Origin of the sequence: Xylanibacter muris, from assembly GCF_013166605.1 — a bacterium.
Lineage (GTDB): Bacteria > Bacteroidota > Bacteroidia > Bacteroidales > Bacteroidaceae > Prevotella > Prevotella muris.
Map to the genome: position 1 here is coordinate 346,030 of NZ_JABKKF010000001.1, position 115,343 is coordinate 461,372.

General features: G+C 46.1%; 72 protein-coding genes, 1 tRNA gene and 1 pseudogene (2 of these 74 only partly in view). 51 read left to right on the forward strand and 23 right to left on the reverse strand.

Annotated elements, in window-relative coordinates; all coding sequences use genetic code 11:
- A protein-coding gene (locus HPS56_RS01235; RefSeq protein ID WP_253952353.1) for an LTA synthase family protein crosses the window boundary here: on the reverse strand, positions 1 to 1,890 show its 5' portion. It extends 69 nt beyond the left edge of the window; only the first 1,890 of its 1,959 coding nucleotides appear in the window; its start codon is at positions 1,888 to 1,890; its stop codon lies beyond the left edge, outside the window.
- A 168-nt stretch (positions 1,891 to 2,058) separates the two neighbouring features.
- Here HPS56_RS01235 and rfbH point away from each other — a divergent pair, with 168 nt between their 5' ends.
- Genes rfbH through HPS56_RS01270 form a run of 7 tightly spaced genes read left to right on the forward strand, consistent with a single transcriptional unit; the run spans position 2,059 to position 10,842 of the window.
- A complete protein-coding gene (gene rfbH, locus HPS56_RS01240; RefSeq protein ID WP_172272625.1) occupies positions 2,059 to 3,432 on the forward strand; it encodes a lipopolysaccharide biosynthesis protein RfbH in 1,374 nt (457 codons plus the stop codon).
- 13 nt (positions 3,433 to 3,445) lie between these two features.
- A complete protein-coding gene (gene rfbF / locus HPS56_RS01245; protein WP_172272628.1) occupies positions 3,446 to 4,246 on the forward strand; it encodes a glucose-1-phosphate cytidylyltransferase in 801 nt (266 codons plus the stop codon).
- Positions 4,247 to 4,249: 3 nt separating this feature from the next.
- Complete coding sequence (gene rfbG / locus HPS56_RS01250; RefSeq protein ID WP_172272631.1) at positions 4,250 to 5,329, forward strand: CDP-glucose 4,6-dehydratase; 1,080 nt, start codon at positions 4,250 to 4,252, stop codon at positions 5,327 to 5,329.
- Positions 5,326 to 6,246: an NAD-dependent epimerase/dehydratase family protein gene (locus HPS56_RS01255; RefSeq protein ID WP_172272634.1), complete on the forward strand. Its 921-nt coding sequence runs from the start codon at positions 5,326 to 5,328 to the stop codon at positions 6,244 to 6,246. Before rfbG ends, HPS56_RS01255 begins: the two co-directional genes overlap by 4 nt.
- A complete protein-coding gene (locus HPS56_RS01260; RefSeq protein WP_172272637.1) occupies positions 6,243 to 8,051 on the forward strand; it encodes a thiamine pyrophosphate-binding protein in 1,809 nt (602 codons plus the stop codon). Before HPS56_RS01255 ends, HPS56_RS01260 begins: the two co-directional genes overlap by 4 nt.
- Positions 8,052 to 8,079: 28 nt before the next feature.
- Positions 8,080 to 9,015: a glycosyltransferase family 2 protein gene (locus HPS56_RS01265; RefSeq protein ID WP_172272640.1), complete on the forward strand. Its 936-nt coding sequence runs from the start codon at positions 8,080 to 8,082 to the stop codon at positions 9,013 to 9,015.
- Positions 9,016 to 9,036: 21 nt separating this feature from the next.
- Positions 9,037 to 10,842, forward strand: coding sequence for a phosphoethanolamine transferase (locus HPS56_RS01270; protein WP_172272642.1), 1,806 nt, complete (start codon positions 9,037 to 9,039; stop codon positions 10,840 to 10,842).
- 23 nt (positions 10,843 to 10,865) lie between these two features.
- Here HPS56_RS01270 and HPS56_RS01275 read toward each other — a convergent pair whose 3' ends face one another.
- From HPS56_RS01275 to HPS56_RS01295, 5 genes are all read right to left on the reverse strand, one after another.
- On the reverse strand, positions 10,866 to 11,624 hold the full coding sequence (locus tag HPS56_RS01275; protein WP_172272645.1) for a phosphotransferase: 759 nt from the start codon (positions 11,622 to 11,624) through the stop codon (positions 10,866 to 10,868).
- A gap of 31 nt (positions 11,625 to 11,655) precedes the next feature.
- A complete protein-coding gene (locus HPS56_RS01280; protein ID WP_172272648.1) occupies positions 11,656 to 12,588 on the reverse strand; it encodes a glycosyltransferase family 2 protein in 933 nt (310 codons plus the stop codon).
- 112 nt (positions 12,589 to 12,700) lie between these two features.
- On the reverse strand, positions 12,701 to 14,401 hold the full coding sequence (locus HPS56_RS01285) for an RluA family pseudouridine synthase (RefSeq protein ID WP_172272651.1): 1,701 nt from the start codon (positions 14,399 to 14,401) through the stop codon (positions 12,701 to 12,703).
- A 158-nt stretch (positions 14,402 to 14,559) separates the two neighbouring features.
- Positions 14,560 to 16,269: a hypothetical protein gene (locus HPS56_RS01290; protein WP_253952354.1), complete on the reverse strand. Its 1,710-nt coding sequence runs from the start codon at positions 16,267 to 16,269 to the stop codon at positions 14,560 to 14,562.
- A 793-nt stretch (positions 16,270 to 17,062) separates the two neighbouring features.
- Complete coding sequence (locus HPS56_RS01295; RefSeq protein ID WP_172272654.1) at positions 17,063 to 17,308, reverse strand: hypothetical protein; 246 nt, start codon at positions 17,306 to 17,308, stop codon at positions 17,063 to 17,065.
- 188 nt (positions 17,309 to 17,496) lie between these two features.
- Between HPS56_RS01295 and HPS56_RS01300 the strand changes: the two genes are divergently transcribed.
- From HPS56_RS01300 to HPS56_RS01310, 3 genes are read left to right on the forward strand one after another with little or no spacing between them, the layout of a single operon-like run.
- Positions 17,497 to 19,035 (forward strand): GH3 auxin-responsive promoter family protein, encoded by a 1,539-nt coding sequence (locus HPS56_RS01300; RefSeq protein WP_172272657.1) that lies wholly within the window; start codon positions 17,497 to 17,499, stop codon positions 19,033 to 19,035.
- A complete protein-coding gene (locus HPS56_RS01305; protein WP_253952355.1) occupies positions 19,032 to 20,984 on the forward strand; it encodes an Ig-like domain-containing protein in 1,953 nt (650 codons plus the stop codon). The genes HPS56_RS01300 and HPS56_RS01305 overlap by 4 nt, the downstream gene beginning before the upstream one ends.
- Positions 20,981 to 21,793 (forward strand): DUF3108 domain-containing protein, encoded by an 813-nt coding sequence (locus HPS56_RS01310; RefSeq protein ID WP_216655743.1) that lies wholly within the window; start codon positions 20,981 to 20,983, stop codon positions 21,791 to 21,793. Before HPS56_RS01305 ends, HPS56_RS01310 begins: the two co-directional genes overlap by 4 nt.
- Positions 21,794 to 21,857: 64 nt before the next feature.
- Here the strand turns inward: HPS56_RS01310 and HPS56_RS01315 are convergent, their stop codons facing one another.
- Entirely contained in the window at positions 21,858 to 25,325 is a 3,468-nt protein-coding gene (locus tag HPS56_RS01315; RefSeq protein WP_172272660.1) for a glycoside hydrolase family 88 protein, read from the reverse strand.
- Positions 25,322 to 29,641 carry a LamG domain-containing protein gene (locus HPS56_RS01320; RefSeq protein WP_172272663.1) on the reverse strand — a complete coding sequence of 1,440 codons (4,320 nt, stop codon included), beginning with the start codon at positions 29,639 to 29,641 and terminating at the stop codon, positions 25,322 to 25,324. The genes HPS56_RS01315 and HPS56_RS01320 overlap by 4 nt, the downstream gene beginning before the upstream one ends.
- Positions 29,642 to 29,893: 252 nt before the next feature.
- On the opposite strand from HPS56_RS01320, the gene HPS56_RS01325 reads away from it, so the two are divergent.
- The 13 genes from HPS56_RS01325 (at position 29,894) to HPS56_RS01385 (ending at position 48,772) form a co-directional block, all read left to right on the forward strand.
- A complete protein-coding gene (locus tag HPS56_RS01325) occupies positions 29,894 to 32,095 on the forward strand; it encodes a helix-turn-helix domain-containing protein (RefSeq protein WP_172272666.1) in 2,202 nt (733 codons plus the stop codon).
- A gap of 33 nt (positions 32,096 to 32,128) precedes the next feature.
- On the forward strand, positions 32,129 to 33,133 hold the full coding sequence (locus tag HPS56_RS01330) for a 4-phosphoerythronate dehydrogenase (protein ID WP_172272669.1): 1,005 nt from the start codon (positions 32,129 to 32,131) through the stop codon (positions 33,131 to 33,133).
- Positions 33,134 to 33,331: 198 nt separating this feature from the next.
- Positions 33,332 to 33,568 (forward strand): acyl carrier protein, encoded by a 237-nt coding sequence (locus HPS56_RS01335; RefSeq protein WP_172272672.1) that lies wholly within the window; start codon positions 33,332 to 33,334, stop codon positions 33,566 to 33,568.
- Positions 33,569 to 33,671: 103 nt separating this feature from the next.
- Entirely contained in the window at positions 33,672 to 34,934 is a 1,263-nt protein-coding gene (gene fabF, locus HPS56_RS01340) for a beta-ketoacyl-ACP synthase II (protein WP_172272675.1), read from the forward strand.
- Complete coding sequence (gene rnc / locus HPS56_RS01345; protein ID WP_172272678.1) at positions 34,924 to 35,958, forward strand: ribonuclease III; 1,035 nt, start codon at positions 34,924 to 34,926, stop codon at positions 35,956 to 35,958. The genes fabF and rnc overlap by 11 nt, the downstream gene beginning before the upstream one ends.
- 255 nt (positions 35,959 to 36,213) lie before the next feature.
- Positions 36,214 to 37,116: a phosphate acyltransferase gene (locus HPS56_RS01350; protein WP_172272681.1), complete on the forward strand. Its 903-nt coding sequence runs from the start codon at positions 36,214 to 36,216 to the stop codon at positions 37,114 to 37,116.
- 27 nt (positions 37,117 to 37,143) lie between these two features.
- Positions 37,144 to 38,199: a butyrate kinase gene (gene buk / locus HPS56_RS01355; protein WP_172272684.1), complete on the forward strand. Its 1,056-nt coding sequence runs from the start codon at positions 37,144 to 37,146 to the stop codon at positions 38,197 to 38,199.
- 68 nt (positions 38,200 to 38,267) lie between these two features.
- A complete protein-coding gene (locus HPS56_RS01360; RefSeq protein ID WP_172272687.1) occupies positions 38,268 to 40,511 on the forward strand; it encodes a S8 family serine peptidase in 2,244 nt (747 codons plus the stop codon).
- A 313-nt stretch (positions 40,512 to 40,824) separates the two neighbouring features.
- Complete coding sequence (gene xyl3A / locus HPS56_RS01365) at positions 40,825 to 43,398, forward strand: xylan 1,4-beta-xylosidase (RefSeq protein ID WP_172273110.1); 2,574 nt, start codon at positions 40,825 to 40,827, stop codon at positions 43,396 to 43,398.
- An 18-nt stretch (positions 43,399 to 43,416) separates the two neighbouring features.
- Positions 43,417 to 45,357, forward strand: coding sequence for a family 43 glycosylhydrolase (locus HPS56_RS01370; protein ID WP_253952356.1), 1,941 nt, complete (start codon positions 43,417 to 43,419; stop codon positions 45,355 to 45,357).
- A 100-nt stretch (positions 45,358 to 45,457) separates the two neighbouring features.
- Entirely contained in the window at positions 45,458 to 46,906 is a 1,449-nt protein-coding gene (locus HPS56_RS01375) for a family 43 glycosylhydrolase (RefSeq protein WP_172272690.1), read from the forward strand.
- 299 nt (positions 46,907 to 47,205) lie between these two features.
- Entirely contained in the window at positions 47,206 to 47,541 is a 336-nt protein-coding gene (gene rbfA, locus HPS56_RS01380; RefSeq protein WP_172272692.1) for a 30S ribosome-binding factor RbfA, read from the forward strand.
- A 4-nt stretch (positions 47,542 to 47,545) separates the two neighbouring features.
- Positions 47,546 to 48,772 (forward strand): FtsX-like permease family protein, encoded by a 1,227-nt coding sequence (locus tag HPS56_RS01385; RefSeq protein WP_172272694.1) that lies wholly within the window; start codon positions 47,546 to 47,548, stop codon positions 48,770 to 48,772.
- A gap of 29 nt (positions 48,773 to 48,801) precedes the next feature.
- On the opposite strand, the gene murI is transcribed toward HPS56_RS01385, so the two are convergent.
- From murI to HPS56_RS01425, 8 genes are all read right to left on the reverse strand, one after another.
- Positions 48,802 to 49,653 (reverse strand): glutamate racemase, encoded by an 852-nt coding sequence (gene murI, locus HPS56_RS01390; RefSeq protein ID WP_172272696.1) that lies wholly within the window; start codon positions 49,651 to 49,653, stop codon positions 48,802 to 48,804.
- A gap of 31 nt (positions 49,654 to 49,684) precedes the next feature.
- Positions 49,685 to 50,260 carry an OmpH family outer membrane protein gene (locus HPS56_RS01395; RefSeq protein WP_172272698.1) on the reverse strand — a complete coding sequence of 192 codons (576 nt, stop codon included), beginning with the start codon at positions 50,258 to 50,260 and terminating at the stop codon, positions 49,685 to 49,687.
- Positions 50,261 to 50,414: 154 nt separating this feature from the next.
- The gene (locus tag HPS56_RS01400) at positions 50,415 to 50,912 is read right to left on the reverse strand and encodes an OmpH/Skp family outer membrane protein (protein ID WP_172272700.1); all 498 of its coding nucleotides are present in this window, start codon (positions 50,910 to 50,912) and stop codon (positions 50,415 to 50,417) included.
- 107 nt (positions 50,913 to 51,019) lie between these two features.
- A complete protein-coding gene (locus tag HPS56_RS01405) occupies positions 51,020 to 51,532 on the reverse strand; it encodes an OmpH/Skp family outer membrane protein (RefSeq protein WP_172272702.1) in 513 nt (170 codons plus the stop codon).
- 42 nt (positions 51,533 to 51,574) lie between these two features.
- Positions 51,575 to 54,217, reverse strand: coding sequence for a BamA/OMP85 family outer membrane protein (locus tag HPS56_RS01410; RefSeq protein WP_172272704.1), 2,643 nt, complete (start codon positions 54,215 to 54,217; stop codon positions 51,575 to 51,577).
- A gap of 35 nt (positions 54,218 to 54,252) precedes the next feature.
- Entirely contained in the window at positions 54,253 to 54,990 is a 738-nt protein-coding gene (locus tag HPS56_RS01415) for an isoprenyl transferase (protein WP_172272706.1), read from the reverse strand.
- A gap of 39 nt (positions 54,991 to 55,029) precedes the next feature.
- Positions 55,030 to 55,716, reverse strand: a complete 687-nt coding sequence (porG, locus tag HPS56_RS01420; protein WP_172272708.1) for a type IX secretion system protein PorG — start codon at positions 55,714 to 55,716, stop codon at positions 55,030 to 55,032.
- 8 nt (positions 55,717 to 55,724) lie between these two features.
- A complete protein-coding gene (locus tag HPS56_RS01425) occupies positions 55,725 to 57,140 on the reverse strand; it encodes a DUF6242 domain-containing protein (protein WP_172272710.1) in 1,416 nt (471 codons plus the stop codon).
- 1,172 nt (positions 57,141 to 58,312) lie between these two features.
- Here HPS56_RS01425 and HPS56_RS01430 point away from each other — a divergent pair.
- A complete protein-coding gene (locus HPS56_RS01430) occupies positions 58,313 to 60,847 on the forward strand; it encodes a glycosyl hydrolase 115 family protein (protein WP_253952357.1) in 2,535 nt (844 codons plus the stop codon).
- Between the two features lie 18 nt (positions 60,848 to 60,865).
- Positions 60,866 to 63,694 (forward strand): glycoside hydrolase family 2 protein, encoded by a 2,829-nt coding sequence (locus HPS56_RS01435; protein ID WP_172272713.1) that lies wholly within the window; start codon positions 60,866 to 60,868, stop codon positions 63,692 to 63,694.
- 207 nt (positions 63,695 to 63,901) lie between these two features.
- Here the strand turns inward: HPS56_RS01435 and HPS56_RS01440 are convergent, their stop codons facing one another.
- The 4 genes from HPS56_RS01440 to HPS56_RS01455 form a co-directional block, all read right to left on the reverse strand.
- Positions 63,902 to 64,090, reverse strand: coding sequence for a hypothetical protein (locus HPS56_RS01440; RefSeq protein WP_172272715.1), 189 nt, complete (start codon positions 64,088 to 64,090; stop codon positions 63,902 to 63,904).
- A gap of 56 nt (positions 64,091 to 64,146) precedes the next feature.
- A complete protein-coding gene (locus HPS56_RS01445; protein ID WP_172272718.1) occupies positions 64,147 to 64,494 on the reverse strand; it encodes a hypothetical protein in 348 nt (115 codons plus the stop codon).
- Positions 64,495 to 64,528: 34 nt separating this feature from the next.
- The gene (locus HPS56_RS01450) at positions 64,529 to 65,482 is read right to left on the reverse strand and encodes a manganese catalase family protein (RefSeq protein ID WP_172272721.1); all 954 of its coding nucleotides are present in this window, start codon (positions 65,480 to 65,482) and stop codon (positions 64,529 to 64,531) included.
- Positions 65,483 to 65,559: 77 nt separating this feature from the next.
- On the reverse strand, positions 65,560 to 66,099 hold the full coding sequence (locus HPS56_RS01455) for a YciE/YciF ferroxidase family protein (RefSeq protein ID WP_172272724.1): 540 nt from the start codon (positions 66,097 to 66,099) through the stop codon (positions 65,560 to 65,562).
- 547 nt (positions 66,100 to 66,646) lie between these two features.
- Here HPS56_RS01455 and HPS56_RS01460 point away from each other — a divergent pair.
- The 7 genes and pseudogenes from HPS56_RS01460 to HPS56_RS01490 form a co-directional block, all read left to right on the forward strand.
- A pseudogene (locus tag HPS56_RS01460) lies at positions 66,647 to 67,624 on the forward strand (glycoside hydrolase family 43 protein); the annotation flags it as partial.
- Positions 67,625 to 67,635: 11 nt separating this feature from the next.
- A complete protein-coding gene (locus HPS56_RS01465) occupies positions 67,636 to 68,094 on the forward strand; it encodes a C-GCAxxG-C-C family protein (protein ID WP_172273116.1) in 459 nt (152 codons plus the stop codon).
- A gap of 25 nt (positions 68,095 to 68,119) precedes the next feature.
- On the forward strand, positions 68,120 to 70,108 hold the full coding sequence (locus HPS56_RS01470) for an OPT family oligopeptide transporter (protein ID WP_172272727.1): 1,989 nt from the start codon (positions 68,120 to 68,122) through the stop codon (positions 70,106 to 70,108).
- A gap of 816 nt (positions 70,109 to 70,924) precedes the next feature.
- Complete coding sequence (locus tag HPS56_RS01475; protein WP_172272730.1) at positions 70,925 to 71,311, forward strand: O-antigen ligase family protein; 387 nt, start codon at positions 70,925 to 70,927, stop codon at positions 71,309 to 71,311.
- Positions 71,292 to 71,885 (forward strand): hypothetical protein, encoded by a 594-nt coding sequence (locus tag HPS56_RS01480; protein ID WP_172272733.1) that lies wholly within the window; start codon positions 71,292 to 71,294, stop codon positions 71,883 to 71,885. Before HPS56_RS01475 ends, HPS56_RS01480 begins: the two co-directional genes overlap by 20 nt.
- A 29-nt stretch (positions 71,886 to 71,914) precedes the next feature.
- Positions 71,915 to 72,649, forward strand: coding sequence for a hypothetical protein (locus HPS56_RS01485; RefSeq protein ID WP_172272736.1), 735 nt, complete (start codon positions 71,915 to 71,917; stop codon positions 72,647 to 72,649).
- Between the two features lie 185 nt (positions 72,650 to 72,834).
- The gene (locus tag HPS56_RS01490; RefSeq protein ID WP_172272738.1) at positions 72,835 to 73,248 is read left to right on the forward strand and encodes a hypothetical protein; all 414 of its coding nucleotides are present in this window, start codon (positions 72,835 to 72,837) and stop codon (positions 73,246 to 73,248) included.
- Positions 73,249 to 73,481: 233 nt separating this feature from the next.
- Here HPS56_RS01490 and HPS56_RS01495 read toward each other — a convergent pair whose 3' ends face one another.
- Entirely contained in the window at positions 73,482 to 74,114 is a 633-nt protein-coding gene (locus HPS56_RS01495) for an O-methyltransferase (protein WP_172272740.1), read from the reverse strand.
- Positions 74,111 to 74,545, reverse strand: coding sequence for a type II 3-dehydroquinate dehydratase (aroQ, locus tag HPS56_RS01500; protein ID WP_172272742.1), 435 nt, complete (start codon positions 74,543 to 74,545; stop codon positions 74,111 to 74,113). Before aroQ ends, HPS56_RS01495 begins: the two co-directional genes overlap by 4 nt.
- 301 nt (positions 74,546 to 74,846) lie before the next feature.
- Here aroQ and HPS56_RS01505 point away from each other — a divergent pair, with 301 nt between their 5' ends.
- From HPS56_RS01505 to HPS56_RS01550, 10 genes are all read left to right on the forward strand, one after another.
- A complete protein-coding gene (locus HPS56_RS01505; protein ID WP_172272744.1) occupies positions 74,847 to 75,773 on the forward strand; it encodes a site-specific tyrosine recombinase in 927 nt (308 codons plus the stop codon).
- Positions 75,774 to 76,217: 444 nt separating this feature from the next.
- The gene (locus HPS56_RS01510; protein WP_172272746.1) at positions 76,218 to 79,037 is read left to right on the forward strand and encodes a M16 family metallopeptidase; all 2,820 of its coding nucleotides are present in this window, start codon (positions 76,218 to 76,220) and stop codon (positions 79,035 to 79,037) included.
- A gap of 267 nt (positions 79,038 to 79,304) precedes the next feature.
- Positions 79,305 to 81,146, forward strand: coding sequence for a PKD domain-containing protein (locus HPS56_RS01515; RefSeq protein ID WP_172272748.1), 1,842 nt, complete (start codon positions 79,305 to 79,307; stop codon positions 81,144 to 81,146).
- 242 nt (positions 81,147 to 81,388) lie between these two features.
- Positions 81,389 to 82,645: a methionine adenosyltransferase gene (gene metK / locus HPS56_RS01520; protein ID WP_172272750.1), complete on the forward strand. Its 1,257-nt coding sequence runs from the start codon at positions 81,389 to 81,391 to the stop codon at positions 82,643 to 82,645.
- Positions 82,645 to 83,670, forward strand: a complete 1,026-nt coding sequence (locus tag HPS56_RS01525; RefSeq protein ID WP_253952358.1) for a DUF4271 domain-containing protein — start codon at positions 82,645 to 82,647, stop codon at positions 83,668 to 83,670. The genes metK and HPS56_RS01525 overlap by 1 nt, the downstream gene beginning before the upstream one ends.
- Positions 83,671 to 83,677: 7 nt before the next feature.
- The gene (locus HPS56_RS01530; protein WP_172272752.1) at positions 83,678 to 84,421 is read left to right on the forward strand and encodes a uroporphyrinogen-III synthase; all 744 of its coding nucleotides are present in this window, start codon (positions 83,678 to 83,680) and stop codon (positions 84,419 to 84,421) included.
- A 21-nt stretch (positions 84,422 to 84,442) separates the two neighbouring features.
- Complete coding sequence (gene rnpA / locus HPS56_RS01535; protein WP_172272754.1) at positions 84,443 to 84,883, forward strand: ribonuclease P protein component; 441 nt, start codon at positions 84,443 to 84,445, stop codon at positions 84,881 to 84,883.
- A gap of 4 nt (positions 84,884 to 84,887) precedes the next feature.
- Positions 84,888 to 85,130 (forward strand): membrane protein insertion efficiency factor YidD, encoded by a 243-nt coding sequence (gene yidD / locus HPS56_RS01540; protein WP_172272756.1) that lies wholly within the window; start codon positions 84,888 to 84,890, stop codon positions 85,128 to 85,130.
- 124 nt (positions 85,131 to 85,254) lie between these two features.
- Complete coding sequence (tyrS, locus tag HPS56_RS01545) at positions 85,255 to 86,556, forward strand: tyrosine--tRNA ligase (protein WP_172272758.1); 1,302 nt, start codon at positions 85,255 to 85,257, stop codon at positions 86,554 to 86,556.
- A gap of 154 nt (positions 86,557 to 86,710) precedes the next feature.
- Positions 86,711 to 86,781 (forward strand) — tRNA-Gln (locus HPS56_RS01550).
- Positions 86,782 to 86,860: 79 nt separating this feature from the next.
- Here the strand turns inward: HPS56_RS01550 and HPS56_RS01555 are convergent.
- The gene (locus HPS56_RS01555) at positions 86,861 to 90,922 is read right to left on the reverse strand and encodes a hybrid sensor histidine kinase/response regulator transcription factor (RefSeq protein ID WP_172272760.1); all 4,062 of its coding nucleotides are present in this window, start codon (positions 90,920 to 90,922) and stop codon (positions 86,861 to 86,863) included.
- Positions 90,923 to 91,274: 352 nt separating this feature from the next.
- On the opposite strand from HPS56_RS01555, the gene HPS56_RS01560 reads away from it, so the two are divergent.
- The 9 genes from HPS56_RS01560 to HPS56_RS01600 all read left to right on the forward strand — a co-directional run.
- Entirely contained in the window at positions 91,275 to 92,384 is a 1,110-nt protein-coding gene (locus HPS56_RS01560) for a glycoside hydrolase family 43 protein (RefSeq protein ID WP_253952364.1), read from the forward strand.
- Between the two features lie 468 nt (positions 92,385 to 92,852).
- Positions 92,853 to 96,452, forward strand: coding sequence for a T9SS type A sorting domain-containing protein (locus tag HPS56_RS01565; protein ID WP_172272764.1), 3,600 nt, complete (start codon positions 92,853 to 92,855; stop codon positions 96,450 to 96,452).
- Positions 96,453 to 96,550: 98 nt separating this feature from the next.
- Positions 96,551 to 100,801 (forward strand): alpha-L-arabinofuranosidase family protein, encoded by a 4,251-nt coding sequence (locus HPS56_RS01570; protein ID WP_172272766.1) that lies wholly within the window; start codon positions 96,551 to 96,553, stop codon positions 100,799 to 100,801.
- A gap of 15 nt (positions 100,802 to 100,816) precedes the next feature.
- Positions 100,817 to 103,528, forward strand: coding sequence for a fasciclin domain-containing protein (locus tag HPS56_RS01575; RefSeq protein WP_172272768.1), 2,712 nt, complete (start codon positions 100,817 to 100,819; stop codon positions 103,526 to 103,528).
- Between the two features lie 76 nt (positions 103,529 to 103,604).
- Complete coding sequence (locus tag HPS56_RS01580) at positions 103,605 to 106,898, forward strand: SusC/RagA family TonB-linked outer membrane protein (protein ID WP_172273124.1); 3,294 nt, start codon at positions 103,605 to 103,607, stop codon at positions 106,896 to 106,898.
- Positions 106,899 to 106,913: 15 nt separating this feature from the next.
- Positions 106,914 to 108,638 (forward strand): RagB/SusD family nutrient uptake outer membrane protein, encoded by a 1,725-nt coding sequence (locus HPS56_RS01585; RefSeq protein ID WP_172272770.1) that lies wholly within the window; start codon positions 106,914 to 106,916, stop codon positions 108,636 to 108,638.
- A 36-nt stretch (positions 108,639 to 108,674) separates the two neighbouring features.
- A complete protein-coding gene (locus HPS56_RS01590; RefSeq protein ID WP_172272772.1) occupies positions 108,675 to 110,747 on the forward strand; it encodes a fasciclin domain-containing protein in 2,073 nt (690 codons plus the stop codon).
- A gap of 24 nt (positions 110,748 to 110,771) precedes the next feature.
- Positions 110,772 to 112,466: a fasciclin domain-containing protein gene (locus HPS56_RS01595; RefSeq protein WP_172272774.1), complete on the forward strand. Its 1,695-nt coding sequence runs from the start codon at positions 110,772 to 110,774 to the stop codon at positions 112,464 to 112,466.
- A gap of 33 nt (positions 112,467 to 112,499) precedes the next feature.
- Positions 112,500 to 115,343, forward strand: the 5' portion of a protein-coding gene (locus tag HPS56_RS01600; protein ID WP_172272776.1) for a SusC/RagA family TonB-linked outer membrane protein. The gene runs 441 nt beyond the window's last position; 2,844 of the gene's 3,285 nt are visible here — the first part of the coding sequence; the start codon lies at positions 112,500 to 112,502; the stop codon falls past the right edge of the window.

Consider the following 115,343-nt stretch of genomic DNA (forward strand, 5'->3'; position numbering starts at 1 on the left):
AAAACGGTTGTCCATCCCGGATTCATGCGGCCGTTTGCCATTTTCAGTTGTGTCATAGCAGATGTTGCGTCCCGAGCCTGGATAATATATATAAAATCCCGAGGAGTCGCGTGCCACAATCTGGTCGTCCGCGCTATAGAACACCATTTCACGAGGTTCGGAAAGCAGATTGTGCCCGAAACCGTCGTAGTCGTAGCTCACACCGAGAACGGAAAGGAGGGTCGGCATAAGGTCTGCCTGCATTCCAAGTCCGTTGTATATGCCGTTCTTTATACCGGGGCCGAATATCATGAGCGGCACATGATTATATGACTGAGGCAGTTCCGCATCAACGTCTCCTACAATCTTTCCATGGTCGGCCAGAAGAACGAACACCGTATTATCGTACCATTTCCTTTGTCTTGCTTCTTTGAGGAACTCTCCTATAGACCAGTCTGCATATTCCACAATCTGCGTCTCCGGCACGGTGCTCACCGGATGAAACCAGTCGGGAATGACATACGGCGGATGGTTGCTTATGGTCAGGAGTGTTGCCATAAACGGTTTGCCCTTGCCGCATGCCTTGTCAATGGCTCCAATGGCATAACGGAACAGATACCTGTCGCTCACTCCGAACGAATTAACAACCTCTTCAGACGGATAGTTCTCCTGTGAGAACACCTCGTCATAGCCGTTGGTGCGCAGAAAGGCGTTCATGTTGTCATACTGAGCCTCATGTGTCATGAAAAACATGTTGTGCCATCCGTTTGCCTTAAGCACGGTCGGTATTCCGGTCTTCCGTGGTGTCACTGTCCCTTTCATGAGATTGCGTTTCATCAATGCCGGAAATGAATAAAGTGATGCCATAATGCCATGGTTGGTATGGATGCCTGCGGAATAGAAGTTTGCAAATGCGAGAGAATTGTCATATATGCTGTCAAGCACAGGTGTAAGACCTTTGTACAGGCCGCTGTGGCTCATGAATGCCGCAGACATGGACTCCATCAGAATGATTACCACATTGGGTTTCCGGTTGACGGACTCATCTGCAACAATATGTCTCCTCAATATATTCACCGTGTCTGTAACAATGGTGTCGCAACCAAGAAACTTTCTTGAATTGGCGATAGCTTCGGAATATGGCATGAGTCTGAGCTCGCGGTTTTCCTTACGCATGTCGTCGAGTGAGCTTGTAAGCAAATTGAATGAGGGAGAAATGCCAAGCTGATTGAGAAAAGGGTCGTTGCAATAATATGCCTCGCTGATTTTTATCGGATTATAGCCGAGTCGGCCGCGTATACCGAGCATACACAGTCCTGCTGCCACTATTGTTGTGCCCAGCTTTAATGCCGTATATAAAAATCCTCGCCTGTCAGCAGGTGCGGAGGCGATACGTTCCGAGAAACGTTTCTCCACAATATACAGCCAATAAGCAAAGAGTCCAGATATGACGATGAAAGCCGTGATGTACAGTATATATGATGTCTCGCCAAGCACCATGCCTGCCGTTGTCCCTGCATATCCGAACCATTCAAATATGCCGGAGTTGATGTTCTTGAAGAAATACCGGAAATAAGGAATATTAGCTGCGGAAACAGCAAACACTGCCGTATAAAGCACTCCGAACCATATTGCCGCGCCTTTTCTCAATATCCTGTGATAGCATCCGAATACTGCTGCCGTGAACAATACCGCCAATGGCAATGCAAGGATATAGCATCCCACCACATTGTCGAACCACAATCCTCTTATGAAAGCAGGAAACACACAGGCATCGGTATCTGTAATCATATTGCCGATAATCAGATATTGCAACAGCCTGAATACGGACTGGACAAACAGTCCTGACACGTGCGTCAGAACGACAAAAGTCGTCAAAAGCGAAAAACGCCGGATATCTTTCATTGCCATATTTATTCTACCAGAAAACGTGTTGAAAATAATGTCGCAAAATTACGATAAATCTTTCATACAACTGATAAGCAAGGGCTTAATTTTGGCATTTTGTATCCTTTTACTTGTATTTCTTGATATTTATAATTACCTTTGCAATATTAATACATATTATATAATTATATTATGAATAAGGTTTCCCAAGAGAATAGTTTCCGGAGAAAGGACGAGATAAAACAACAGATTTTAGAACTCACAAGAGAATACTATAAGGAAACACATGCTCTTAAACAAAATTTTGAACCGGGCAAAACAAAGGTAAACTATGGAGGAAGGTATTTTGACGACAATGAGATGGTAAATCTTATAGATGCCTCCTTGGACTTTTGGCTTACTGCCGGTCCTTGGGCACACAAATTTGAGACACGTCTCGCCAAGTGGCTTGATATAAGATACTGTTCACTTTGTAATTCCGGTTCATCGGCAAACTTGCTTGCTTTCAGTGCTCTTACCGCACACGAACTCGGTGACCGCGCCATCAGGCGTGGTGATGAGGTTATAACCGTTGCGGCAGGATTTCCGACAACGGTATCGGCTATACTACAATATGGAGCTGTTCCGGTATTTGTCGATATGAACCTTAAGGAATCAAATATAGATACAGCACAGCTTGAAACTGCTTTGTCAGCAAAGACAAAAGCTGTGATGATTGCCCACAGTCTTGGCAATCCTTTTAACTTGCAGGCTGTCGTTGATTTTTGCAAAAAATATGGTTTATGGCTCGTGGAAGATAATTGCGATGCTCTTGGATCTGAATATTTCATAGACGGAGAATGGAAAAAAACAGGCACGATAGGAGATATAGGGACATCATCATTCTATCCTCCACATCACATGACAATGGGTGAAGGCGGAGCTGTATACACCAATAATCCTGAATTGCATAAATACGTAAACAGTTTTCGTGATTGGGGGCGTGACTGTTGGTGTACGGGTGGAGTGGACAACACATGCGGATGCCGTTTTACAAAACAGTTCGGACAGTTGCCTGAAGGATATGACCACAAGTACGTATACAGCCACATGGGCTATAATCTTAAGGCTACAGATCTCCAGGCGGCAATAGGCTGCGCACAGCTTGACAAGCTTGATTATATTGTGGATCAGCGTAGGAAGAATTTCGACTATCTGTATGAGGGTTTAAAGAATACGGAGGGACTTATCTTGCCGGAAGCACAAAAGAACAGTCGGCCAAGCTGGTTCGGATTTTTCATTACTGTAAGTAAGGATGCCGGCTATACCCGTAATGAACTTACAGGTTTCCTTGAAGAGCATAATGTGCAGACCCGTAATTTATTTGCCGGAAACCTTCTCAGACATCCTGCGTTTGAGCAATATGAGTTGAATAGAGATTACCGTGTCATCGGAAATCTGCCTGTAACGGACACGATTATGAACGATTCATTCTGGATAGGCGTTTATCCTGGTATGACAGAAGAGAAACTTCAGTATATGGTTGATACAGTCAAACTGTTTGTTAATTCTAAAAAAATAAAGTAATCCCATAAGGCCAATGAAAGTAGTACTTTTAGCCGGAGGCTTCGGAACCCGTATAAGTGAGGAAAGCAAATTCAAGCCGAAACCAATGATTGAAATCGGAGGTATGCCGATAATATGGCACATAATGAAGGAATTTTCATTTTATGGCCATAAGGAGTTTATTATATGTGCCGGTTACAGACAGGAATATATCAAGCAATGGTTTGCCAATTATTTTCTTAATAACAGTGATGTGACATTTGATTACCGTGATGGGAGAAATGAAATGACTGTACATGAGAACAGATGTGAATCATGGAAGGTAACCATTGTTGATACAGGATACAATACCATGACCGGAGGACGCATAAAACGTATACAGGGATATGTGGGCGATGAAAGATTCTTTATGACCTACGGTGATGGTGTATGTGATGTCGATATAAATAAGCTGCTTGAATTTCATAAATCACACGGTAAGTCTGCTACGCTTACATCGGTGAAGATTTCACAGGAAAAAGGAGTATTAAACATTGGAGGTAATAATGCCGTAAAATCGTTCCGTGAAAAGAATATGCTTGACATGGCATCCATAAATGCCGGATATATGATTCTCGAACCGGAGGTTTTTAAATATATAGATGGAGATGACACTATATTTGAAAAAGAACCTTTAGAGAAACTCGTGGCAGAAGGTGAACTTATGTCATACACACATAAGGGCTTCTGGCAATGTATGGACAATATCCGTGAAAAGGAAATGCTCGATGAACTTCTTGCGGCAGGAAAGGCCCCTTGGAAAAAATGGGAAAGAGAAATACCTAAAAAACTGTAGATTATGCAGGCAGATATTTTCAACGGTTTTTATTGTGGAAAACGTGTGCTCGTGACAGGGCACACAGGTTTCAAGGGCAGTTGGCTTGCCATTTGGCTTAATGAACTCGGTGCTGAAGTTGTAGGTGTTTCGTTGAGTCCAAATACAGAAAAAGACAATTTCATACTTTCTGGAGTAGGAAAGAGAATAAAGGCTGATATAAGGGCGGATATCAGGAACCGGGAAAAGATGAAAGAAATCTTTTCCGCATATCGGCCGGAAATAGTCTTCCACCTTGCGGCACAACCATTGGTGAGGCTGAGTTATGAAATGCCGGCGGAGACATACGAGACAAATGTTTTGGGAACCATAAATATAATGGAGGCTATGCGCTCTGTTGACGGTGTGAAAGTGGGGGTAATGATTACTACTGACAAGTGTTATGAGAATAGGGAGCATATATGGGGATATCGTGAGGACGAGCCTATGGGTGGATATGATCCATACTCTTCATCGAAAGGAGCTGCGGAAATAGCAATATCATCTTGGCGCAGAAGTTTCTTCAATCCGGCAGACTATGGTGTCAAACATCATGTTTCCATTGCAAGCGTAAGGGCAGGAAACGTGATTGGTGGAGGCGACTGGGCTAAGGACAGGATTATTCCCGACTGCATAAGAGCCATTGAAAGCAGTCGGCCGATAGCCATACGGAACCCAAAGGCCATACGACCGTGGCAACATGTGCTTGAACCTTTGGGAGGATATATGTTGCTGGCTTGTAAAATGTGGGACGAACCGTGCAAGTATTGTGATGGATGGAACTTCGGACCGCGGGCTGAATCAATAGTCAACGTATGGGATGTGGCTACAAAACTTATACAAAACTACGGCATGGGAGAATTGACGGATATGTCTGATCCCAATGCCCTGCATGAGGCAAAGCTTTTAATGCTTGACATAAGCAAGGCTCATTTCAAACTTGGATGGGAACCGAGAATGAATATTGATTTATGTATGGCAATGGTGGCAGACTGGTACAAGAGATACAGGACCGAGGATGTATACAAGCTTTGTATAGAACAAATCAATAAATATGTAAGATGAGATACATCATTACAGGAGCAACGTCTTTCATAGGAGTTCCGTTATGCAGATACCTTGCAGATAACGGCAATGAAATATTTGCTATAGTAAGAAAGAACTCAAAGAACCTATATAGGATAAAGGATGACAATAATTTGCGTCTTCTTTATTCCAGCATGACAGAAATAGAGAGTATATGTGAACATATACAAACGGCAGATGTTTTTATTAATCTTGCCTGGGACGGAAGTTCACAGGAGAAAAGAAATAATAGAGAGATACACGGACGGAATGTAAAAGACACACTTACGGCAATACGCGTTGCCGGAAAATTGGGATGCAGACTGTTCATTGAAAGCGGTTCACAGGCTGAATATGGACAGCAATACAATCTGACCGATGAATCTTCAGAATGTAATCCATATACGGAATACGGGAAAGCAAAGTTGGATATACAGCGGCAAGGCAAGGCTTTAGCTGAAAGTATCGGTATAGGATATGTACATCTGAGAATATTCAGCGTATATGGTGAATATGATCATGACTATACTTTAATATGTACGGCATTAAAAAAGATGCTTGCAAACGAGGATGTGGAATTGAGCCAGTGTACTCAACACTGGAATTTTCTTTATATCAAAGATGCGGTAAGAATTATTGCATTGCTTACAGAAAAGCTTTATGACAACGGACTGTCAGATAATTGTATAATAAATATAGCAAGTCCGGACACAAGGATTCTGTCTGAGTTCGTAGAGGAAATGAAGGAAATTACTTCCAGTAAGAGCAATCTGCTGTTTGGTGGATATAAGACGGATAAACTCCTAAGTATTAATCCATCGACAGAAAAGCTTAAAGGTTATATAGGCGACTTCAAGTTTACTCCTTTTAATGAAGGTATATATAACACCATTGAATATTTAAAAGAAAAACTATGATTAAGGTTTCTGATTTTATATTCCGGCACTTGGTTGAGAAACATGGCATATGTCACTGCTTTCTCGTAACCGGTGGAGGTGCGATGCATCTTAATGATTCCATCGGACACACAAAAGGCCTGACATATATATGTAACCATCACGAGCAGGCGTCTGCCATTGCCGGAGAGGGGTATTACAGAAGTTGTGGACGGCTGGCGGTGACATGTGTTACAACAGGTCCGGGCGGAACTAATGCCATAACAGGAGTGTTGGGTCAATGGCTTGACTCTATCCCCGGACTGTATATATCCGGTCAGGTGAAACAGGCTACAACGATTGATGCTTGTCCTGGATTGAAACTAAGACAATTGGGTGATCAGGAGGCCGATATAAAGTCTATCGTACGGTCTATAACAAAGTATTGTGTAACGATAAAGGATGTAAAAGATATAAGATACGAGATAGACAAGGCAATACATATTGCACTGTCCGGACGTCCAGGACCTGTATGGGTGGATATTCCATTGGATATTCAGGGAGCGATGGCTGATGAAAACGAGATGAGGCTGTTTGATCCCGAAGAGATGACAGATAGTGTGGACCACAGCCGTATTGATAGTCAGATAGATGCCTTGCTTGAGAGAATATCAACTGCGAAATCACCAGTAATATATGTGGGAAACGGTGTACGCCTGGCAAAACGCGAGAATGAGTTTGTTTCATTGGCCGAAATGATGCAGATACCGGTGGTGACAGCTATAAGTGGTTCAGACATAATATGGCATGATCATCCGCTTTACTACGGCAAGCCTGGAATTTGCGGAGACAGAATAGGAAACATAATGGTGCAAAACTCCGATTTGCTGATAATTCTTGGCACGCGCCTTTCCATACGTCAGATAAGCTATGCGTACGATTTGTTCGCTCCAAAGGCATATAAAGTTATGGTTGATATTGATGCAGCGGAAATGGAAAAGCCCACGTTGTCGATAGATTTGAAGATACATGCCTGTCTTTCAGAGTTCATAGACAAGCTTTCTGCAAAGACGGCACAAGGTTTTCAGACACCTGATTTCACAGACTGGCGGCAATGGGGACGCGCCATAGAAAAGAAACTGCCTTCACTCTTTGACGATAATCCTGATATGGATGGATATGCAAATTCCTACAGATTTGCAGACGAATTGTTCCACCAGCTTCATGACGGTGATGTTGTCGTTACCGGAAACGGCACCGCGTACACCTGTACTTATCAGGCAATGAAGGTAAAGAAAGGTGTAAGAGTGTTTGCCAATCAGGGATGCGCGGCAATGGGCTATGGCCTGCCTGCTGCTATCGGTGCATGTGCAGGTAACGAAAAAGGGAGAACTATATGCGTTACTGGTGACGGCTCTATACAGATGAACTTGCAGGAACTTCAGACATTGGTCACATATAATATGCCATTGAAAGTCTTTGTCATAGAGAACGAAAGCTATCTGGCGATAAAGACGACACAGACATCCTTCTTTCATGGCAACTTTACAGGCTCCAATCCTGCAAGCGGTGTTGTATGCCCCGATATGAAGAAAATCGCGGCGGCATACGGAATTCCGTTTTTCCGGGTTTCGGATAATAGTCAGCTGCAGCATACGATAGAAGAAGCATTGAATACGGATGGACCGGTGATATGTGAGATTAAAATGCATCCTATGCAGACTCTCTTTCCTAAATCGGCCTCGTTTATGGATAAGGAAACTGGAAAGATGAGTTCCGCACCTTTGGAAAAGATGGCCCCTTTCATGAATGAGGAACTGCAGAAAGAATGTATCTACAAGAAATAAGGCTTTATAAAAGTACTGACAGAATATTATGGCAAACAGAAGACCGATAATATCCATTTGTATTCCGACATATAACAGGCCTGATGCATTGAAGGCATGTATACAGTCTATTGTCGGTAACAAGTATTATTGTGATGACATAGAGATTGTCGTGTCCGACAATGCCTCAGAAAGTAATGACATTGATATTGTGATGGAGGAATTCCAAAGCAAATACAAAGGTATCATATACAATAAGAATGAAAAGAACATAGGAGGCGAGGCAAATTTCATAAAGGTGCTTTCATTGGGAACGGGTGAGTTTCTGAAAATACTCAATGATTATAGCAGCGTAACTGAAGAAGGACTTGGTTATCTTCTAAGTATTGTAAAGAAACACCGTGAAGACAAGGCGATGCTGTTTTTTAATAACAGCGACAAATTTAAAGAACTGGAAATAATTGAATGCCGCGATATAGACCGGGTTGTATACAATACAAATTGGAAGATGTCATGGCTTGGCGCATACGGATATTGGAAAGATGAATATGATAAACTTCCTGAAAAGGACAGGGCCGCAAGGCAGATGTTTATGCAGATAGACTGGTTTTTGCGTCTGTTCACACCGGAGAAGAAATGTTTTGTTTGTAATTACTACTTTTTCGACCGCACGGCATTCAAGGCCAAACAGGGTGGATATAACTTTATTCAGGTGCATTCCGATAATTTTCTTGGAATGTTCAAAGACAGCCTGTATCCCAAAGGAAAGCTTTCTATAAAGACATATACAAGAATGAAAAAGCGTCTTTGTCATTCTCTATTTAAATGGTATATACAGCTCGTAATAAAGAAAAAGGACGGCTTTTGTTATGAAACGGACAATGCCATTGATGCCATGCGCCGTAATTTTAGCGGTCATTGGTGGTATTACAAGGATTTGCTGTGGATTAAAGTAAGATATGCCGTCTGGAAGCTTACACACTGATAATCGGAAAAATAATTCTCTATGACTATCTTTGCAATATATATTGCAGGCATCGCCGCATTGTTCGGCATAAGCTATTTTGTATACAGGCGCTTCAACATGGGACTGGCCGGAAATTCGCGCGGCCAGCAGTTCAGACGTTATCTCGTAGCCTCAATAGTGGCGTTTCTGCCGGTCATATTCGCTGGTTTGCGGCTGTCGGCCCCTCCTGTCGCAATGGCGATGGCTGTATCGCTGTTGTGGATATTCACATACAACGTGTTGTATGACGTTACTAACCGTAAAACTTCTCCTGACTATGACAACCACATGGACATTGCTTTCGGGATATATCTTTTCGGATGGCTTACCGGACTGTATGCGATACTTTCTCCTGTCGGTGATACCGCAGAATGGATTCTTTCTGTCGTGGAGACGGTGCTGATTATTCCACCGGTGATACAAATCGGATATTACTGTATCTACCGTACCTGCATCGATGCCAATGGTATGCAGATAATCCAGGAGACGAATGCCAATGAGATTATCGAGTACGCAAAGTCCTTTCCTAAGATAAAGGTTCTGTTTACCATTCTTGTCATCGTCATTGCCATTTCTGTCATTGCGTTATGCAACTCATACGCAGGCGGTACACCGCTGTTTTACAGCAGTATGTCCGGTATGGATGAGACAATACCTTTTGTCATAACAGTGGGTCTCACGGTATTCTTTACTGTATATATATGGAAGAAACGTCACGGACTGTTCGTGCGTACCGGCATTGCCATGCTGTATGCGGATATTCAGGATTATAAGAAAGGCAACAGGCTTTACCGAAGCAACATGCACAAACGTCTTCAAGAACTCAATGTGGAACTGCCGGGGCGTGGTAGCGGCAGGCCCTCTACAATAATGATGGTCATCGGTGAGTCGGCATGCCGCGACTACATGAGCGTTTTCTGTCCACAGGACCGTGAGACTACTCCATGGCAGAGCAAAATGAAAGAAGACAAAAAACATTTCATACTGTTTCCCAACGCATACTCATGTGCCATGCAGACAGTTCCGTCTCTTGAAAGGGGGCTTACGGAGCGCAACCAATACAATGACAAGGAGTTTCTGTCTTCATGCTCGATTGTGGATATCGCCCATAAGGCGGGATATACCGTACACTGGTACAGCAACCAGGGACATCTCGGATGTGCCGACACCCCGATAACGCTTGTGGCCGAGACCTCGGATACGGCAAAGTGGACCAGGCAGGAACTTAACAAGATTCAATACGACAAGTCGTTGCTCGAATTTCTTGACGAGGTGGACCCGAATAAGAACAACTTTGTGGTTCTCCACCTGAAAGGTAGCCATTTCAATTATTCCAACCGCTATTCGAGGGAATATGCGGCCGAGAACAGGCTTACAGAAGGTGATGACGTGCATAATTATAAGAACTCGATACATTATACTGACAGTATACTACGTTCTTTTTATGAATATGCGGCAGATAGGCTGAATCTTCAGGCTATGGTCTATTTCTCCGACCATGGGGCTATTCCCGACATGCGCCGTTCGCCGCGTTTTCTCGGCTTCGGCATGGTGAGAATACCTATGTGGGTATATCTTTCAGATGAATACATCTCAAATCATCCGCATGTTGCGGAGGCGCTTTCTGCAAACAGGGAGAAGTATTTCACCAACGACCTCGCATACGAGCTGATGTGCGGCCTGTTCGATATCCGTTCCAGTCATTATGACGAGACCGGCTCTATCGCCTCTCCGCTATACAAATACACCCGTGATATGCTTATGACATACGACGGGCGGATAAGAATTGCCGATGACGGCAGATAGGATAGGATTAGCTTTGCTTCCGGTTAAAGTTCAAGTTCAAACTCTACCTTCCTTTTCTTCATGTAGTGTTTCCAGAAACGGCTCCGTCTGTCCATCGCGATACGTTCACACTCTGCCGCGTCAAAACCGCGTAGATGCGCATATTCCGTGGTCAATAGCGATATGAAGCGTTTCGGCCCCCACAGGCGTGCAAAGTTGGCACATCCTTTCCGCATGCCGACCTTTCCGAAATACATCCTGTTTATATCCACTATTGAAAACACGTATCTCCCGTCTTTTATGTCCCAAAGGATGTTGCCGGGAGAGAAATCACGGTGCAGCACACCGTTGTCGTGCATATTTGCCGTCATTGCGGCCAAGGCCCGGGCCAGCGGTTCATATACTTCGGGAGCGGCATCGCCTGTCTCATACAGTCTGTGGACGTACGGGCACTGTATGCTTATATAATATGAGAATCCTATTATTCCGCATGTCCTGTCTTCGATATACGCCACCGACTCCGGTGTCTCTATCCCTTTGCCGAGCAATATCTTCGGATAGAGGAATGCCCGCAGTCCCTTAGCCTTTCTTATTCCTGCGGAATAAACCACGGCATTCAGAAGCGAAGGCTTGTGGTAGCGTTTCACGTTGAGCGGTGTTCCGTCGGGGGCTGTAAAAAGCCTTATGGTGTTTCTTCCGTCATGGATAACCGTGCCCTCATTGTTGCCGGCCATTTTCTCAGGAAGGGATAAAATGAATTCTTCGAGATGTCTGTATCGGGGATTCAACCGCACCTTTCTCATAATAAATGTCTGATATTAATGTCTTTTGCCGTTAATAAGTCTTGTCGCTGATGAAATATCTCGGCCGGTTCTTCACCTCGGTATAAATCTTGCCGATATATATTCCGAGCACTCCGATGCCTGTTGTTATCACTCCTCCGATAAGCCACATCGAGACAAGCATCGATGTCCAGCCCTGCAATGTCTTTCCCGTGAAATGCTCATACAGGGCGTATGCTATTATCACGAACGATATGAATGTCATTGCAAGGCCTGCAAACGTTATGAATTTCAGGGGAGCGTCGGAAAAGGAGGTTATGCCGTCTATCGAAAACCTTATCATCTTGCGCAGGGGATACTTCGACTCACCGGCCTCACGGGCTTTCCTGTCATAATACACGAAGCCTTCACTGAATCCGAGCATCCTCACAATACCCCTTAGGTAGAGATTGCGCTCACGGTATTGCAGAAGTGCTCTTACGGCACGTGCCGACATAAGTCTGAAATCCGCATGATTGTATATCATTTCGTTGTCTACCCTGCGCATTATTCTATAGAAAGCCTGTGCGGAAAGTCTTTTGAACATGGTGTCAGTCTTACGCTCACGCCGCACCCCATATACGATATCCTTGCCTCCCATAAACATCTTTGCCATCTCGACAATGGAATTCTCGTCGTCCTGAAGGTCTGCGTCTATGGTCACCATGGCATCGTAGCGGCCGTTACATTCCTCGAGCCCCGCCCAAAGGGCATTCTGATGTCCCTCGTTGTGCGACAGCCTTATCCCGTCCACACAGCCGTATTCCTTTGAATAGTGTTTTATCAGCTGCCAGGTGCTGTCGCGGCTTCCGTCGTCGACAAACAATATATGCGGGTCGCATCCTGCGGACTGCTTGATTTTTGCGATAAGCAGTCTGAGTTTCTCTACGGTCTGCGGCAGAACCTCTTCCTCATTGTAGCATGGCACTATTATTGCTATCTTCATTCTCTCCTTGTAAGAATATGGTTTTCGGTATACAAAAATACGGAAATATTATCATACTTACAAATATCTTCAACATTATTTACATAGGCGTTCCTGTCCGTAAATGTCAGGGTCAGAATTCCGGCTTGCGTTCGAAAACCATCCTTTCTCCCGTGGCGGGGTGTGTGAGTTCTATCCTTTCGGCATGGAGGAACAGCCTTTCGCCCTTCCTGCCGTAAAGGGCATCGCCGGCTATCGGCGCTCCGAGTCCGCTGGCGTGGGCACAGTGTACCCTCAGCTGGTGTGTGCGTCCGGTATGCGGATATAGGGCCACGCGCGCTGTTCTTCCGTCGACGGCCAGTATATGGTAGTCTGTGACGGCCGTCTTGCCTTTCTCGATGTCGACAACTTGTCTCGGTCGGTCAAGCGGGTCCGCCCTCATGGGAAGACGTATCGTACCTTTTGCATTTGGCGTCAGCACTGTCTTGCCACCGGTGTCGACCATTGCGATGTATCTTTTTCTCACACTTCTTGTCTCAAACTGTTCCTGCAGCATCTTGTGCACATCCTTCGTCTTTGCCACCACAAGCAGTCCTGAGGTGTCCATGTCGAGCCGGTGTACAATCATCGGGCCTCCGGCATCGGGAAACCGTTCCCTCATTATGTCTTCCACGGAAGTGCGGTCGTTTCTGCCAGGTACGGTAAGCATTCCTGCCGGCTTGCATACAATGCAGAGCCATTTGTCGTCGTATACAGTCTCAAGTCTTGTCCTTTTTCCGGTAATGCTGTCTGATGCCTGAGGATCCGTATCCACGTCAAGGCCCTGAAGCATGTGCGACAGTATTGGCTTGCACTTGCCGCTGCATGCGGGATAATAGTGCAGGTGGTGGCGTATTTCCGTCTTGGGTGACGCTCCCCACCAAAACTCGGCCATGCATACCGGACGCATGCCATGAGTATAGGCGTATTGGAGAAGTTTCGGAGCACAGCACTCACCGGCTCCCGAAGGCGGTACAAGGCTCACCGTGTCTGCAAAGATGTCGCACAGGTTGCGGCACTTGCCCCTTGCGTTGAGCATTCGGAACTGTGAGAACAGCCAGTTTTGCAAATCGTCTGACATCTGTCTGCGGTGGTGCCTCAACTCTTCTATCCTTTCGTCTATAACCTTCAACTCGTCCGCCCGTGCGGCAATAAGTCCTGCGTGACGCTTTCTCATTCTCGAAAGCTCCGCCTTCATAAAGCGGCTTTCGTTCAACAGACGCTCTTCCAACGCACAACGCTCAGCACTGTTCTCTTCCGGTTGCATGCTTCCGATACTTTTGCGCTCGGCGTCTCTTTCCGCCTTTGCCTCCCTTATTCTTGCCTTGTATGCTGCGATACTGTCTGCCGCTTTCTGCCTTTCAAGTTCAAGGGCCTTTACTGCCGCTTTCCTTTCTTCACTATCAAGAAGCGTGTTCACCGTCCTGTTTATCCCTGTTATCTCTTTCTCGCGAACCTTGAAATATCCGTCGGGATTCAGCATGTCGAACACTGCCGGAACAAAGAACGGCCAGTCGTTGCGCCCTCCGATCTGTCCCGAATAGGCGGCAAGATAGCCTGTCCTGCCGTCTTTCTCCACTATAAGCACACCGAACATCTTGCCGTCGTCAGTCTCTTTGCGAAGAGACTCCTGCCGCATGGCGTCCTGCCAGCATTCGCCCGACATTATAAGCTTTTGCAGTTCGGTAGCTGCCTTTATACACAGAGGGTGCGGTTCGTAGCAAAACGGATATGTGAATTTCTCCGGCAGCGGCATGCCGGTGTGCAGCGGGTGAAATCTTTCGTTTTCTGGCATATCTGGATAATGATTGCTCAATTAACACTATGATACAGGACTGATGCGGTCAAGTTTGTTCGGAAACTGTCCGTATCAGCCTGTATGTCAATGCAAAATTACTCAAAATCCTCGATATGGCATACCGGACGCATGCCGAAAAGGCTGTCATTCCGTTTTTATTTTGAAATGAAATCCCTCACCTTATAATCAGAACCCTCCTGAATGAAGACAAACGGATTGAAACAGTCATGCTCGTTTCTTATTCCATATCCTAAGCATCTTGTTCCTTCCGGCAGTGCCGGAAGCGTGCGTTCGGTCGTTTTGCCGCTCTTTCTGTTTATCGTCACAAATGCATACCGTTCGTTTTGAGGATCTGTATGGCGCGGCACCCCATACTTCAAAAGGCAGTATATTTCCTTGGCGTTCATTCTCACCAACGTTATACATCTTGTGAAGTGTGGATGATACAGCCCTCCGTATTCCTCCATATAGAATTTCGTAGTGTCGGGAGCCGGAAAGGCGGAAAGGTCAACGTCGAACACTTTATATTCCTTTTCATTCCTGCCAATGTTCAGGCTGTCGGCCAGATATAGCTTTCCTGTATATCCGTTGCCATACAGCATGTCTTTTCCGTGGTGTGTAAACACTGTATTTAGAAAATAATAGCCTGTATTACTTATGCGCTGGCAGTCTTCAAGTTTCCCGTAAAGTTCGGTGCGCTTGCCACTACTGATATCGAATGATGCCATTATGGGATTAAATGTATTGTAGAATCCGTTGTCGAACGGGTCCATTTCCGTGTTTCCGGCAATGTCTTCTTTTTCAAATCCATGTGGCCATGTAAGTTTCTGGCACTCATACCACAATTTGTTATTAAACACGTCAAAAGTAAAATGTGTGTAGAAATATTTTGAAGCCTCAAGATTAAAGTCGGGTACTATCATTTCCTCTGCCTGCAGGTTGTCAATGTCGCGAACCAACATTACCGGAGCATTGTAAAAGGCAAAATGAAACTTCTTGCCTTCCTCTTCCTCTATTTGCGGCAATGAATAGGAAATACCTATATGCTTGTCGTCTATCATATTGGCTGTCAAAGCAATATAAAACACGGAGCCTTCTCTCGTAAATCTGTCGAAAAAAGAATCGGGGATGGCGATAAATCTCCTTTTCTCCGCTTCGTTTGCCTGGATAAGAGTCCTGTATTTGAATCCTTTGTCGGTTTTCCCGAACAGCATCACACCGTTGTTAAGCATGTCTGTAAAGAAGAAATGATTGTTCTCTATCTTTGGATTATAATAGACGCTGGAAACAAAGCTACCTTCATTCAATTCCACCCGGGTGTCTTTTGTCTTCCACGGATATGGCTTCAGATTGAACACAGGCTCCTGCGTCTTTGCCTCTGCCTGATTAAGGCTGTCTACAGGAAACAGCCGTGGCTCCAGCCTTTCGCTCCGGGCTACCAGCTGTCGGATAAAGTCCTTGCCGAATAAAGTGCATTGCCCTCCGGTAATTAAAACACCGCTTTTAGGACACAATTTCAGTTGATACAGTCCAAGCATATTACCTGTAGTGAAACTGAATATTTTAGAATATTCCTCCGTGGTGTCATACAGATGATAGTCGGCCTTGAAATTGTTTTTCTCGTTGTATCCGCGTGCGGCAACCGAATCCCTATAAGCTGTTATAAGCAACATCTTGTTATTTGGATTGTTGCGTTTCAAATCCTCATAAAAGGTAGGAATGGCAAATTCACACCGATAACAGTATGAAGGCCTGTACAATATAGCGTATACAGTATCCTCCTCCATACCTACCCGACCTAAAAATTCAGACAGAAGCCTTTCTGAATCGGGCTTCTGTCTGATTTGAAGATCGCTATTTTCCATTTCCTTTACGTAATCCACAGCTTGGGAAAAACAGGGATAAGATAAAAGAAACAAAAGAAAAATAATCAGACTCTTTCTTTTCATCATTCCAATAAATCTCTATAATATTCACGCGACCAAGCCGAGATTATTTAAAACTTAGTTTTGTGTTTCGTTTGCAAACTTAAACAAAAGGATTTGGAAACGTAATTAAAAATACTGATTTTTAATTATTTATTAAGTTATTTTAACTGCATATTAAATATGAATTGTATAATTTATGTCTGTAATAAATGAAATAATTAAGCGTAAATGGGACTTTTGCTTACTATGTATAACATGTTAAGCATATATTATTTATTATCAAACCTTTTTAAGTATATAAGAAATTTTACCAATACTGTATAGTGAACAACGGAAATCAAGACAATATGAGAAAGCCATAGCGTATTTCCCTACCGGTGGGGCCGACTTCCGGACAGCCTGCTGTCGACCGGATATAATTCACGGACAGCCTGTTCTTAAACTGCAAACAGGTCTGTTGCAAACTTTAAAGTGGCAGTTCATAAACCTTCCGACTTAAGTCAACCGACCTTCCGACTTAAGTCGGCAACCTTTCCGACTATAGCCGAACGCCTTTCCGACTTAAGTCGGAAAGTAAAGGAACATGCCGATTGCAGTTTGAGAATGGCCTGATTGAACAATTGTAGCAAGCTGTTCCGGGTTTTTCATCCAAATCGTTCATCGCTTTTCATATAATATGCCCCTCCTGACCTCCCCAAAGGGGAGGAAAAAGGGATGGAATGTGGAAGTATCAGATGGAATGTGGAAGTATCAGATGCCTCTGCCGAACCCTGCCCCATGTAGGGACATCGCTTTGCGATGTGTCCAACGTAATGTATACAGCACCCGAGTTTATTCCTTGGAGGGATATTCCCACTTGACACGTGCTTTTGGCACGTGTCACACGATGAACACCCACATCCCCCGATTTGTTATACACAACATCCACATCGCGAAACGATGTCCATACTCGCGGGAAATACCAATAATCTGCCATATTTTCCCCTTTGAGGAGGTAGGAGCAGCTCGGACCTATACTTTGCCGCAACAATTAAATATTGTAAAAATGACGTACGTTTACAAAAGTTTCCCGTAAATTTGCATATTAAAAAACAATGCCGTCCCATACCATAATATATATAGATTAATATAATGGCTGACACGGACGGATATAATATTTTAAAGATGAGCTTAACCCGATTCATAGGAAAAGTGTTCGTGCCGAGACAGAAAGCATTGGAGGCACATATCAATAATGGAGAGGCACTCCAGAAGAAAGTTCTTAAAAACCTTCTTTATAAAGCCCGAAATACGGAATATGGTATCAACCATCTTTTTGCGGCCACAAAGGGATATGAGGATTTCACAGTCAACACCCCAATAAATTCTTACGAGGAACTGAAAGCCGACATCGACCGCATGCGTCATGGCGAGCGCGACATTCTGTGGCCGGGCAGGGTGCGCTGGTATGCAAAGTCGTCAGGTACGACAAACGACAAGAGTAAGTTCATACCGGTAAGTCCGGAAGGACTGAAGGACACGCATTATCAAGGCGGTACAGACTGTGTGGCCCTCTATCTGCGCAACAACCCTAAGAGCCGGATGTTCGACGGCAAGGGACTTATACTCGGGGGCAGCCATTCTCCCAACTACAACATTGCCGGCAGCCTCGTGGGCGATCTCAGCGCCATACTGATAGAAAACATCAATCCGCTCGTAAACTTTGTCAGGGTTCCGCAAAAGAAGACTGCACTTCTGTCTGACTTCGAGATAAAGCGCGACCGCATAGCACGCGAGACACTGAACAAGCGCGTGACCAATCTCAGCGGTGTACCGTCGTGGATGCTTTCCGTGCTCACAAGGGTGATGGAACTGTCGGGCAAGAGGCATCTTGAGGAGGTGTGGCCCGACATAGAGGTGTTCTTCCACGGAGGCGTGGCCTTCACCCCCTACCGCAAACAATACGAGAGCCTTATCACCAAACCCGACATGCACTATATGGAGACATACAATGCAAGCGAGGGCTTTTTCGGAATACAAAGCGACCCGACAGACAAGTCGATGCTGCTGATGCTCGACTACGGTGTGTTCTACGAGTTCATACCGATGGACGAATTCGGCAGGGAGAATCCGTCTATAGTACCGTTATGGGGTGTGAAGACGGGCGTCAACTATGCCATGGTCATATCCACATCGTGCGGTCTGTGGCGCTATGTGATAGGGGATACGGTATGCTTCACCTCCACAAATCCGTATAAGTTTATAATAACCGGACGCACAAAGCATTTTATCAACGCTTTCGGCGAGGAGCTGATTGTAGACAATGCGGAGCAGGGGCTGGCATACGCGTGCCGGGAGACTGGTGCTTGTGTAAGTGAATACACCGCGGCGCCGGTATTCATGGACGGAAACGCGAAATGCCGCCACCAGTGGCTGATAGAGTTCAGCCGTGAGCCGGCAGACCTGAAGGAGTTTACGGCAATACTCGACCGCCGCATACAGGAGCTGAACAGCGACTATGAGGCAAAACGCTACAAGGACATAACGCTTCAGCATCCGGAAATAATACCTGCACGCAGGAATCTTTTCAACGACTGGCTTAAGCTGAAAGGTAAGCTCGGCGGACAGCATAAGGTGCCGAGGCTGAGCAACTCACGTGATATTATCGAACAGCTGCTCAGGCTGAACAGGGAAAATGTGGTAAACAATACCGTGAACGGATGATGAGCATCAAAAGCATCAATTTGTCATGCCTTGCAGGCATCCTGATTCTGACACTGGCGGGGTGTGCGCGTATGGGACAGCCCGACGGAGGATGGTTCGACGATACACCGCCCGTGGTTACCGGCTCATCGCCTGCCGACAGGGCGACGAACGTGAGTTCCAAGAAGGTGACAATACGTTTCAATGAGTTCATACGGCTCGATGATGCCGCAAACAAGGTTGTCGTGTCGCCTCCGCAGATTGAGGCTCCGGACATCAAGGCTTCAGGAAAAAAAATTGAGGTGATACTCAGGGACTCGCTGATAAAGGATGTCACTTATACCATAGATTTCTCGGATGCCATATCAGATAACAACGAGAACAATCCTATGGGAAACTACACCTACAGCTTCAGCACCGGAGAGCGTATAGACACGTTTGAAGTGTCGGGCACGATGCTTGACGCCTCAAATCTGGAACCGGTGAAAGGTATACTCGTAGGTCTTTACGACGAATTGTCCGATACCGTGTTCCGCCACAAACCGCTGCTGCGCGTATCGCGCACCGACAGTCGCGGACGGTTTGTGATAAAAGGTGTGGCGTCGGGAAAATACCAGGCATACGCGCTGCAGGATGCGGATGCAAACTATTATTACAGCCAGAAAAGCGAGATGCTTGCATTCAGCCGCCGGATATTCGAGCCGTCGGCAAAGCCTGACATACGCCAGGATACGATATGGCGTGACAGTCTTCACATAGACTCTATCTCGCGGACGGAATATATCCATTTCTATCCGGACGACATAACATTGCTTGCATTCACCGTGCCGCAGACAGACCGCTATCTGATAAAGACCGAGCGCCTGGATGCCAACAGAATCTCACTGTTCTTTACTTATGGCAACGAGGAAATGCCGGAGCTGCGCGGACTGAACTTCAACTCCGACAATGCATTTGTCATAGAGGCTTCCGAAAAGAAAGACACAATACACTATTGGCTGAAGGATACGGCTCTGATAAACCGCGACACACTTGAGATAGAGCTGAAGTATCTTTCCACCGACAGCACCGGCACGCTTGTCATGCGTACCGATACGATAGAGGCTTTGCCGAAAGTGTCATTCGCCAAGAGACAGAAACAGATTGAGATGGATTTTGAAAAATGGCATAAAGAGCAGGAGAAACTGAAAAAGAAAGACCTGCCGTACGACACGGTGATGCCGCAGAAAAATCTTGAAATGAGGATAAACGTGCCTTCGTCGATGGCACCCGACAATAATATATATATAACATCGCCCACTCCGCTGGCAAAGATAGACACCACCGGAATACATCTCTATTCGATGATAGATTCGGTGTGGTACAGGTCGCGTTTTGAAATCATCCGTGACACCGCAGGCATGCGCACATATATTCTCAGGGCGGAGTGGAGACCGGAAGTGGAATATAGCATAGAGACAGACTCAATGGCGTTTGAAGACATTTACGGACTTGTGTCGAGGCCGACGAAAAACGGAGTGCGGGTGATGGGAAACGACAATTTCAGCACACTGGGGCTGGAGGTGAGCGGAGCCGCTACGGACACGGCCGCGATAATAGTACAGTTGCTTAACAGTGCCGATGCCGTGCAGAAAGAGGCAAAGGTAATGGACGGAACGGCAGACTTCTTCTATATACAGCCCGGAATATACTATCTAAGGGCATTTATAGACCGCAACGGCAACGGACGGTGGGATACGGGCGACTACGACAAAGGCGAACAGCCCGAGGAAATGTTCTACTACGGCAAGTCTGTGGAATGCAAGGCGAAATGGGATGTGACACTGAGCTGGGCATTGAGGGATGTGCCGCTTACGGAACAGAAACCGTCGGCCATAACCAAACAGAAGCCGGACAAGGAGAGAAAACAGCGCAACCGCAATGCGGAACGGGCGCGGAGCATGGGAATAACTTATACCAAAGGATTATGAAAACAAGAATTTTAATGATATCCATACTGGCCTTCCTGGCCTCTGGAAGCATGTCGGCACAATGCGGTATAAAGAATACGGCATTCAAGTCGGGCGAGTTTCTATTCTACGATCTGTATTTCAACTGGAAGTTTGTGTGGGTGAAAGTAGGAAGTGCCGGCATGAGCACGGTGATGTCTTTATACGACGGGCGGCAGGCTTACCGTACAAGCCTTGTTACGCGCGGCAACAACAAGTTAGACAAATTCTTTACCATGCGTGACACGCTGCTTTCATATTGCGACACGGATCTTTCTCCGCTGTATTTCCGTAAGGGCGCACGCGAGGGCGACCGCTATTATGTTGACGAACTGTGGTATTCATATCCCCAGGGCAACTGTCATCTGAAACAGCACCGCATAAACAACGACGGTACGCACAAATGGCAGGAAAGCAAATATCAGAACTGTATATATGACATGATGAGCATATTCCTGCGGGCCAGAAACTTCGACGCCTCAAAAATGAAAAAAGGCGAGAATATTCCTATGCCTGTCAGCGATGCGAGACATCTTTCAAACTCATGGCTCAAGTATCGCGGGAAGGAAACTTTCAAGATTGAGGGCACAAATGAGAAGTACCGTTGCCTGGTGTTCTCGTTCATCGAACGTGAGGACGGCAAGAATCATGAGCTGATACGTTTCTTCGTGACCGATGATGCCAATCATATTCCGGTGCGGCTCGACATGTTCCTTAGCTTCGGTTCGGCAAAGGCATTCCTCAAGAGCTATAAGGGCATAAGGAATCCCATGACATCAAGGTTGAAATGAATACGGATAAATTCTCACAAGAATCCTTAGTCTGCATGATTCCTGTGAGAATTTACTGATTGGTTTATAAACAGGTTTGTTCCAGTCTTAGCAGTGCCTCCAGATAATAGTAGTCGGCGTAGACGATGCCGGCATCGATCTCCGAGCCTGCGGGATGGTGTCCTGTGGAGTGCATCAGGAATGCAACGTTGCGGCTGCGGCTCTGGTACCGGTCTGTACTAAGGTCGCGCAGCATTTCTTCAGCAGCTTTCTTATATCTGTCGTTATCTGAATACCGGTCCAGCTCGAGCAGGGCCGAGGCTGCTATACAGGCGGCTGAGGCGTCTTTGGGTGCGGCCGTACCCCGCGGGTCGTCCATATCCCAGATAGGAACCATGTCCTCGCTTGTCTCTTTCAGACGTTTCAGGTAGATGTCCGCCACTTTCTGTGCAAAGTATAGAAAACACTTGTCTTTGGTGTATCGGTAGACCATGGTATATCCGTAGATGGCCCACGACTGTCCGCGGCTCCACATCGACCGGTCGCTGTAGCCCTGATGGGTGACGCCACGTAGAAAGTGACCGTCGAGCGTGTCATAGACAGCCACATGATAGCAGCTTCCGTCTTGTCGGAAGTGGTTCTGCATTGTGGTTTCGGCATGACGGGTGGCAATGTCGCGCAGTCTGTTGCTTTTCGCCCTGTCGCTTTTCATCTCTTCCGCAGCCCAGTAGAGCAGTTCCAGATTCATCATATTGTCCATGATAGTGTTGTGTCCGCCATATTGTTTGATATGGCGTGGCCAGCTGAGCAGAGTGCCTGCCTTTTCATTATATAATGTGGCTAATGAATCTGCGGCCTGTAAGGCCAGTTGTCTGTATCGTGTGTCCTTTGTTTGTTCGTAGCCTTTCAGCAGAGAGCCGATTGCGATGAACCCGAGGTCATGGTCGTAGACCGGACTATTGATGATTGGAATGACGGCATCCGTATATGCCTTTGCCGCCTTCATGACAGCCTTGCTCCGCGTATGGCTGTAGTTCATCCACAATATGCCCGGCCAGAATCCCGAGCACCATTCCTCTGAGCGTGCCTCCCGGAGGTTCCATGTCTGTTCGTTTTTAAGAATGTTGCGTGGCATCATTGTGAAGCCGTGGGGACGCAGGGATTCCAATGCCCTGTAGACCTGGCTGCTGCAATAGGCCAGTTGGCTGTTTACGCCGACCGGGCCGATGTCTTTGTTGAATGTCACGCCTTCGGCATGGTTGCCTACATACATTGGCACGCAGTCGGCCGTGGCGTACCACCGCGGTTTGTCCTCCATTTCGTCATGTATGGTCTGTCCGTTGATCTTCAGTCCCTCAAAAGTTACGTTGCGTACGCGGCGTTCCGTGTCATAGCCGTTAATAATAGAAAGGTTAGGCTGAACGCCCGTGTACCGGACGTTGCGGAAAACGATATCCTCGACGCCTTTGCCCGGAGCGGTACAATATTTTTGGTTAAAGCCCACCTTTATCTGTGTGATGCTGCCGCAGGCTATCTGTTCGATGCGGATATTGTCGAAGAGTACGTCGCGCACTATGTTGCCGTCACCGCAGTTGACAGCGAGGCATCCCTGATAGTCCACTTGCGGCTCATGCTGCCCAAGTATGTCGATGTTCTCATATACAAGATGTTCTATGGTGTCGCCGACTTCGGGATTTCCGTGTATGCCGATAAATATCGGATGTGCCACGTCTGCCCAGAGCGTAGAGTTTCGCATGTGTATGTTGCGGGTGTTGCCGGAAAAGCCTTTTCGGGTGGCGTATGCGGTGGTGCAGTCGTCCGAGTTGCGGCAGAAAACGCGGTCGTAAAGTACGTTGGAAGAGGCAAAGACGTTCAGTCCGTCGCCCCATCCGGGATGGGAGATGCTGCGTACATCGCGGAGCACGACACCGTCGCTTCCGCCTACGGGACAGGTATTTAGAATCAGGCCTTCGACGAGCACGTTTTTCGAGCGGTGTATATGACAGCCCTCGTAGCCTTTGGGCGGACGTGCCACACCGCGACCCAGAATAGTCACGTTCTCTGCATCCTCAATGGCAAAGGTGCCTGTGAAGTAACTGCCGCCGGCCAGGTATACGGTGGTGTTTGAAGCCAGACGGACAGTGTCTTGCGTGTATAGTCCGGGAGCGTAGTAGATAAATGTGCGTTTCTCCTTTTTTGCCTGTTTTTCAGCTTCTTTCACCGCCACCGGCGGCTTGGATGTAAAGAGCAGAAGATTGTCGGTGACGTTACCGTCGAATTCGATACTGACATTCTCCGGCTGAAACAGCAGGAACTGTACTGTAGAATCATTCTGTATGTTGGCAATGACGCCCCGATAGTCGGGACGGATGCGGGCATTCCTGAACTTTTTCTTCTTTGAGACAACGCGTACAAATACATTGCCGGTGAAGTCGAAGAAGGAATATGATATTTCGCTCACTTTATGCCTGTTATTTTCAGACGGTGCATTCACCTTTGCCATATATGTGTCAATCTTCGTCCATTCATTTTGTCCGCGCGGGCGGATAAATACATCATAGTCTGTCTTGAGCGGTGCGTTTTCAGGCGCGGTATAAGTGAAAGCCTGATGCATACCGGCTCTTTCACTGACTCCCGGGACATTCATTTCCCTGCTTTTGCCCATTGCTTCTGCCTTGGCCTGAAAATCCAGCACTTTCTTCGTGTAGGGCATCCGTAATCCTTTCTTGTCTACATAGTGTTTATAGGGTTCACGATATATATCCCACACTTTCCCCCGTCCCATATCTCCGGGAGTTGTCCAGTCGCAGTAGAGCCCGGTGCAGTCTGTCCATGTCTTGAAAGGCACTTTGTGGCCCAGATTATAGCGGGCCGCGTATTCGAAACCTTTCAGCAGGCGGTTGTCAAGTGCGCCCCAAAGGTCGTCGCCCTGTTGCCATGCCATCTCGCAGATGTCGGCCATTGCCTGCAGGCCCAGCTGCACATGTCCCTGATCGCGTCCTGTCTCCTGACATTGTCCCGTCTCGCCGATATAGCGTGGCAGGGAGCCGTTGTCGTAGCCGTGAAGATAGTAGTCCACAGCCTGCCTGTACATCACCGTATCGTTCATAACGATGGCTGCGGCCATGCGGAATCTGTTTACTATGGCACCCCAGTTGCCATTGGCGTATGGGCTGTCGCGTTCGAATTGTTCCATTGTCGGTATCATGGCGCGGCGCAGCATTTTCTCCCATTCCTCCGTCTGGTATTCCTTTTCCAGCATCATGGCGCGGCAAAGCCAGTAGCCCTGAATAAGGCAAAGCGGTGCATCGTGTCCGTCGAGTCGCTGCAATCGGCCGGCGTATGCGTTGATGATATGCACCGCCTCTTCATGCTTTCCGGCTTCCGCAAAATCCCATGCCGTCTTCATATCGCGTTCGCTGCCGTTCTTGCTTCCGCGGAACTCTCCGTCGCGGGCTATCGTGCTGTATGGCCCGGACATGTTGTAGCCGGTTTGTGCGGTTCCGGAAAGCGATATGGCTGACAGCAGGAGTATAGATAGCAGGTTCTTCATCTGACTATATATTTGTTTCCGTTTCTTATATATATACCTTTGGCAGGGATGCCGGTGAGTTTGCGTCCCGACAGGTCGTATATGCTATTGTCCTGTTTGTGGTTCTCCTGACGTACAGCATCGCTGATACCGGATGCGTTGCCGTTATAAGTAAGCGTGAAATTATCCCATACGAGCCATGTGTTGCCGTTTGAAGGTTCCTTGATACCGATTGTAAGCATACCGCCTGAGACTTCTGTTTTCACGGTGAGCAGTCCGTAGCCGGTGTCTGCCGCCATCTTGTCGCGCTGTGCATCGAAGTTGCTGCCTGTGCAACGCTGGCTGACCACAGCCTTTGAAGGCCCTGCGGCGGAATTGCCTTCAGCATAGAGATAGCCCGTGTTGGCTCCTTCACCGTTTACCATCTGGCAGGTTATTGTGTACAGACCGTCGGGCAGCCCGTCGATTGTCTGTGAGAAATCGAAGTTTGTGGAATGCCAAACCTCTACAGCACCGTTGTAGCGCTGGTTGCCCCATGTTCCGGTCATTGTCCATCCGAAGCCGTTGCCGCCCGTGAAGGCCGGGTTGACGATGAGTGGCGTCGCGTCTTTGCTTGTAGGATAGTCTTCACCTGAGAGATAGTCTTTGTGGAATCGTGTCTTGGCGATGGCGAATATCTGCAGACGAACAATTTCATCGCCCTTTTTGTTGCAAGCGATTTCCTCACCGTCCTGCAGTCCGTTTGAAGGTGTCCAAAGGCCGAGCCAGTTGCCGGTATACTTGCCGTTCTCTATTGTCCATGCTCCGTCGGCATAGTTGAAGAGAAGTCGCGTCCATTCGCATGCTATGGGTTGGTCGTGGGTGCGCAGTTGGTCAGGACGGTCGTACTCGGTCTGAAGGAGCAGTCCGTCGTAGTCGATGTTGCGCAGACAGAAAGCATCACCGTAGGTTTCTATGGTGAAGACCTTCGAAAGGTCGGTCAGCGGGTTTACAGGTGTATGGAAGAAGAGGGCCTTGTTGCCGTTCTTGGGCGCGTCTTTCAGGCCGATAAGCAGGTCGGCCTCGTCTGCTGCCATTACGAAATAGTGGTCAGCCGACAGTTGGGACAGTTCTTCTTCCGAGCCGACAAGAGTATAGCCGCGGCCAGTGGTCAGCAGGCTGTAGTAGGTGTTGTTTCCGCCTTTCACATATATATGATAAATATAGGTGGCACCGTGGTAGGTAGCAGTAAGCACCATTTCCTTGCTGACGTCTTCTATCCTGTAAGTAGTGCCGTGCGATCCGTCATGCCATTCCACATCATCGGCAGAGGCTGTGGCCGGTATGCGCAGGCGTAGTGTGACGTTGCTTCCGGCAAGCACTTCTACACTGTTTCCCATGTTCTCGGCGTTTCCTACTGCAATATACTGTTGGGCAGGCACGGTTGTCAGATGGAACGTTGCCAGGAACTTCCTGCCGCCCTGATTGAGATACATTGCCTGTATGTCGCGGTCGCGCACAACGGTCTTTGTAATTGTGCTTCCGGTGTTACCGTCGTCCCAAAGGAAAGTGTCGTATCCCCGTGCGCCGTTTATGCCCAGTGTCACCTCATCTCCGTAGAGCACGCTTACGGTAAGGTTGTCTGACGGGCCGGTGATAGTCTTTCCGTTGTATACGATGTATGGGTTCATGTCCGGTGTTTCCTCGCAGTCGCCTTGTACGGCAATGGAAAACAGCTGTTCGCTTGTCACACCGTTCTTGTTTGTATAAGTGACCCGGTAGAGGAAACTGCGGTCGACCGTGACGGTGATGTCGCGGGTTGTCTCTCCGGTGTTCCACAGCCACCGGCCTGTATCTTCCTCATCATCGGGCAGCACCGGTTGAAGAGTAATGATGCTTCCGCGTGGCACTCCTGTCTGGTTATCTGTAGTGTAATTGTTTTTCAGACCACCGAGTTCACTGTGGTCGATGGTTGTTCCGTAGTCTTCCGGCAGTGGAGAGTAAGGCTTCGTGGGATTGCTGCTTGTGGCCGTGCGGTTGAAGGTGATGCGTGGCTTAAGAAGTGTAGGCCTCTTGTCTTCAGGGCATAGCTGTACGTCGCGGGTGTTCATAAGCACCGAGTATCCAAGATGGTCGTAGGCTCCGCTTGTCGCCCCTATGCCTCCACCGTCGGGACCGTTTGCCGTCAGTGTGGCGTAGGCCTTTTCCGCGTATGGCATCCTGATGCCCTTCACGCCCTCGTAGTGACCGATGACCGTGCCCCAGTATGCGCGTGCTTCTGCCGGTTCGGCCGGACCTGTCATTTCCCAACCGTTGTGCCATGCAGTGCGGCAGTCCACATATTTATAGTTTGTCCAAGGCAGTCCTGTGACGTTTTGGGTGCATGCAGCCACGAATTCAATGCCGGCGGCCATGCGGTTGTCCATGTATGAGAAAAGGTCGTCGCCCTGGTTCCATGCCACGTGACAGATGTCAACGGCCAGTCCCAGCGCCATGGCTGCATGTCCGCCGTCACGGCCACTCTCCTGCATCTGTCCCAACAGGCCGTAGGCTCCTGTCTCCAGCGCGGATTCCTTAGTGGTGACCACGAGGTTGCCGATGAACTCCGTGCAGCCGTCGTTCAATATAGGATTTGCTGTGCGTGGATTGACAAACGTTCCGACCTGGTCATATTTAATGAAAGACATGCCTTGGTTATAGATAAACACATCGTCGCACAGAATGCCGATGGAGATTACTGCCAGTGCGTTGCATAGCGGCCAGTTGCTCCAATAGTGTCCGGGGCGGATACCTCCCTGATTGCCCACGTAGTTCTCCCATGTGCCGTTGCGTCCACGAAGGAAATTTATGTTGCCTGGATACCACACTGTCAGCATCCACTTCTTGAACTCGGCAAAGTCTTCGGCAGACCAGCCGTCGTAGTCGCGCACTAACTCGGCAGCCTGTGCGAACTCATAGCCGTAAAGGCCTGCGGCCAATGCCCAGTTGGAGTCACCGCTGACCAGCTTGCATGTCCGTGCCCACTGCATCAGTATGCGTACTGCGGCTGCGGCACAGCTGCGGTTGTCTTCTATCTTCCACCGCAGCGCGTTTTGATAGGCCATTGTGGCTCCGCGGGCTGCGTTGATATAGTTCTGTCCTGAGTTGCCGCCGCGTATGATGGTCTCGACCGGATATGTGGCAATGCCCGGTTGGGCATATTCTGCGTTTTTCAATAAGTTGTATGCTCTGACCACGGTGGGATTCTTGTCGGCTATCTGCTGTCTTATGCGGTCGAAGTCGGCCTGGGTGTGCATGCCTCCGGGATGGCGGAATCCGCGATTTGTGTCATATATGCCTGCGGCGATAATGTCGCTTGTGTCAAACAGCCTGCCTGCAGTGTCTTTCATTGTCTTTACTGCAGCATTGAGCTGTGACGTCATCTTGTCGATGACCGTTTGGCTATAGGTGCCGTCAGACACCATGGCCTGTGCCACAATAATCAGGTCCTCCACATTGGCCACGGCTCCTGGAAGATAGGCATCTGTGCCGCTGCTGATGGAGGTCTGTGCGTCGCTGATGGCTGTTTGCAGGGCAGCGGCATCGCCCGGCTTGCCATGATTGTATGCATATTCAAGGTCGGCTGTCTTTTCCGCCAGTTCATCCACTTCATTGGCCGGCAATGCCGAGTCGTATACGCGGAAGTCGGCCACGAGAGTATGCTTCAGATAGCTGTCGTCGGAGAACGGTGCGCGCCCTATCCAGCAGCTTGCAGGCTTGACGGCCCCGTAAAGAGTGCTGTTCTGCGGCATGTCCGTGATGGTGCTTGCCATCCGGCCGTTTATATACAGTCGCCCTGTGGTGCCTTGCTGTGTATAGCAGACGTGCATCCAGCGGCCCTTCGGTGAGGCCGTACCCACAGAATAGCCCTTTTCATTCTGGAAACCGCTCGGTGATGAGGCTATGCGCTGTTCGTTGAGGCGGTAGGCGGAGTAGGCACCGCTTGTGGCTCCGCAGTTTGCCGATGTTGAGAATGTCCATAGAAAGTGGCCGTTGCCCGACAGAGAGGCACCTTCGTCTACCCGGTAGTAAACAGAAACGGTATGGTCGTTTAAGGCAGAGAATATCTTGCCTGTCTCGGCTGTCATGTTCAGGTAACCGGTGGTGTTTCCCAATTCGAGAATCCTGTATTCGCCCATCTCCACCACTTTGGCTGAGCCTATGAGTTTGGCTGTCACGCCCGATTCACTGTCAATGACACTGCTTCCCGACACATTGCTGAAGTCGAAATGTATCTTTACATTCCCCGCATGTATCGTGGTGAACATACATGCCAGAAGGCACAGCAGCACACGGCTGTTAGTTTTCAACATCTTCATATTTTCAAGTTTTTATGGTTTATATTCTTTCCTTTTTCACGGATGTGTATTCGGATATGTGTCCGTTATGGTTCAAAGTTATGGCAAATGTATTTATCTTCTACAAAACGGGACGGTCTGCCTGTCTTATATTGTGTGCGCCATTCGTATTTATGTAATTATAGACATATCAGACATGTTTTTTGTACTAATGAGACATATATATTGTTATTTTTTGTAATTTTGCCTACAGTTATCAATGCTAAAACCGACATGAGCTATCATCAGTTTTTCCTATTTGGATACTTTTTCCTTTGGACAGTCTCTATTAGCGGACAACGGTATTGGACGGCTGCGGAAGGGTTGCCGACAGGTGAGGTGCGCCAGATTATAGAATTGCCGAACGGACAGATGCTCGTTAACTGTGAAGGCGTGTTTTGTCTTTCCAACGGCCGTTCGTTCGATATCGTGCCTTGTGATCAGAGCCGGAGCTATAATCTACCGCAATATGTCAACAGCTACGGTCAGATGTGGCAGGGCGACTCGCTGCTATGGTTGCATGACATGTACCGGATATATCTGTTTGATGTCCGTAGCAGAACCTTTGTCTATGATATCGGGCACAGACTCAGAGATGAAGCCGTGAAGGACTTCGTGGTTGGCGGAACGGTGACTTCCGGACCTTCTGATGACCAATTACGTGTCATAGATTCGCTCCGTGTGCGCGATGTCACTATGGTCACTGCCGACCGGCAGGGAGGCACATGGATAGGAACACGTACCAATGGTATTGTATATCAGCCTCCTCAGCGTTCTAAACCGGAAATACTGACAGGTGAGCATCCGCTGATCGGCATAGCCCGAAGTGCAGTGGACAGTGCCGGACGTATATGGAGATACCGTGGTTACGGGCTGGACTGTGAGTATCAGGGGCATACAACGCACTATGACCAAAGTAATGTGCGCATGCTGCCTCACGGGCGTATCACGTTTATTGAGCAACTGACAGATGGCCGCTACCTGCTATGTGATTCGCTATGCTTGTTGGGCTACTTCCTGCCGGAGCGGCATGAGTACATATCATTGAACGAAAAACTTCCCGCCTTGCGCCGATACCGCTATTTCGTGGGGGCATGCTCCATTAATGAGCAATGGACGGCTGTGTATACCCAGAACGGAATGTTCATGCTTGACGTCAGGGCCGACACTCTGGCTCCCTGGCCGTATGCCAAGGATATAGAACGTTATAGCAGCAAATATAACTGTATGCTTAAGGACCGCAGGGGACGGTTGTGGATAGGTACTCAGAACGGACTCTTTTATATCAGTCATGAGGGTAAGGCAATACGTGTAGGCGAACTTACCAACAACTGTATACGCAGTTTAGTGGCGGATGCCGGAGGCGAGGTATGGGCCGGAACGTCGTGCGGAATATCACGGATTACGCCCACTGTGGTCAATTTCAGCGCAGCCGACGGTGTTCCGGCGGTGGCGATGATGGATCGGGCCGCATGTCTGACGGGTGACGGCCGTCTGGTATTTGCAATCGGGGGGGCTACGGCTGTGTCGTTTCGTCCTGACGAGCTTGTCGTGGATAACAGCCCGCATACAGTGGTTATTACCGGTATAATGGTCAATGGACAAAGTGTATGCGATGCCTCGCCATTCCTGTTGTCATATAGAGAAAATAACCTCTCTTTACAATTCTCTACACTTAACTATGCTGTTCCGTCGCATGACCGCTACCGTTACCGGCTGCGTGGTCACGAGGAGATGTGGAACTTATGTAACGATGGGAGCGGCCAGGCGACGGCCGTTTATACTTCATTGTCTCCCGGTCATTATGTCTTTGAAGTACAGGCTGCTGTCGCATCAGGCGAGTGGGGGCCGATGACAGAACTGGTTTTTGTCATCAATCCTCCGTTGTGGCTCACCTGGTGGGCAAAGATGTTGTACGTGATTCTTGTATTTGCTGCAGGCTGTTGGCTGATTTTGTTTTATCTGAAGCGGAAGAAAGCCAAACTGGAGCGTGAAAACGAAGATAAGGTAAACCGTCTTTTCGAATTGCGTGAAGAGGCCCGCCATCAATTTGCAGAGTCTGCAAATATATCTCCCGATAAAATAACCGTTAATGCAGAGGAAGAAAAACTGGTGGGGCAGATGCTGGCGGCTATTGAGGCACATATTGACGAAGAGAATTACAACGCAGACTTGTTGGCGCATGATGTGGCCATGAGCCGTGCCTCGTTATACAAGAAGTTGCAGGCAATGCTTGGCATTACACCAACAGACTTTATACGTAATGTACGTCTTAAGCGGGCTGTTCTGTTGCTGGCAGACACACAATTGACCATAAGCGAGATTGCGGTCCGTGTAGGTTTCGCCACTCCGCGCAACTTTTCCACACAGTTTAAGAAAATGTTCGGGGTCTTGCCTTCAGAATACAGGGTGCCGAAAGGAAAGACAAACAAATAATCCTCTTTTAGAATTTTGATTTAACAGATTGTCATGAAGATAGTAATAGACGATAAGATTCCATATATCCGTCATGCGATTGAAAGAATTACGGATAATGCGGTGTATATCAGCGGAAGTGATATAACAGCCTCAGATGTAGCCGATGCAGATGCACTGATTGTGCGTACACGTACATATTGCGGTCGTGAATTGCTTGAGGGCAGCAGCGTTAAGTTTATCGCAACAGCCACTATCGGATATGACCATCTGGATACGGACTATCTGGATGCAGCAGGCATTACATGGACAAATTGTCCGGGATGCAACTCCGGATCCGTTGCCCAGTATATACATTCCGTGTTACTGCTGCTCAACCGTGATTTCGGCCTGCCTTTGGACGGCTCTACGACAATTGGAATCGTAGGTTGCGGGCATGTAGGCTCGAAAGTGCGTGCGGTGGCAGAACGGCTCGGTATGAAAGTGCTTGTGTGCGACCCGCTTCTGGATGAACCGTCTTTTGTCCCGATGGATGTTATAGAACGGCTGGCTGATGTGATAACATTCCATGTGCCTCTTGCATCGGAGGGAATGTATGCGACCCGCCATTTGGCAGATGAGAAGTTCTTCAGCCGTTTGTGCCGTCGTCCGTTTGTTATAAATACCAGTCGCGGAGCCGTGGTGGATAATGATGCCTTGGCCATGGCTCTCAATAGCGGTCGTATACGCCAGGCCGTCATTGACACATGGGAGCATGAACCGGATATAAGTCTTTCTTTATTAAATAATGTATATATAGGAACTCCCCATATTGCCGGATATTCGGCTGACGGGAAGGTGAATGCCTCGAATATGTCTGTGAAGGCAATATGTAGCTTCTTTGGATTGGAATGCCCGCCACAGGAGGTGCCGCCGTCGTTGCCGGAGGGATTCATATATACAGGCAACATGCTTGAACTTTATAATCCGCTCGATGATTCAAATAGATTGAAATCCGCTCCGTCTGAGTTTGAGAATCAAAGAGGTAACTATCCGTTACGCAGGGAGTATGTATCGTGACAAAGTGATATAGGTTATTACAAAATATTGTATAAAAGAAAGATTTTTGATGCAAGACGATTGCACATATCTATGTGATGTGTGCAAAAAAGTGCGCTTTTTGATGAAATAATTTGCATAAGTGAATAAAAATTAGTTACTTTGCAGCCGAATTTCACAAAAGATAGAAATTATTATTAACAATTAAAAAGTAAAATCATGTCAGAAATTGAAGCAAAAGTAAAGGCAATCATCGTAGATAAGCTTGGTGTTGATGAGGCAGAGGTAAAGCCTGAAGCAAGTTTCACAAACGATCTCGGTGCAGACTCTCTGGATACAGTAGAGTTGATAATGGAATTTGAGAAAGAGTTCGGTATCTCTATTCCAGACGACCAGGCAGAGAAGATCGGTACTGTAGGTGATGCCGTTTCTTACATTGAGGAGAACAAGAAATAATTATTTTTTTTGTGCGTTTAGCGTTTAGCGTTTAACGTTTGGCGGAAATCCAAAATAAAAACTTCGCTAAACGCTAAGGCTAAACGCTAAATCTTTTATAGACATGGAATTAAAAAGAGTTGTAGTGACAGGTCTTGGGGCTGTCACACCTGTCGGTAATAATCCGGAGGAAACTTGGAACAATCTTATTAATGGTGTGAGCGGTGCGGCACCTATTACATTATTTGACGCATCAAAATTCAAGACCCAGTTTGCCTGTGAGGTGAAAGGTCTCAATTTCAATGAATATATTGACCGTAAGGAAGCTCGCAAGATGGACCGCTACGCCCAGCTTGCTTTTGTTTCAGCCATTCAGGCAGTAAAAGACTGTGGTATGGATCTTGAGACAGTCGATCGCAACCGTATCGGTGTTATATACGGTGTAGGTATCGGTGGTATCAAGACATTTGAGGATGAGGTGAAATATTACGGTATTAATGAAGAGAACGGTCCGAAGTTCAATCCGTTCTTCATCCCTAAGATGATAGCGGATATTGCTGCCGGTCAGATTTCTATTCATTTTGGATTCCACGGTCCTAACTATACCACAACATCTGCATGTGCGTCATCAACACACGCTTTGGCCGATGCTTTCAATCTTATACGTCTCGGTAAGGCCGACGCTATTGTTGCCGGTGGTGCCGAGGCTGCCATCTGTGCGTGTGGTGTGGGCGGTTTCAATGCCATGCATGCATTGTCTACACGTAACGATGATCCGGAGCACGCTTCACGTCCGTTCAGCGCAAGCCGTGACGGATTCATCATGGGTGAAGGCGCCGGATGTCTTATCCTTGAAGAACTTGAGCATGCAAAGGCACGTGGTGCCAAGATTTATGCAGAGATGGTTGGTGAGGGTGCCAGTGCGGACGCTTATCATATCACGGCATCTCATCCGGAAGGTCTCGGTGCATGCCTTGTTATGGAGCGTGCTCTTGAGGACGCCGGATTGAAACCGGAGGACATTGATTATATTAATGTACATGGAACATCAACTCCTGTAGGTGATATTTCAGAGGTTAAGGCTATACAGAAGGTGTTTGGAGATGCAGCATACAAGCTTAACATCAGCTCAACGAAGTCTATGACCGGACATCTTCTTGGTGCGGCAGGAGCTGTGGAAGCCATGGCGACCGTGCTTGCTGTAAAGAACGACATCATTCCTCCTACCATCAATCATGAGGAAGGTGACAATGATGAGCAGATGGACTATAACCTTAACTTTACGTTCAATAAGGCACAGAAGCGTGAAGTGCGTGCTGCATTGAGCAATACATTTGGTTTTGGTGGCCATAATGCATGTGTTATATTCAAAAAATATGCTGAATAGTATTTTTATTGATAGGTTAAAGCTCCCTTTCCGCAAGGAGAAGGAGCTTTTTTCTTCTCTTTATAATATATTAGGTTTCTATCCTCATAAGATAGAATATTATAAACTTGCCTTGATGCATAAGAGTGTAGCCAGACGTAATGCAAAGGGCAAACCGCTTAATAACGAACGTCTTGAATTTCTTGGAGATGCCGTACTTGACGCTGTGGTAGGAGATATTGTATACCGCCATTTCGAGGGTAAGCGTGAAGGGTTTCTTACCAATACGCGCAGTAAGCTTGTGCAGCGTGAGACTCTGAACAGACTTGCTGACGAGATGGGCATCACGCAACTTGTATTGTCGTCCGGAAGCGCAAGATCCCACAACAGTTATGTTGGAGGAAATGCTTTTGAGGCACTTGTGGGTGCGGTGTATCTTGACCGTGGTTATGATGCGTGCATGCAGTTTATGCAGAAACGTATTCTCCACAATCTTATCAATATAGATAAGGTGGCTTATAAGGAAGTGAATTTCAAGAGCAAACTGATAGAATGGTGTCAGAAGAACAGGGTGGACATGGAATTTAAGCTTGTGGAGCAATCCAATGAACCAAATGGCAGTCCTGTTTTTGTTTATCAGATAATAATAGAAGGTCTGGAAGCCGGCATAGGTAAAGGATATTCAAAGAAAGAAAGCCAGCAGTTGGCGTCGAAGGAAACGTTGCAGAAGCTTCGCCGCGAACCGCAATTTATCGATGCCGTCTTTGTTGCCAAAGGTAACCGTACCAAGATGGAGGAAGAACCGGTGAATACTGTTCCGGTCGTAGAGACATCTTCAGATGTCGTTATTCCGCTTCTTTCTGCTAAAAAGATCAGAAAGCCCGTTGTTGTTGATGTAAAGAAGATTTCACCAGTCTCACAGAATAATGAAGAGCCGGATGAGTTTGACCTTTCCGATATAACAGCCACGCCAAGAGAGAAAACCCGTGAGGAAATCATTGCCGAAGCCGAGAGTGCGGCATTTGGCGGTATGGATAAGAGTTGATATTGTGCGTAATATGTAATAAAGGCAGATCTTTTTCATATACGCATTGTGCGGGCTGATAATATGCAGGCTGTATAATGCGTATTCTTATTCGGCATTGTTTGTATGTCAATTTTTATTGTTATTAATAGTTAAAGCAGTTAAATAATAGATGTGCTTTAATGTCTGTTCATGATTTTTTGCATTATATTTGCACATTGAAACCTAAAATGTGCAAGTATTATTTTGATTAATAACAATCTCTATATTGAGCCTATGACACCTATAAAAGACTTTAATGACTTGATAAATCATCTGCGTTTGCTTCCACAGCGTAAACGCGTGGCACTTGTATGTCCTGATGATTCACATACCGATTATGTTATAACCCGTGTGATTGCAGAAGGACTTGCAGACTTGTTGCTTGTGGCCGGTGGGAAGTGTTCATCTGTGGCTGTGGAGTTGGCAAAGGATTATCCTGACAGGGTGGCTCTCGTTGTGGAGCCCAATGCCGATTCGGCTGCGCGTCGGGCTGTTGCCGCAGTGCGTGCAGGCAACGCTGATGTATTGATGAAAGGTACGATAAACACTGATAATCTGTTGCGTGCAGTGTTGGACAAAGAGTGCGGACTTCTGGAGAAAGGGTGTGTGTTGAGCCATATTTCCGTGGCGCAAATACCAGGATACGGCAGATTGATACTGTTTTCAGATGCAGCGGTGATACCACGTCCTACGGAAGAACAGTTTGAAGCTATAGTAGGTTATGGGACGGATGTGTGCAGGCGTATAGGTATAGAACAGCCTAAGGTGGCTCTGATACATTGTACGGAGAAAGTGAACGAGAAGTTTCCTCATACATTATATTATGACAGTCTTAAGCGGAAAGCCGCGGCCGGTTTATGGGGAGATATACTTATGGGAGGTCCGATGGATGTCAAGACAGCGTGTGACGCTGAGAGCGGAGAACTGAAAGGTATTGTGACGCCTGTTACGGGATGTGCCGACATGATGGTGTTTCCGAATATAGAATCGGGCAATGTGTTTTATAAGGCGGTGTCTTTATTTGCCAGGGCAGAGATGGCCGGCATGTTGTGCGGCACTGTGGCACCTGTGGTGGTGGCTTCCAGGGCTGATACAGGAGATTCTAAATTATACAGTCTTGCGCTTGCTTGCCTGTAACAGACAAACGGACATAACATAACAAATATGAAGATATTGACAATAAATCCCGGTTCTACATCCACAAAGATTGCCGTTTTTGAAGATGAGCGTATGGTTTGGACGGGAGGTGCCCATCATAAGACGGATGAGTTGCATCGGTTTGCCACTATTAACGACCAGTATGAATACCGCCGCCGGTTTGTGCTAAACCAGCTTGAGAATGCAGGAATGGCTCTTGACTTTGATGCGGTGATAGCAAGGGGAGGTTTGCTCAGGCCTCTTTCTGGCGGAGTGTATGCCGTAAATGAACGTATGAAGCATGATCTTATTAATGCGGTAATGCAGCATTCATGTAATCTCGGAGGCCTTATAGCAGACGATATAGCAAAAAAGTGCGGATGTCCTGCATATATAGCCGATCCGGTGGTCGTGGACGAGATGCAGCCGAAGGCACGTCTTTCCGGAATGCCGCAGTTAGAGCGTAAATCGGTGTTCCATGCTTTGAACCAGAAGGCCGTGGCACGCAAATATGCCGGAGCTACAGGAAGAAAATATGAGGATTTGAATCTGATAGTCGCACATCTCGGTGGCGGCATATCCATAGGAGCACACCGGAAGGGACGTGTCATAGATGTGAATAACGCTCTCAACGGTGAAGGTCCGTTCTCTCCCGAGCGTGCCGGAACGTTGCCTGCCGAGGAGCTTGTGAAGATGTGTTTCAGCGGTAAGTATACCCAGAAGCAGATTGTCAGCATGATTCATGGCAAGGGCGGACTGGTGGCGCATCTCGGCAGCAATGATATGATAACCATATCTGCCAAGGCGGAGGCGGGCGAGGAACCTTACCGTCTCGTTCTTGATGCCATGCTCTACACTGTGGCAAAGCAGATAGGGGCTATGTATGTGGCTCTGACAGGAAAAGTGGATGCAATAATACTTACGGGTGGAATTGCATACAGTTCATACTGTATAGAGAATATCAGAGAACAGATAGAGTATTTGGCTCATGTAGAGGTTATACCGGGAGAAAACGAGATGGGCTCGTTGGCTTTTAATGCCCTGGGTGTATTGAAAGGCACTTTGCCGCTTATGGAGTATTGACCTTTTATTTTCAGGTAATAAGATCTGTCGTGATTGTCGGAAATCGTCTTTTAAAACTCGTTGTAGTAATGTGGGCATTGATGTCCGCAGTGTATATTGTTGCACGGACTGAAAACAACAGATATAAGATGTCGGCATATCTGCGTGAGGCTTTATGCAACGGAGGTATCGAAAACGTAAAGTACGGAGGTTCCGGGGCTGTAGTGCGCGAGCCTGCACGTGAGACTCGCAGCGTAATAGCCTTTGTGAATATAAGATCGGAAAGTGCGGATTCCCATATAGGACTGTTCGACAAGTATGACGCAGAGGTTCTTGATGCCCGGGGAGATATATTCATCGTGAAGATGCCCATGTATTTGCTTGACTCTATATGTGGGGAGGATGCGGTGCGTAGGATTGAGGCAGGCAGATGCTGTTCGGTGTGTCTTGACTCCACGGCGTTGAAGATGAATATCATACCTGTATATCAGGGTCAGTCGTTACCTCAGGCGTATACAGGCAAGGGGGTGGTGATGGGGCTTATGGATGTAGGCTTCGATTTTACCAATCCTACATTCCGTACCGCCTCTGAAGGCGGTTCTGCTGCGGAAAGTTCACCTACTCGGATAAAAGCCGTGTGGGATATGCTTTCGGCAGACACGGCAGGAAGTAGCAGGCCGGTTGGTGCGGAATATACAGGCTCTGATGCTATTCTCGGATACGGAAGCTCTGCCGACAGTAAGTTGCAGTGGCACGGCTCGCATACACTTGGCATTGCCGCAGGTAACGGTTATATCACTCCTTACAGGGGAGTGGCGTATGATAGTGATATTTGTCTTGTGAGCAATGTGGTTACAAGCGACATGCCTCTTGTAAATGCAAAGGATCTTTATCTATATACATCGGCAACCGACGCTCTTGGCTTTAAATACATATTCGACTATGCGGAAAATTGCGGCCGGCCGTGTGTGATATCATTCAGTGAGGGATTTCCTGCAACGTATGACCACGATGACTGGCTGTATCAGGAGTATCTTAAGCGTATCACAGGTCCGGGAAGAATTATTGTGGCTTCCACGGGCAATGAAGCCTTAATGCCTACTTACCTGCATAAAGAGGCTGGAAAGGATGTTGTTGGCTGTGGGGTTTATACTGGAGACATGAGTCAGAGAATCCTTGTGAAGTCAGACGGAAAGCCGTTTCTTGTAAGGTTCTCTGATTTCACGGGCAACAATCCGTTTGTCTTATGTTGTGATACCCTCGACAACGATTCTACGGTTTCTGTGAATTTTGATTTTCCGTCTCAGGATTTCAAAGGTAATGTCAGCATAACACGATATTACTCACCGTTCATGCCTGAAGCCGCTACTTATATGCTTACAATCTCGCATGATAAGGAACATCGTGCGGACACACGCATGAGGATGTCGTTGGAAAACCGTATTGACGGGCGGTGTGTCGAAGTTGAGGCAATGTGCGTGTCAGCGTCGGTGAAGTTTTACGAAGAAGACGGTGACGCCGAGTATGGCCATATCCTGCATGGTCCGGCATATTTCGATGGGGTGATAGGCGTGGGAGCCACTGTGCGGCGTCCTGTATACAGGCTGATTACAGGTGAGGAAAACCGCAGTCTGATAGAGCAGGGACTTGTGAAAAAGGATTGGCCACTGGCCTATTTCTCTTCTTATGGCCCAACTGCCGACGGACGGACGAAACCCGATGTGGTGGCAAACGGAATGGTGGTGATATCGTCAGACAACAGTTTCTTCAGAGAAAGCAATAAGGATGAATATTACGAACGGAATCACCTTGTGGCCAAGACAGAATTCTGCGGCCGTGTATATGACTGGCACGGGGCATGGGGCACCTCGATGTCGGCACCTGTCGTCGGAGGAGCCATTGCCTTATGGCTTGAGGCGTGTCCGACATTGTCACCGGACGATATTATCGGTATATTGAAAGCTACATGTAATCATCCTGTCGAAGGGTATGATTATCCTATGGATTGTTTCGGATATGGCGAGATAGATGTGTATAAAGGTCTCCTGTATGTGCTTGGACTGACAGATATAAGCGGGATAAGTGCAAACCGTCCAGAGGGAGTTGATGTGAGATTGTCAGGCCGGAAACTGACGGTGGAGCTTCCTGACGGAACAGGTAATGTGACGGCTACGGTATATTCTTTAGTTGGACATAAGATTATGTCGGAAAACATTATTTCAGATGGCAACTGTGGTGTTCTCAATCTGGAAAGACTGGCAGGGGGAGTGTATGCCGTGCAGTTTGAAGGAAGCGGTTTTGTAAGCGGTTCCGTGCTTATACGCGTACAATGAGAAGCCTTACGGTGTCAATGGTTTGATAAACCGTTACAAAAGTTTATGTATATGTCTCTTTTTCACATATTTTGGATATATGGTTTAAAATATGTGATTTTTCTACACCTGTTATAGTCTCTTTTCCATATCTTTGCATAAGACAGGCAACACCTCGGCAATTTGAAGCAAGCTTCATTGCGTTCGGTTTGCACTATATTTGCGTAGAAATAATACCTAAAACTTAATATATCCCATGAAACAATCATTCTTTATAAGGAAAAGAATTTCAGAACGTGTCGTTCGAAAAGGAGTCATGGCTGTTGCTCTGGCAATGGCAGCTTTTACCGGCAGCATGATTCCGAAATATTCTCAGGCTCAGATATTACCTTATCGGAATCCTGAGCTGACACCCCATGAGAGAGCCGTGGACCTGTGTTCGAGACTTACTTTGGAAGAGAAGGCATCCCTTATGCTTGACGATTCTCCTGCCATACCGAGATTGGGAATAAAACGCTGGCAGTGGTGGAGCGAAGCTCTTCACGGTGTTGCCAATATGGGTAACGTTACAAACTTTCCTGAGCCGATAGGCATGGCAGCGTCATGGAATGATGCCCTTGTATTTAAAGTGTTTGATGCCGTAAGCACTGAGGCACGTGCCAAGTGGAACGAATTGACGGCTAAAGGCGGTGACGTGACTCGTTTTCACGCCTTGTCTGTATGGACACCGAATGTGAATATATTCCGTGACCCACGTTGGGGACGCGGTCAGGAAACATACGGTGAGGATCCGTATCTGACAGGGGTAATGGGCAGTGCGGTTGTACGTGGTCTTCAGGGACCGGAGGATACCAGATATCGTAAGTTGTGGGCTTGTGCCAAGCATTATGCCGTGCACAGCGGTCCGGAGTGGAGTCGTCATACTGCAGATATCGAGAACATATCCGCCCGCGATCTGTGGGAGACATATCTGCCTGCTTTCAAGACTGTTGTTGAGGATGCCAAGGTGAGGGAGGTGATGTGTGCATACCAGCGTTATGACAATGAGCCGTGTTGCTCGAACACACGTCTGCTTCAGGACATTCTGAGAAACGAATGGGGTTTCAAATATCTTGTCGTGAGTGATTGCGGTGCCGTGACGGATATTCATGCCAACCACAAGGTGGCAAGCGATGCCGTACACTCATCGGCCCGTGCAACATTGGCCGGGACAGACGTAGAGTGCGGTTTCGACTATGCCTATAAGAGTATTCCCGAGGCTGTACACCGTGACCTTATAAAGGAATCGGAGGTAGACAAGCATGTCATCCGTCTGTTGGAAGGACGTTTCGACCTTGGAGAAATGGATGATCCGTCACTTGTGTCTTGGAGCAATATTCCGTCATCGGTGCTTGAGAGCCAGGAGCATCGCCGGCTGGCTCTCGACATGGCGCGTCAGACAATGACCCTGCTGCAGAACCGCAACGCCATACTGCCATTGAAGCAAGGCGAGAGGATTGCCGTGATAGGTCCGAATGCAGACAATAAGCCTATGATGTGGGGTAACTATAACGGTACACCCACCACTACTGTAACCATACTTGACGGCATCCGCCGTGTAAACAGGAAGACTGTATATATGCAGGGATGTGACCTGACTGATAGCCGTATAGTTACACCGCTGTTTTCGGAGTGCAGCTTTGAGGGACGCAAGGGGTTCAAGGGTACATTTTGGAATAATGCCCGCCGTGCGGGCAAACCGGTGACAACGGAATATTATACGCAGCCTTTCTCCAAGACTACGGCAGGCAATTATCAGTTTGCTCCGGGGGTGAACCTTACAGATTTCAGCGCGCAGTATGAGACAGTGTTCCGGCCGGCAAAGTCGGGGGAGGTGGTAATCAACGTGGAATCTGTCAGCAGGTTTGACGTGGTGGTGAACGGTGAGGTGAAAGTCAGGCATGCCACATGGCGGACAACTCCTACACGGACTCCCATACAGGTGGAGGCAGGAAAGGAATATAAGATAGAGATACACTTTGCGCACATGCCCACCTATGGGGCAAGCATTAAGGTGAATATCGGCACGGAGTCGGAGATAGACTATGCTGATGTGATAAGACAGTTGAAAGGCATTGACAAGGTGGTGTTCGTCGGAGGAATAGCCCCGAGCCTCGAGGGTGAGGAAATGCCTGTCGAGATAGACGGTTTTAAAGGTGGTGACCGCACACATATAGAATTGCCGGCGGTGCAACGCAACTTCCTGAAAGCTCTTCGAGAGGCAGGCAAGCGTGTGGTGTTCGTATGCTGTTCAGGCTCAGCCATAGCCATGCAGCCGGAATCAGAGAACTGCGAGGCGATATTGCAGGCATGGTATCCGGGAATGGAAGGCGGTACTGCTGTGGCGGATGTGCTTTATGGCAAGGTGTGTCCTTCAGGCAAGCTACCCGTGACATTTTACTCATCATCTGAACAACTCGGTGATTTCGAAGATTATAGGATGGAGGGGCGCACCTATAGGTATATACGTGATTTCAAGCCGTTGTTTCCTTTCGGCCACGGATTGTCTTATACGACATTCGACATAGGTGAAGCCAGGCTGTCGTCCACAGTCATGGGAAAGAATAATGTGACGATGGAGATTCCCGTAACGAATACAGGAAAACGTGACGGAGCCGAGGTCGTGCAGGTCTATGTGCGTAATCCGCAGGATCCGGAAGGTCCTGTGATGCAGCTGCGCGGCTATAGTCGTATTGATGTAAAGGCAGGCAAGACAGCTACAGCCACAATCGTTCTTACACCGAAATCGTTTGAATGGTTTGACATACAGACGAATACCATACGTACGAAAGCCGGCACATACGATGTGCTTTACGGTAACTCTTCAAGACAGGAAGCCTTGAAGAAAGTGACGGTCACTATAAATTAAAACACAGGATGGCATTATATGTACAGTAGGATTTTTCAAATATTTGTTCTGGCTACCTGTCTTATGACAGCACGTGCCCAGAATCCGATAATTCGTAATCAGTTTACGGCCGACCCTACGGCAAGAGTGTTTAACGGGCGTGTATATCTTTTTCCGTCACATGATATAATAAGTCCGGTTGAACCGGAGAAACGTTGGTTCTCGATGGCCGACTATCACATGTTCTCATCCACCGACCTTGTGGAATGGACCGACCACGGTGTGATACTTTCTCAGGAAAATGTGCCGTGGGGAGACCCTAAGGGATATTCCATGTGGGCACCAGATTGTGTTGAGCATAATGGAAAATATTATTTCTTCTTTCCTGACGCTCCAAGGCCCGAGCCGGGGAAAAGGCGCGGATTCGGTATAGGCGTAGCTGTTGCCGACGGACTTTTCAATCCCAGGTTTGTGCCGCAGGATAAACCGATAGCCGGTGTGGGCGGTATTGACCCGTGTGTAATGAAAGCCTCTGACGGACGGCATTATCTGTTTTGGGGAGGCGGTGGCCTTGTTGTGGCGCGGCTTAAAGACAATCTGCTGGAGCTGGACGGTGAGCCGAAGCGTATAGACGGGTTGCCTGAAGGTTTCAAGGAAGGGCCGTTCGCTTTTGAGCATAAAGGAAAATATTACCTGACCTATCCGTGGGTAAGGCGTGAGGGCGGTACGGAATGCTTGGCGTATGCAATGGCCGACAACCCTATGGGGCCGTATACGTACAAAGGTATAATAATGAAGGAATCTGCCACGGGATGTTGGACGAACCATCACAGTATAGTGAATTTTAAAGGTCAGTGGTATTTGTTCTACCATCATAATGACTACAGTCCTTCGTTTGACAAAAACCGTTCTACATGTATCGACTCTCTGTTCTTTCGTCCTGACGGCACTATCATTGAGGTTGTGCCTACAAGGCGTGGTGTAGGAATCAGTGATGCCCGTAAGCCCGTACAGTTAGACCGTTACAGCGATATAGGCCGTGGCGCAGCCATTGAGTATCATGATACCTCCAACTGTTTTGCAGGATGGAAGACAGTGTTTGCAAGACCTGGGGCATGGGTCAGATACAACCGTGTGGATACGAAGAGCAGCTGTGCGGAAAATGTATGTCTGCGTGTAAGGACGAATGGTAAGGCGCGTTTTGTCCTGCGTATAGGCAGTTATGAGACATTGCTTGATGCGGGCGATACGAACGGGGAGTGGCAGGAGAGGAATATCAGAGTAAAGGTGATGCCGGAAGGGGTCAACGACCTCACGCTGGCACTCAAAAGCGGACACAATGCCGAGGTTGACTGGATATCAATGGGTGAGATGCCGCGTGAAAGATATTTTATAAAGCCGTCAGGTCTTGATACGACGCCTGACGAAGCCGGCTTCATACGCCGTTGGATGTTATTGGAACCTATAGACAAGCCCAACCGCAGCAACACCGTGTTTACAGACAGTTATCTGCGTGAGCATTTAACACGGATTTTCTATGCCGGACAGAATACTATGCTGCCCGAAGACATGCAGCAGGTGACGGTCGGAGACCAACAGTTGACATGGCATGCCGTTGAAAGCAACCGTTTTAATGTCAAGCTTTTCCGTTTTGCCACAGGACTTGGAAAAAGGGAGTATGGGGTGTTGTTCCATGCTGTGACAGTGATAGACTGCGACCGTGACCTTTCCGGCATACGTTTGGCGGTCGGTTCAAATTCCGCCTCGATGTGGTGGCTTAACGGAAAGGAGGTCATGATGCTTTCCGGAGACCGCCGCATGGTGAAGGATGATATGGTGTCGCCGAGGCTTACATTGAAGAAAGGACGTAATATTCTGAGTGGGGCAGTCATAAACGGTCCGGGAATGAGCGATTTTTGTGCGCGTTTCATTGACGATTCAGGACATCCGGTGAAAGACTATAAGGTGACATTGAAATAACAATGTCCGGCATCATGATACGTATTTCAGCAGGTTACTGGCTGAATTGAATATTCTCGATATTTTGCTTCAGATACATACTATAAATCTTTCAGCATAAATGAAAAAGATATTTCCTATAATAATCTTCGGATTGTCTCTTGCCGCAAAGGCTCAGATAGGGCAGCCTTGGATTCATGACCCTTCGACGATTGCGGAATGTGACGGCAAGTATTATACATTTGGTACCGGTGGCGGTGGACTGATTAGTGATGACGGTTGGTCGTGGCACAGCGGTGGGGTACGTCCCGGAGGCGGTGCCGCACCGGATGTCATAAAGATTAATGGCCGTTATCTCGTCATATACGGAGCGACAGGCGGCGGGCTCGGTGGAGGACACAACGGCCGTATACTTACGATGTGGAACAAAACGCTTGATCCTTCCTCACCCGATTTCCGCTATACGGAACCGGTTGAAGTGGCTTCATCCGACGGTTTGGAAGACAATGACGCCATTGATCCTGGTGTGTTGCTTGATCCTACTGACGGACGCATGTGGGTGTCATACGGCACATATTTTGGCAATATCCGCCTTATCGAGCTTGATCCGAAGACAGGGTGCCGCATGAAGGGCAACAAGGCCGTCGACGTTGCAATCGACTGTGAGGCTACAGACCTTATATACCGAGACGGCTACTATTATCTGCTGGGCACTCACGGCACCTGTTGTGACGGTGTGAATTCGACATATAACATAGTATGTGGGCGCAGCCGCAAGGTGACAGGACCCTATATCGATAATGTTGGCCGTTCAATGATGGAGGGCGGTGGAAAGATGGTGGCAGGTGCCGAACCGCGTCGGGTCGGAGCCGGACATTTCGGACGCACGGTCATTGACGACGGTGTGGAGGTGGCTTCGTTTCACTATGAGGCTGATTTCGACCGTAGCGGGCATTCGGTGCTGGCAGTCCGTCCGCTGCTATGGAGGAACGGATGGCCGGAGGTGGGACACCAATTCCGCGACGGTACATATTCCATACTGTCATGTCGCCGCGGATATGCCTTGGAGCTGGCCGTTGATTTTGTGCGTATAGAGCAGAAGAACCGCATGGGGTGGCACAATATTGATGCGGAAAAGCCGTTGGAGAGAATTCCAGACCAGACACTCGATGAAGTGAAGGCAACATGGCCTTCGGGTGAGACAGGGGTGCGTGCTGGAGACAATATGTTTCGTCCCCATCAGCTGTGGAGTATAAAGGCGGTGCCCGAAGCCGGCGGTTATCTGAGTAACCCGTATTTTAGCATTACTGTTGCCGGAACCGGTCGTGCTCTTTGTGCCACGGCAGATATGGAAGTCGTTTCTTCACCACTGTTCACAGGAGATGACTGTCAGCTTTGGAGAATAGAACAGCTTACAGACGGATCGTTCCGTATTATGCCTAAGGCTATTCCCGGGAAGGAAGGTCTCAATACTGAATATGTGCTTTATTCCATTGGAGACAGTACGCCTACGCTTGCTCCTTATGACTTTGACAATGATAATTCCAAGTGGACTTTTTTAGGTCAATAGCATTGTTCCAAGGAATTTAAAGTATACTTACGGTAAGTTCTTAATGCTTTAATCGCCTTTTTTCACCGTAAAACGACACTTCTCAAATTTTACGACTTAACTCGTGAGGTTTGGGAAGTGTCATTTTTTAGTTAGAGGCCATGTTGTTTTCACCATAGTAAAGCCTGTCCGTATGCAGGAAGGATAGGGGATAAAGGCTTGTGCCAATATCCGTATTACATTGTCATATTCTTTTGCGTTTCACATTTTATTTCGTATCTTTGCACATCATTTTCATTCATATTAAGATATAACATATAATGCAAGAGACACGACAGAATAAGATAGCGCGTTTGCTCCAGAAAGAGCTTAGCGTGATTTTCCAACAGCAGACACGTCTGATGCACGGGGTCATGATTTCGGTTACACGCACCAGGGTTTCTCCTGATTTAAGTATATGTACGGCATATCTAAGTGTTTTCCCGAGTGAAAAAGGAGAGGAAATACTTAAAAATATAAATGCAAGTGAAAAGAAGATACGTTATGAATTGGGTACAAGGGTGCGCCATCAGTTGAGGATAATACCTGATTTACGTTTCTTTATAGACGATTCACTTGATTATATAGACCATATAGACGAATTGTTGAAAAAATAACGGGATGAACTTTCCTTTCTATATAGCCCGCAGGTATCTGTTTTCCAAAAAGAGCACCCATGCCATTAATATAATAAGCGGTATTAGTATTGTAGGCGTGGCTGTGGCAACGATGGCTCTTGTCGTTACCTTGAGTGTGTTTAACGGATTTCATGACCTTGTGGCCTCTTTCTTCACGTCATTTGACCCGCAGATTGAAATTACGCCGGTAGCGGGCAAGACGGCTCCTGCGGATGATCCCGTGCTGACAAAGATAAGAACTTTGCCGGAAGTGGAAGTGGCTACGGAGAGCGTAGAGGATATGGCGCTTGCCATATATGGCGACAGGCAGGCTATGGTTGTAGTGAAAGGAGTGGATAATAATTTCGACAGCCTGACGCATATAAAGGAGATACTTGTGGGCAACGGGGAATATTCACTGAAAGTGGCTGACCTTGATTATGGCATATTGGGTATACGGCTTGCCGAGACTCTCGGTACGGGATACGGCTTTAAGGGAGCCATGAAGATATATGCTCCCGTTAAGGAAGGACAGTTGGATATGACCAATCCCGAGGCGAATTTTGTGGAGCAGGAACTTTATTCTCCCGGTGTGTTGTTTTGTGTCAAGCAGGCAAAGTATGATAAAAACTATATTCTTACCAATATTACTTTTGCGCGCATGTTGTTCGGGCGTGACGGTGAGTTGTCGGCGCTTGAGTTGAGATTGAAGCCTGGAAGCGACTTTGAAGCGGTAAAAGGAAGGATTAAGGATATTGCAGGAGATAAATACTATGTGAAGGACCGGTTCGAGCAGCAGGACGATACTTTTAAGATTATGAAGATAGAGAAACTGATGGCCTATATCTTCCTGACCTTCATACTGGTCGTTGCATGTTTTAATATTATAGGAAGCCTCTCAATGCTTATTCTTGATAAAAGGAAAGACATTGTGTCGCTCAGAAATCTTGGTGCAAGTGACAGGCAGATTGTGAGAATATTCCTGTTTGAAGGTAGGATGATTTCCGCGATAGGGGCTGTCACCGGTATTGTTATCGGTCTGTTGCTGTGTTGGCTTCAACAGACGTATGGTATTGTGGGATTGGGCAGGTCAAGCGGCTCGTTTGTTGTTGATGCCTATCCTGTAAGCGTCCATTATGATGATATAGCTGTTATATTCATTACAGTGATGCTCGTAGGATTTGCCTCTGTATGGTATCCTGTGAGGTATTTTGCGAAAAGACTGTTATAAGGGAAGGCTATATTGTTTTCACCATGATATCATGACATGCTTCCCAATGAAATGTTTTCCACTTCGATGTTCTCATGCAGGAAAATCTGCGCAGTTTCGCGGAACCTGTCCGGGTCTTCTGTCGTGAGATATTGCACCTTGCCGCATTTTGTGCACTTGCCTTCCATTTCCGGATGGCGTATGAAGTAGTTTTTTAGGCTGTTGGCTACATAATCCCCTTGTGACACGATTCGGATATTGTTTGGGACAAATTTCCTTATTTTTGGCAGAAGGAGAGGGTAATGTGTGCATCCGAGTATGATGGTGTCTATGTCGGAATCCGTTTTCAGAAGTTGTTTTATCCGCTTTTCCACAAAGTAATCGGCTCCGGGACTGTTGCCTTCGTTGTATTCGACCAATGGGACCCAGAACGGGCATGCCACGCCCGATACTTTTATGTCGGGAAACAGTTTCTTTATTTCCATATTATAGCTTTCGCTTTTTATTGTCCCTTCGGTTGCGAGTATGCCTATGTGTCGTGTTTCTGTAAGGTTGCCGATTATTTCCGCTGTGGGGCGTATGATGCCTAAGACCCTTCTGCCCGCATCTGCCAGCGGAAGGTCGTTCTGCTGTATTGTGCGCAGGGCTTTGGCCGATGCCGTGTTACATCCGAGAATAACGATGTGGCATCCCATTTCGAAAAGGCACATCACGGCCTGGCGGGTAAATTCGTAGACAATGCCGAACGAGCGTGAACCGTATGGTGCGCGCGCATTGTCTCCAAGATAAATGTAGTCGTATTGCGGGAGAAGACTGCGTATGCCGTGGAGTATTGTGAGTCCGCCGTAGCCGGAGTCGAATATCCCGATGGGGCCGGGTGCTTCCGGTAATACCTTTGGCATCTGCTGTTGTTTGATGGGATTCATCGCTGGTTTATTTTGACAGGCTTTCTTTTACAATGCCGTTGATATCCTCGCCTTGCAATGGATTGATGAAAGGGCATGAATTATTGTCTGTGTTCAGAATAAAAGAATATCCCCGCTTTGTTCCGATCTCCTTTATCACGGCAGACAGCCTTGCATGCAGAGGCGCGAAGATGTCTTGTTCCGCCTTTGCCAGCAGTCGTCTGCTTTCTTCCTTGAAAGCAATGTTCTTTGTAAGCAGTTCCTGTAGCTCGGTCTGACGTTTCTGCAGTATTGTCTGGGGAAAATCACGCAACCCCTCAAGAAATTGTTCATATTTCTGGTTAAACTCCCTTTCGACCCTTTGAGTCTCTTGCTCATATTTTGAGCGCAATGCCGCTGTCTGTCTTTGGGCAAGAGCGTAGTCGGGCATCGACTGAAGTGCAGAGTCATAGCTTAGAAATCCGAACTTGGATATTGAATACTGTCCGTCATTTCGTGCATATAATGCCGTGTCTGTGGTTGAAACAGAACTTTTGTTGATGTTCTCCTGTGCAGAAGCGATGAGGCATATTGATGAGATAAAGAGGAATATGATTCTTTTCATATTTTCTGAGGTTATGGTGTGTTTTATTTCCGGTATATTGGTAAGCCTGTCTGTCGTGGCATGATGTATGCTTGACAGCTTGTCTTTCAACGTATTAAGGTTGTGAGGGCAGTCCTGTCCGATGCTCTCACAACCTCACAGTGTATATGTCTTTTTATTTCAGTCCGAGTTTTGCCTTTACCTGTGCGGTCACGTCCGTACTGAGGGTGGTGCTGATATAAGGCACACCACCGGCAACATCCATGATGTAAACGTATCCGCCGGCCTGACCGACTTCTTTTATAGCATCGATGACCTTGGTTGTTATAGCCTGCATCTTCTCGGCAGAAGCTTTCTGCAAAGCCTGCTGGTTGTCCTGATAGCTCTGCTGTATCTTCTGATACATTTCCTGCAGTTCCTGCTGACGGCGCTGCTTGATGTTGTCTGGAAGAGTGGCCTGCTCTTTCTCGAAGGCGTCTCCTTTTTTCTGCAATTCATCCTGCATGCTCTTCAGGTCTGCCTCATACTGGGCCTGTAAGGCGTCAATTTCTGTCTTTGCCTTTGTATAGTCAGGCATAACCTGGATGATTTCCTGGGCATTGACATGTCCGAACTTCTGTGCAAATGTTGCCAATGGGGCAAATGCCATAAGCATTAAAAGTAATTTCTTCATTGTTGTTTTTTTATTTTAATTATTAATTTATTTTGTCTGTACTCATTCTTCTGTGCTAATACAAGACCGGATGCAAATAGGGTATATGCAGGACCGGTTTTATGAAATCAGCGTGCGTATCCTAATTTGGCGAGCACCTCATTGCTGATATCTATTTTAGGACTTCCGAATATTATTCCACTGTCGCTTGCCCGGTCGAGAATCAGCTGGTAGCCTCGCAGGTCGGCAATGTCTTTCACGGCGTTGTAAATCTCCTCCTGTATGGGGGACATGAGACTTGTACGTTTCTTGAATAATTCACCGTCCGGACCGAAATACTTCTTTTTAAGTTCGGCGGCCTCCTGCTCCTTTTTCATTATTGCGTCCTGTTTGGCCTTTTTCTGTTCCTGTGACAGAAACACCACTTCGTTCTGGTAGTTTTTATACATTGTCTGGGCTTCTGTAGAGAGGGCTTCTATCTCAGCCTGCCATTTTTTTGACACCTGATTGAGCTGTTCGTTGGCACGTTCGTATGCAGGGATGTTCTTCAATATATAATCCATGTCGACAAGTGCGAATTTCTGTGCGCTTGAGGATATTGCCTGTATTGTCAGCAATAGAATAAAAAATATCTTCTTCATAAAAGTCAAAATTTAATATATTAAACCTGAGTGTTGCAGATATCAGAACTCTTGTCCGAGAATGAAATGGAACTGGCTTCCTCCTTTTGTTCCCGTATATTCCACTTTATCGAAGCCGTAGGCCCAGTCGATACCCATTAGACCGACCATTGGAAGGAAGATGCGAACGCCAAGTCCGGCAGAGCGTTTCATGTCGAACGGATTGAATTTCTTTGTTTCCGACCATGCATTACCGCCTTCGAGGAATGACAGTCCGTATATTGTGGTGTTTCCAAGCATAAACGGATAGCGCAATTCGAGTGAGAACCGGTCGTAGGCATATCCAGGAGCGGAATATGGAGTCAGAGATCCGTTGTCGTAACCGCGCAGTCCTATAGTTTCCTGGGCATAGCCTGTGGAGTATCCGCTCATACCGTCGCCACCCATGTAGAATGTTTCAAACGGTGACTTGTTATATTTGTTGAATGACCCCAACAGACCGAACTCTACGCGTGTCATCAGTACAAAACATTTTTGTCCGCCTGTAAGGGCTGTGTAGGTCTTGGACTTAAACTTCCACTTATGATATTCTATCCAGTTGTATTTGTCTTTCATTTCATCGTCATAGCTTGCCGAATTAGGGTCTGTGGCAAGATTCTTATAGTCTTTTTTCAGAATCTTGGACCATGGCGGTGTTATGGTGAGTGAGGCTACAAACTCGGAACCTTCACGCGGGAAATAGGGGTTGTCTGTTGTCGTGCGTGCCAGGGTTAGTCCAAGATTGATATTATTACAGTTACCGTTTGAAATCAGGAAGTAACGCCAGTCACGCAGCATATAGCGCTGGTATGAAAGTGATGCCGACAATTGGAAATAGTCGTCCGGCCAGCGAAGGCGCTTGCCCCATCCGATAGAGAATCCCAGCATCTGTACGTATTTGTCGTCATCGAGATAGCTTTCGTAATTATTATAATAATTATTGTTGTAGCTGCCGTAATAGTTATAGTAGCTGTTCATCCAGCTGTTATTATAATAATTACTGTTGACATCCGTCTGTTTTGAATAGAAGACGCCAATGTTGAAAGCATTTGGACGTTTGCCTCCGAACCATGGTGCGGAATAGCTCAGGCTGTATGACTGGTAATATGTTCCGTTTGTCTGTGCGCTTAAGGCAAGCTGTTCTCCGTCACCGATGGGGAGTATGCCGCGGTGCATCTTGTTCTTGCCGAATAGGTTGCGCATGGAGAAGTTGTTGAGTTTCAATGATACGCGTCCTATTACACCGGTTTGTCCCCATCCAAACGAGAACTCGACCTGGTCGTTAGATTTCTGTACAAGTTCCCAGTTGATGTCTACCGTACCGTCATCTTGATTTGGCTTGACGTCAGGCTTTACGTTTTCAGGGTCGAAATATCCCATTGACATTATCTCGCGTGCAGAGCGCATGAGTGCGTCTCTTGAGAACAGGTCACCGGGTTTTGTACGGAGTTCGCGGCGCACGACTTCTTCATATAGACGGTCGTTTCCGTATATGCGCACATTGCTTATACGTGCCTGTTGTCTCTCGTCTATCCTAATTTCGAGGTCGATTGAGTCACCGTCGATGTTTACTTCGGTAGGGTCAAGCTGACAGAACAGATATCCATTGTTCCAATAATAGTTGCCCACCGCATCATCGTCTTCGGAAAGACGTTTGTTCAGCAATGTCTGGTTGTATACATCACCTTTCTTCATTCGGAGAGTGGCATTGAGCGCATCCGTGGTTATGATGGTGTTTCCCACCCATGTGATGTCGCGCAGATAATATTTCTCTCCTTCGTCAATCTTGAGATATATGTTTACATGTTTGTCGTCATTGTTCCATACACTGTCTTCCAGGATTGTCATGTCCCTGAAACCAAGCTCATTATATTTGTCTATTAGTTTCTGTTTATCTGCTTTATACCGTTCGTTTGTGAACTTCTTTGACTTAAGGAATGATGAGAGTTTGCCTGCCTCATGAGTCTTTGCAAATGCTCCTTTCTTGAAGAGTCCTCCCTTGATGGCAGACGTTGCAAGGTGATTGTTGCCTTCTATGATTATATTGCGTACCTTCATCTTGTCCTTTTTGTCTATGTTGACATCAAGGATAACCTGATTCTTTCCCGTTACATCGTCACGTTGCACGATGTTTATTTCTGCATTTTTGTATCCTTTCTCGTCAAAGTATTTCTTTGCGAGAATCTTTGCGCGGTCAATCATGTTTGGCGTTATCTGATTTCCTTTCATGATACCGAGTTTGGCTTCCATGTCCTCACGTTCCGATTTCTTAAGTCCGTAGTAGTTGATGGTGCTTACTCTCGGACGTAGTTTCAGATTGATACATAGATATATCTTTGAATCGACAATGGAGTCTGCCGTGATTGATACGTCAGAGAACAGGCCGTGCTTCCAGTATCTTTTTACGGCTTCTGTGATGTCGTTTCCTGGAATTGCCACTTTTTGTCCGACAGAAAGTCCGGAAATGCCGGTAAGAACATTGTCTTCGTATCCGTCGACACCTTTTACCGCCAACCCGCCTATAATGCAAAGTCTCGGTGTGCCGGCATAAGATATGTCAGGGTTTACAATGATGTTTTGTGCCGCCACTTTGCATGTAACTCCCGCAATAAGGAGTGTCACAATAAGAATATGCTTATAAATCTTGTCAAATTCTGAAAATCTCATTCTTATCTTTTTCTTATACTACTGTCATTGGTAATTCATTCCCCGGCTTCTATCTGAGCCTCTGTTTTTCCATAGCGTCTTTGTCTTCCCTGATAGTCAATAATGGCTTTGTGAAGATGCTCTTCATCGAAATCAGGCCAGTAGGTGTTACAGAAATAAAGTTCGCTGTATGCGATTTGCCATAGCATATAGTTGGATATCCTGAATTCTCCTCCGGTACGTATCAGCAGGTCAGGATCAGGCATGAAACTTGTCTCAAGATTCTTTGATATGAGTTCTTCGTCTATATCTTCCGCAGATATGGATTTGTCTGCCAGTTTCTTTGCTATATTCTGTGTGGCTCTTGTTATTTCCCATCTTGATGAATAGCTTAATGCCACAGTCATTGTCATTGCCGTGTTCCCTGCTGTGTGCTCCATTGTTTCGTTCAGCTTGCTTTGTACTGCTTCCGGCAGCCTTTTCACATCACCGATTACTCTGAAGCGCACATTGTTTTTCATAAATATCTCATCTTCAAGTGATGACAGTACAAGTCCCATCAACGCCGAAACTTCATCTGCGGGGCGGTTCCAGTTTTCTGTCGAGAATGTATACAGGGTGAGATATTCCACTCCCAGCCTCGTACATTCTGAGGTTATACGTCTTACCGTATCCACTCCTGCCTGATGACCGAAACTGCGTTGCTGTCCGCGCTCTGCCGCCCAACGTCCGTTACCGTCCATTATTATGGCGATGTGGCGTGGTATACGCTTCATATCTAATTGCTCTGTCATGTTTTGTAGTCAGAATATTTGTTTTTATTTAAAGAGTTATCAGAACCTGTCGCTGTGGCATGTCTTGCATTTCGCCATGATGTCGTATGTCACCGATAGCTGTAACATGCTGTAACTGTCCGTGTTCTTGAATATGCCGCTGCTTTTAATGCCGTACGGGTCATTTACACCGTCAAGTTTGTCGCTCATGGAAAAATGTATCGACCAGTCTAATGCAACATTCAGTCTTTCTGCAATCTTATACTTTGCTCCTATTCCGATTGGGATATTTGCTGTGAATACATTCTCGTTGCTTCCGCTGACGAAGGTAGCTCCTATTCCCATATATATATAAGGTGTAAGGCGTCTTGCCCCGCGGTATTCCCTGCCTGTTCCGTAAGGCCAGAAGTTATACTCAAAGCGTAGTCCGGCATCGACAAGGCTGTTATTTACATTTATTATCGTGTCCTGAAGCTCGGGATACCATGTCTCGACGTCCGCAGACGAAGCTTTGAGTTTTCCGAAACCCACATTCAGGCCTAATGCCATGCGCGGATTGAATCTGTATTTTCCGATTACGGCTCCCATTGGTTGCATGTTTTTTGTTATGCTGCCGTTGAAGTCGCCTTGATATGCCACCAGTCCTGCTCCTGCTCCGATCTCGGCCCTGTATTCAGGGTCATCCTGTGCGTATGTTGTTAAATTCATACACATTGTCAAAAGAGCCGGTAACAAGAGTTTTCTCATATATGTATTCAATCAATATTTTGAATCCATCCCATACGGTTGAGACGCCCGCGCCAAACATTTCCCGTACCGGAGCAGATCAGCCAGATATTGCTGTTGCTGTCTACTGTCACGGCAAGTGATGAGGAATTTTTGTCAAAGTCTGCGGGATAATGGTATATGCTGTTCTTTTTCCATGTTATGCCCCAGTCGCGGCTTTCATATATAGTGCTGTATGCAGGAATGTCGCATCCGCCTATACCGGCACCGCCAAATGCCAGAAACGAGTTCCCGTATGGTATTAATGACAGGTTGCTGATGCGTGGCATAGGATATAGGTTGGAACTGTCGAATGGTATATATGACCATTTGTCTGTGTCCCCGGATTCCTTATTTATTATTTTTCTCCAGACATGACTTGTCTTTTCTTCAGGATATATTTCGGTGTCTCGGCTTCCTGCGATGAGTATGTAGTCTGTTTCTTTGTTGAAAGACGCCTTTGTCACGCAACATGACATATCGGAATATGGTAACAGCGAGTTTTTGTCGTCAATGATATCTTCTGTCCATGTATTGCCTCCGTCGGAGGATTTCATCATATTGCCTTCATGGCTTAGCGCATAGAGTTCTTTGCTGTTTCCGCCTGCAAGTTTTCTGATGGAAGGAACTTCCGCTACTGTTTCCAGACATTCTCCGTCCGGCGATTTCCTTATGGCAGTGCCGTCAAGGAACCATATATTTCCGTTTGCCGCAACCATATTGTCATAAGCCGTGCTGCCGAGTACGATATTGCTTTTGGTCCATGAGTTCCCGTCTGTCAGAGAAGTATAATATATGTATGTGTTGCCTGCATTCTTTCCTGCAACAAACACTTTCCCGTCCATGTATACGCATCTGACAGCGTCCATTGCGGCAAAGTCAGGAACATCTGCCATGCGTGACCATTTAAATGAGTCCGCAACTTCCTGGTGTACATTTACCTTTATTGTATATGTCCGGCGTGATGTGAAGTCAGATGAGAACACGTCAACCCTGCGCGGAAAAGAAAAGTCCGTTGAGTCTGTCGCAGAGAGTATGCGCATGGAGTCTGTCTTCTCGTCAACGATATACGGAATACCGTTGTTTATTGTTGAATAAGTGCATAGAAGCTTTGTGGCGTCTGTTCCCTTTGGCAGGGAATCAGTGTTGTATATCAGTCCTTTTACGTGGTCAATGTTGAACGGATACCTTGCGACTTCGGTGCTGCTTTCCACATACATAGAGTCTGTTTTGTTGTCAGATGCTTTTGTATATTTGTATATGTCGGCGGCGGATATTCCGAATGATGTTATTGCCGTATCATCGTAAAGAGTAAATTCATTCTCGTCTTTATCCAGGCATGATACACATAAAAATGCGCTCAGCAACAGAAGAGATAATGAATAAGCATATCTTTTTATAAGCATGTTTTTTTGTTTTTTAGCTGCAAATTTAATCACAATTCCGCAAAAAGTATCACTTTTGGACGTTTTATTAAGTAAAAAACATTAATAATGCGATTATTTTAAGTTCTATTAGTTTAAATAATCATTTGCTTGATGGAATTTAAAAGGTGTGGATAAAAAAAGAATGCGGTATGACTCACTCACCCCGCATTCCTTCTAACGGATGTCGGTGTGTGTTAAAGTATAAATACTAAACATAGTCAAGAAAAAGACTGTAACCAACAAAACCGTCGTTTGAAAATCTAATAACATAATCTTTACCTTAAAATCTATTAACCTAATGAATAACAATACTTTCTCACGAAAGCAATGCAAAGATACAAAAAACAATGCATTTATTGTATACTTGTTGAGAGAATATTTGTATTACTCTCGTTATTTAATAACATTTAACATAAATCCACTGGAATTAGGCTAATAACGGTTTTGTGTTTTATGAATATTAATATCTGTAAAGGTTGGTTTTACGATTTGTTGTTTTTATGTGTCTTGCAAATATTTGAACTTTCATCATGGTATTGGAAGTTAAGCGGTAGGGAGCGGTCTTGTTATCAGGGGAAATTGGCTTTTAATCAAGTATGCCTTTTATTTAATTACGTTCTTTTTGTTATTCGGGGTTTTTAGGTTGAATGTATCACGAATGTAGATATGTTATGTAATAAAAATTCGCAATATGTTTTTGTATTGTTACTGCTGAATTTGGCGTATTTGTAATATGTTGATATCCAATGTGTTAGGCGGCAATAAAGAGGCATCAAAAAAGAATGGCATGTTCATGCTTCATGAATGGCCTGTTCTCTTTCAATGAATGGCCTGTTCATTGAGCATGAATAGCCTGTTCATTGAAAGAGAATTTTACAGTAGTGTATACGTGTAAAAGTATTTCAGATAATTTTCGCCAAGGTTCTTGTATGATGGCAGAATGATGTTTTTGGCATGGTATGGAATCCATAAAACAAAGATGATTCCGGTGCTTGTCTTTATACTATTAAGGATGTGGAATGTATCCCGTTTTATGCTATGAATGAACAAAAATGCAGTTTTTTGTATTATTGTCTGTTTGCTTCTCACCGTTTTTATATTTAAATTTGCAATCGGTAAAACCTAACTGTCAGAAAGACTACTTTTAGATTATGAATAAAAAGAATATGATTATTCGTGCGGTTGCGATGGTATTTGCAGCTGTGCAGGTTGACGCTTCATCGGCAAAGGACGTTGTATGGTTTGACGGGGAATCCCCGGTTACGTATTCCCTGCCGAAGAAAAGCGATCTTGTTGTGTTCACGGCTGTAAACATGTTTGTTTCTGATATGGAGGCAGTTACAGGCATGAAAGCTGAGGCTTCTGCGGAAAAGAAAGCGAAGATACGTATTGTGGAGCTTGACAAGGCGGCATCCGGTGTAAGGAAACGCCTTTCGGATGCAGGAGTGCCGGTGGCTGATATAGAGAGAAAAAACGATGGCTTTCATATATCTGTCATAGACGGGCAGATAACCGTAGTAGGCGGCAACGGACGCGGTACGGCTTACGGTATATTGGAACTTTCGCGTATGGCGGGCGTCAGTCCTTGGATATGGTGGGGTGATGTAGTGCCGGAACACCGTAAGAGACTTGTGGTCGACAGCGGGTTCTCGACCACCCAGGGCGCATCAGTTGAATATCGCGGCATATTCTTGAACGATGAAGACTGGACCACGCGCCCGTGGAGCTATGGCACATACGAGCCTGGAAAGTTTGGAGAAATAGGTCCGAAGACATATAAGAGGATATTTCAACTGCTTCTTCGTATGCGTGCAAATGCCATCTGGCCCGGCATGCATACAGGCACAACCGCTTTTTTCAAGATTGCGGGTGCAAAGGCGATGGCGGACAGTTGCGGAATCGTTATAGGTACTTCTCATTGTGAGCCGCTTTTAAGAAACAATGTTGATGAGTGGGATGCAAAGAAACGCGGCGCATTCAATTATATTTCAAACCGTCAGGCCGTGCAGGACTATTGGATAGAGCGTCTGAAAGAGGTTAAAGGCTCTCAGGGCGGAAACATGTTTACTATAGGCATGCGTGGGATACACGACGGTTCCATGGAAGGCGTGAAGACAATGAAGGAAAAATTTGACGCTCTTCAGACCGTTATCGACGACCAGCAGGACCTTTTGGACAAATATATAGGCAGTCTGTCCAAACAGATACAGGTGTTTGTGCCTTATAAGGAAGTCCTGCAGATTTACGAGAAAGGCCTTAAGGTTCCGGAATATGTCACATTGATGTGGTGTGATGACAACTATGGTTATATGACACGTCTTTCCAATGCCGAAGAGCAGAAAAGAAGTGGTGGCGGTGGTGTGTATTATCATCTGAGCTATTGGGGGCGTCCTCATGACTATATGTGGCTTGCCACAACCCAGCCCGGACTTATATATAACGAGATGCGTGCGGCTTACGACCATAATGTCCGTAAGATATGGATTGTCAACGTTCATGACCCTAAGGTGGCCGGTTATGATTTGGAACTGTTCCTCGACATGGCATGGAATATCAATTGTGTTTCCGCGTCGACTGTCGGTGAGCATTATAAGGCATGGTTGTGCCGTCAGTTCGGGACGGATGCCGGCATGCGCCTGTTTCCGGCAATGCATGAGTTCTATCGTTTGTGCGGTGAGCGTCGTCCGGAGTTCATGGGATGGAGTCAGGTGGAACTTGACAAGAAGACATACAACCGCGGGCTTAGTCCTGTTTCTAACACGCAGTTCAGCATCAGTGAGTTTGGGGGAGAGCTTGACCGCTATCTTGAGCGTTATGCAGAGGTGGGCAGGGTAGTAAAGGAAGTGGAGGCGGTGATCCGTCCAGAGTTGCGTGACGCATATTTCGCGGCAATAAAGTATCCTGTGCTTGCTGCCGGTGCCCATGCAGAAAAAATACTTGAGGCTCAGCGCGCGCGTTCGTTTGCAAACGGCAGCACGTTGAAGGACATGTTTGAGAATAACGGCCGCATCTATACAGCCTGTGCGAAAAGTCAGCGCGCGTATCAGGAAATAAGAAGACTGACGGAATTCTATAACGAGAAAATGTCGTCGGGTAAATGGCGCCGTTCAATGAATATGCGTCCGAGAGACCTGCCTGTGTTCGGCGCCCCATCACTCCCGACGCTACTAAGCGACACCGAGGTGGCGGAATGGTTGGATAAGGGAGGTAAAGATAATAGGCGTCACGATATTGACACAGACGGATGTATAGTAAGAAATGCAGTTGAGTACCATAGCGCAACGCCTGGGGCAGAGGCGGTGCAGATGCTCGGTCACAGTATGAATGCCGTGGCATTGCCCGAAAAGGGTGAGCTTACGTATAATTTCACGACAGAGAAGGATGGAAATGCCGTGTTGCGTATAGCGTTGATACCAACCCAGCCGAATGACAAGGGGGACTTGAGGTTCAGCGTTTCCGTGGATAATGAGACTGGTGAGTCGTTTTCTTTGAAGGAACCGTTCCGTTCTGAGCGTTGGAAACAGAATGTCCTGCGCGGACAGGCATTGCGCGAAGTGGAGTTGAAAGGATTGAAGGCCGGAAACCATGTGCTGAGAATAAAGGCGGAGACTCCTCACATCATCGTAGACCAGTGGATGATAGATAATAAGCCGGACAGGAAATTCTATTTGTTTCCGGTAAATTGATATAAAGACTGTTATATAATGAGGCAGGTTGTAATATCGTGTCTGTTGCTCTGTTGTTTTCAGGCAACGGCACAGCAGACGGAAATAAAGTATCTTTCCGGTACTGACGCCGATAACACGGTGGCATGGGATTTCTTTTGCTCAAAGGGAATGAACAGCGGGAAATGGAAGAAGATAGCTGTTCCGTCGTGTTGGGAACAGCAAGGTTTCGGTGAATATACTTACGGCAGGTATTATAAGAAGAAAGACGGGCGTGTGAGTGACGAGTCTGGCAGATACCGCCATACTTTCCGTGTTCCGAAAGAGTGGGCAGGCAAGAAGGTGGAGCTGGTGTTTGAAGGTGTGATGACCGATGCCTGTGTAAAGATAAACGGCCGTGAGCCGGCAACAGACGTTAATGGTTTTCCCGGTGTGCACAGAGGAGGTTTCACGGCTTTCTCATACGATGTTACCGGTATGGTGGAGTATGGAAAGAAGAATATCCTTGAAGTGTTTGTGGAAAAACAGTCGAAGGATAAATCCGTGAATGCTGCCGAGCGTCGTGCAGACTGGTGGCTGTTCGGAGGGATATACCGTCCTGTTTATCTTAGGGCGCTTCCGAAAATAAACATAAGCCGTGTGGCTGTTGACGCAAAGGCGGACGGCAAGACATCGATAAGGCTTGTGACGGATGGACTTGCCGACGGTTACTCGCTTAAGGCGTATGTAAGCCGGTCAGGAGCTGCGGAAGACTTGCCGGCTGCAACAGTAAGGCATATAAGATTACGTGCAGAGAGAGAACAGACTGTGGAGACTGCATTTGACGGAGTGCGGCCATGGGATCCGGAACATCCGAATATGTATGTATTGCATCTGTCGCTTGTCGATTCCAAAGGAGTGGCGGTTCATGAGATAAGCCTGCGCATCGGATTCCGGACTGTCGAGTTCCGCAGGCGTGACGGTTTTTATCTTAACGGACAAAAACTGTTGATAAAGGGTATAAACCGCCATTGTTTCTATCCGGAAACAGGGCGCACGACAAGCAGGCGTTTGGACATTGAAGACGTAAAGCTTGTAAAGGGAATGAATGCCAACGCTATACGTTCCCATTATCCGCCTGACGGTCATTTGCTTGATATTTGCGATTCTTTAGGTGTGTTGTATTTCAATGAGCTTCCCGGATGGCAGAACCATTATAATACACAGACGGGTAAAAGAATACTCCATGAGATGATAGCCCATGACGTGAATCATCCGTGCATATTCGTATGGGGTAATGGCAATGAGGGAGGTTTTAATCTTGAGCTTGACTCGTTGTTTCATGAGTATGACATCCAGAAACGTCATGTAGTTCATCCATGGGCCTTGTTCGGTGGGGTCGACGCTCATCATTATCCGGCATATCAGACCGGAGTGGGAAGGCTTGGAAACGGATATGATGTTTTCATGCCGACAGAGTTCCTGCATGCTCAGTATGACAAGGGCGCCGGTGCGTCGTTGGATGACTATTGGCGGAATTGGAGCCGCAGCAGCCTCTTTGCCGGAGGATTTATATGGGCGTTGATAGATGAGGGCGTTGTCCGTAAAGACCTTAATGACTCCATTGATACTGATGGTCCTAACGCTCCCGACGGTGTCCTCGGTCCTCATAGGGAGAAAGAGGGCAGTTGGTATACGATAAGGGATGTGTGGTCTCCTGTCCAGATAGATCCGGTGACGGTTCGTCCGTCATGGAATTGCCGGCTTGCTCTCAGCAACAACAGTCTCTTTTCCTGTCTTGACGAATATGTGATGACATACGAGGTAATATCGGCCGGTACTGACGGGCGGAATGTGCTGCGTGAGGGCCGGGTGAGACTTCCTCATGCTCTTCCCGGAGAAAAGGCGGGGATAACGCTTCCTCTGACAGAGGATGAGTTGAATGCGGGATACATCCTTCAGCTTACGGCAATGTATCCGTCAGGCGATACCGTCAATATATGGACATGGCCTATGAAATACGCTGATGAGTATTTTGCGGGTATACGCCTTCAAAACACGGAAATGTCAGGAAAAGCAGACTTCGAGGATGCCGCGCTTTATGCAAACGGTGTAAAGGTGGTGTTCAGTAAAGAAACGGGAATGATTGTTTCCGTGAATGTTAAAGGCCGGGATGTTCCTTTCAATAACGGTCCGCTTCCGGTAGGAATGAGAATGCGGCTGAAGGATTTCTCGGCGCGGAAGGACGGCAATGACGCGTTGATGGTTATGCGATATACCGGAGCGGCCGACTCTATTGTATGGCGAATGACGCCCGATGGTGTGCTTGGGATGGATGCGGTGATATTCAACCGGCGTGACGGAGGAAAATACGATGGAGCTTTTTTTGATAACGGAGCATCAGACATCGGCTTCAGTTTCTCTTATCCCGAATCTGTGTCAAAGGGAATGAGATGGTTCGGTCGCGGTCCTTATCGTGTGTGGCGTAACCGTAAGCGTGGTACATTATATAATATATGGTATAAGGATTACAACAATACCATTACCGGTGAGGGTAAACTGATATATCCGGAGTTTAAGGGTTATCATGCGAATATGTATTGGGCTAAGATGGAATCAGACACGGCACCGTTTGCTGTTTATACGGAAACCGACGGTATATATTATCGTGTATTTACCCCGGAGGAGCCACGCCACCGGCGGAAAGGGGAGGACACCATGCAGGCATTTCCTGACGGTGATATATCCTTTCTTTTTGATATACAAGGTATGCGTTCGTATAAGCCTATAGAACAACTCGGCCCGGATGCACAGTCAAGTAATATACGTATTAATAAGGGTGATGACGGATTGAGGATGAGGCTTTGGTTTGATTTTAGGGCCGATTGAAATGAATAAAACCATATAGTTGCTTAATGGCAGAGTGAAGTGTATCCTTCAAAGTCTTGTGTATGACTTTCAGGATGCACTTCACTTTTTGTTGTCAATAAAGGATAGTCAGGTATCTTGTTCTGAGTTTTATGTTCAAAAAAACATTAATCCTGGCATATCCCGTCGCTTATATTTTCATAGCATATCTTTAAGGGGTTTCGGATTTCATTCGAGCCATGATTCCATGCGGTCTCTTGCAATAAGATAGTAGAATATCAGTCCTATCCAGCTTGTCGCAAAGAGAATTATTACCGCAACAATTCTTTTCCATAGCGGAACATCGAAACCTATAATCTCTATTGCAGCCTTGAGTGTCAGTATCATACCGGCAACCCAAATGATTAATCCAATCATAATATTATGTTTTTAAACGGTTAAACATTAGAAGTGTTTTTAGTCGCTCTCTGTTTCTACAGGGCGTCTTTCACTTCTTTCTTTGTCTCATTATACCCTTTCTTTACGGCATCCTTTGTCTTGTCGTAGCCTTCTTTTACAGTATTCTTGGTATCTTTCCAGCCTTCCTTGACGTCTTTTTTGGTCTCGTCCCAACTTTCTTTTGCGTCTTTCTTGGCTTCTTTCCATTCTTTGTTTACCTTGTCTGAGGCTTTTTCCGCAGCGTTTTCTACAGACTGTTCCGCATTTCTTATGCGGCAGTTCTCACGGCAGGAATCATTCCCGCAGTTGCAGTTTCTTTTGTTACACGCTATCACGGCTCCGACGGCTACAATGACCATCACTGCTAAAAATATCTTTTTCATAGTTCTTTGATGTTTTAATTGTTAATACTAAAAATTATTTCTCTTCTTCCTCCTCATTGCAGTATTCACACCATTGCATGTTCTTCTCAGGTGTGGCGGAAAGCACTTCATTGCTGTGCTCGGCGGAAAGCTGCTCGTCTTTCTCACGCATGCTCTTTTCTGTGCGCGGCGTGCCTTCCGGTTCCCGTTCTGTAAGGCCGTCAGTCCTTCTCACTTCGCCTAAAGGATCCTTGATGTTTATCCATTCCTCACCCAGTTGTGTGCTTTTCCCTTTATTCCAAGGACCGCATGCCTCGTTGCCTTTTGACAATTTGAAATGCAGGTTGCTGTATTTGGGGGATGTCTGCATAGCACCCGGAGGGAAGTTTGGCTTGATAGTCTCCAGAGCAGCTTCAAACTGCTGGTAGTGTGTCACCTCACGTGTCATGAGAAACATAAGCGTGTCTTTTACCAGGGGATCGTCGGTGAGCTGTATCAGATTTTCATATCCGATCTTTGCACGGGCTTCTCCTGCCATGTTTGAGCGCAGGTCCACTGACAGGTCGGCATTGGCTGAAATATATGTCGCACACCATGGGTTGCCGTTACTGTCCGTGAGTGTCGGACTTCCCGGAGCCACTACAAGGAATTGCGGGTTTGTGTAAGCCTGGTGTATAAGATACTCCTTGGCCTCTTTGCCTTTCATCATACAGCTCAGTGGTGTTGTCTCTACGGCATCCTTCATCTTTCCGTTTACAGATCCGAGAAGCATTTGTATTGTCGCTCCAACAATCTCGAGGTGTCCGAACTCTTCTGTCGCAATGTCCATCAGCATGTCATACTTGTCAGGATAAGGGTTGTGACAGCTGAATGCCTGTACGAAATATTGCATTGCGGATTTCAGTTCACCGTTGGCTCCGCCGAAAGCTTCGAGCATGACCCTTGCAAATCTTGGGTCCGGTTTTGATACTCTTGCGTTAAACTGCAAGTCCTTTACATGATAAAACATAGTCGAATAAATTTAAATAGTTGATAATAAGTTTAATTGTTTTACTGAAATTGCAAGTATTGTGAGTCATGATGATATCATTCCTTTGCCGCAGATGCGTTCACCTTGTTTTCCGCTACAATACTCAGTGATATGTCTGTCTTCTTTTCCTCGTCAAGAATCTTCTTGAGAAGTTTTGCAACTTTCGGCTCACCGATATTTTCAGCGATTACTGTAAGCGCTCCGTATGAGGCTATTTCGTAATGTTCCGCTTTCTGTGATGATACAATCAGTCCCACATCTCGGGTGTGTGTTCCCTCGTCTGTATCTTCTATCACGCTGTCAGCCTCCTTCAATAGCCCTTCCATTGCCTTACATTTTTTCGCTTCGGCTTTTTCTCCTAACAGTTCGAAAGCCTTTTCAAGCGTGGCGATTTGCCCTTCTGTTTCCATTGTGTGTTTCTCGAAGGCTTTTGCCAGCTTTTTTGATGTGGCGGCCTGTGCCATTTTCGGCAGAGCTTTGTAAAGAGCCTGTTCGGCCCAATAGATATCTTTCAGCTCATCAATAAAAAACTCTCTCAGTTTGCTCTCATCCGTACTCTTGGCGGATTTTTTGCTGCTTTTGCTTTTTGTTTCCATAATCCATGTCGTTTTAAAGTTAAACAATACTCTCTTTGGTTTTCCTTATAAAGGAAAATTCTTAAGTTATCCTTTTTCATTTGAATCATGCGTTGTTATCCTGATTCGTATGCAAATATAGGAGGATATTCAGTAAAGGAAAAAATCATATACGATTTATTCAGTACTATTAAGCCCAATTAAATTAAAAAACTTTTATCTTGGCTCTATTATAATAATAAATCTTTAATGACTTCTTTTTTTCACAGTAAAACACTGCAATGCTCATTATGTTGGACTTTGATTCTTCTTGTTTCTTTCTATGCGGGTCTTTGAACAGGTCTTAACTGTCATCTATATCAATGTCAATCCGGTTGTAAGCTTTTCCGTTGTTTTTCATTTTGGTCTCGTTTTTTATTATTATCTTTGCCAAAGATAATGCAGACAAATTCTTTATATTAATAACAAATAACCGTAAAAACAGATGAGGAGACTGACATTATTATTTATTGTTATGGCTACTTTGTGCGTCAGTGGAGATATATCGGCAAAGAAGCACAGGAAATGTCCGAAAGAAAAGGATATGGCAGCTTATCTTATGGTGTATCATAAGGATGCGGATCACGGACTCCACATGGCCATAAGCCATGACGGATATATGTATACCGCCTTAAACAATGGCGACGCTGTGATATCCGGAGATACTATAGCAGTACAGAAAGGAATAAGAGACCCGCATATATTCCGTGGTCCTGACGGTGGCTTCTATCTTGCCATGACAGACCTTCATATCTATGGAAAGAAGGCGGGATACAGGGAGACGGAATGGGACCGTGACGGAAAGGAATTCGGATGGGGAAACAATCTGGGGCTTGTGCTTATGAAATCATACGACCTTATTCACTGGACACGTGCGAACATAATGTTCGACAAGCTTGACGGGTCATTGTCTGATATCGGTTGTGTGTGGGCGCCAGAGACCGCCTATGATTATGACAGGAAAAAACTGATGGTGTATTTCACTATGCGGCACCGCACGGGAAAGAACAAGCTGTATTACTGCTATGTGAATGATGAATTCAATAAGATAGAAACTCTTCCGAAACTCCTCTTTGAATATCCTAATCCAGAGAAGGAGGCTATTGATGGCGATATCGTTTATGTTGGCGGCACATATCATTTGTTTTATTGTTCCCATGACGGTACTGCAGGCATAAAGCAGGCCACAAGCAACAGTCTTACAGGACCGTGGACATATATTGACGATTATTGTGATTATGAAAAGGGAGGCTGTGAGGCTCCGCACGTATATAAGATAATAGGCGAGGACAAATGGATTCTGATGTATGATGTATACAGTGCGCGTCCGAAGCATAATTTCGGTTTCGCGGAAACCCATGATTTCAAGACTTTCAGTAATCTCGGGCGTTTTGACCGTGGAGTGATGAAGCGTACGAATTTTGAGGAACAGAAACACGGTGCTGTGGTATGGCTGACGAAGAAAGAAGCAAGGAAACTGGAAAGATATTGGAACGCAAGGCGTTGACCGATACGGAAATGGAGGCTGCAATACGCCGTTCCGAAGAGCTGTTCATGATGGGCTTTAACTGTTCACAGTCTGTTGTGGCCCCGTTTGCCGGTTTATACGGATACACGGAAGAACAGGCGTTGAGGCTAAGTGCCGGTCTTGGTGCCGGTATCGGGCGTATGCGGCTCACTTGCGGTGCCGTTTGCGGGATGGCCATTCTCGCAGGGATGGATTGCGGGTCGTCGGTCCCCGGTGATCGGGAGGGAAAGTCGGCTAATTATAAGGTGGTTCAGATGCTTGCGGAAAAGTTTCGGGATGTGCATGGGTCAATATGCTGTTCGGAACTGCTTAAGCTAAAAAAAGACGCGCCTCTGAGCTTTGAGGCGTCGGAGCGTACGGCCGAATACTACCGCACACGCCCGTGTGTGAACCAGATAATAACTGCGGCAAGGATATTTGCAGAATATTATAAAGAGAAATATTCTTAGAGTAAATACAATAACTATATAACAAATGGAAGAAAGAGAAAAAGAAATGATGCAGCTTCCTGAGAATGCTTTCAGGGAGTTGAAGGAAGGCGAAGAGTATGAGCCGGTGATGAGTCCCGGCCGTACATACGCTGAGGTGAATGCGTGGTCGGTCACGTGGGGTGTTTTGATGGCAATGCTTTTCTCCGCTGCCGCGGCGTATCTCGGACTACGTGTCGGACAAGTGTTTGAGGCAGCAATACCGATTGCGATTATAGCGGTGGGCGTCTCCGCTGCCGCAAAGCGCAAGAACGGTCTGGGCGAGAATGTAATAATACAGAGTATCGGTGCATGCTCGGGAGCTGTCGTGGCCGGTGCCATATTCACACTTCCTGCCATATATATCCTTCAGGCGAAGTATCCGGAAATGAGTGCGTCATTCATGAAGATATTCCTTTCCTCATTGCTCGGAGGTATTATAGGAATATTGTTTCTTATCCCGTTCAGAAAATATTTTGTGAGTGACATGCACGGTAAGTATCCGTTCCCGGAAGCGACGGCGACGACACAGGTGCTCGTCAGCGGTGCAAAGGGCGGCAACCAGGCAAAACCCCTTGTCTTTGCGGGACTTGTCGGAGGCCTGTATGATTTTATTGTGGCGACTTTCGGATTGTGGAACGAGAATTTTACCACGCGTTTCTTGGGCTTGGGAGAACAGATAGCGGATAAGGCAAAACTTGTGTTTAAGGTAAACACCGGTGCGGCAGTGCTCGGACTTGGATATATCGTTGGTCTTAAGTATGCGTTTATCATCTGTCTCGGCTCATTTGCCGTATGGTGGCTCATCGTGCCGGGGATGGCTCTTATATATCCTGATACGGTGCTGAATCAGTGGGATCCGTCCATAACCACGGCTGTCGGTGATATGAGTCCTGAGGAAATATTCCGTTATTACGGAAAGTATATAGGCATCGGAGGTATTGCCATGGCCGGAATAATAGGCATTATAAAGTCGTGGGGAATCATCACAGGTGCTGTTTCGCTTGCTGTCAAGGAGATGAAAGGCGGCAAGGCAGCCGGTGGTGAGCTTCCGCGTACACGCAGAGACATATCATTCAAGATAATAGTGTTTGGCTCGGTAATAACTATATTGCTTACATTTCTGTTCTTCTGGTTTGGAGTGATGGATGGAAACCTTCTTTTTGCCCTTGTAGGTATTGTGCTTGTGTCGCTTATCGCATTCCTTTTCACTACCGTTGCAGCCAATGCCATAGCCATTGTCGGCTCTAATCCGGTCTCCGGCATGACGCTTATGACGCTTATTCTTGCTTCTGTGGTTATGGTAGGAGTGGGCCTGAAAGGTACGAGCGGTATGCTTGCCGCACTTATTATGGGTGGTGTCGTATGTACGGCGCTGTCTATGGCCGGCTGTTTTATTACCGACCTGAAGATCGGATATTGGCTTGGCACGACACCAAAGAAGCAGGAGTCATGGAAATTCCTTGGCACACTCGTTTCTGCGGCCACGGTCGGTGGTGTAATGATGCTGCTTAATGAGACATACGGATTTTCAAGCGGACAGCTTGTGGCTCCGCAGGCCAATGCCATGGCCGCTGTTATCGATCCTCTCATGAACGGCATAGGTGCTCCTTGGGTGCTTTATGCCATTGGTGCGGCTATAGCAATCGTTCTCACTGTATGTAAGGTTCCAGCACTTGCATTTGCGCTTGGCATGTTCATTCCGATAGAGTTGAATGTCCCGCTGCTCGTAGGAGGGGCCGTGAACTGGTTTGTGACCACGCGCTCAACAGACAAGGATGTTAACAATGAGCGTGGAGAGAGAGGTAATCTTATTGCTTCCGGATTCATTGCCGGTGGTGCTTTGATGGGAGTTCTGAGCGCATTGCTGAGGTTTGGTGGTGTAAGCTTTGATTTTGAGGCATGGTGGGCCAATCCTTTGTCAGAGGTACTTTCGCTTGCCGCCTATTTGCTGCTGATAAGCTACTTTATCATTGCAACAAGAGCGAAAAAATAGGATTGGAATATATAAAATGACGGGAGGCGGCCTGATACTTTTCACGGCCGTCTCCCGTTGCATGTTATCACCCTCTCGTATTTTTTTCTGCCGGTCAATCGCTTTTAAGGATTCTCATCCCGAAAACCACTCCTGACGGTTTAAGCGGCTGTTTTATATAGTGCTTGGCATTGTTCCTTGATTTAGTTGCAGTTTTCTTTTAATTTTATGTTTTTTTTGTTTGCGTGTAAGGAAAAATGGCAAAAAGCTTGCTTTTGTTGTTTGGTTTAACTATATTTGCAAACAGAATGTTAACCTGCCAAGCAACAGGCTGTCTACTAAAACCTAACAAAATATGAGGAAGGAGATTTTATTAAAATCTATTATATCTTCTGCGTTTTTCCTTACTTGCGCATTCTCAGCCATAGATACACAACAGTTTGTGTATCCGTCGCTGTCACGTTATCTTATTCTTGAATCCGGACTTGTAATCATCGCGGCAATATGGCTTTGCATATCCTTTACAGGTGAAGCTGTTGTTTTGAAAAGCGAATTGAGACTATTCCTGACCGTATGGGTAGCATATATTGTTTTGTATGGTCTTATGTTACAACCCTATGAATTATACCGATCTGTATATTTGTGTGTGACATTGATGTCTGTCATTGTCTTGGCCGATATGCAAAAGATGGAGTGGCTTTCACGACATAATATCTGTACCGTTTTAATTGTGGTTGCAGGTATAGAAATTATATATATATAATATGTCAGAAGACGGGTGTTATAGATAGTGGCAGTGTTTATTTTGAAGTGACCGGATGCAATGAAAATCCAACGGTGACTGCTCTTTATCTTGTAGGATGCCTTCCGGTGCTTGCAACGCGTATTGTATCAAGTAAATATAAGGGCGTATATTTTTTGCTTCTTTTCATGATTGTTATATGTATTGTGCTGTTGCGTTGCCGTACGGCATACATAGGAATGGGCGTGATGGCTGTCGTTATGGTGTATTCAAAGCTAAAATTCTTTTTCTCTGCAGGAAAACCCAACTATTTTTATTCCGTTTGTACAGGCGTTATGCTCTTGACATTGGTATTGTTGGCATGTGTCAGGATGTATTCCATGAAAAAGGATTCGGCCGATGGGCGGTTGTTGATATGGAAATTGTCTGCCGAAATGATAAAAGAACAGCCTCAAGGATATAATGAAGGGAGGTGTGTTTGAGGCTGCTATGACCGAGACATTTCAAGATGCTGATACAATTGGTATTATATCGGGTATGCCGTCCGTGATGACAAAGATAGATGTAAAGCCTCTGAAAAAATACCGTTTCCTGCGTTATCGTGCGCCAAAGAACAACCGTTCTTCGTTAGCTGAATTACAGTTCTATACCACAGACAGTCGGGGCAATAGGCAATTGCTGATGGGAAAACACATTGCCCAAGGTGTGGATATTACGAAGCTGGAAAATGCGTTTGACGGCAACCCGGCCACTTCATGCAAGGGGCTTCATGTTGGATATACCATAGGCATCGACCTTGGAGAGAACAATGCAAGCACAATATCTGAGATAGTGTTCAGTCCATCCACAGACCTTAATTTTGTAGAGAAGCATCATTTGTATGAACTGTATAGTTTTGACACGGAATGGCATCTCATAGGGCGTGCTTATTCAAAAGGAGATAACCTTGCATTTGACGGTGTGCCGACCGGATCGATACTTCTTCTAAAAGACAAGACAAAGGGTGTGGAGGAACGTATATTCGAATATAAAGATAACAAACAGATATGGTATTAACCTAAATAAAAAACTTACAAATAAAAACAATGAAGAAATCTAACCTTTTGAGCATTGCACTTGCCTTGATGTATTTATCGGCATCTGCACAGACATCATTGAGACAGCTAAAGGCAGAGGAAGACACTTTGCAGGCGTATTTCATGAAAATAGTCAATGCTGCTTATCCCGTTGAAAAGGAATGCATAGTGGAATATGGCTTAAAGTACAATGTTCCGGCAGCAAAGGCAAATAAACAGTCTTATTATGTAAAGGAGCGTGAGCGAAGGAAAGTCTGTTATGACTATCTGTATCGTGACTCGATACTCACACGTGTACGTTGTAAATTGGAGATAGACTCGATATATCGTGACTCCATAAATACTCTGCTCATCCCTGTAAAAGGCAACAGAATTTCCGGAGATAATATAAGTCTTGCACTTATGCTCAGAAAGTATCTGAAACTGGATGCTGCCCAATATGATTATCTGATGGACAAGGCATTAAAATTAATAAATACAGGTATTTTTGGAATGACATCATCAAAATGGTTTTTTGATGAATATAATGCTTATAGAGGACAATATGTAAAAGGTAATGCAGTATTAATATCTGATGCAGATGCATTCATTAGACGAATAGTAAATATAGAAAATGTTGATTTAAATACAGCCATAAAGAATAATTATTCTTTTTTGATGTTTGTAAGACCATTAAAGAATGAAGCATGCAGTTTCAGTCTTTATGGCGAGGATTACCTTTATGTCTTTAATGATTCTTATTGAATAAGCATAGGAAGCATCAAAGACAAAAAGATCATATTGATTTGATGTTTCCTGTGTAATATAATAAATTTTATTTTATGAAGAAACTGTTTTTAATATTTATGACATTATTTTGCCTGCTTCCATCAGTGCAGGCCCAGAGTATAGTTGGCAAGTGGAAGTGTTCAAAAGAATACTTTAAGAGTATGGACTTGCTTTTTTATGGTATGAAAGGATACTATAAGTTCAATAAAGATGGTACTTTTTATGTGAAAATAAACGGTGGAAGCACTCAAAATATCTATATCAAAATCTCTGGAACTTATAATATAGCGGATAATCGCATAACAACCAATATTGTCCCCGGTGATATTTATTGTTATGTAAATTCGGGACAATACAGTCCGGATATTTTAGATAGTGATGCCGGAGGGTTAGAGCGTATGAACAGAGACAGGCAGGAGTATGCGTACGAACAAGGTGAGTTTCGTTCCAATGTGCTGACAGAGGATATAAAGAATACTATGTGGGAATGGAAGAACGAACCGCTAACAATAACAAAGAAAGAACTTAAGATAGGAGAAAATATAAGATTAAAGAAAAAACGTGGATTGTTCTAAACCCTTCCATCCTCTCCCCTTTTGGGGAGTTTGGGAGGGGCTCCTTCCCCAAGTATGGACATCGCTTTGCTATGTGTGTGGCGGGTGCAGTTTATGGGGTAGTGTGGTTGTTTTTCGCCTGACACGTGCCAAAGGCCGTCCCTACATGTTGCAGTGTTCTGCATATACACCGGATGCTTCCACAAACCCTTCCATTTCCTCCCCCCTTTGGGGAGGTTAGGAGGGGCTCCTGCTTATTTCTTTCTGAGCAGTGTAAGTCCGTCGCGTAGCGGAAGAATCACACATTCCACGCGTGGGTCGTTGGCGGTATAGTCATTGAAGGACTCTATACCCCGTGTCTGTTTGTCGTTGTCGTAGGCACGGTCGGTCACGTGGCCGTCCCAAAGCGTGTTGTCAGCAAGGATGAATCCACCCCGCCTTACAACCCTCATCGCCATCTCGTATGTTTCCATGTATGTGCGCTTGTCGCCGTCGATAAATGCCATGTCAAACTCTATGCCGAGCTTCGGAGCCTCAGTTATTGCATTGCCTATTATGAATTCGATTTTATCTGCCACCGGCGAGCCTTCTATCCACGGACGTGTGAAGTCCTCCTGCTCGTCGTTTATCTCAAAGGTATACACCTTGCCGCCTTCCGGCAGGCCTTCCGCCATACATATAGCACTATAGCCGCTGAATGTGCCCACTTCGAGGATGTTTTTCGGTGAAATCATTCTCACGAGCATTTTCAGCAGGCGTCCCTGCAGGTGGCCGCTGGCCATCCTTCCGCGCAGCAGATATATGTTTGTCGCCCTGTATAGTCGGTACAGGTAGTCGCCCTCAGGCTCTATATGGCTGAGGATATATTTTTCCAGTTCTTCTGTCATGGTTTTTGGCTGATGTTTTCCTTCAGTCCCTCGATGGCCAGTCGGTAGGAGTCGAGACCGAACCCGCATATCACTCCGAGGCATGCGCACGATATATATGAATGATGCCTGAACTCCTCGCGCTTATGTACGTTGGAAATATGAACTTCTATCGCGGGGCATCTCAGCGAGCGTATACAGTCCTGCAGTGCTATGCTTGTATGTGTATATGCACCGGCGTTTATTATTATGCCGTCGTATGTGAATCCCGTTTCCTGCATTTTGTCTATCAGTTCCCCCTCGATGTTGCTTTGATAATAGTCTATCTGTATCTCCGGATACTTTTCTCTTAAGGCCGTAAGGTAGGTTTCGAAAGAACTGTTGCCGTATATGCCAGGCTCCCTTACTCCGAGAAGGTTGAGGTTCGGGCCGTTGATTATCTGTATTTTCATGCTCGGATATTGTTTTTATGGCAATGTGACTGCCGTTGTTTTGTGTTTTGGCGATATTTTTATACCTTTGTTGAACCGTAACCGTTGGAATACGGTTGTGCTCCAATGTTTGTTCTCTTTTGCAAAGGTATATAAAAAGCATGAGTTTCTACACAGGCATAATAAAGAAATCATTTTTTCTTTAGAGGAAATTTAGACAAAAACCCTGAGATTCCGCCCTTTGAAGATGAAGAATATGGCGTTTGGCATTAAAATGTGGATGGCCGTGGAGCGACATCCGTAGCTTAAAGAACCCAGATACATGGAAACAGCCAAGAGTAAGGATACAGATAAGATTGTTGCCGCATACCTGAGATATTTGAGGCTTGAATGTAATTATTCGGCAAACACCTTGGATGCTTATAAGCACGATATAGACAAGTTGACGACGTTTCTTGCCGGCAACGGGCTTACCGTGTCCGACGTGTCTTTGGACGATCTCCATTATTTTGCCGCAGGACTTCATGAGATAGGCATAGGGCCGTCGTCGCAGTGCAGGATACTGGCCGGCATCCGTTCGTTTTTCAACTTCCTTATGCTTGACGGCTACCGTCCCGACGATCCGTCCGAGTTGCTTGAGAATCCTCAGACAGGAGACCGTATACCCGAGGTTCTTTCAACGGAAGAGGTGGATATGCTTGAAAGGTCCATAGACTTGAGCGTTAAGGAGGGTCAGCGCAACAAGGCTATAATCGAGGTCTTGTTTTCTTGCGGTCTGCGTGTGAGTGAACTTGTTAACATGAAAATGTCGTGCATCTATGCAGATGAGCAGTTTGTGAGGATAAATGGAAAGGGGGCGAAGGAGCGGCTCGTGCCGATATCGCGTCAGGCTCTTCATGAGCTGGACCTTTGGTATCTCGACCGTAATATGCTTGACATCAAGCCCGGTGAGGAGGATTATGTGTTTCTTAACCGCCGCGGCCGCCATCTTACCCGCACCATGATACTCATAATGCTGAAACGGCAGGCTGTGGAGGCCGGTATAACGAAGACCATAAGTCCTCATACACTCCGCCATTCGTTTGCTACAGCTCTGCTTGAAGGCGGGGCAGACCTGCGTTTCATACAGGCGCTTCTCGGGCATGAGAGCATCGCGACCACGGAGATATACACTCATATCGACGCGACATCGCTTAGAAAAACAATCCTGGAGCATCATCCGCGTAATATAAGGAACGGATGCAGGTGAGCGGTGGTGCGCTTTAAGGTATGACAGCCTGTCTTATTGCCAGCAAACAGGCTGTTTCCAATGTCCGATCGGTCTGTTCACAAACTTTAAATATCACATTCGTAAACCTTCCGACTTAAGTCGGAAGCCCGTCTGACTTAAGTCGGAAAGGTGTCTGACTTAAGCCGGAAACCTTTCCGACTACAGTCGGACGGTATGCGGACAGTCTGTCTGAGGTTTGAGAACGGTCTGTCTCTGTTTACAAAAGATGCCGTATATTCATGAAACCTTTTAATCGTTTTTTGTTAAAATGTATCTAAATGAAAGACTTTTTCTCGTAATTGATGGCAAATTGGATAATAAATGCACATTCGTTGTTTCTTTTTTCATTATTTTCATTACTTTTGCATGGTGATTCGGATATGTTTCCAGATGAATGTAGAATTTTATTTAATATAACTTGTGATGAAATTAAGAAAACTTTGTTTATTTGCTCTTTTGTTATTGACGGTTGTCAGTGCAGGAGCACAGATGATGCCACCGGTGCCTGTTGACACTGCCGTGACAATTGGTAAGCTTGATAACGGGCTGACATACTACATCCGTTATAACAACTGGCCGGAGAATAGGGCTGACTTCTATATCGCACAGCGTGTGGGCTCTATCCAGGAGAACGACGACCAGCGCGGTCTCGCACACTTCCTCGAGCACATGTGCTTCAACGGAACGGATCATTTCAAGGGCAATGACCTTATACGCTATTGCGAGTCTATCGGTGTCAAGTTCGGAGCAGACCTTAACGCGTATACAGGTATCGACCAGACCGTATATAATATAAGTAATGTGCCCACGCAGCGTCAGTCCGCCCTCGACTCGTGTCTTCTGATCCTTTACGATTGGGCCAACGGACTTACCCTCGACCCTGCGGAGATAGACAAGGAGCGTGGCGTTATCCATGAGGAATGGCGTTTGCGCACCAGTCCGATTATGCGTATGTTTGAGCGTAATCTTCCAAAACTGTATCCGGGCAGCAAGTATGGCGAGCGCATGCCTATCGGAAAGATGGAGATCATCGATAACTTCAAGCCGCAGGTGCTCCGCGATTACTATGAGAAATGGTACCGTCCGGACAATCAGGCCATCATCGTGGTGGGCGATGTGGATGTGAAGCATGTAGAGGCAGAGATAAAAAGGCTGTTCGCCGGTATAGAGCTGCCCCAGAACCCTGCTGTGGTAGAGGCTGAGCCTGTCCTTGACAATGCAGAGCCCATTATCGTGGTCGACAAGGATAAGGAAATGCGTGTGAACATACTTGAGATGATGATCAAGCATGAGGCGTTCCCCGACTCAATGAAGACAGACGCCGGATATATTCTCACCAAGTATGCGGTAGGCACGGCGATGGCTATGCTTAACGACCGTCTGGCGGAATATGCGCAGAATCCGGAAAGCCCGTTTGTGAATGCAAGTGTTTCCGACGGCACATATCTGTTCTCGAAAACCATGGATGCGCTCGACCTTAGCGCAGTTCCCAAGGACGGTCAGACCGAAGCCGCGCTTGCCGCTGTATATCGTGAGGTGAAGCGTGCCGCTGATTTCGGATTTACTCCCACAGAGTATGCCCGTGCTAAGGAGAACACGATGAGCTCTCTCGACAAGATGTACAGCAACAAGGATAAGCGTTATTCATCACAGTATTGCGATGAGTATAAGGAGCACTATCTGGCAAATGAGCCTATACCTTCAGTGGATGATTACTATTCGCTGATGAAGCAGCTCGTGCCGATGATTCCTATTGAGATGATAAACGGCCTGATGAAAGAGCTTGTTCCTGCAAACGACAGCAATATTGTGATTTATAATTTCAATATAGAGAAAGAAGGCGCTGTATATCCTACGGAGGCATCGCTTCTGAAAGCTTTACAGGATGTGCGTGCGGAGAAACTTGAGGCTTATGTGGACAATGTGAAGAACGAACCGCTTATTACGGAACTGCCCAAGGCCGGAAAGATTAATAAAGAGACAGAAGACAAGGTGCTTGGCTTTAAGACCCTCACTCTTTCAAACGGTGCGAAGGTCATACTGAAGCATACCGACTATAAGAAAGATCAGGTCGTTTTGGTAGGTGAGGGTTTTGGCGGCTCATCACTGCTTGGCGACAAGGATTTTACAAACATAAAACTGTTCAATGATGTTGTCGAGTCGAGCGGTTTGGGTAATTTCTCAAATACGGAATTGCAGAAGGCGCTTGCAGGAAAGATTGCCGGTGCGTCGCTTTCTCTCGCTTCCACAAGAGTGAACATCAGCGGACAGTCTACTCCGAAGGATGTGGAGACTATGCTCCAGCTTGTCTATCTGTATTTCACATCCATAAACAAGGACCAGAAGTCGTTTGACAACCTTATGAATACATACGAGCTGCAGCTTAAGAACAAGGCGATGTCGCCTGACGCGGCTTTCAGCGATTCGCTCAATGTGACGCGTTACTGCCGTAACCCGCGTTTCACATCCGTCACCACAGACGACCTGAAGAACGTAAGCTACGACCGTATTCTGGAAATAGCAAGGCAGATGACCTCAAATGCGGCTGCATTCACATTTACCATTGTAGGAAACTACGATGAGGCAACAATACGTCCGCTGCTCGAACAGTATATCGGTTCGCTGCCTTCACAGAAGAAGGTTGTGAAGGGCAAGAACGTATTCACATACGCGAAAGGAAATGTGGTGAACAGTTTCAAACGCAAGATGGAGACTCCGAAAGCCACAAGTATCATGATATGGTCAAGTCAGAAGATGAAGTACACTCTTGAAAACACCATCAGAGCCGACATGGCCGGTGAGGTGCTCAACATGGTTTATCTGAAGAAAATCCGCGAAGAGGCGAGTGCTGCCTACAGTTGCGGTTCACAGGCAGGCATGAACAAGAATGATTTCATCACGGATGCGCAGATATTGGCTTACTGTCCGATGAAACCCGAGAAAGGCGATACCGCACTTATGATTATGCGTGAGGAGGTGAAGAACATAGCCGCCGACTGCGATAAGGAAATGTTTGGCAAGGTGAAGGAATACATGCTTAAGAACTATGACGACCAGATAAAGACCAACGGATATTGGGTTAATGTCATAGGCGAATATGTGAACTATGGCATAGACCTTCATACCGACTTTAAGAAGACAGTGGAGGCCCAGACACCGCAGACTGTCTCCTCCTTCGTCAAAGAGCTTCTGAAAGCCGGCAACCATATCGAGGTGACAATGATGCCTGAAACTGAAAAGTAAAGGGATTTTCCCGTTTTCAATAGAAGAAAAGGAGTTGGGAAGCCGGACGGAAGGACTTCTCGGCTCCTTTTCTCATATTATGTGTTTCCAAACGGTTCTACACAACCATTTGAAGAATATATATTTGACGGGTTATTAGAGAAGTTGCGGCAAATGATTTGCCGACCGTGCGGTTTCCAATGGCTTGCAGTGGTATGCTGTCGGATGAAATCAAACAATAATACGGATATCCATCACATAGTTTATAATGATTTAATATTTTGTTTTATGAAAAAAACTCTACTTGCGTTTATCGGACTTTGGCTTGCGGCGGTAGTGCAGGCCCAGGAACTTAGGGCCTTATTCCTTGCGGAAAACTCATATTCTGCATATTACACCCAGAATTTCGACAGCGAGGCGGAATTCTCGGATTGGAGCATCGTAAGTACCAACAGTTCTGCCACGTGGGGGCTGGCACCGGGGCTTGGAAGGATCACGTTCAACACCGTAGACCCCTCAAACAAGATGTCGTTGGTGCTTGACTACTCTAAAGAGAACCAGTACGAGACAGCCACATCACCGGCATTGGAGATAAAGCCGGATACAAGGCTGGAATACTATAATTATTTTTCTCCCAATTTCCTTATATGGGGTGCATATAAGCTGTATGCCACGGATGTGGCTACCGGTGAGAAGACCGAGTTGCTTAACCAGTTCCTGTGGGCGCAGAACGAGGGATATGATGAGGAGAAATGGAAGAAATTCGATTTCGACCTCAGTAATCTGGCCGGTAAGAAAGTCAGGTTCTCGTTTGTCTATGAAGGTTCGGACGGAGAGTCGGAACTGATAGATGCCTTCCGGTTGGTTACGGTTGATAAGTCTGAGAATGCCAAGATAACTATATTCCAGGGTGAGACCGTGAATTTCGTGGATGATTCCGAGGGTAATGTCAGTTCCTGGAATTGGGAATTTGAAGGCGGATATCCCGCGACTTCAAGCGAGCGGAATCCGTCTGTGAAATATGACAGGCCCGGCGTTTATAGCGTGAAGCTTACCGTGGGCGACGGAAAGTCTACGTCTGTCGCCGTGCGTGAGGGCTATGTGACCGTATATGCGCAAAAGCCTACTGCGGTTATCGGAATGCCTGCCGACGCTTATCTTTCACCGTTTGTGGCATTGTTCGTGCCTACGAACACACCGGTTATGTTTACCGACAAGTCCACGGGTTCGCCCACAGAGTGGTTCTGGCAGTTCGTTGGCGGAACACCGTCTGAAAGCACTGTGCAGAATCCTACCGTTGAATGGAAGGAAAAAGGGCTTTACAGCTTTGCGCTTACCACAATTAATGAGGCTGGTTCCGCCAACGATATCTATCAGTATGGCCTTCAGGCCGGCGGGGCGCAATACGTATGGAACATCGCTCCTGAGGAGAACCAGGAGCTTGCGGAGATAAAATTGGGATGGTACGGCAACTATGCCGGTTCCAACTGGCTTGGGATGCAGGCGTTTGCCGAGTATTACAAGGAACCTCTTGCGGCTGCCACGATAGACAGTCTTGATATCTATTTCTTCTCGGGAAAAACGGTTTCTCCCGATGCGGATATTACTGTAAGTATATGCAAGACCGACGGGGATGACGGTGCGCCGGGTACGGTGCTCGGTTCGAAAACAATAAAGGCAGGAGATATAAAGGTGGACCAGCAGACTTTCGTGCCGACAAGGGTTGTTCTTGACAGGACTGTGGATATAACCGGAGATTTCTTCATCGTTGTTGAGGGCATTCCGAATAATACGGATGAGAGCACATACGAGACAGACGACATTTCCATCGCCCTCGTGCACCGTGAGGCCGGAAGTGTATGTACAACATGGCACTTGTTGGAGAATCAGGACGATCAGGGTAATCCCACCGGTGGAAGCACATGGTATAAGAATGTGGATGAGGCCGTGTCGCTTTGCATAACTCCTGTCATCACTTACGACAAGATTGACACATCCATGGACGCTCCCCGTAATGATGGCGTCACAGGACGCAATGATGCTATATATACATTGCAGGGCCTGAAAGTGGCAGGCGCTCCGGCTCCGGGCATATACATCCGTGGCGGAAAGAAGTTTGTGGTGAGATAAGTTTGCCGTAACCTCACAACGGCGGAAACACAGGCATTTACTGCTTCCGCCATTGTGGTATATGGCTTTATGATAGGGAAGTGCCGGTTGTAAATGAAATGTGGCTCATTTGCAACCGGCACTGTAATTTGCAGAAGCAGAGACAGGTATTAAATATTTTCGGTAGAACTTTTCGCTTAATGGGATTTTTACATTATCTTTGCAGACCAAAAAATAATTTGATTAATTAAATATTCACAGTTATGTCATACCTTTTTTCCTCAGAATCAGTATCTGAAGGACATCCCGACAAAGTGGCGGACCAGATTTCAGACGCCATCTTAGACCAGTTCCTGGCCTATGACGAAAAGGCAAGAGTGGCATGCGAGACATTCGTTACCACAGGCCAGGTAGTGATAATGGGCGAAGTGCACAGCGAACAGTATATCGATTTGCAGACAATAGCCCGCAGGACAATAAAACGTATAGGATATACCAAGGCGGAATATCAGTTTGACGGAAATTCATGCGGTATTCTCAGCGCCATACATGAGCAGAGCGACGATATCAACAGAGGTGTGGATAACGGAACGGACGACGACCAGGGGGCCGGCGACCAGGGTATGATGTTCGGCTATGCCACCAATGAGACGGAAAACTATATGCCGGTGTCGCTTGACCTGGCTCATCAGATAATGATCGTTCTGGCTGAAATACGTAAGGAAGGAAAGGTCATGACCTATCTGCGGCCGGATTCCAAGAGCCAGGTGACCGTTCAGTATAGCGACAACGGAGTTCCCGAGCGGATAGATACCATTGTGGTGTCGACACAGCACGATGAGTTTGATACCGATGAGGCCATGCAGGCGAAAATAAGGGAAGATGTGATAAATATACTCATGCCAAAGGTCAGGGAGCGCATACATTCAAAGGCTGTGCTTGACTTGTTTGGCGATGATATAAAATATTATGTGAATCCTACCGGCAAATTCGTGATAGGAGGTCCTCATGGAGATACGGGACTTACCGGACGTAAGATTATTGTGGATACGTATGGAGGCAAGGGCGCTCACGGAGGCGGGGCGTTCAGCGGCAAGGATTCTTCCAAGGTTGACCGTTCTGCCGCATACGCGGCCCGCCATATAGCAAAGAACATGGTTGCCGCCGGAGTGGCGGACGAAATGCTTGTCCAGATAAGCTATGCCATCGGTGTGGCAAGACCAATGAATATTTATGTGAACACTTATGGCAGGGGCAAGGTGAATATGACCGACGGTGAGATTGCGGATAAGATAGGAGAGATGTTTGATCTTCGTCCGAAGGCAATCGAGCGTGACCTCAAGCTTCGTCAGCCTATATATACGGAAACAGCCGCTTATGGCCACATGGGCCGTCAGCCGGAAACAGTGAAAAAGACATTCACAAGCCATTATCATGAGACAAAGATAATGGAAGTGGAGCTTTTCACATGGGAAAAATTAGACCGTGTTGATGATATAAGGCAGGCGTTTGGTATATAATGGACATTACATTGCGGCAGGACACAGCTGTCATGGAGCAGGTAACGGTTCCGGAACAGGCGGCACCGGTGGCTTCAAAGCCGCGGCATCCTTATGAGGTGTTGCGCATGTTGCCGCGGGATGCCACTCCTGCGCAGCAGGACTCGGCCATTCAGGCTGTGTTCAAGCCCAAAGAGATAAGATACAGCTCTCGGCCAGACACTCTTCATCTTCCGGGACATAAGCCCGGTAAGAGCATAAAGGATGTAAGGCTTCCGTTGTATTATAAGGAGACATTCTTTTCGGAAAGCCCTATGCTGCATCCGGAAGTGAAGAGTGACAGATCCGGTGTGGCGGGAGATCCTGTGCCATATACAATGCGTACTGATAATTTTTTCAATATCATACTTATTGTATGTTTCATTCTGGCGTCGGTGTCTATCGGCCATTCACGGAATTTCATAATAAGGCAGTTTAAAAGTTTTGTGTATTATCCGGCTAAAGAGCGGGTGTTTTCTACGGAAACTTCAAACGAAGTGCATTTCCAGGTTTTATTGCTTTTGCAAACCTGTCTGCAAGTTGCTGTCATACAGTATTTCCTCACTCTCAGATATATCGGCGTGACGTTTGTCCTGTCATCGGATTACCAGCTTATTGGTGTGTATCTGGTGTGTGTGGCGGCCTATTTCCTGTTGAAATGGCTTTTGTATTCATTTGTGAACATTGTCTTCTTCAATAGTAAGATAAATTTACAGTGGGTGAAGGCGTGGCTGTTTCTCACAGCCTTTGAGGGTATTCTGTTGTTCCCTATAGTCCTGTTACAGATATATTTCGACTTGGATGTTCAGTATACTATGATATATTTCATAATTGTGCTGATATTCGTTAAATTATTGACATTTTATAAGAGCTGTATCATCTTTTTGAGGCAAAAGGTTCTTTTTCTGCAGATAATTTTGTACTTTTGTGCCCTTGAAATGGTGCCATTAGCCTTGTTATTTGGCTTTATGGTGGCAATAGGTAATTATTTAAATGTAAATTTTTAGAACACCGATGATAAAGAAGATTTTAGTATCTCAGCCAAGGCCGACAAGTGAGAAATCTCCTTATTTTGATATCGCAGAGAGATTTGGGGTCGAACTTGTTTTCCGTCCATTCATAAAGGTGGAAGGTATCAGTTCCAAGGAATTCCGTCAGCAGAAGATAAGTATTCCTGATTATACTGCTATCGTATTTACCTCACGTCATGCTATTGACAACTTCTTTATGTTGGCAAAAGAGCTTCGTGTCGCCATTCCTGAGGATTTGAAATATTTTTGTGTTACTGAGACAATCGCACTTTATATACAGAAATATGTTCAATACCGCAAACGCAAGGTGTTCTTCGGAAACACGGGAAAAATAGACGACCTGTTGCCTTTGATGGTAAAACATAAGGGTGAGAGATATCTGGTGCCTATGAGTGATGTCCATAATGACAGTGTATGTAATCTGCTCGATTCAAAGAAGCTTAATCATGACGAGTGTGTGATGTATCGTACAGTCAGCAATGACTTCACGGCGGAGGAGGTGGAGAATTTCGATTATGACATGCTTGTGTTCTTCAGTCCTTCCGGTGTTGATTCCCTTATAAAGAATTTCCCGGATTTCAATCAGGAAAACGTGGCGATAGCCACATTCGGCCCTGCCACGGCAAAGGCGGTGAAAGACGCCGGATTGCGTCTTGACCTTGAGGCTCCGTCTCCGAAATATCCTTCCATGACAAGCGCATTGCAGCATTATCTCCTGCAGTTCTAGGAGTAATATCAATATTATATAATGTCAGAGCCATCGAACCGGACATTCTGTAAGAAAGAGCGTATTGTCAGCCGCAAGTTGATAGAGACTCTTTTTCAGGGTGGGTGCAGCCGCTCAAAGGTTGCTTTCCCGCTCCGTATTGTATATATGGAAAAGGAGCGTAAGGAAGGCGACGAGCCTGTACAGGTGTTGGTAAGTGTTTCAAAAAGGCATTTTAAGAAGGCTGTCGACCGTAATCGCGTAAAGAGGCAGGTAAGGGAAGCTTACCGCCGGAATAAATATGCGCTTGTAGATACCGTGAAGAGGATCGAGGGCTTGTCTTTGCCGGTTGTTTTTATATGGCTCTCGGACAGTATTGTCGACAGCAGGCTGATTAACGACAGAATGGAAGTCCTGTTGCGAGGTGTATCGGAAAAACTTGCGGCAAGGCATTGCCGTATTGCAGAAACAGATAACGGGTGATATTATGAAATCATTTATCAGAATTGTATCCGGTTTCTTTGTGTGGCTGCTTTGTCTCCCGATTTTATTCTATCAGAAATATATATCACCGTTGACTCCTCCTGCGTGCCGTTTTACTCCCACATGTTCCGAATATGCCAGACAGGCAATAAGAAAGCACGGGCCTGTGAAAGGGCTGGTGCTGGCTATAAGAAGAATACTGCGCTGTCATCCTTGGGGAGGAAGCGGATATGATCCCGTACCATGAGAGGTCCATGACTGTTTCCCGGTATGTCAGGAACCGTTTCTGGATATGGCTCTGATTTCAACTTATAAGTAAAAGAGATAAGAATCCTGTTTGTAAAGATAATAATTAAAACATTTATATCATCATGATAAAGAATTTTGTTGAGGAACTCAAATGGCGTGGAATGCTGGCGCAAATAATGCCTGGCACGGAAGAATTGCTGCAAAAAGAGATGGTTACGGCATATCTTGGAACAGACCCTACGGCAGACTCGTTGCATATAGGGCATTTATGTGGAATTATGATGTTGCGCCATTTGCAGCGTTGCGGGCATAAGCCTATAATTCTTGTCGGTGGGGCAACAGGTATGATTGGCGACCCGTCAGGAAAGAGTCAGGAGCGTAATCTGCTTGATGACAAGACTCTGTATCACAATCAGGAGTGCATAAAGAGTCAGGTGGCAAAATTTCTTGACTTTGACGGAACAGAGCCTAATAAGGCGGAGATGGTGAATAACTATGACTGGATGAAAGACTTTACATTCCTTGATTTTGCCCGTGAGGTAGGAAAGCATATCACTGTGAACTATATGATGGCCAAGGAAAGTGTTCAGCAGCGCCTTAACGGTACGGCACGTGACGGACTTTCATTCACAGAATTTACATACCAGTTGTTGCAGGGATACGATTTCCTGTATCTTTATAAGAACAAGAACTGCAAACTGCAGCTTGGAGGTAACGACCAATGGGGAAATATGACTACCGGTACGGAGCTTATCCGCCGTACACTGGGTAATGACGTTGAGACATACGCTCTCACTTGTCCGCTTATAACAAAGGCCGATGGCAAAAAGTTCGGAAAGACAGAGAGCGGAAATATATGGCTTGACCGTAACCGTACAACTCCTTACAAGTTCTATCAGTTCTGGCTCAATGTGAGTGATGATGACGCGGAGCGTTATATAAAGATTTTCACAAGCCTCGACAAGGAGACCATCGACGCGCTTGTGGAAGAGCATAAGGCTGACCCGGGCCGCCGTATACTTCAAAAGCGTCTGGCAGAAGAGGTGACGGTGATGGTGCATTCGCGTGAAGACCTCGATGCGGCCATAGAGGCCAGCAATATTCTTTTTGGAAAGTCAACCAAGGAGAGTCTTTTGAAACTTGACGAGCAGACATTGCTTGATATATTCGAGGGAGTGCCGCAGTTCGAGGTGGCCAAGGAACAGCTCGGACAGCCGGCTGTGGAGATATTTACCCAGGCGGCTTCGGTATTTTCAAGTAAAGGCGAGATGCGTAAGCTTGTTCAGGGTGGCGGTGTGTCGCTTAATAAGGAGAAACTCACGGCTTTCGACCGTATTGTCACACCGGACGACCTGATAGACGGAAAATACCTGCTTGTTCAGCGTGGCAAGAAGAATTATTATCTGATAATCGTAAAGGGGTAGGGCTTCGGCAGGGGAATTGGTGAGATCCGGGCGGAATAGATGTTCATGTTGATTGCTTCAATAAACCCTGCGTTGATTCAGAAAATAAAAAAACGGGTGAAAAATTTGGTAATGGCATAAAAAAGCACTAACTTTGCACCCGATTTACAGGTATTGGACCATGGTGTAATGGTAACACTACAGGTTTTGGTTCTGTCATTATGGGTTCGAGTCCCGTTGGTCCAACATGAAAATACTGCACGGCGTTTAAAAGTTGTGCAGTATTTTTTTAGGAAGCCTTTTCAATTTCCCGTTCGATCCATTCTCATTCCGGCTGTTGTCCGTTGATTTCTTCCGTCTTGCTGCATGTGAATTCCTTTATGCTCATACCGAACTCTTTCTTAAAGCATTTCGAAAAATATTTGGAAGTGTTGAAACCCACTTTCATTGAAAGCTCGGTGATTGTCATGTTCGGATTCTGCCTGATTATGCGGCATGCCTCTTTTAGGCGTACGTCTGTTATGAATCCCGTTACATTATGTCCGGTAATTGCCCGTAGCTTGTTGTATAATGTTGATGAGCTTACACACATGTCGCTTGCGAAAGTCTCCCTGTCGTATTCAGGGTCGTTGATGTGTGCTTTTACGCATTCTATGGCTTTTTGTACGAATGCATTGTCGGGATTACTGTAATGCTGCTCATTAACGGCACTGTCTGTATGGCATGCGAATTTTTCCTTTATTCTGATCCGGTTTGATATGATATTGTCCACACGTAGCTGCAGTTCGTCCAGCCTGAATGGTTTTGTGATGTATTCGTCCGCTCCTGTCTCATATACCATATAGCGGTCTTCCTCCTGTATTTTAGCCGTAAGCAGAATCACCGGCAACTGTCCGAAATCCTTGCTTTTCTTTATCTCGCGTGTCAGTTCCATACCGTCCATCACAGGCATCATAACGTCTGAGACAACAATGTCAAGCGCTTCACGGTATATTATGTTCAATGCCTGCTTTCCGTTCTTTGCCGTATATACCTTATATTTTTTACTTAGCAACCGTTGCATCAGTTCGAGCAGCTCCTCGTTGTCTTCCACTATTAGAACGCGGTATTTATGATGTTCGGCGGTGTTGTGTGAGAATCCGCTTGTGTGGGTTTCCTTTTCAGGTGTTTCCTCCTTGATATCTGTGATGCATTGTCGGATGATATCGTAATCCTTGATCTCTTCTATTTCCTCTTCCGAATATGACTTTCTGTCTGTTGGAATCCTGACTGTAAATACAGTGCCTTGCTCTACTATGCTCCGGCAGCTTATATTCCCATGGTGGAGCTTTACAAGATCGTGTGTGAGCGACAGTCCTATGCCTGTGCCAGTTGTGTGCTTCCTCCTGTATTCACCGTCGATGAACCTGCTGTACAGGTGTTTCATCTTGTCTTCCGGTATGCCTATTCCTTCGTCCCTTACCTCCAATACGGCAACGTTCTTCTCCATTGTGAGTGAGACCGTTACGTTCCCGTTTTCTTTATTATACTTTATAGCGTTTGATATGAGGTTATATATTATCTTGTCTATTTTGTCTATGTCAAACCATCCTTCTTTTTGCCGTACATTCTCTGTGTTTACAATGAGTTTCTGGCCGCGCGCACTTGCCATGGGACGGATGTTTTCACATTCCTTCGCTATGAATCCGGCCAGATTGCCTTTGCTCACTTTCAGCTTGAGTTGTCCGGCCTGTGACTTTCTTATTTCCAATATCTGTCTTAACAGCCGTGTCATTCTGTCAATGTTGTTGCGTATCAGGCTGTAGTCACTGCCGAGTTGCGGAACTTTCACCTTCATTTCATCCACTGCCGCCGCAATGACAGTGAGCGGTGTCAGAAGCTCATGCGTTATGTTTGTGAATATGACAGCCATCTGCAGGCGGTTTTTCGTCTTAAGATGTCTTTTATACCATTCTATGCCGGCGAACACGGCTCCTGCGATTATTATAAGATATATGGTATACGCCCACCATGTCATATACCATGGCGGCATCACTCTTATTGTTATGCCGTATGGAAGTTGCTGCCAATGTCCGAAACTGTCTGACGCTTTCAGCCGGAATGTGTATGTGCCGGATGGAAGGTTCTCATATTGTGCGCTGTGCTGTTGCGCGTCGCAGTAATTATATTCCTGGTCATATCCGTCCAATATGTATGCGTATTTGTTCTGTTCCTGATTAAAATAAGTAAGCAGGGAGAAATCGAGCGTGAATTTTCCAACGGTTGACGGTATGTTTATTCTGCGTGTGAATACCGGCATGTCGGTTGAGATGGTTTCCCTTAATTTCCTGTCCAGTTGTGCCAGTGCGGTGTTGTTTATGATTATGTCCGATATAATCAGTTTGGGTTTCCAGTTGCTTACATATCCTGCCAGGTTCTTGGGCGAGAAAGCCACGATGCCGCTTTTACAGCCAAAAAGCAGCATTGAGTCGTGTTTGAAGCACATGTATGGATTGAACAGCCGGTGTCCCAGTCCGTCGTTGTTGGCATAGCTGGCCACCTCCGGCCTGTTGGCATGTCCGTTGTTGTCGAAAGACAATTTTATTATGGAATTGTTGTTTGTCAGCCATAGGTTTCCTTCGTTGTCCTCGTTGATTGTCCGGATTCCGTCCTCACCGATGTGGTATTCTCTGTTTTTAGGTTCAAAGCGGTCATTCTTTCTGTCATACAGAAACAGACCACCGCTGTTTGATATGGCCCATAGACGTTTGCGGGAGTCTTCGAAGCATTGCCGTGCCTCACCTGAGGCAAACTGTCCGTTTTCAGGATGATAGTGGCGGAACTGCATGGCCTGTGGTTTCGCGGAGTTGCCGCTTACGCGTATTATGCCTTCATTTTCCGTTGCTATCCATATATTTCCGTCGCTGTCTTCGGTGATTCCCCTTGCATCGCAGTTTGTGAAATCGTCTGTGCCGTCTTTCATTTTCAGTACGATGCCTCCTCCTTTGGCAAAAGCTATGCTGACGGCTGAACGTTGCCCTATCCATACATTTCCGTTGCTTTGTCTGTATAAAGTGTTCACATAGTCGTCTTTGATAAACCCGGGAGAGTTGTCGTGGTTCATTATATATGCTTTCCCGTTTTTACTGTATGTCAGTACTCCATAGCTCCGGCTTGCCATCCAAATGTCGCCTTGGGCGGTTTTTGTTATGGATGAGATACCGGCCTTTACTATCTGCTTGAAGCCCCCGTCTCCGTTAAGTCCGGGAATGTCGTTGTCATACAGGGTCTTGCCGGTATTCCTGTCGTGTAGTGCGATCCCGTATGGGTTTAGTCCAAGCCATAGCTTTGTTCCGTCATCTGTGTATATTGTCTCGATATGGCTTATATTTCTGTTTCCTTGGGGTTCCAACTGCCACGAATCATACATTGGCGGCATTGCGTACATAGGTACGATACCGTCGTTCATTGTTCCTATGTATATATGTCCGGCACCGTCGGTGGCCATGCTGTTGCAAAACTTATACGTGTCTTTGTTTATGAATTTCGTGTCGGTCCTTTCGTCATAGATGCTGACACCGTCCCGTCCGCAAGTGTATATTGTGCCGGATGTCTTGTCTTCAAGGATATCGTGTATGGTGTTGAAGTCGCATCTGTCATTGTTGAATCTGTGCACTTTGGGAGAAGATATGTCTTCCGGATGTTCCAGCATTTCTATGCCGTATCCCCATGTGCCTATCCAAAGCCGCTGTTTGCTGTCCATTAGTAACTTGTAGGCGGAGTTCATATTGTTGGTCTGAGGATACTGCTCCATCCTGTCGCTTCCCTTTCTTAATCGTAGCAGTCCGGTAATCCATGTGCCTATATACAATGTTCCGTGGCTGTCTTCGGTTATTGATTTGACACTGTATTCCTTGTTGTAGCGGTATGTGTGGAAACTGTCGCTGTGTTTGTCATAGCGTGTCAGTCCGCCGTCTGTGCCTATCCACACTGTGCCGTTGCTTGATGTGAACAGTGTGTAGATAATACGCTGGTTGTTTTTGGGAAGGTGGTAGGTGGTGAAAGTGCCTTTGCGCCTGTTCATCTTTGCCAGGCCGTCGCGTGTGCCGATCCATATATTGTTGTCGTGGTCTTCGGTAAGCGACATTACGTAATTGTTCGGAAGTATGCCTGGAGAATAGGCGTCCGACTTGTATGTACGGAAGTTGTAACCGTCATACGAGATAAGTCCGGAACATGAGCCAATCCACATCATACCGTCATTGTCGAGAAACACGCATCCGGCCTCGTCTGTATCGAATGCGGAGATCTGTATTGGTAATGTTATCTGATGTTTTGTGCCGTGCGCTGTGGCTGTCACTGCGAGCAACAGGACTGTCAGCGCAATATATATGTATGATTTTCTCATATTTTAAGTAATAGATATTTGCAAAGGTAATATAATTAAATATAATACAAAATAAATAAGTCCTTTTTTTGAGGCTCTTGTCCCGAACTCACTATTTATAAGCGGAAAGGATATGGTATACGTTATAATTAACGATTTGTTTCACATTAATAACGATAAGTTTACTTTTGGCGGTTTACATTGTAATACTTTTGTGCCTCCAAACAATATGTTTGTTTCCGGGAGTGTATGGAAATCAGGAAATCGGTACGTTCTTTTGTGCCTTTTCCCCTTGTATGGATATATAATGATAGACTGACAAAATATGAACTTAAAACCAATGAAGCGAGAATTTATTGTATTGTTGTGGCTCATGGCTGTCTTGCCGTGTTTTTCTGTCGGGAATATGACCATAAGGCCCGGACAAATATGGAAAGACAACCGTGGAATACATATCAATGCGCACGGTGGAGGAGTGATAAACCATAACGGAACGTATTATTGGTATGGCGAGCACAAGGCCGATACTACTTCATCGGCAATGGTCGGTGTGACGTGCTATTCATCGAAGAATCTTGTTGATTGGGTTTATGAGGGGGTGGCTCTTCCTGTTGTCGATGAAGAAGGACATGATATTGAGCGCGGATGCATCCTTGAGCGTCCTAAAGTCATATATAATAAGGTTACCGGCCGGTTTGTCATGTGGTTTCATCTTGAACTGAAGGGGCGCGGTTATGCGGAGGCACGTTATGGAGTGGCCGTCAGCGACACGCCTGTGGGGCCGTTCAAGTTTCTGCGGTCGGGTAGGGTCAATCCCGGTTTGTGGCCTTCGGACATGTCGCAGGCCTCACGTGCTGCGGCAGATACACTTGATGCGGGCAATTATAAGGAATGGTGGACACCGGCATGGCGTGAAGCCATTGTCAACGGTCTTTTTCTGAAGCGTGACATGCATGCCCATGACGGACATCCGGCAGGACAGATGGCACGTGATATGACGTTATATGTCGACAGTGACGATTGTGCATATCATATCTACTCATCGGAGGATAACCTTACTCTTCATGTGGCGGAGCTTACTGCCGATTATACTGCGCATACAGGGCGTTATGTGCGTGTCGCTCCGGGCGGAATGAATGAGGCTCCGGCAATCTTCAGGAAAGATGGAAAGTATTGGATGATAACGTCCGGATGCACAGGATGGGAACCCAATGAGGCCCGTATGTTCTCGGCGGACAATATTCTTGGTCCTTGGACACAACATCCGAATCCCTGTGTGGGTCCCGGAGCAGGCAAGACTTTCGGCGGGCAAAGCACTTATGTGCTTCCTGTGGGCGACGGTTTTGTTTTTATGGCGGATATATGGAGGCCCGGGCATCCGAGCGATGCCCGTTACGTATGGTTGCCGATAGAGTTTGAGCACGGTCTTCCGGTTGTGCGTTGGAGGGATGAATGGACACCTGTTGAATATGGATTCAAATAGGGGGTGTCTGCTATAACATTTGTCTCACTTTATTGTCTGTATGGCTCATGTTTGTGTGTGGAATAACATATAAAACCCATTAAAAACACGGGAATATGTCCTGAAATAATGATAATGCGCCATAAAATAATGATAATTTTCCTGTAAAAAGGTCTTTGCTTGATAATTTCGCAATCAAAAAACAAAAATAGCGATAAGCCAAATAAAATAAGTAATAATAATGACATATATGATGATTATCAACTTTTCATTACCTGAATCTTGGCATGATTATATGCCAAAGATGATTGACGGGAGGGTATAGATAAAAGATGAATGTAATCTTGCTCCCAATATGACTGATTTTTGTCTTCGGATAATGACAGTCTCACAAATGTAGAATGAATGTGTATTAATTTACACCTATTATATAGAAGACTAACTTTAGAACATTAACAACAATTTTTATAACAACTAAAATCTACATCTATGTATTTTGGAAAAAAATTACTTTTAGCAACGGCGCTTACGTTGACTTCGCTAAGCGCAGGTGCAGAGATTGTTGACGGTGTGCGTCAGCCGCCTTTGTACCCACAGGTTACGAAGACAGACTTGCAGTTCGACAAGTCGCTTCTGCTCTTTAACAAGGCTTCCGGATTCTTTTGCGGTGCAAACGATTGGAAGACACGTGCCAGTGTTTCCGAAAACGGCTATAGGGTGTTTGTGAGCAAGCATCTTGATGCCGAGGGCGCATGGGACGGAAAGACAGTTGTCCTTAAGGATTCTGTCGAGAGAAACGGCAGCGGTGTATTGGTGAACACCATCCTGATGGTATGGGCCGCAGAGGACGGTGCATCATGGGTTGACTGGAACGGCCAGGCCGATACACTTTGGACCATCACTCCTGTAGGCGACAACTGGCGCATCTCGGCCAGCAGTGCTAATCCGGTATGTAACACTCCCGACACCTATTATGGCACTCAGAAAGGTAATCCCGATGAGACAAGGCTGTTCTGGAACCTTGCTCTCGACAAGGCTAATGCAGACTGGTATTTTGTAGACCCTGCGGTGTTTGCCACAGAGAAAGAGGCTTTTGAGGCCGCTATGCCTGCATATAAGGAGGCAGTGGAAATATATAAGGTGGCTCAGATTCTCAAGGCCCTTCTCGACGCAGCTGAGGCCGGAGGCGTTGATGTGGCCGCGCAAAAGGCTGTTTATCTGAATGAGAGTGCAACCAAAGAAGAGCTTGAGGCCGCCATTCAGGCAGTGAAGGACGCCATGGCTTCTGCGGAGGAAAACACGGTGACGGCTGATAATCCTGTTGACAAGACTGCTCTTATTGTCAATCCAAGTTACGATAACAATAATAATGACGGTTGGAGTGGCGATAAACCCGGCTTCCAGACACATACTGATGCCGAGTTCTATCAAAAGAAGTTTGACACCTATCAGAAGATCGGAACCGCTCCTAAGGGAGTATATGCACTTAGTGTTCAGGCATTCTACCGCTCCGGATGGGCTGCTGATGCTTATAGGAACTATAAGGACATGACCGGTTATGATGCAAAACTTTATGCTGTCAATGGCACCGACACGGTTTTGGCAAACGTCGTTAACCCGTTCTCCGAGGCTCTTACCGAACCAAAGGGTATGAATGAAAGTTCTGTTGAAGACGGAGGCGTTACTTATTATGTACCTAACGATATGGAGACTGCAGAAGCTTACTTCATGGACGGTCTTTATAATAATAAGGTGTTCTTTGCTTCGGAAGACGGTACAATGACTATCGGTATGTATAAGAAGAATGGCGACCAGCCTGCCGGTAACTGGGTGCTGTACGATAACTGGGGCCTGAAATATTATGGTAATGGCGCAGACGCCTATACACTGTGGCTCACAGAAGTGAAGAATGCGGCCAAAGACTATTCCGCTCTTTCTGATGAGGTACTTGTTACCGTAGGTATGGTTGAGGCATATCAGAATGTTATCTCGGGTTTTGTTACAGCGTCCAATAAGGCAGAGGTCCTTGCAGCCATTGCAAAGATCAATGAAGAGGAAGCAAAAATAGAAGCCAACATCGCCGCATGGAAAGAATATCAGGAAGCAATTGTCAAGGGTAAGAAGATTGCTAACGATGAGTCTATCATCGGTCAGGACAAGAATGACCTTGCCGATTATCTGGATCTTGAAAGTGAAGACATTCTCGCTGCCCTTACTCTTACTACAGAAGAGGTCGAGGCAGAGACACAGAAGTTGCTTGCCATGATAGAGGCTGCTATAAAGAACGGTATCACTCCCGGTACAGACGTTACAGACAAGTATCTTGTAAACGCAGACTTTGAGGTTAAGGACAAAGGATGGACTGTAAAGAAAGCAAGCGGCGGTGCTGTTGCTTACGGAGGTTCTTCTACAAACCAGTGCTTCGAGGCATGGAATAATGCAGACTTTGATGTATATCAGGAAGTAAGCAGCGCTCCTGTCGGTGTATACGAAATATCCGTTCAGGGATTCTATCGTTACATGCGTGGTGCTAACGCATATAATGCATATTTGGATGAGACAGCTCCGAATGATGCTGTGAACATTTATGTGAATAACAGGAATGCACATTTCAAGAGCGTGTTCGACGAGAAAGTTGAGAACGGACAGCTTTACGAAGTGACAAAGGATAATCCTCCGTTTGTAGATCCGGATGAAGCATATTGGTATCCGAACGATATGACAAACGGTAGTATCGCATTTGCCAACGGTATGTATAAGGCCACATCATTCGGTGTCGTTGCCAATGCAGGTGACGTTCTCCGTATCGGTGTTAAGGGTGCTACCAACCAGCAGGGCGACAGCTGGGCTATTTGGGATAACTTCAAGATGGTGTACAGAGGTACTGACGCAGAGGTTGTTAAACCGCTTCTTTCCGATGTTATTGCAGATCTTCAGACTACAATATCTGCAGGTAAGTCTGTAGGCAAGTCTGTTCTTGCAAATGCGAATACTGTTCTTGCCGCTGCGAATGAGGCTTTGAACGGCTCTGACGGCAAGGCAATGTTCCAGGCTTTGTGCGATGTGCTGGCTGCTGACGAGGCTATGAAGGCATCTGCCGCTCTCTTTGCAAATCTGAGTGCAAAGGCTGAGGAACTCAATGCGGCATATATATTGTCAGATGCTTCAGAGGCCACTAAGGCAGAAGCGTCAGCCCTGTTCTTTGAGATTGCCGACGGTATTGCATCCGGAGCATTTGAGGACGAGGATGTGCCCGGTCTTATTGAGAAAGTTGATGCCCTGCTTATTAAGCTCGCTATTCCTGCAGACGCGGCCAACGCTTCCGATGATAACCCTGTAGACCTGACAAAACTTATCAAGACTCCGGGCTTCGACGACGGTCAGGGTGCTAACTCTGTTGCCGGATGGGAAGGAACTGAAGGTTATAACTTTGGTAATGACGATACTCAGAAGGCAGCTCTTGCTCTTGAGTTCTACGAGAAGATCTTCAATATCAACCAGACTATAACAGGTCTTCCAAACGGTACATATAAGGTTGCAGTATCTGCATACTACCGTTTTGGAAGTACAGACAACGACTATGCAGCTTATAAAGAGTCTACTATCGGCAATGCATTCCTTTATACAGTAGCCGGAGGCGATTCAATTTTAGTTCCTGTATGTCTGCTTGCTTCTGGTGCGCTTGAAGATATGGGTATTTCCGGTACTACAAATATTTCCGGTACGGAATTGTATGTTCCTAATGACATGGTTTCTGCCACATCTTATTTCACAGACCTCAATGCTTATAATAATGAAATTATCGTGAAGGTCACCGATAACAAGCTTACTATCGGTATCAGAAAGGATGTGAAGGTTGGTTCAGACTGGGTGATCATGGACGGCTGGACACTTACATATTACGGTGAGAATAGTACTAAGGTACCTACAGTCGACATTGAAGGCGTAAGCAATAATACAGAGCCCGCAAATGTTGAGATATTCAACTTGAACGGTATCAAGATGAACAGCTTCATCAAGGGTGTGAACATCGTCAAGATTACATCTGCAGACGGAAGTGTAACTATTAAGAAAGTAAACGTAAACTAAGTCTTTATGACTGAAATTTAATAAAGTAGGAGGCGGATAAACCTTTCCGCCCCTACTTTTTAAACTAACAATAATTTATTATCTACGTAAAACCTGAAATGAAAAGACTTTTGACTTTTTGGATACTGTGTGCCATCGCTATTTCCATGGTTGCACAAGTCAGCATGACTATTGACGCGACACGTCGGGGACCGCATATAGGACCCTATCACAACGGCCTCTTTTTCGAAGAGATAAATCATGCCGGAGACGGTGGCCTTTATGCCGAACTGGTGAGCAACCGTTCATTTGAAGACGGCCTTGCCAACTGGACAGCATACAAGGGGACGGAAATAAGTCTGAAGACTAAAGGTCTGCTTAATGATGCACAGGCACATGCCCTGTCTGTGACTATCTCAGGTGCTTCAGAATCGAATATGAAAGGAATCGCGAACAGCGGATACTGGGGCATGAATATTGTGAAAGACTCGACATATAATCTCTCAATGTGGGTGAAAGGTGACGCTGCGTTCAATAACAAGATAATAGCACAGCTGCGTTCGAATGACGGGAAAAGCATATTGGGAAGAGCCGTATTAAAAGGCACGGTTAATAATACAGGTTGGAACAGGCTTTCTGTTTCTATTAAGGCAACCGCATCAGACAATAGAGGACAGCTATTGTTGCTCACGGGCACCAATGGCCATCTGGATCTGGATGTGGTTTCTTTGTTTCCTTACACGTGGAAGAACAGAAGCAACGGACTGCGTCCCGCCTTGGCACAGTTGTTGGCAGACACACGTCCTTCATTCCTGCGCTTTCCCGGAGGATGTTATGTGGAAGGCGAAGGCAGCTATGGAAACGCATTCCAATGGAAAAAGACAATAGGCCCCATAGAACAGCGTCCGGGGCATTATAATAAGAACTGGCACTATTGGTCATCGGACGGTCTTGGCTTTGACGAATATCTTCAGATGTGTGAAGACCTTGGGGCCGCCCCGATGTTTGTGGTGAATATCGGTCTGGGCCATGGATTCTCCTTGTCGCATGATTCCACTCTCATACTTGTACAGGATGTACTTGATGCGATAGAGTATGCCAATGGTGATGCAGATACCGAATGGGGTGCAAGACGAATAGCCAACGGACATGCCGCACCTTATAATCTCAAGTTTATCGAGATAGGTAATGAAAACTATTCTCCGGGGGCGAACTCCGAGTACGCTGAACGGTATATTTTGTTTTATGATGCCATCAAGGCGAAATATCCAGAGATTGTGACCATAGGAAATGTAGAGGCATGGGGTACGGACAATCCTTCATGGGGTAATAACTATCCTGTTGAGATTGTAGACGAACACTACTACCGCACTTTCCAGTGGATGCGCAGCAATTACAATAAATATGACAACTATCCGCGTTTCCCTATCGTTTATAACGGAGAATATGCGGCCAACGGAGGAGGTTACGGCAAATACGGCAATATGAACAGCGCTTTGGGAGAGGCAATATATATGCTTGGTATGGAGCGTAACAGCGATGTGTGCAGGATGGCTTCGTTTGCTCCTATCTTTACTCATGAAGAAGACCCCCGTTGGGCATACGACATGATACATTTCAACGCTTCCGACAATTTTGTCACACCATCATACTATGTTCAGAAACTTATGAACATTAACCTTGGGAAGCAGAACCTGCTGTGGACAGAGAGCGGAAACAGACTGTCAAATATCAGTGATGTAAAGGTCGGATTAGGCTCATGGGGTACGCAGGTGGTATATGATGATGTTTCAGTTATCGGTTCCGATGGAAATATTGTAGCTTCCGACAATTTCAATGGCGGCATTGGAGCATGGATTGTCAATGACGGCAATTGGAATGTAAGTGACGGAACATTGGTGCAGTCTTCATTGGCAGAGAACTGTACGGCCGTGATGAACATACCCATGAACGGTAATTATACATATAAGGTGCGTGCGATGAAGACCGGAGGTAATGAGGGTTTTCTTATCTTGTTCAACTATCAGGACGGCCAGAACTACGTATGGTGGAATATCGGAGGATGGAGCAACAGCAAACATGCGGTAGAGGTATGCAGCAATGGCTCAAAATCCACCGTGGCAGAGAAATCAGGCCGGGTGGAGAACAACAGATGGTATGACATCGAGGTGAAGGTGGACGGGGCGAATATTACATGCCTGCTTGACAATAAGGTAGTCCATGAATTCACCATGAGTGCCGACAGGGCATTGTATCAGAGTGTACAGATAGATGAAGATAAGGGTGAACTGATACTTAAGGTTGTAAATCCGAACTCGGAAGGTCAGACACTTAAACTCAATATCCTTAATATGAGAATAGCCGACGGTACTGTTGTCCGTCTGCTTTCAAATGCAGGAACAGACGAAAATACGATGCAGACGCCTGATGTTATTGTTCCGACGGAAGGAGAGACGGTAGCCGTTGATGATGATACACACGCGACATTGGAAATACCGGCATATTCTCTGAATATCTTCAGACTGGGAGCAAGTGCGATAGGTGAGGAGGTAAAGATATCATATTCGGAATACGAGAAAGAGGATGAGAATATGGGAGCGTATCTTTATGCCCACATGAACGGACATGGTGAATACACAAACTATGCGCTCAGCCTATACGGCAATAACTGGCAGGATATGTTAGGAGGGGCGGAAGTGTTTGACACAAAGGCCAATACTGTCACCGGAGGTATGCGTGACGCTTATATCACCCGAATGCATGACGGAAATTTCATGCTTGCCGGAACCGATATGACTTCACGGTTGGGATGGACAAGCAACCATATCATGGTTCTTATGCTGTCTCCCGACCTTGTGCATTGGACTAAGAATGTAAAAATAGACCTTGAGTCCGCCGAGAATCTTGAGGCACTTGGCGGAATCACCGCAGAGGAGATGACTGCAGCGTGGGCACCGCAGGTGATATATGACAAGGAAAGCGGTAATTATGTGGTATATTATAGCGTCGGTTTCCCGGACCGCCATCGTATTTATTACAGCATAGTTGACAAAGATTTGAACATACTTAGCCGTCCGGCTCTGTATTTTGACCCCGGCTATGATGTAATCGATGCAGATATAGTTTGGAATGATGTTGACAAGCAATATGTGATGATCTACAAATGCGAGAAGACAACAGGGTTTGACCGTGCCACAGCTGACCATCTCATACCAAATGCTAATGAAACTAAAGGCACATGCCAATGGACTGTGACACCTAACTTCCATTTCGGTGACAACAATCAGGCGATAGAAGCTCCTACACAGTGGAGGCGCATAGGGTCGGACAAATGGACGTTGGCGTATATCAACTATTCCGGCAACGGCTATGGATATAAAATGTGCAGCATGGACGAGCACGGGCTTAATATCGGCTCTCCTTCAATAATCAACGGAAATGTGGATGCCCAGCATGGAAGTATATTAAAGATAACAACCGAGGAATACGACTATCTTAAGACCTGGGAGAAAGTGAAGATGCTTCTGCCCAAGGTGGAGTCATATTACAAGGCATGCAAGGTAGAGGCAATAGGTGATGCCATAGCCAAAGCCGAGAAGGCTCTTAACACAACCACAACCTTTGCACAGAACGTAAAGGCAATGGAAGCGGCCTATGCGGCATTGCTGGGATGTGAGGATATATATCTTGAATACATCAAACAGATGGGAGAGGCAGGCGCTGCTGTGGACATGACGGCACTTATTGTCAATCCTGATTTCAGAGAAGGTGCGAGAGGATGGAGCACATCGGTTAATTTCACACAGGCTAACGGATATGTTGCGGAATTCTGGAATACTGCCTTTGACTTCTATCAGATAATAGAGAATATGCCAAAGGGTGAATATGAGCTTGGTGTGCAGAGCTTCTACCGGTACGGCTCCATTTCGGATGCCGTAAATGCTCATAATAACGGTACAGAGAGGCTTAATGCCGTTTTATATGCAAATGGAGCTGAAGTCCCTGTAATGAGCATTTATGATGAGAGTGTAACACAGTACACACATTCGCCTTATACTTATCCGGACAACGTTACCGTAGCTAATGAGGCTTTCAATGATTATGGCTTATATACAAATACTGTAAAGCTGACGCTTGATGAAGCAGGACAGATAAAATTAGGTATAAGGAAAAAAGAGCATATATCTTCAGACTGGTGTTGCTTTGACAATTTCACCCTGAAGTATCTCGGTAATCCTGATGCGATAAATAAAATAAGCCAAGGCAATGGCCGTAGTAAAAAAAAATACAATCTGGAAGGACAGGAAGTGAAAGGTAGGAAATCATATAAGGACATATATATAGTAAACGGAAAGAAAATAATAGAATAACTAAAACTCACTAACATGAATTGCAAACAAGTCAGACGAGGTGCTTTTAGCCCCATGGTTGCAATAGGACTGATGTTGGGAGCTGCCACATTATTTCAATCATGTGAGGACGATTTGCTCACAGGCCAGCCTTCATGGTTGGGCAACTCTATCTATGAAGAGTTGAATTCCGATGGCAACTACAAAACAATGCTCAGGCTTATTGACGATTTGGGGTTTCATGACCAGATGAGCCGTACAGGCTCTGTAACAATATTTGTTGCAGATGATGTAGCCTTTGAAGAATGGTTTAAAACAAACAAAATGGGAGTTCGGTCGTACGAACAACTGTCGGTTGCACAGAAGAAACAGCTTCTCAACAAATCGATGATTAACAATGCATATCTCATCGAGCTGATGTCGAATGTCAGTGCAGACCCGCCAGAGACAGGCATGGCAATGCGGCGTCCTAACTCAACAAGTGTGTTTGATTCCATCTATGTGATGAAGCACGAGGATATGAACGGAGCCATGCCGGCATGGGCGTGGTACAAGCAGAACAAGAAGGATATCATTTTGTTTAAAGACGGTAGGATAATGAACGGAAGTTCGGTTGCGGGACTGTCGGAACCTATGATACATCTTCTGCCCGCATTTATGCAGAAGCAGGCTTTCACCGATGAGGACATAAAAATCCTGACCAATGGCAAGGCAACATCTGTAAACGATGCCTTTGTTGAGGGAAGAAAGGTCATTGAGCGTGATATAACCTGCAAAAACGGTTATATACACAAAGTGGACGGAGTCATTGAAGGCTATGATAATATGGCGGAAATATTGCGCCGGCATCAGAACATGTCATTGTGGTCACATCTCATCGACCGTTTCAGTGCGCCATATTATGACAAGTACAAGACAGAAGAGTATAATCGTCTGTATGGAAAGAATGTTGATTCGGTATTTACGTTGCGTTATTTTGCCGATTCACGTAAAGACGGACTTGCTGCGACATCCTACCCGTTGACTTCCGGTAATCCGGTAGAGGAAAAAGTGCCGGCTACGCTTTCTTTTGATCCGGGGTGGAACCAATACATGTATGAGAACACCAGCGGCTATGACCTTCATTATGATGCCGGTGCGATGCTGGTACCGGACAACGACGCTTTGCTTAGATGGTGGAATGCCGATGGAAAAGTGTTGAAGGATAAATATGGAACGTGGGATAATATTCCGGAGCTTGTGCTCTCCAAACTGTTGAGAGTGAACATGCTGGGGACATTTACAGATGCCATACCGTCGAAATTCTCGTCAATCGTAAATGATGCCAAGGTATCGATGAATGTAAAGACATCGGATGTCGACAGTTGTTTTATCGGATGTAACGGTGTAGTGTATCTTACCAATCGTGTCTTCAGCCCAATGGAATATTCGAGTGTGTCTTTTCCGGCTCTTATACACCAGGATCTTATGAGTGTAATTTACTGGGCTATCGACGAACTGGAGTTCACACCCTATCTTAATTCAATGGACTCATACTATAGTCTGATGTTGCCGACGAACACGTCGATGCTCACATACGTGGATCCATGTTCATACGGAGAGTCACAGCAAACCCTTCTCGAGTTTTACTATGATGCCAGGGAGAAGAAAGTAAAGGCACGCCGCTATCTGTGTACCATAGGTGACAATGGCGAGATATCGATAGGACAGAAAATTGTCGAGAATGTGCCGGAAACACAGGTCAAGAACAGACTTAAAGATATTGTAAATCAGATGATTATCGTAGGCGATGTGGAAAACGGCTACAGCTATTACAAGTCGAAGAACGGAACAATGGTCAAGATTTCCGATGCTGGTAAGTCAGGCCGGATGACTGTGGCCGGCGGATGGCAGATGGAGTATGGCACAGGAGTGAAAGTCGACTCTATTTATGATATGTCAGCGACGGGCAACGGTAAGTCTTACAGTCTGTCTGAACAAGTGCCCATGCCGGCATCAAAGTCTGTGTATCAGACATGTCTTGCCCATGAGGAATACTCCGAGTTCCTTAATCTGTTGATTGGCTCGCAGTATCTTGACAAGAATGACATTATCCTTGCAAGCAGTGTCAAGCTCGGTGATAATAAATACAGTTGTCTTAATCCTACAGCTAACAGCAACATAAGTTTGTTCGGTACTTACAATTATACCGTATACATACCTACAAACGAGTCGATAAGACAATTGATAAATGACGGTATAATGCCGACATGGGACGATTTTGATGAGCAGTTCTTATTGTCGGAGAATGCCTCTACACAAGAAGAGAAAGATGCTGCCAAAGCTGCGTGCACAATGATAAAGAACCGTATATTGGATTTTGTGAAATATCATATCCAGGATAACGGAGTGGCTGTTAATGGTGCACCGGAAACAGGTGAGAACGGTGTCGCTATTATTAAGAACAACTATGAGACGATGGTGCTGAATGCAGAGACCAACCGTTATTATCCCGTTGAAGTGGATGTGGAAAACAAGGGGCTGAAAATAACCGACCTTACTGGTAATGTACGTAAGGTTGTGGAGAAAGACGGCCTGTATAATAATATATGTCGCGAGTACTGGGTATCAGGAACAGGCTTCAACAAGCTTCTGTATACATCAGCCGATGCTGTAGTTCATCTTATTGACGGACCTCTGTTCTACAGCTCAAGTCAGAAGACATTATGGAAGAATGAAATGTCGAATGCCAAATTGAGAAGGAGGTAATTTTATGGAGTATATTAATATAATAAATATAAAGACGATAAGCCGAAAGACAGGCAGGTTGCACCGGCTGTTTTTCATGACGCTCATGCTGATGCTGTGCTCGTCGGTATTTGCACAGATATCATCCGTCCACGGCACATTGTCTGACGAGATGGGGCCTTTGATGGGTGCTACCGTTTGCGAGGTAGACGTCAACGGACGTATCATCAACTCGGCCATCACAGACCTGAACGGAAATTTCACCATGTCGGTGAAAAACCAAAAGAATAAGATAAGGTTCAGTTATGTGGGACTCAAAACACAAACGATGCCTATCAGCCGTTCTGTATATAATATAAGGATGCAGAGCGCTACCAAACTGAAAGAAGTAACGGTGGTGTCGAAAAAACGCACGGGCGGCAATAACCTTGGAGTGCCTGAGCGTGAGATATCGTATGCATCACAGAGTATTAATATGAAAGAGTTTGAAGGTTTGTCGTTCACTTCTATTGATGAGGCTTTGCAGGGACGTATAGCTGGTCTTGATATCATTGGAAACTCCGGTGACCTCGGCTCTGGGTCAAGCATACGTTTGCGTGGCGCCTCTTCATTGTCGACACTTACAGATTCTAATCCGCTTATTGTTATTGACGGTAATATCCGTAGTGTCGATCTGACGGGGTATGATCTGGCATCAGCCAGCAATGAGACTTTCTCGGAATTGCTTAATATCAATCCGGAGGATATTTCAGACATAAAAGTGCTGAAAGATGCTGCCGCTACGGCTGTATATGGTAGCCAGGGTGGTAACGGTGTTATCGAGATTACCACTAAGCGTGGCGCTATGGGAGCTCCCAGGGTGTCTTATTCGTTCAAACTTACGGCCACTCAACAGCCTAAGGGATATAAGTTGCTTAGCGGTGATGACTATACCATGATGCTTAAGGAAAGCTACTTCAATCCCACTCAGAACGACAATATAAGTCAGAGCATAAGGGAAATAAACTATGACCCTACGTTCTCTGAATACGAACAGTATAACAACAATACCGACTGGCGTGACGCTGTTACGCAGACGGGATGGCGTCAGAATCACTATCTGTCGATAACCGGTGGCGGTGAGAAGGCAAGATTCCGTATCGGAGGAGGTTTTGACACGGAAAAAGGCTCGGTTATCAAGCAGGGACTTGACAGGTTCTCCACACGTGTCGCTCTGGACTATTATGTCAGTGACCGTATAACGGTGTCGACCAATTTCGCCCTTACCTATACCAAGACAAAATTCAACAGCGATGACCTTCTTGCAATTGCGATGAAGAAGATGCCTAATATGAGTATTTACGAACAGGATCCGGTTACGGGTGAGGATACCGGACGTTTCTATGAAATGCTGCAGTCGGCATCAAGCGTCTTTGATAAGAATCAGAAGGATCTTGTAAACCCTGTGGCCAGCGCTTATCTGGCCAAGAAGACCAGAAGAACATACGACCTTGTTCCGGAACTGGTTATAAACTACCGTCTTCTCGGAACCGATGACCAGCATACCCGTCTTGATTGGCGCGGCAGTGTGCTGATGAGTGTCTACAATCAATATGATGATTCATTCTATCCGTCGGAGCTTAGGACTGTCTCTTGGGACAATGGAGTGAACACTGCATCATCGGCAAGTCTGAAGAGCGTTAACTTCAATACCAAACAGACCATTACCTTTATCCCTCATTTCAACAATGAGGACCATTCGCTTATGATGATGGGACGTTTTGAGTTGAATTCAGGAACCAAAAGCTCACAGTCAAACGGTGCCAAGCTCCTTCCCTCCGGAGGTATAGAGAGCCCTGATGCCGGTGGTTTCAATACAGGTCTCGCGTCGTCTTATTCACAGTCGCGTACAATGTACTTCACCTATTCGGCCCACTATGCCTATAAGGGTAAGTATATGGCCGACTTCTCAATACGTGCTGATGGTACGACAAAGTTCGGTCCCGGAAAGCGTTGGGGATATTTCCCTGCAGTGTCGCTCAGATGGAACATATCGGATGAGGCGTTCATGAAACCTACAAAGAAATGGCTCTCGATGCTTTCATTGCGTCCAAGCTGGGGACGTGTGGGTACCGCACCGAAAATAGACTATCTCTATACCAGTAAGTATGCTTCGGGAAGCAACTATCTTGACATGCCGACAATGCGTCCTTCGAATATACGTCTTACCGATCTGCGCTGGCAGGAAACATCAAGTTATAACATCGGTGTGGACCTCGGACTGTGGGATGACCGTTTGTCCATGGCTATTGAAACATACCGTTCGACAACGTCTAACCTGCTTCTTGAGAATTATCGTATTCCTTCAAACTCAGGATTCATGACATTGCCTTATCATAACAGCGGTAAGATGCGCAATATAGGATGGGAGTTCCATATCAATACAAACAGATTGGTGAAGGTAGGTAAGGTCACTATAGACATGAATGCCAATTTCGGTAATAACCGGAATGAGATTCTGGAGATGGACGAGTATGTTCTCAACTCACTCAATTCAACGTTCGCATACAACAACGGTGAGTGGCTGCGCCGCGTACAGTTGCATAATCCGCAAGGCGCAATTTATGGCTTCAAGTATAAGGGTGTTTATCAATACAATTATGAGACATTCAAGAATCTTGATGAGGAAGGACGTGCTGCATTCCTGGCATCAGGAAAGACTGCACCGGTGGCATTTAATGCCAATGGTCAGCTGATACTTGATTCCGAGGGTAATCCCTTACGCATGAGGTATAACTATAATAACGAGGGCACAGGCAAGAATTATCCGTTTACCGGTGGTGATGCCATATATGAGGATATAAATCATGACGGTAACATTGATGCGCTTGATATTGTTTATTTGGGAAGTTCGCTTCCTAAGCTTGTCGGAGGTTTCGGCTTCGCATTCTCATACAAGAAATGGCGTCTTACAACACAGTTTACCTATCGTGTGGGAAACAAGATTTTGAATATGGCACGTTTGAATGCAGAGGCAATGATAGGCAATAACAATCAGAGTCAGGCTGTGAACTACCGTTGGCGTAAGGAAGGCGACGTGACACCCATACCGCGTGCCATGTTCGGTGAGACATCCAACTACAACACTTTGGTGAGTGATCGTTTTGTAGAGTCGGGCTCGTATCTGCGTGCAAGTTATTTCCAATTGTCGTATGCTTTGGAAAAGAAACAGCTTAAGAGTCTCGGACTGAACCGTATATCTTTGTATGCAAGCGCCAACAACCCGTTTGTGATAACCAAATATACAGGTGTTGACCCTGATATAAGCGCATGGGGGTATGATCCTGCCATCGACAATGCGCAGACACCGCGTACGCGTTCATATACATTTGGTATAACAGTAGATTTTTAAACAGCTAAGACATTTATGAAAATAAAAAGTATTATATATAGTGTTCTCGGCATGGCTTGCGCTTCAATAGGATTGTCATCATGCAGTGACTTTCTGGAACTGGAGCCGCAGAACGAAATAATCCTGGAAAAGTTTTGGAACGAGAAAGCCGATGTTGACGGTATGATTGCCGGCTGTTATTCTGGAATGCAGTCAGACAATATGATGCTTCGTATGATGATATGGGGAGAATTCAGAAGTGACAACATCTCAAGGGGACAGAATCTGGAGAAGGATTTGAATATTGAGAATATACTGAAGGAAAATATCATGGCATCAAATGGCTATACCACCTGGGAGGCATTTTATGATATAATAAACCGTTGCAATACGGTTATGAAATATGCTCCTGGTGTGGCAGAAAAAGACCCCAGCTTCAGTGAAAGTGAACTTAAGGCCGATATTGCAGAGGTGACAGCATTGCGTGCCTTGTGTTATTTCTATCTTATACGTACATTCCGTGATGTGCCATATTCTACAGAGGCGTTCACAGATGATGATCAGGTAATGGATCTGCCGGCAACAAGTTTTGATACGGTTCTTGACAGTTTGATAAACGACCTTGAAAGGGTCAAGGATGATGCTGTTGAGAAATATCCTGAAGGAAGTTCGGTAAAAAAGCTGTATCAGACTGCACGTATTACAAAGATGGCTATACATGCCATGCTATGTGAGATGTATCTCTGGAAAAAGGACTATAATACCAGTATACGTTATGCAGACCTGATAATAGAGGAGAAGAAAAAGCAGGCGGAAGAAGAAAATGCCAACAGTATGTTAGCCACAGACTATCGGAAAACCAACGGCTATCCTTTGATTCCGACTGATTACATCAGTTCGCCGTCTATATACGGTAATGCATATAATCGGATATTTGGAGAAGGAAACAGTTCGGAGAGTATCTTTGAACTCACTTTTATGGATGATGACAATATGTTGAGTAACGGTGCGGTGAGTCTTTGTTATGGCAATGCAAAAAATGCCGGTATTATGGGCTATGCATCTGTATCCTCTTTCATTAGTGATGATATAGATTCCAAGTCGTTTGAAGTGTTTTACAACAAATATGACGTACGTGCTTACGAGAATATTATGGGAAATGTGATAGCTAAATACACTCATACATTATCACAGATAGACTTCTCTTCCGGAACGGTTGGTTGGGATCTATCGGGATTCTTCCCTGAAAACAAGGTAAAGACCAACTGGATTATTTATCGTCTTTCGGATATCATGTTGCTTAAGGCAGAGGCCCTGACGCAGTTGATAAGTAATGAAGAGACATTTACTGAGCAGGACAAACAATACTATCAGCAGGCTTTCTCATTGGTGAATGCAGTAAACAAGCGTTCGTTGTGCCAGCCTGCCAGCCAGTTGAAAGACACTCTTGACGCTTCCAAGTTCAACACGAAGGATGGAATAGAGACGCTTGTTATGAAGGAGCGTCATCGCGAACTTATGTTTGAGGGGAAAAGGTGGTATGACCTTGTGCGCCGCTCCATGAGAGACGGAAACACCAATTATCTTGTTGCACAAGTGCTTCAGAAGTTCACTTCAAATACATCTGCCATACAAAACAAGTTCAGAAAGATGGATGCCGTCTTCTGGCCATATAATGTGGATGAGCTGAAGGTTAACAAGAACCTGCATCAGAATCCTGCTTTTGGAAGCGGAGAGAATGGCAATTATACAAAGGATTGACCGGGTTTCATTAATAATGTAAAATGAAGTAACAATATGAAACGACTGAAATATATATTTTTCTGTGCGATGTGCGCACTTGCTGGTGTGATGACTGTAGGCTGTTCCGATGAACCGGACAAGGAGAATTTCTATACATTCACCGGTGAGATGATGAGTGACTATTTAAGGAACAGGCCGGAATACAGTGATTTTGCATATATCGTGGATCAGGCCGGTATGACCGACCTGTTGTCTGCATACGGCCATTATACCTGTTTCCTGCCTTCGAATACTGTTGTGGATAACTATCTTCAGAAGAAAGGACTTTCCAGCGTAGAGGAACTGACTGTGGGGCAGTGTGACACAATAGCGCGTACACATTTGGTTAATAACATGTATGCTACTATCGACATGAATGACGGTACATTGAATACGGCAAACATGAATAAACGGTATATACAGATTACACATACCACTGATGAGAATGACAACTCTGTAGTGCAGTTGAACCGAATGTCGAAAATCATCTTCGAACTTAAGGACGATTCTGTAGAGAATGGCATTGTGCAGCCAATCGACGTGTTGCTTGAAAACTCAAACAGTTCGATTTCCGACGTATTGAAGTCAAATGACAGAATAGGAATATTCTATGAGGGACTGACTGCTACCGGTCTTCGTGACACGCTTATAAAGACCAGGGATGAATCGTATGACGGTTCAAAATATGATACATATTCATATACCTCGGACTTCTGGCGTGAGATAGCTGTAGCTCCTGAAGAGAAGAAATACGGATTCACGGTGTTTGTAGAGCCCGATGAATTGTATAAGAGAAAGTTCGAGGAATATGGCATATCTACAGCCGAAGGTAATGTGAAGGCGCTTTATGACCTTGCATGTAAGATTTACGACCCTGTGTTCGCGGGAGATGCCGATTATCAGGCAGCCTACGGTTTCGACAAGCTTACGGAGAGATACAATCCCCTCAATATGTTTATAGCCTATCATATCCTTACACGTGATGTTATAGGATGGAATAAGCTTACACCGATAGAACTTCATTCCGGTATCGTAGACGGTGCCATCGGAATCAAGATAGACAAGATGAATCCGAACGACTGGTACGAGACATTAATGCCGCATACCATGATGAAACTCGAACAGGCAACGGTACGTGAATATCTTGGCGACTCGGAACGCGGACAAAGGTATATAAACCGCCGTATCGATGATAAGTTTGTCATTAAAGGCAGTAAAGTGTTTCCTACCGTTGAGGAAGTCTATCTTCAGGATGCGCCTAACGGACGCTATTTCTATATCGATGACATTATTGCCTTCAGCAAGGATACACAGGAAAAGGTTATGAACGACCGTATACGTATGGACTTCTCCACAATCTTTCCTGAAGTGATGACAATGAACATGCGTCTTAACGGTGATCCGACGAAGGATGACGAAAGTTCGAAGGCAGACCAGACATATAAGAACGGAAAGAACTACTGGTTCCCTAAAGGATACCTCGACAATGTGACTATGAAAGGCAATGGTGTTCTCGTATATCGTCGTCCTCACTGGAACTTCTGGTCATACGAAGGCGATGAGTTCAACCTTTTCGGTGATTATGACTTTACCTTCCGTTTGCCTCCGGTGCCATACGAGGGTGATTATCAGATCCGCCTCGGATTCTGTGCGCTCGATACCCGTGGTGTCGCTCAGATATATTTTGACGGAAAACCCCAGGGAATACCTGTAGACATGCGCAAGCGTCTTAACGACGAGTCCATTCTCGGAAATCAGTTCGGAACAAAGAAGTGGGCAGATATGACAGATGAGGAGAAGGCCGAGGATCAGAAAATGCTTAAGAATCTCGGTTATTATCGCGGTGCTTATGGCGGTTATCATTCGAGTGGTTCGACTATCAACGAGTTTGTCGACAATGAGCGTACATATCGCCTCGTGCTATGTACCGTACATATTAATCCAAAGCAAGACCATTTCATACGTGTGCGCTGTACATCATCCAGTAAGCTTGGTAATAACAATGAGTTTATGATGGATTATCTGGAAATTGTTCCAAAGAGCGTGTATGGGGTTACATCCAGTGGTTCTATGGAGTCAGACTTGTAATTGAAATAATAAATACAATCGGTTATGACAAGAAACAATATAATAAACGGCAGGACATTAGGAGCAATGGCGGTTGTTCTTGGTATCGTTGCGTGTTCGGACAAATGGGACGAACATTATAATGTAGGCACGCCTTTTGAAGGCAACTTGTGGGAGGCTGTCTCATCTAATCCCAATTTGAATAATTTCACCCGTGTCATCGAGGCTTGCGGTTATGACTCATCTTTAGTAAGTTCGCAGATGTTTACTGTGTTTGCACCTACGGATGACAAATTCACCGAGGAAGATGCCAATGACATTATAGCTGCATATAATGAGCAGAAAGCCAAAAGGGTTAAGGATAATGACAATACGGCCATAAAGGAATTTGTGCAGAACCATATAGCTCTGTACAACTATTCGGTGTCGGGTTTAAGCAACGATTCAATAGTAATGATGAACGGTAAGTATGTGCCGCTGTCTTCAAATTCCTTTGGAGGCTCCTCCATGTCGCTTTGCAAGACAGTAGGCAACGGAGTTCTATATACTATTGATGAAAAGGTAAAGTATGCACCGAATGTGTTTGAATATCTGGAGAAGGACAATGAACTTGACTCGGTTGCAAAATTCCTGTATTCTTTCAATAAGTATGAGTTCCAGCCGTCACTCAGTGTTCCCGGTGACATTGTGAATGGAAAGACTGAATATCTTGATTCTGTAACGACTCTTGAGAATAAGATATTTACAGAGTTGAAGGCCAAGCTCGGTTCTGAGGACAGTACTTATTGGATGGTTGTTCCGACCAACGGTGTGTGGAACGCTCTTGTGCCCGAATATGAAAAATATTTCGTATACGACAAGTCGGTAAACAAGCGTGATTCGCTGCAGTATACCAATGCCCGTATGGCATTGCTTCGCGGAACGACGTTCAGCCGTACTAATAATACGGACCTTACAGTCAATGACTCGGCAATGTCTACAAATGCCGTGATATATGAGTTGCGGCAGCTTTATTATGGTTCGAGTGAAGACAAGTATTACCAGTATAATAAGCCGTTTGAGCCGGGAGGAATATTTTATGATGCACGGCAACAACAATGCAGTAACGGTGTTGTGTTTAAGACGGATAACTGGAATATAGGCAAGACCATGACATTCTTCCAGACAATCCGTGCAGAGGGTGAGAATAATGAGCGTCTTGATTCTGTAGACCAGGCATCCACAAATGCTCCGCTGAGTATTTACAAGGTTTTGTCACAGAATAAGTTCTACAATAAGATTTCAGGTAATTCTTATTCGGAAATATCTCCTGCAAGCGGAGCTGCGACAAACATCAAGGCCGTGTTCAACATACCGTCGGTATTGTCTAATATAGGGTATGACATTTACATCGTGACAGTTCCAGCCCTTGCCGGCGATACTCTCGCATCAGATGCGGAACGGCTTCCGACAAAGTTCCGTGTAAGAATGTCATACAATGACGAGAACGGCAAGCAACCGTCCAAGGAATCGGGCTGGACGCTGTTGCAGTCGTCTCTCCAGACCACAGCCGATGAAGTGGACACCTTCAAGGTGGCGGAGAACGTTATGATACCCTATTGCTCATGGGGCGAGAACATCTCTCCGCAAGTTAAGATTATCCTCGACACGCGTGTCAGCAACTCTGATGTCAGGAATGGAAAGTTCAATCGTATCCTGCGTCTCGACTGCATAATATTCAAGCCGCATGATGAGGAATAGGACTTGTTTTCATGATTATAAAACGACAGCAATATGAAACTCAAGAATATCACATTCTATAATAAGATTTGCCATAATGTTCCGGCAGGATGCATCGTGTTGTGCATGGGAATGTTGGCTTGTCCTTCAAATGTATTCGCCCAAGACGATGATACTGATGAGACGGTGGAGGTTTTAAATAAGCCTGAAGTAAGAAAACAGAAGCATTACGCTTTGCGTACGATAACCGGACGTGTCGTAGACGCAAACAATAATCCCGTGTTCGGTGCAATCGTTAATGCAATGGATTTCGAAGGCTATAGTACATTAACGGAAGAAGACGGTACATATAAGTTGGAGTTGCCTGTTTTCTGTAGTTCGGTAATAATCACCGAACCCAAGTACAATTCTGTTGTAATAGGATTGCAGAAAGGTGAGAAACAGATGGAGGCGACTATGTATTCCACATCGTTCACATCCGGGTACAGCAGCGATATGAACAGGCGGAATGACAGAAGTTCAACGTCGTTCGGCTATACGTCGGCATTGAACGTTAAGGAGGAAATACAGAAGCAGCTTGGCGGGGTTGCCTACACCCAGCAGCGTAACGGTACTCCCGGTATCGGAGGCAATATTTTCATCCAGGGTATCAACTCATTGAATGTAAATGCCCAGCCTCTTGTGGTTGTTGACGGTGTCGTGCTTGACCAACAGTATGGACGCACCATGATTCACGACGGTTTCACCAATGACATCCTTTCCAATATAAGTCCTGCTGACATAGAGAAAGTTACAGTGCTTCGAAACGGAACTGCTCTTTATGGAGCCAAGGGGGCAAATGGTGTGATCCTCATAGAGACACGCCGTTGCAAGAGTATGGCTACACGTATCTCTGCCACTATTTCCGCCGGCATAACAGCCAAACCCAAGTTTATCGACATGATGGATGCGGAGCAGTATCGCGGTTATGCTTCTGAAATGCTAAAGACCACGTCTACAAGAATCCGCGAGTTTAAGTTCTTGAACAACGACCCTAACTACTATTACTACAATCAGTATCATAACAATACGGACTGGAAGGATAAGGTTTACCGTACTGCGTTCACACAGAACTATGGCATCACGGTAGAGGGTGGAGACAATGTCGCCACATATAATCTGTCTGTGGGTTATACGGAGGCAAACAGTACGTTGGAATATAACGACATGTCACGTTTGAATATAAGGTTCAATACAGATATCAACCTTGTAAAGAATCTGTCGGTGAGATTTGACGCGTCATTCTCTAACCTTACACGTGATATAAGGGATGACGGTGCGCCTTTGAGCTATGATGAGGGAACCCCTACGTCTCCTTCATTTCTTGCATACGCGAAGTCTCCGTTCCTGAGCCCGTACGCTTTCGGACGCGGCGTGATATCCGACTCGCATCTTGACATCACACCGGAAAGCTATCTTGATGAGGCTCTTGCCAATTATTCCGATTACAACTGGAAGCTCGCCAACCCTGTGGCGTTGAATGAATATGCGGAGGCTTCGAACAAGAACCGTTTCGAAAACTCGTTGCTCAACATATCCGTGAGGCCGGAGTACAGAATCACACCCAACCTTTCGGTAAGCGAACATTTCAGCTATACATTGGTAAACACCAATGAGAAGTATTATATTCCTATCAACGGTGTGCCTTCGTATTATGTGGCAGAGGTGAACGGATTCCGGACCAATGAGGTGCGCTCGCTCTTCTCCAAGCAGAACTCAGTCATGAGTGATACTCGTGTTTCCTGGCATAACCGTTATGATGCGCATAATATAAGTGTGTTTGGCGGTGCCCGCATTCAGTGGGAGTCATATTTGCTCAATAACCAGCTTGGATATAATACCGGTAGTGACAAGACTCCGTTTATGAGTTCTGGTCTTATGAATGCCAATTCTTTCGGTACAAAGGACAACTGGAATTCACTGGCTTGGTATCTGCAGGCCAATTATGACTTCATGGGCAGATATTATCTGCAGGGCAACCTTACGGCGGAAGGCTCTTCACGTTTTGGTGAGGATGCCGACGGCCTTAGCCTGTTCGGCGCGTCGTGGGGCGTGTTCCCATCGTTGCAGGCATCATGGGTCATCACCAACGAGCCATGGATGGCAAAGGCCGGAATCTTCAATTTCCTGCGCCTCACTGCCGGTTATGACGTGAGCGGAAATGATGACATCGACTATTATGCCGCACGAAGCTATCTCCGCTCGAAACTGTTTCTGCATGCCTTGTCCGGTATTACAATTGCCGGCATTGGCAATACCAAGATAAAGTGGGAGACAACACGTCGTGTCAATGTCGGTATCGATGCGGCCATGCTTAACAACAGGCTTTCTTTATCTTTCAACGTATTCAAGAGTTGGACCAGCGACCTTCTTACAATGCAGAGTCTTGGTTTCCTGTCCGGACTTGATTCCAACTGGTCGAACGGAGGAAAGCTGGAGAATGAAGGCTTTGATTTGAGTGCAAATGTGAAGGTAGTGTCAAACCGTGACTGGCAATGGGAAATCGGTGGAAGTATGGGGCATTATAAAAACAAGCTGACCGAGCTTCCTGATAACAAGACATACATTGATACGGAACTGTATGGAGCCGTTGTCCGTTCGGAGGTGGGCATGCCCGTCAATATGTTCTACGGTTATAAGACTAAGGGCGTGTTCTCAACTTCAGAAGAGGCGGAAAAGGCCGGAAAGTATGTTCTTGACGCCAACGGAGTGACCAAGCATTATTTCGGTGCCGGTGACATGATTTTTGTAGACAGGGACGGAAACGGTGAGATCAATGATAAGGACCGTTTTGTCATCGGTGACCCCAATCCCGACATCTACGGTAATATCTCAACATCACTGACATACAAGAATATC

Excerpts from the sequence above, each read along its gene's own strand:
- rfbH (WP_172272625.1), top strand. The coding sequence starts at position 2,059 with ATGAATAAGGTTTCCCAAGAGAATAGTTTCCGGAGAAAGGACGAGATA.
- rfbF (WP_172272628.1), top strand. The coding sequence starts at position 3,446 with ATGAAAGTAGTACTTTTAGCCGGAGGCTTCGGAACCCGTATAAGTGAG.
- rfbG (WP_172272631.1), top strand. The coding sequence starts at position 4,250 with ATGCAGGCAGATATTTTCAACGGTTTTTATTGTGGAAAACGTGTGCTC.
- HPS56_RS01255 (WP_172272634.1), top strand. The coding sequence starts at position 5,326 with ATGAGATACATCATTACAGGAGCAACGTCTTTCATAGGAGTTCCGTTA.
- HPS56_RS01260 (WP_172272637.1), top strand. The coding sequence starts at position 6,243 with ATGATTAAGGTTTCTGATTTTATATTCCGGCACTTGGTTGAGAAACAT.
- HPS56_RS01265 (WP_172272640.1), top strand. The coding sequence starts at position 8,080 with ATGGCAAACAGAAGACCGATAATATCCATTTGTATTCCGACATATAAC.
- HPS56_RS01270 (WP_172272642.1), top strand. The coding sequence starts at position 9,037 with ATGACTATCTTTGCAATATATATTGCAGGCATCGCCGCATTGTTCGGC.
- HPS56_RS01275 (WP_172272645.1), bottom strand. The coding sequence starts at position 11,624 with ATGAGAAAGGTGCGGTTGAATCCCCGATACAGACATCTCGAAGAATTC.
- HPS56_RS01280 (WP_172272648.1), bottom strand. The coding sequence starts at position 12,588 with ATGAAGATAGCAATAATAGTGCCATGCTACAATGAGGAAGAGGTTCTG.
- HPS56_RS01285 (WP_172272651.1), bottom strand. The coding sequence starts at position 14,401 with ATGCCAGAAAACGAAAGATTTCACCCGCTGCACACCGGCATGCCGCTG.
- HPS56_RS01290 (WP_253952354.1), bottom strand. The coding sequence starts at position 16,269 with ATGGAAAATAGCGATCTTCAAATCAGACAGAAGCCCGATTCAGAAAGG.
- HPS56_RS01295 (WP_172272654.1), bottom strand. The coding sequence starts at position 17,308 with ATGGCAGATTATTGGTATTTCCCGCGAGTATGGACATCGTTTCGCGAT.
- HPS56_RS01300 (WP_172272657.1), top strand. The coding sequence starts at position 17,497 with ATGAGCTTAACCCGATTCATAGGAAAAGTGTTCGTGCCGAGACAGAAA.
- HPS56_RS01305 (WP_253952355.1), top strand. The coding sequence starts at position 19,032 with ATGATGAGCATCAAAAGCATCAATTTGTCATGCCTTGCAGGCATCCTG.
- HPS56_RS01310 (WP_216655743.1), top strand. The coding sequence starts at position 20,981 with ATGAAAACAAGAATTTTAATGATATCCATACTGGCCTTCCTGGCCTCT.
- HPS56_RS01315 (WP_172272660.1), bottom strand. The coding sequence starts at position 25,325 with ATGAAGAACCTGCTATCTATACTCCTGCTGTCAGCCATATCGCTTTCC.
- HPS56_RS01320 (WP_172272663.1), bottom strand. The coding sequence starts at position 29,641 with ATGAAGATGTTGAAAACTAACAGCCGTGTGCTGCTGTGCCTTCTGGCA.
- HPS56_RS01325 (WP_172272666.1), top strand. The coding sequence starts at position 29,894 with ATGAGCTATCATCAGTTTTTCCTATTTGGATACTTTTTCCTTTGGACA.
- HPS56_RS01330 (WP_172272669.1), top strand. The coding sequence starts at position 32,129 with ATGAAGATAGTAATAGACGATAAGATTCCATATATCCGTCATGCGATT.
- HPS56_RS01335 (WP_172272672.1), top strand. The coding sequence starts at position 33,332 with ATGTCAGAAATTGAAGCAAAAGTAAAGGCAATCATCGTAGATAAGCTT.
- fabF (WP_172272675.1), top strand. The coding sequence starts at position 33,672 with ATGGAATTAAAAAGAGTTGTAGTGACAGGTCTTGGGGCTGTCACACCT.
- rnc (WP_172272678.1), top strand. The coding sequence starts at position 34,924 with ATGCTGAATAGTATTTTTATTGATAGGTTAAAGCTCCCTTTCCGCAAG.
- HPS56_RS01350 (WP_172272681.1), top strand. The coding sequence starts at position 36,214 with ATGACACCTATAAAAGACTTTAATGACTTGATAAATCATCTGCGTTTG.
- buk (WP_172272684.1), top strand. The coding sequence starts at position 37,144 with ATGAAGATATTGACAATAAATCCCGGTTCTACATCCACAAAGATTGCC.
- HPS56_RS01360 (WP_172272687.1), top strand. The coding sequence starts at position 38,268 with ATGTGGGCATTGATGTCCGCAGTGTATATTGTTGCACGGACTGAAAAC.
- xyl3A (WP_172273110.1), top strand. The coding sequence starts at position 40,825 with ATGGCAGCTTTTACCGGCAGCATGATTCCGAAATATTCTCAGGCTCAG.
- HPS56_RS01370 (WP_253952356.1), top strand. The coding sequence starts at position 43,417 with ATGTACAGTAGGATTTTTCAAATATTTGTTCTGGCTACCTGTCTTATG.
- HPS56_RS01375 (WP_172272690.1), top strand. The coding sequence starts at position 45,458 with ATGAAAAAGATATTTCCTATAATAATCTTCGGATTGTCTCTTGCCGCA.
- rbfA (WP_172272692.1), top strand. The coding sequence starts at position 47,206 with ATGCAAGAGACACGACAGAATAAGATAGCGCGTTTGCTCCAGAAAGAG.
- HPS56_RS01385 (WP_172272694.1), top strand. The coding sequence starts at position 47,546 with ATGAACTTTCCTTTCTATATAGCCCGCAGGTATCTGTTTTCCAAAAAG.
- murI (WP_172272696.1), bottom strand. The coding sequence starts at position 49,653 with ATGCCAAAGGTATTACCGGAAGCACCCGGCCCCATCGGGATATTCGAC.
- HPS56_RS01395 (WP_172272698.1), bottom strand. The coding sequence starts at position 50,260 with ATGAAAAGAATCATATTCCTCTTTATCTCATCAATATGCCTCATCGCT.
- HPS56_RS01400 (WP_172272700.1), bottom strand. The coding sequence starts at position 50,912 with ATGAAGAAATTACTTTTAATGCTTATGGCATTTGCCCCATTGGCAACA.
- HPS56_RS01405 (WP_172272702.1), bottom strand. The coding sequence starts at position 51,532 with ATGAAGAAGATATTTTTTATTCTATTGCTGACAATACAGGCAATATCC.
- HPS56_RS01410 (WP_172272704.1), bottom strand. The coding sequence starts at position 54,217 with ATGAGATTTTCAGAATTTGACAAGATTTATAAGCATATTCTTATTGTG.
- HPS56_RS01415 (WP_172272706.1), bottom strand. The coding sequence starts at position 54,990 with ATGACAGAGCAATTAGATATGAAGCGTATACCACGCCACATCGCCATA.
- porG (WP_172272708.1), bottom strand. The coding sequence starts at position 55,716 with ATGAGAAAACTCTTGTTACCGGCTCTTTTGACAATGTGTATGAATTTA.
- HPS56_RS01425 (WP_172272710.1), bottom strand. The coding sequence starts at position 57,140 with ATGCTTATAAAAAGATATGCTTATTCATTATCTCTTCTGTTGCTGAGC.
- HPS56_RS01430 (WP_253952357.1), top strand. The coding sequence starts at position 58,313 with ATGAATAAAAAGAATATGATTATTCGTGCGGTTGCGATGGTATTTGCA.
- HPS56_RS01435 (WP_172272713.1), top strand. The coding sequence starts at position 60,866 with ATGAGGCAGGTTGTAATATCGTGTCTGTTGCTCTGTTGTTTTCAGGCA.
- HPS56_RS01440 (WP_172272715.1), bottom strand. The coding sequence starts at position 64,090 with ATGATTGGATTAATCATTTGGGTTGCCGGTATGATACTGACACTCAAG.
- HPS56_RS01445 (WP_172272718.1), bottom strand. The coding sequence starts at position 64,494 with ATGAAAAAGATATTTTTAGCAGTGATGGTCATTGTAGCCGTCGGAGCC.
- HPS56_RS01450 (WP_172272721.1), bottom strand. The coding sequence starts at position 65,482 with ATGTTTTATCATGTAAAGGACTTGCAGTTTAACGCAAGAGTATCAAAA.
- HPS56_RS01455 (WP_172272724.1), bottom strand. The coding sequence starts at position 66,099 with ATGGAAACAAAAAGCAAAAGCAGCAAAAAATCCGCCAAGAGTACGGAT.
- HPS56_RS01465 (WP_172273116.1), top strand. The coding sequence starts at position 67,636 with ATGGAGGCTGCAATACGCCGTTCCGAAGAGCTGTTCATGATGGGCTTT.
- HPS56_RS01470 (WP_172272727.1), top strand. The coding sequence starts at position 68,120 with ATGGAAGAAAGAGAAAAAGAAATGATGCAGCTTCCTGAGAATGCTTTC.
- HPS56_RS01480 (WP_172272733.1), top strand. The coding sequence starts at position 71,292 with ATGAAGGGAGGTGTGTTTGAGGCTGCTATGACCGAGACATTTCAAGAT.
- HPS56_RS01485 (WP_172272736.1), top strand. The coding sequence starts at position 71,915 with ATGAAGAAATCTAACCTTTTGAGCATTGCACTTGCCTTGATGTATTTA.
- HPS56_RS01490 (WP_172272738.1), top strand. The coding sequence starts at position 72,835 with ATGGACTTGCTTTTTTATGGTATGAAAGGATACTATAAGTTCAATAAA.
- HPS56_RS01495 (WP_172272740.1), bottom strand. The coding sequence starts at position 74,114 with ATGACAGAAGAACTGGAAAAATATATCCTCAGCCATATAGAGCCTGAG.
- aroQ (WP_172272742.1), bottom strand. The coding sequence starts at position 74,545 with ATGAAAATACAGATAATCAACGGCCCGAACCTCAACCTTCTCGGAGTA.
- HPS56_RS01505 (WP_172272744.1), top strand. The coding sequence starts at position 74,847 with ATGGAAACAGCCAAGAGTAAGGATACAGATAAGATTGTTGCCGCATAC.
- HPS56_RS01510 (WP_172272746.1), top strand. The coding sequence starts at position 76,218 with ATGAAATTAAGAAAACTTTGTTTATTTGCTCTTTTGTTATTGACGGTT.
- HPS56_RS01515 (WP_172272748.1), top strand. The coding sequence starts at position 79,305 with ATGAAAAAAACTCTACTTGCGTTTATCGGACTTTGGCTTGCGGCGGTA.
- metK (WP_172272750.1), top strand. The coding sequence starts at position 81,389 with ATGTCATACCTTTTTTCCTCAGAATCAGTATCTGAAGGACATCCCGAC.
- HPS56_RS01525 (WP_253952358.1), top strand. The coding sequence starts at position 82,645 with ATGGACATTACATTGCGGCAGGACACAGCTGTCATGGAGCAGGTAACG.
- HPS56_RS01530 (WP_172272752.1), top strand. The coding sequence starts at position 83,678 with ATGATAAAGAAGATTTTAGTATCTCAGCCAAGGCCGACAAGTGAGAAA.
- rnpA (WP_172272754.1), top strand. The coding sequence starts at position 84,443 with ATGTCAGAGCCATCGAACCGGACATTCTGTAAGAAAGAGCGTATTGTC.
- yidD (WP_172272756.1), top strand. The coding sequence starts at position 84,888 with ATGAAATCATTTATCAGAATTGTATCCGGTTTCTTTGTGTGGCTGCTT.
- tyrS (WP_172272758.1), top strand. The coding sequence starts at position 85,255 with ATGATAAAGAATTTTGTTGAGGAACTCAAATGGCGTGGAATGCTGGCG.
- HPS56_RS01555 (WP_172272760.1), bottom strand. The coding sequence starts at position 90,922 with ATGAGAAAATCATACATATATATTGCGCTGACAGTCCTGTTGCTCGCA.
- HPS56_RS01560 (WP_253952364.1), top strand. The coding sequence starts at position 91,275 with ATGGCTGTCTTGCCGTGTTTTTCTGTCGGGAATATGACCATAAGGCCC.
- HPS56_RS01565 (WP_172272764.1), top strand. The coding sequence starts at position 92,853 with ATGTATTTTGGAAAAAAATTACTTTTAGCAACGGCGCTTACGTTGACT.
- HPS56_RS01570 (WP_172272766.1), top strand. The coding sequence starts at position 96,551 with ATGAAAAGACTTTTGACTTTTTGGATACTGTGTGCCATCGCTATTTCC.
- HPS56_RS01575 (WP_172272768.1), top strand. The coding sequence starts at position 100,817 with ATGAATTGCAAACAAGTCAGACGAGGTGCTTTTAGCCCCATGGTTGCA.
- HPS56_RS01580 (WP_172273124.1), top strand. The coding sequence starts at position 103,605 with ATGACGCTCATGCTGATGCTGTGCTCGTCGGTATTTGCACAGATATCA.
- HPS56_RS01585 (WP_172272770.1), top strand. The coding sequence starts at position 106,914 with ATGAAAATAAAAAGTATTATATATAGTGTTCTCGGCATGGCTTGCGCT.
- HPS56_RS01590 (WP_172272772.1), top strand. The coding sequence starts at position 108,675 with ATGAAACGACTGAAATATATATTTTTCTGTGCGATGTGCGCACTTGCT.
- HPS56_RS01595 (WP_172272774.1), top strand. The coding sequence starts at position 110,772 with ATGACAAGAAACAATATAATAAACGGCAGGACATTAGGAGCAATGGCG.